This is a genomic window from Hallella mizrahii (assembly GCF_009695775.1).
GTDB classification, from domain to species: domain Bacteria; phylum Bacteroidota; class Bacteroidia; order Bacteroidales; family Bacteroidaceae; genus Prevotella; species Prevotella mizrahii.
This window is the reverse complement of the sequence record NZ_VUNG01000005.1, coordinates 1-115,343: the sequence shown is the minus strand read 5'-3', so window position 1 is coordinate 115,343 and position 115,343 is coordinate 1. Positions and strand designations below refer to the sequence as shown.

The following is a 115,343-nucleotide window of genomic DNA, read 5'->3' as shown; positions in this document are numbered from 1 at the left end:
TGGGAAAATGTTCCAATCTTTTAGATCGTCTTCGTTACTCTTTTCAAGAAGACGTTTAAAGGACTTGATAACTATAGGGCTAAGGGGAGCTGCAGACTCGTTGTCCCATCCTTTTTTATAGGACTCATAGTCTGCTAAATCTTTCAGAAGACGTTGTGCCGTTGGAGATATAGCAGGTGTAGTCGTCTTCAAGGCTATGCTTTTTACTCCTTGAATGGATCTCATTACTTTTTTCAGGCTTGGAAGTATAGTCTTGTCCTCTATTTGTATTATCAGTTCTGTCATCGTCTCTGCTTTTTTCTGCAAATATACGAGTTTTACGCTATATCTGCAAACGAAAAGGGCGAAAAGCATCAGGATCTGATGCTTTTCGCCCTTATGGTTGTATCGCCGGTAACTTTACTTCACGGCGATGGTGATGGTTTGTCTGATGCCGCTTGCCGTGCTGACCTCCACCGTGATGGTTCCCGGCTTGTGTCCGCTTCTGACAGTGGCTACGAGCATGCCGTGGAAGAGATGCATGTGAGGTTCGGTGAAACGCTCCAGCGAGGTAGCGTCGCCATTGCAGATGCCCTGGAAGGTTCCAGCCCCCGAGACCTCGACGTGGATGTCATCGGCAGTGTCGGGGCAGGGGTTGCCGTCTTTGTCGGTCAGTGCCACTGTGATGTAGCTCAGATCGTTGCCGTCGGCATGGAGCGTGTCTTTGTCAGCAGTGAGGCTCAGAGCGGCAGGGACACCGGCGGTGCGCACGGTTTTCTCCCCGGCGGCTTTTCCGTTTTTGTCATAGACGACCACCTTGAGCTCACCGGGCTCGTAGACCACGCTGTCCCACATCAGACGGTAGCGCGAGAGGAGGCTGTCGGTGATCTCCTTGCCCATCTTCTCGACGAGCTTCCCAGCGGTTGCCGACACTGACATGCGTCCCGTCTTATGGCGTCTGCCCTGGCTCTTGCCGTTGACGAAGAGCTCAGCCTCGTCGTAGTCGGTGTAGCACATCACCGGTGTCACCTTGCCTTCGCGTCCCGGCCAAGTCCAGTGGGGCAGCAGATGGACGGTGTGGTCGCGGTGGTTCCATACCGAGCGGTAGAGATAGTAGCGGTCCTTGGGCAGTCCGGCGAGGTCGCAGATGCCGAAATAGCTGCTGCGCGACGGCCAGTAGGTGTCGTAGGGCGTGGGCTCGCCGAGATAGTCAAAGCCCGTCCAGACAAACTGCCCGATGGTGTAGTCCTTGTCGTCCTGAGCCATGAAGTCGCTTTCGGGCAGGTTGCTCCAAGAACAGTACTCGGTGTCGTAGCTCGAGCATTGTCCGTCGGGGTAAACATTCTTGTCCGATACGGTCACGGGGAACTTATACACGCCACGGCTGCTTACTGTAGAGGCCGTCTCGCTGCCAAGGAGAAAGCCTTGGGGCAGTTTCGAGATGTTGCGGTCATATTTATACACGCGGTAGTTAAATCCCGGGATGTCCATCACTTGTGCGAAGCCCGACTTCAGTGCGTCCTCGGCACGGTCCATGCCTTGTGTGACCTGTCGGGTAGGGTCGAGGCGATGGCAGATGTCCTGCAGGCGCCGTGCGATGTCGACGCCCTCCTGGCTCCACTGCTCCGGTATCTCGTTGCCGATGGAGTACATCACCAGCGAGGGATGGTTGCGGTGGTTGCGTACGAGGTGCTCGATGTCCTTGTCGGCCCATTGGCCGAAGAAGCGGGCGTAGCCGTTCTTGCACTTAGGATAGTGCCACATGTCGAAGCTCTCGGCCATGACCATCATGCCCAGCGAGTCGTAGACCTCCATCTGCATTGTCGACGGCATGTTGTGGGACGTGCGGATGGCGTCGCAGCCCATGTCCTTGAGAATCTTCACCTGGCGGATGAGCGCCGCCTTGTTGACAGCGGTGCCGAGCGGTCCGAGGTCGTGGTGGAGGCATACGCCTTGGAACTTACGGCTCACGCCGTTGAGCTGGAAGCCATGCTCACGCGAGAAGGCGATGGTGCGGATGCCTGTCTTCATCGTGCGGCTGTCCACGACGGTGGCGTATCGGCCTTGCCCTTTGACGAGTTCGATCTTGACCTGATAGAGCGTTGGTGTCTCCGGTGACCACAGTTGTGGGCGGGCTACCCGGAGGCGCAGACCGATCTTTCCGTCGTTGCCCACCTTGCCCTCGGCTGTTGCCACCACTTTTCCGTCGGGTGCGTAGAGCTGTATCCGCTCACAGAGCTGCTCGCCCTGTCCACCCTTGACATGGTCGCTGTAGACCAGTGTAGCCTCGTTGGCGTCAGCCTTCTCGGTATAGAGAAAGCTTTGCCACGGGTCGAGAAATGCCTTGCCGGTGAGGATAAGGCTGACAGGGCGGTAGAGCCCTCCGCCCGGGTACCATCGACTGCTCTCCTCGCGATTGTTGAGGCTGACGACGACCTCGTTGCTGCGTCCCTTCATCATATAAGGAGTGATGTCGATGCGGAAGGCGTTGTAGCCATAGGCCCACCATCCTGCCAGTTTGCCATTGACATAGACGTGAGGCTCGCTCATGGCACCGTCGAACTGCAGGTAGGCGTGGGTGGCACGCTTCGGTACGGACAGCGTGCGGCGGTAGAAGCCGCGGCCTATCCAGGGCAGTGCACCCGAGCGTCCCGACTTCTCGCTTTTCTCCTTCTCGCCGTTTTGAGTGATAGCCACATACTGCAAGTCCCATTTCTTGTCAAAGGGGCCGCTGATAGCCCAGTCGTGGGGAATGGAGACGGATTGCCAGTGGAGGCTGTCGCGCGAGAAAAGCCAGCCTTGTTGCAAGTTGACTTCCTGGTGCTGACTCAAGACACGGCTCTTGGCGAGTGCCGATGCAGGCGCGGTGGCCAGCAAGGACAAAAAGAGGATGGTGAATGGTTTCATCTGTATCGTTTATTTAAGTATGTTACTTCATTTGAAGGCATCGAGAGCCTTGGTCGGTTTTCCACTGTTGTCGAAAGCTCCTTTGGCATATTGCTTCCATCCGTTGTAGCATTCAGGCTCCCAGTAGAAGACGCCCTCGCAGGCCGGCACCTTTTTCGCCCCGTCGACGAGATGCCTGAGGCAGGGCTCAGCCTGCTCCGAGTTCCAGTCCATGCCTACCTCGCTGATGACGATATCGGTGCCATAGCGTTGCTTCAACTTTTCGATGTTGGTGAGGCAGTCGGCTACTTCCGTGGTCCAGTCACTGTCGCCGGGATAGAGACTCATGCCGATGACATCCCACTTGCCCCCGGCGGCTTTCAGTCCGTCGAAGAGCCAAGTGAACTTACCGAGCTTGTTGCCCTGGTCCACGTGCACGATGACCTTGGTCTTGGGATACACCTCTTTGGCGGCATCGTAGCCCGCATTGACCAATTGGGCGAAGTTGGCGAAGTTGCCGTTGGAGACTTTACCCATTGGCCAAAGCATTCCCGTAGTGGTCTCGTTGCCCACTTGCACCCATTCCACGCTGTCGATGCCAGCCTTTTTCAGTGCTTCCAGCACGGTCCTGGTATGGTTGGCTACGGCTTGCTTCATCTCCTCCAGTGTGTAGTTTTTCCAGGCTTCCGGAATGTTTTGCTTGCTGGGATCAGCCCAGGAGTCGGAATAGTGGAAGTCGATCATCAGCCTCATGCCGAGGTTGTGGGCACGGACGGCTTTGGCGACCACGTCTTGCTGACCGCACCATCCGTCGGCGGGATCCACCCAGACACGCAGTCGGATGGCGTTCATGCCTAAGGACCGCAGGATCTTCATGCAGTCATTCTTGCGTCCCGTAGCATCGTAGAAGGCAATGTCGTTGGCCTCCATCTCGGTGAGCCAACTCACGTCGGCACCCTTGGCAAAGCCACCCATGTCGTAGGTCTTTGCTGTCTGTGCTCCCACCGTGTCGTCGTCGCTGCATGCCGAGAGCGAGACGGCAAACAGACTGAGCAGGGCGGCAGTGGCCGTTTTCAGAATATTCATTTTTTTCATGTGTTCCTTATTTATATATGTTGATGATTGAGGATTTATTATTTTATGGTGTGAAAAAAATTATTTGCTGTAGCTCCACTTCAGCGTGTTGAGGTCGGCAGTGACGGTCAGCATGGTTCCTGACTCAAAGTCATCCTTGAACCAGATGTTCCAGGCATCCTCGGCAGAAGAGAGCGTGAACAGGTCGCTGGGGTCAGAGCCGTACCAGATGTTGTTCTCTGTATCGACAAATTTAAAGTTTTCCCACTGCGAGGCTTTGTAGGTGCCGGTATACACGCCCTTGGTTTCAGTCTGATTGAGGGTGGCAAGCAGCGTGCTGCCATCTTTGGAATACATCGAGAGGGTAGCGGGCAGTGGCGTCTGAGGCTTTTCGTTGGGTTTTTTCTCACCCTCCACTACAGAGAAGTGGAACTGCGCGTCGGCGGGCTGAATGGCGAGTGTCACGGTGTATGTGCCGCCCTTGGCGAGCGTGGTGTCAGCGAGGGCGAGGCTGATGTCCTTGGAACTCGATGTGCGAGTCGTTGTGTTGTACTCCTTTGCGTCGGCCTGTGCGGTCAGTCGGGTGTTGTCGTCCACCTTCATCACGGCGCTCCACGAGTCCGTCGAACTGTCGTAGGTCAGGTCCATACCGTTTACCTTCACGGTCATGATGTTGGCAGCACTCCAGGTCTTGCTCTTCGTGTCCACGGTGACATACCAGTCGCCCTTGCCGTCGGCAAACCAGCAGTTCCACGCGTCGGAGGCGTCAGAGAGTTCAAACTCGTGTCCGTCGGCGCCATAGTTGCCCCACAGCGTGCCGTCCTTTTCCTGGAACCAGCAGTTGAGCCATGCCGTGGCTTTCATGTATCCGGTGTAGATGCCGTTTTCCGAGGGTGAGAACAGTTGAGCGATGACATCGGTCTTGTCCTTGTTGAGCACGTCGACGCTGTTCATGTGTATGGTAAAGGGCGTGACCATCACCTTGCACACATTGCTGTAGGCAGGAGACATGTTGTCGCCCTCTTTCGACATGACGCGGAAGTAGAGTGGAGACTGCGCGTCGGGTGTCAGTCCGAGTCCTTTGGCCAGACTGTTCAGGTCGTCGCCGGTGTAGGCTTTGGATAGATTGGTCACTGTGGTTTGTGCGCAGTTTTCGAAATTCTCGTTGGCCGAGACTTGCAGATAAGTCTTCAGCAGTCCGTCGGCAGCAGTCTTGGTGGAGTCGGATGTCAGCAGGTCGGGATTTTTCCATGCCAGCGACAACACGATCTTTGCTTTGTTGGCGGTAGAGAGTGCTACCTCGTCGGTGGAGGCCACCAGCGAAGAGGCACCGAAGCCGTTGAGGAAGATAAGGTCACCGTCCTTGTTGCAACTGCACAGGCTGGCAATGACGGCCGCCACGATGATGAAACGATATAATAGTTTGTTCATGGTGCTTGTTGATCAATAGTTTTCGTTATACAGGTTGGGATTTGCAGTCAGGTCGGTGGTCGGTATGGGGTAGATGTTGTACTTGTTGTCTACGGCCATGCCCTCCTTGGTACCGCCTTTCCACTGCCAGAGATATTTCGAGGTGGTGAAGGCACCGAAGCGGATGAGGTCTGTGCGGCGCTGGCATTCGAGATAGAGTTCACGTGCGCGCTCGTCGAGCAGGAAGTCGGTAGTGAGCTCGTTGACCTTGATGTTGCCGCTGTTGTTGCCAAAGGCACGCCGGCGCAGAGCGTTGACATAGTCGAGCGCCTGGTTGAGCGATCCGCCTTGCCCACCGCGAACGACAGCCTCGGCATACATCAGGTAGACGTCGGCCAGACGGAAAAGCGGAAAGTCGGTGTTTACGCCACCGTCGGCTGTGTTGGAGGCTTGTTGCCCGTCATCGGTCATGTTGGTCCATTTGATGGGGAAGTAGCCCTGAGTCTGATCGTCGATTTTGTCTAGATACTGGCTTTGTCCCTTGGTGAAGAACATGAAGCGGTTGTCGCCGTCGGCAAACTTCGAGGTCAGTTCGCCACGAGAGCGGAACATGCCCCATGCCTTTGTCACGCCGTAGTCGGCAGGATTGAGGTCGGCAGAGGTGTTGCCGAGTTCACCGCAGATGATATAAGTGGTGGTGCCCCACGTCACGGTGTGCTTGGCGTCGACGGGCAGCGCGAAGATGATCTCGTCGGTGCGTTTGTCGTTGTCGGCGTTGAAGAGCTGTGCATAGTCGCTGTGGAGGGTATAGCCCTGGTCGATGGCATTGTTGCAGGCTTGGATACATTCGGTGTATTTCTGTTTGCCCGTGTAGACCTCGGCATTGAGATAGAGACGGGCGAGCAGCGTGTAGGCGGCTCCCTGCGAAGCACGTCCGTAAGGACATTCGCTGGCCGGGTAGAGGTCGGTCACGCAGTCCTTCAGTTCACTTTCGATATAGTCGAAGGTCTGCTGTGGCTCGTAGCGCGGAGGCGTGAAGCTGCCCACGGGATCGTTTTCCGTCACGAAGGGAATGTAGCGGAAGAGGTCGAGGGCATGGTAATAGAACAGCGCACGCATGAAGCGGGCCTCGGCACGATAGTGCCGCAGGTTGTCCTGGTCAGTGCCGGTGGCAGCAGCTACCGTCTCCGGTGAGCAATGACGCAGAAACTCGTTGCACAGCGCGATGTTGTAGTAGATGCGGTAATACATATCCGCCACCCACGGGTCGTTGGCATCCCAGGAGAGATAGGTCAGGTCGCCCGTCTTGTCGCCCGACAACCAGGTAGAGGCCACCTCGTCGGTGCCATCCTCCTGCAGGTTGAAGAGGTCACGCATGTAGTCTTGTCCCTCGTTGCTGGAGAGATCAGGATTGTCACCGCCCTTGCCCTGGCCGGTGGTGGTCATCGACGTGTAGATCTTGCCGAGCACGGCGCGATAGTTTTCTGTGGTGTTGTAGACCTCTTTTGAAGTGGTCTCGGTGTGAGGGAACTGGTCGAGGCTTTCTGTGCACGCCGAGAGCGAGACCGTCAGAGCGCCGGCCAGAAGTATGTGGTTGATAATAGATGTTCTTTTCATGGTTGAGAGTGTTTAGAATTGTAGTCCGATGCTGAGCGAATAGGTTCTTGGACGTGGGTAGAAGCTGCTGTCCATGCCGTTGGGCACCTCGGGGTCGACACCGTCGTAGTTGGTGATGGTGAACACGTTCTGCACGAGTGCCGAGACGGTCAGGTCGGCGATCCAGCGGTTGAGTCTGCCGAAGTCATAGCTCAGCGAGAGATTGTCCATCTTCACAAACGAGGCATTCTCGACATAATAGTCTGAGAGATGCTGGCGCGTCTGGAATCCTGTGGCGAGATAGCTGCGGTTGAGGTTGTTGAGCTGGTAGGCGTTGTAGCTCACGGTCTCCCAGGCGCCGGTGTTCATGGCCATGCCGTTGTAGACATAGTTGCCGATGTTGGCGCGCAGCGAGGTGCTCAGTGTCAGCGAGCGCCAGCGCAGCGAGGTGCTCAGTCCCATCATCACGTCGGGAGCCGGCGACTTATAGCGGTAGCGGTCTTCAGAGTTGATGACGCCGTCGCCGTTGAGGTCAGCATACGCACCTTCGATCGGTTTGCCCGTGGCAGGGTCGTAGAGCTGATGATAGAGATAGAACATATAGGGCTCGTAGCCCTCGGAGAGCACTTGGAACTGATAGGAGTCGATGCTCGGTCCGACGAGCACGTTGGTAGTCTGCGAGCCCTTGACGAGCGAAAGGTTCTTGACCTTCATCTGTTCCCATGTGATGTTGTAGCTCAGGTTCCATTGCCAGTCCTTGGTCTGTATGGGTGTGACGTTGAGCGAAGCTTCCAGTCCGTGGGAGTCCACGTTGCCCACATTGGTCAGAATGCTCTTGGCGAAGTTGGTACCGGCGGCAGAGGGCACAGTGGCGAGCAAGTCTTCGGTCTTGCGTGTGTAGTAGTCCAGGCTGCCGGTGATGCGGTTGCCAAGGAATCCGAAGTCCAGACCGAAGTCCCATGACTTTGTTGTCTCCCATTTCAGGTTTGAGACGTATGCCTCGGGGCGATAGGTGAGGATATACTCGCCGTTCATCATTGCCTCGGCACCGGCGACGCTTTGTGTGTAGACCGGCAGATAGTTGTAGTTGCCGATGCCGTCCTGCTGTCCTGTGACACCATAGCTGGCGCGCAGTTTCAGGTTGCTGAGGACCTTGCTGTCCTTGAGCCATTTCTCCTGAGTCATCGTCCATCCGAGTGCTACCGAGGGGAAGGTGCCCCAGCGGTTGTCGCCGGAAAAGCGTGAGGTGCCGTCGCGGCGGAGAGTTGCCGTGAGCAGGTAGCGACTGTCGAAGGAATAGTTCAGACGGCCATAGTAAGATTTCAGCACATGGCGGTAGTCGCTGGCCTTTACTGTGGAGAGCTCGTCGCCCTTGGCGTTGCGTGTGACATACATCGGTGTGGTGCTCTTCCAGTACTGGTAGTCGTATCCAGCAGTCACCTCCACATTGCTTCGTGCGGGTTCAAAGTAGTGGCTGTAGTTGGCGTAGAGCGTCATCAGCTGGTTGGTGTTTTTCTGAGGGCCATAGCCGTAGTCCAGTCCCAGGGTGGAGAAGTTAGAGGCTGCCGTGGTGGGCACATATACTGTGCCTTCGCCTCGGGCGATGTCAGTGCCCACGGTGGCGTGGAGTTTCACGTCGGGGAAGAAATGGAGTTTGTAGTCCACGTCAAAGCTGCCGATGAGGCGCTTCACCGTGGAGCGCGAGTCATATTGGTCGACCAGTCCGCGTGGGTTGCACACGCCGCCGTTGACAGGAACGCCCGAGGCATCCAGTGCCTCGTTGTATCCGCCATAAGTGGTATTGTCGGCGTAGACAGGCAGGGTGGGGTTGAAGGTGGCGGCGGCCCAGATGGCACTGCCGTTGTAGAAGCTGTTCTTATTATAAGTACCCTTGACGTTGAGTGTGAGCTTCAGATGGTCTTGGAAAAAAGAGGGGTTGAGCACTACGTTGCCGGTCCATCGCTTGGCGTTGTCCTTGCGCACGAGTCCGTCCTGACTGTAGAATCCTGTAGACACACGGAAGGGCAGGAACCCCGCAGTGCCCGAGAGGCTCAGATTGTTGTCGGTGCCGAAGGCGGTGCGATAGACTTGGTTGTTCCAGTCGGTATTGTCGTTGCCAAGCAAAGCCCGCTGTGTAGCGGTGCCTTGGGTGTTGATGGTATTGACAAACTCGTCGCGGCTCATCATGTCGATCATGCGCGTACGGGTCTGCAAGCTGTTGGTGGTGCTAAAATTGACGCGCAGCTTTCCCTTGGCACCTTTTTTCGTGGTGATGATGATGACACCGTTGGAAGCACGCGAACCATAGATGGCCGTAGAGGAAGCGTCTTTGAGTACGGTCATGCTTTCGATGTCGTTGGGGTTGATCAGGCTCAGGAAGTTGCTGCCGTTGCCCGATATGCCGCCTTGCTCCAAGGGTATGCCGTCGAGGACGATGAGCGGGTCGTTGCTGGCGTTGAGCGAGGCACCGCCACGGATGCGGATTGTGGCGCCCGCGGTAGCCGAACCGCTGTTTGACATGATCTGCACACCGGCTACCTTGCCGTTGATGAGTTGCTCCGGGCTGCTCACCAGTCCCTTGTTGAAGTCCTTGGACTGTACGGTAGACACCGAACCGGTCAGGTCGCTGCGCCGTGTGGTACCATAGCCCACGACGACCACCTCATTGAGGTTGCGCTGTGTGCTGTGCAACTTGATCACGAGCGTACCATTAGTGATACTTACCTCCTGGGTGTCGTAGCCGAGATACGAGACGCTTAACTTGCGGGAAGGACCATTGACGTTCATCTTGAAATTACCGTCCATGTCGGTGACGGTACCGTCTTTACTGCCTTCCACCATGATGGTGGCACCCATGAGCGGATTGCCGTCATCAGCATCGACCACGCTACCCGTGATGGTCTTTCCCTGACTCCACACGCTAAGCGGCAGCGTCAGCATACAACCCATCAATGACACATAGAGCCATTTGGGCAATGTCTTGTTGTTGTTCTTCATTTAGGTTCTGATTAAAATGTTATTAGTGTTTCAATGTCTTCGTGCTGCAAAGTTAGGCTTCTCTGCTTAGTGAAGGGATGTTATTTTGGACAAATGAGGGTAGAAATTGGACAACCATGCTGTTTTTCCTTGTCTTTTTTGTACTTTTGCAAGTATCTAATAACTTAGCTTATGCCAGATCTTCAATTTAAGAGGCACTACACCTTATTATATATATATGTAGCCGTCGCGTTGCTGACGGTATTGGGTTCACTGCCTATTGCAGCCCAACCACTGCGTTTCAACAATTATGCCTTGCCCGACGCGTCGACCGTCCTTGCTGTTGAGCAGGACGGGCAGGGAATCGTCTGGCTGGGCACAGAGCGCGGACTCTATAGTTTTGACGGTTACCAGTGCTATCCCCGCTACCGTGCGCATACGTTTTGCGAGAGCCGTGTGCATTGTATCCTACGTATTGGACAGCGGCTCTATCTCGGAGCCGACGATGGTTTGCTCGTCTATGACATCCGGCGCAATGCTTATGAGCGTGTGGCGAAGTCTCCCAAGGACATTAGGGCTCTGCTGTCCGTGGGACAGCGAATGTATATCGGTGCCTCGTCGGGTCTCTTTGTCTATGACCATCATGGCGTGAGCCGTGTCAAGGGCATCGCCTCCGCCGTTTACTCGTTGTTGGCAGACGGGGGCACTGTGATGGTCGGTACGCTTGACGGTCTCTATACCCTTCGTGGCCGTGTGGGGCGCGTCCTGCTCAGATCAGGTCGTCAACCTCTTGTCAACGCCATGATACGCGACAGCCGCCGGAATTGTGTATGGTTGGGTACGGAGGGAGCACTTTATGCCTTTAGGCAAGGACATGTCGTGGAGGAAAAGGCACTTCGCGGCAATTCGGTAAAAGCCTTCTCCCTGAAAGCAGACGGTACCCTCTTCATCGGTACTGACAACGGGCTTTATGCCTATCGTGCCGAGAATGATGTCACACGCTATGGTCACGACGCACGCGTTCCGTCGACGATCGCCAACAACATTGTCTGGACACTCTTTCGCGACCGATGGGATAATCTATGGCTGGGCACCGACAACGGACTCTCGCTGTTGGCCGAAAACAGTTTTTTCCAATGGGTGCCCATCAGTGACATCACGAATAGTGGAGATGGCAATAGACTGCATGCTTTCTTTCAAGATCGTGAAGGCTATAACTGGGCAGGTGGTACCGACGGCATTCTGCGCTTCCGTACGCAGGGCGACGGTTACAGCCACGTGGCCTGGTATCGGCAGGGCGACGCCGCCTATTCACTCTCTCACAACCGAGTGAGGAAAATCTATCAGGATGCCGACGGCACACTGTGGGTTGCTACCGACCACGGCATCAACTGCTATGATCCCGCTACCGGACAGTTCCGTAACTTCATCGTGGCTGATCCATCGGGCAAGTACACGACGACATGGGCCTACGACATCGTGATGGACCGGCAACATAGATTGTGGATAGCGTCGTACATGGGCGGTATCTTCATCATTTCCAAGCAGAAGCTCTTGGCTTCCGGCGGTTACTGCATGGCAGACCACCATCTGTCAACAGCGGACGGATTGCCGAGTATACATGTCGGCCAATTGGCTATCGGCAACGGGAATAATATCTGGGCACTCTTCTATGACAAAGGCTTGGCGTGTGTGCCCCACGGACAGGGTAAGGCTATCCCCGTGAAGACCGGCAGAACCTATAATTTCATCGCCACTGACGTGCGTGGGCAACTGTGGGCCGGATATGACGGAGGTGTGGACATCTTTGCTTCACCGGCGCAGGCTCCGCGTACGATCAACTTTCACGATGATGGTCCCGAGGGACGCGTATCGACGATCTGTCCGGTTGGCGACCGCATGTGGGTCATCACCGGCAATGTTTGCCGCATCATCGGCAACAAGGGCGGTAACGTCAACTATCGTCTGCCTTCAGCCGATGTGCTTGCCGCAAACTACAGTACCCGCGACGGTATGGTCTGTCTGGCTGGCAGCGATGGCTTTTATCGCGTCGATGCTGCCAGTCTGACAAGATTCTCGGTACAAGAACCCGTTTCGCTGGCAGCACTCTACGTCAATGGCCGGCTCTACAATCCTTCTGGCTGCAATCTGTCTTATGCCCGCAGCGTCACGCTGAGCCACCGTGAGAGCACTGTGGCATTTTGTCTGACAGACATTCCTTTTGCCGACCACCCCTCGGCACTCTATGTCTATCGCCTTGAAGGACACGACAAGGGATGGACAGCATTGGATTCCGAGAATGGACACATTGCCTACAACGGACTGCCATACGGCGATTATCGCTTGGAAGTAAGAACGCTTGACGGCAATGGTCGTCCTGCCGACGAAGTCTATGGTTTCGACGTTCATATCTTGCCGCCTTGGTATCTCAGTATGTGGGCAAAGGCAGTGTATGCCCTGCTCTTCGTGGCACTGTGTTGCTGGGGGTGGAACTTCTGGCGTGTGCGCCAGCGTCTGCGTCAGGAGCAAAGAGAGAAGGCAAAGATATTGGAGCAGGTTCACAACAAGGCTACGTTTTACTCTCAGTTGGCCCAGCGCCTTAACCACCATCTGCGCACACTGATGGCTACGGCCAACACGATGCTCGCAACAGGCAACGCTAAGACAACAGGAGCGACGAAGACACGACATGAGTGGGACATCGTAAGAAAGGAGTCCGGGCAGTTGGCCACGCTCGTATATCGAAAGCTGAATGTCGATGACGGACAAGACACCTCCCCGGCAGACCCACCGGTGTCTGTCGACACGGTGGCTTATCTGAGACTACTGACAGAAGACAGCAAGGAAAAGGCACACGGACGAAAGGTCAATGTGGCATTTACCACCAATACCGACGCGCTTATTGCCGAGGTGGACATCATCAGTTGGCACCATCTGTTTGGCTCGCTTATGGACTATCTCATCGACGGCTCGCATCCGCAGGCAACAGTGACCGTGGCTGTGAATGCCGACATGGTGGGGCAGCAAGTCAGCTATGTACTCACCAGCACGGACTTGCCACTCACGCCGGAACAGCGGATCACTCTGCTACAATCGCTTACGCCGCTGAGTGATGTGAGGAGAGAAGTGGAGCTGGGACGAGGCACCATCGACGTAATGTCCGAGGACACGGCACTGAGCTTTCGGCTGACATTCGGCATCAAGCGTGATATGGCCAAGCCTACTGTCGGCCAAGCGCAGGACAGCACGGAGAAGAGTGCCGACGAGCGCTTGCTGAACGAGGTCTTTGAAACGATAGAGAAGAATATATCAGACTCAGACTTTAACGTCTCACGACTGCAGGAGACTGTTGGCATCGGCAGCAAACAGCTCTACCGAAAGGTGAAGCTCATGACGGGTATGACACCTGTGGAGCTGATTCGCAGTCTGCGCATGCGCCGTGCCGCCTCACTGCTCAAGGAGGGACAGTTCTCTGTGTCGGAGGTGATGTATATGGTAGGCTTTTCTGATTCTGGCTATTTCTCGAAATGCTTCCAAAAAGCTTTCGGTGTGACCCCAGCCAAATACAAACCATAAAAAAAGCCCATGCCACGGTGGCATGGGGCTATATGCTTGTATAGATATGTTTAGAACTTGATGAAATGGAGGCGGAGCGTGCCGTCGTTGAGGACGAGTTTGCCACTGGTAAGCTTCTCCACGGTGAAGTCCTCCTCCAAGTTGTTGAAGCCGAAGGGTCTGATAGCTTCAGGATCAGTCAGCAAAGGGTCACTGGTGGTACGGTTGCTCTGTCTTGCGTCAAAGATCTTGAGATGGCCGTTGGAGTTGTTGAACTGGAAGATGAATTCAGCACCGTTGTCTCTGTTGTTGAGCATCATGATCTTTCCCTGAACAGCCATAAACAGACTCTGTTCGCTGACATCTTTCTGTCCGCCAGTAGTCAGCGTGTCGATGGTGGTCAGTTTCCAGTAGCCGTCGAGCTTTCCGTTTTGGGAATGCTCTAACAGATCGCCGCATGAAACCAGAAGGAGTGCAGTGGCAATGAGGGAGAAGAGTATATTGAAGCACTTGGTCATATTGTAATTTTTTGTTTGTACTTGGTTAAAGTCACTCGAATATTATAAGTTGAAGATGCCGGACTTGGAGATGGTGATCTGAGCCCCTCTGTTGTGTCCGAGGATATGGCCGAAGTCCATGCCATAGGCAGCCTTGACATTCCACTGCCGGGGCAGAGCATACCGCGCCTCGATCATGAAGCTGGCGTTGTGGTGCTTCTTGGTGTAGGGATGTTCGTATGTACCGAGTCCCTCCTGCCAGGAAGCCAACACGCGATAGGAGAGGACGTCAGTGGGTTGTCCGTCAAAGCCGAGGTGGAAAGCCGTGAAGCGAGTATTCTGAAATGTGAGTGTGCCATCGGTGTTGTAGATCGGGGAGCGGTAGAGCGGGTTACCCATGGCTTGTCCCCAGTGTTGCCATCCAGGGAAGATATAATGATTGTAGTAATCATCCTTGCCGCTGATATGCTCTGGCCTTCCTGCTGTATGGTCGTGATAGAGGGGACCACTCTGGTATTTGGTATAGAGATATTCCACGACGATGTCTTTCAGCCAAGTGCCGTTGCGCAGGTTGAGTTCAACTCCGAGCAGCCAGTCTTTGAAGTCATACAGGAAGAAGTGATGACGCTTTTTCACATTCCACTCGTCGCCCGTGCCGTAACCGTCGTAGTCGAGTTGCAGCATGGAAGAGTGGTCTTCGAAATATTTGTCTGCATAGACTCCGAGTTTCCAACTGTCAGCCTCGTAGTTGAATCGTGCCACCCATGCGCCGAGGATGTCACCTTCCGCGTTTTGATAATCAGATCCAAGTTCAGGAGTATCGGCATCGCCAGGGACGAATGCCTTGAGATAGTCTTTCAATCCGGAACCATTGTGCACAGGCGACATCTTGCCATTACCATCGGGCCGGTATGCGGTACCTCCGAAGATCGTAGCCATCTCCAGTCCGAGTTCCAGCGACCAGGGGCAGAATCGGTCGGGATTGCCGATCATCAGATAGCCGGCTTTGGTGTGCAGGAGCACGTCGTCGGCATATTTCGATTGTTTCTGGGTGAAGTCATGCTGCCAGTTCTGGTCGGTCAACCGCCCGTAGGCAATGTGTCCTTTGAGATGAAGCCAGCGATTGGCAAAGGGCAGCGTCCAGTATTGTGGCAGTGCCAGCCGCACTTGCGGTACCGGCCGAGCGTTGATGCCTAAAGCCTGAGAGCCAGAACTGAGGGCATTGTTTTTCAGTTCCATTGGCCACTCCTTGGCACCCACGGTGAGTGTGCCGTGAAGCCAACGCAGTTCGGCAAAGGCCTGCTGAACGACGACGTGGCTGGTGTAGTGAACGGGTGCCACCAGGTCGAGACCGTAGCCGAGTGCCCAACGTCTGGCAGAGTCGGTGCTCAGCGGTCTGATAGCCTGCATGCGCAGATAGCCGTTGTTCTCTTCGAGTGAAGAAAGACCATATTTATTGGCGTTGAGCCAAAGAGGCGTCTTGCCGCTGGACATGGAGCCTTGCATCTCCACTTTGTAGTGGATGTCTTTGCCAGGTTGCCACTTTCCGGGATCAGCACCTTCCTGCCATGCATACTGGGCAGAGACAGCACTGGCGAGGCAGAGAGCGGCGAAGGAAAGAAGGATTCTTTTCGTCATTTTTTTGCCTGTGATCGTTAATTCTTTTGCAAAGATACGGCTTTTTAGGGATTTTCCTCTCCACGATAGGGGAAAACCTCTCTTGAGTCTTTTCTTTTTTATTAATTTTGCAACGTGAAGAAGAGGAAAGAGCTGTTTAGACGCTCTGCCCTCTGTCTCTGAGAAATGTTGAACAATAAAAAGAAGAAGATATGAAAAAGTTAGTTTTGACTCTTGTCGCCCTCTTGGTTATGGCTGTGCAGGCATCGGCCATGAGTTATGAGCAGGCACGTCAGCAGGCTTTGTTCCTGACCGACAAGATGGCTTACGAACTCAATCTCACGGATGCGCAGTATGAGGCTGCCTACGAGATCAACCTCGATTACCTGATGAGTATCAACACGTATGACGATCTCTATGGGGTCTATTGGCGTCAACGCAATCTCGACTTGAGCTATGTGCTTCTCGACTGGCAGTACCGTACCTATGTCGACGCAGCCTATTTCTATCGCCCGCTTTACTGGGACGGCGGGTACTGGCACTTCTGCATCTATGCGCGCTATCCGCATCGTGATTATTTCTTTTTCGGTCGGCCGAGTATCTACGTTACTTACTATGGTGGTCACAGCTGGCGGATGAATGGCGGACGCAGCTGGTACTATGGTCGTCGCTTCGACGGACCGCGCCGCGGCAATGGTGGACGCTATATGGGAATGCGCGACGGATTTGACCGCGGTGACTTTGGCAGGGGCACACGCTTTGACGGCAGAGACTTTGGTGATCGTGGTAACGGAAACCGTAGCTTTGGCAATGGCACACGTTTCGGCGGCAACAACGGCAACCGTAGCTTCGGTGGCGGCAGCCGTACCTACAGTGTGTCGAGTGCGCCCTCAGGCTATGACCCACAACGCGACCGCACACGCTCGTTTGGAGCCCGTCAGAGCAGCACACGTACTACCGTGACACAGCCGAGCCGCTCGTTTGGTGGAAGCACCACGACGGGAGAGCCCAGCCGCACGTTCTCCGCGCCGAACCGCTCGTTTGGAACACGTAGCAGCGAGACCAACCGTTCGTTTGGCAGCAGCGCACCGAGCCGTTCTTTCGGTAGTGGGAGCAACGCACCGAGCCGCTCTTTCGGTAGTGGCAGCAGTGCGCCAGCCCGCTCCTTCGGTGGTGGTAACAACGCACCAAGCCGGTCCTTTGGTGGTGGCGGAGCTTTTGGTGGCAGTCACAGTTCTGGTGGTGGCCACTTTGGAAATGGAAGATAGAAATCAATAGATATTAAGAGTCGTATTTTGGATAACATTTTGCCCGTTCTCCTGTCCTGGGAGAGCGGGCTTTTTTGTATGGAGAGGGAAGGGCTGCTGCACAGCAGCAGCGAACGGAACGCAGAGGAAGGGCTGCTGCACAACAGCAGCTAACGGAACGCAAAGGAAGGGCTGCTGCACAACAGCAAACCGAGCGGCGAGGACGGCGCTCAAGACCTGCTCCCCCTGACAGAGGGATTCTTGCCAAAAGGGCAACGGGAGGCTTGTCAAAAGGGCGGCGGGGCTGTTTTTTGCAGCAGGCGGCGGAGCGATTATAGGACGAGCTTGCGGACTTCAGCGTTGGTCATCTTCTGAATCTCGTTCATCGGTTTGCCAAAGTAGATGCTCTGGATGGCTTTGTTGACGATGCCGTGGCCGACAGCCAGCACGGTTTGGTTGGGGAAGGTGGCTTTCAACCATGCGATGAATTGCTTGGCACGGCTCTTGAGGCTTTCAAGGCTCTCGATGTCGTCGGGCCATTGTTTCACGGCTTGCAGGTCGGGGATGAACTTCCCCGTGAAGCTGCCCCAGTCGCGCTCACGGAGCAGGGGTGTGGTGATGACGGGCTTGCCATGTGGCTCAGCAATGATCTCGCATGTCTGGATGGCACGGTGGAGGTCGCTGGCTACGAAGGTGTCGATGTGTATGTCTTCCATCCGGTCGCGTACTGCACGGGCCTGTTCTTTGCCAGTGTCGTTGAGTTCACCGGGAGTTTGCCCTTGAAGGATTTGTGCTTTGTTGGCCACGGTCTCGCCGTGGCGTACTAATAATAATGTGGTCATATCCTGATTGAATCTATAATTTTTTCAAACTCATATCTTGTTATCGTTATCGTTTCCGTTTTTTTCCTTATCTTTGCAAGACAGAAATAAAAGGAGATAATATCATGAAAAGATTTCCCAAGTCCATTTTGCGCGCCTGCTGTGCTATTGCCGGAGGAGTGGTGCTGGTGCAGTATCGTGAGCAAGCCGTGATGTGGATCACGGTGGGTATTGGCATTGTGTTTTTTATATCGGCAGTCATCAGTTTCATTGACTATCTGGCTTTGCGCAAAAACAGTGAAGAGCAAGTGGAGCTCTACGATGCTCAGGGTCGCAAGCTGGGGCAGCGCCGCCAGCGGCGTTTCCCCGTTGTCGCAGTGGGCTGTGGCATATTGGGCAGCGTGATGGCACTCAGCCCGGGCACTTTCGTCGGTGGACTGATGTTTGTGTTGGCAGCTCTGCTGATTGCCGGTGGTGCTTATCAGCTGTTCAGCCTCTCGCTGGCTACCCGCTTTGCCCGTGTTGGCTTGGTATGGTGGGTACTGCCTGTTGTCATTCTGCTTGTGGGTATGGTGGCTTTGATAAAGCCGAGCGCAATAGCCTCCGCGCCATTACTGATTATCGGGTGGTGCCTGATGGTCTATGGCGTGGTGGATCTCATCGATGCCCTGAAGATCTGTCGCTGTAAAAAGCAGTTCGACAAGGCGGAAGAGATCTCGTCTGTACGAGGGGATGCAGAGCAGACATCGGATGATGTGGCAGGACAAGCCAATGACACGGTGTCAGAGAACGGGCCTACCGTATAGCGTTTTTTTCCTTATTTCTTGGGTACCAGTCCCTCGATGTAGTTGCAGAGGATGCCGATGCCCTTGACATTCTCACCTCCCTGTGGGATGATGAGGTCGGCATAGCGTTTAGTTGGTTCGATAAACTGCTCGTGCATGGGCTTGAGGACTTTGAGATACCGGTCCACGACCATGGACACCGTACGTCCGCGGTCGATGGTGTCGCGCTGGATGTTGCGGATGAGACGCTCGTCGGAGTCGCAGTCTACAAAGACTTTTAAGTCCATCATATCACGGAGAGTCTTGTTGAGTAGTGTCATGATGCCCTCAATGATGATGACAGGCTTGGGGTCTACGTGGATGGTTTCCGGCAGTCGGTTGCTGAGGATATAGCTGTAGGTGGGCTGCTCGATGGCGTGACCATGGCGCAACTCGTTGACTTGCTTGATAAGCAGTTTCCAGTCGAAGGCATCGGGGTGGTCAAAGTTGATGGCAGAGCGTTCCTCCTGGGTCATGCCCGTTGTGTCGTTGTAGTAAGAGTCGAGCGGTACCACGGTGACATAGTGTGGTGGCAGCATTTCTACGATTTTCTTCACCACGGTGGTCTTGCCGGAACCAGTGCCACCGGCAATGCCGATGATGGTGACTTTCTTATTTTTGTTTTCCATATTGCTTGTATTTTCTTGTGGATACTCTTTTTCTACTCTTGGAGCTATTTCAGTCCTATCTCTTGAAACATCCGGTCGTAGTATTCTGCTTTCTTTTCCACCTTCATCGGGTAGGCGCGTGAAGAACTAGGTTCTCGGTAGAGCCGGATCGTACGTGATTCAAAGGTGAAGTCGAGATGGTCCCCCATCTTCATTTTGCGGGCGTCGATATGATAGTGGTCGGTGAAAAGCGTGGTGGCCAACTGTCCGGCGGCGATCACCGCCTTGCATTCCGGCAGAGAGCGCAGCATGCCGTCGAGGTCGGCTTGCTCCACGACTTCCAGGTCTTTATCAGAGGCAGTGCCCTTGGTGCGGCGGATGCGCAGACAAGTGTCGAAGATGGCCACGCCACGGTCAAGAAGGAAGTCTTTGAGTTCTTGCAGCCGATAGGTCTTGTGGTCAGTGTCTACAAATCGCAGTTTGTCGCCAAAGAAGCATAGGCCGAAGATACGCCACATGTCGTTGGTGTAGTTGGGGTAGTACCATTCCATGCACCAACGCTTGGGTGCAGGAGGGAAGGTGCCAAGCATCAGCAGCTTGGCATTCTTCGGAAGAAATGGCTCAAAAGGATGAATTTCAATCATGATGAATGACGAGTGATGAATGAGCAGTGGGCAGTGGGACGGCGCACAACGCCGTCATACCAAACGGATCCTCGGTTCTATGCAGGGCACTATGCTCGGTCCTATGTAGGGTGCTATGCTCGGTTCAAAATAGGGGGCTTGGTTTGATCCTTTACGGGACGTTTTGATCTGCCCTTTGCTTTTTCTTGAAGCATATTATTCCCCTCCCTTTGGGGAAGGGGTTATGGGAGAGGCTTTTCTTTTACCAAGTATACGCACACGGGCAGGTGGTCAGAGAAGCCGTCGAGCCATACGCCACCAGCAGTGGTACGCTTGGGTTCACCCTTGTACTTACCTTCTGTTTGGAAGAGATAGGGCATGCGCTGAATCTCGCATTTCAGATATTTCAGGGTCTTAAAGTCGTGCGTGCCCTTCTTGTCAAGCAAGGAGGGACTGAGGAGAATCTGGTCGAAGAGATTCCAGGCTCCCTGATAGCGCAGTGTGCCGGTACCTTGTTTGGTCAGAATGTTGTACCAAGGATTATACATGTCATCGCTTCCAACCTTGCTGATGTCCTCCTTGCCCCCAAGTACCTCATACATGCTCTTGTTGGTCGGGTCGTCGTTCATGTCGCCCATGATAAAGACCTTGGCGTTTTTGTCGAGTCGGAGCAGCGAGTCCTTAACAGCTTTTGCCTGAGCGGCACCGACTTCCCGGTAGTAAGATCCATTGAAGCGGCTGGGGAGGTGGCAGACGATGAAGCTCACAGGTTCGCCGGCCAGCGTGCCACAGACGGTGAGGAAGCCGCGCGTGGTGAAGCCCGAGTCTTGTTTTGCCGTGGGAATGTAAGGTACGAGTTTGACAGTCTTCACTTGGAACATTTGGGGATTGTAGAGTAAGGCGCAGTCAATGCCGCGCTTGTCGGGACCCTCGACGTGGCAATACTGGTAGTCGCGTTTTCTCAGTTCCGGCTGTGCACAGAGATCTGTGAGCACCTTGGCGTTTTCCACCTCTGCCATGCCAATGACCGAGCAGCCTACGCCGGGCAGCATGGTCGTGCCCATTTCGCTCAACGCGCGTGCCATGTTGTGGAGCTTATGGCTGTATTTCAGTCCATTCCAGCGATAAGAACCTTCTGGCAGAAAGTCGTAGTCGCGTTTGCCCTCGTCGTGACAAGTGTCGAACAAGTTTTCTTGGTTGTAGAAGCCTACCGCATAAACAGCGTATTTCTTCTGTGCTGATGTCGCAAGGCACAGCAGCAGAAAACAAGCAAATGCTAAAAGATGTCTCTTCATTGTCGTAAAAAACATGTATGAAATATTGTGCTGCAAATATCGCAATTTATTTTGAGATAATAGACCTTTTCTTAGAATTTTAACAAGGGAAATCGTAAACTCTCCATTTATTTTGGTAATTTTGCACATATTATTAATAGTATTATAACAACTGACAATTATGCAAAAACAGCTTATCTTAGCCGTGATGGCCATGAGCTATGCTCCGCTGGCATTTGCGCAGAGCGATTCGACCAACGTCGGTGAGGCTGCGTTCACCTTCACAGAAGCACAGTTGGGTGAGGACGAGAACATGGGGCAGAATGTCTCCATTGTCTCTTCTGGCTCGAATGTGTATGCCTCGGAGGTGGGGTATTTGTTCTCGCCGATGAGGTTCCGTTATCGGGCGCTCAACCAGAAGTACAACGAGATGTATATCAATGGTGCGCCGGTCAACGATATGGAGACAGGACAATTCCGCTACTCACTCGTCGGCGGCCTCAACCAACAGACACGCAGCATGGAGGCGGCACTGCCTTTCGAGTCGAACAACTTTGCGTACACGGGTATTGCTGGATCGAACAACTACAACTTCCGTCCGGCTGCCATGGCCACAGGACAGCGCATCACGCTTTCGGCGGCCAACCGTAACTATGTACTTCGTGGCATGTACACCTATAATAGTGGTCTGACCGACAAGGGATGGGCTTACTCTGCCAACATCACCTATCGCTGGGCCAATCCGGGATATGTCAAGGGTACATCGTACAATGCGCTTTCTTATTTCTTTGGTGTACAAAAGCTCCTTACCGGTGGTCATAGCCTGGCCTTCTCGACATGGGGCAACCCCACTGAGCGTGGTACGCAGGGGGCATCCACTGATGAGATGTACTGGCTCGCCAACGACAACCAATACAACCCATACTGGGGCTGGCAGGACGGCAAGAAACGCAACAGCCGCATAGTGCGCGACTTCGCTCCTTCAGCCATCTTCACTTGGGATTGGAACATCAACAATAATAATAAGCTGACGACTTCGCTCTTTGGAAAGTACAGCATCTATTCCAGTACGAAGCTCAACTACAATAACTCTGAAAACCCGCAGCCCGACTACTACAAGCGATTGCCGAGCAACTTCTACGATGTGTGGAACAGCAGTAACGTGCAAAACACAGAGTTTGCGCTGGCTGATTGGGAGAATACCCGTGACTATCTGTCAAGCAGTGAGCGCAACAGGCAGATCAACTTCGATGAGCTGATCTATGCCAACCGCCAGGCGGCTGCCAACGGGCAGGATGCGCTCTACTATATCCAGAAGCGCCATAACAACGAGCTGAACCTTACGCTGTCCACTTCGCTGACCACCAATCTGACGAAGAACATCACGTGGACCAACGGAATCTTCGCCGCTCATAACGTCAACTACCATTATCAGACAATGGATGATCTGCTTGGTGCCACTTCGTATCACAATACCAATAACTACGCGCTTGGTACGTTTGCAGAAGGTTCCGACCAGTTGCAATACGATCTCAACCATCCCAATGCTGTCGTCGGCGAGGGAGATAAGTTCGGTTATGACTACACCATCCTCACCAACCGTGTGCAGGGCTGGACAAGCTATACCGAGGACTTCGGCATTGTGCATTATATGGTTGCCGGTCGCCTGGGCTACCAGAGCATGCAGCGCAACGGCAAGATGCGCAACGGACTCTTTGCCAACAACTCTTACGGTAAGAGCGGTACAGCCAACTTCGTGGAGGGCGGCGTCAAAGCCAGTGGCAATTTCAACCTTGGCGGCGGTCATACGCTCACACTTGGCATGGGTTATGACAGCAAGGCACCGCAGGCTTCAGTAGCTTTCGTGGCTCCGGAAATGAACAATGACTTCGTCGCTGGGTTGCACAACGAGCACATCTTCTCCTCAGAGATCGGTTATCAGTTCCTTAACAGCTGGTTACACGCCAACATCAGCGGTTACTACAACCACATCACACACGCTACGGAGTGGACTTGCTTCTACTTCGACAACATCAACAGCTTCTCCTACAACTCGTTGAATGGATTGAAGAAAGACTACTACGGCGTGGAAGCAGGACTCGACTTCAAGCTCACCTCTGCCTTCAACCTCAAGCTCCTTGGTACCATCAGCGATGCCAAGAACGTGAGCAATGCACAGGTCGTCTATCTCAACTCCACGCAGGGTACTTACAATCAGGATGTAGCATTGGTGAAGAATATGCGTGAGAACGGCACACCACTCACTGCCACGAGCATCAAACTGAGCTATCATCAGGGTGGCTGGTTCATTGATCTGGCCGGTAACTGGTATGATCGCATCTACCTGAGCTATTCACCGTACTATCGCTATCAGAGCTATCTGGAGAACTCGAAAGATTTCGATGAGGCTAATAATCTGATAGTCCCGTCACAAAGTAAGGGTCACGGCGGTTGGATGATGGACGGTTCTATTGGCCGCAGTATCTATCTGAAGCATGGCAGCCTGAGCATTAATCTCATGGTGACCAACATCCTCAATAACACCCATCTGGTGACCGGCGGTTATGAACAAAGCCGCTCTGCGATTAAGTCTACGGGCATTTTGCGTACGTACAGTTTCCCAAAGAACCCGAAGAAGTACTATGCCTACGGTACCAACGGCATGTTGAACATCGCATATAAGTTCTAATTGCAGACTCAATTCATTACAGACATGAAAAACAAGATATTTTATCGGTTGGGCTTTCTGGCCTGCATTCTGGCTCTGACCTTCACGTCCTGCCAGGGCGACTACGATGAGCCGGTGAAGACCGCTGACGAGGCCGGTATCGGCAACAGCAGCATCAGCGAGACCAATGTAGTGACCATCGCCCAGCTGAAAGAGACATACAAGAGTGCTATCACCACAAGCTACAGCTACAAGAAGGTGGAGCAGCCCACTGAGATTAAAGGCTATGTCACCGGCAACGACGTGCAAGGCAACCTCTACAACGAGCTCGTCATCGATGACGGTACAGGTGCCATCACCATTGGTATATCACAGGGTGGTCTCTATGGACTTTTCCCCGTTGGAGCCGAGGTGATCATCGAGCTCAATGGACTCAGCGTGGGCAACTATGGTCTTCACCCGCAGATTGGTACTCCTTATACGAGTGCCAAAGGCCAGAACTCTATCGGACGTATGAGCCGTGCTGTGTGGAACCACCACTTCCGCCTGACGGGCAAGAGCCAGACGATCGCGCCCATCGATTTCAACAACAGTTGGAAGCCTGCGTCCGACGGACTGACCTACAGCGGTAAGCTCGTCACCATGAAGAATGTGAGCTTCAAGGGGGCTGATGGTAAGAAGACATTTGCCAACGCCAGTGCCGGATCAGGCTCTGTGAGCGTCTACTTCAATGAATATCCTACCACGACGATGGTCTACACCAGCAACTATGCCGACTTCGCCAGCAATCCACTGCCACAGGGCAAGGTCAACGTCACGGGTATTCTCAAACGCTACAACAATTCTTGGGAACTTATCATTCGCAGCCTCGACGATATCGAGGCAGTCAAGTAAACACACCTTATTATATATATAACACAGAACAACAATGAAAAAGTTATTATCATATCTCTTTGCGCTGGCTGCCGTCGCCTTTGCGTTCACCTCTTGCGAGGACGTGCCTATGCCGTACGACTACCCTAATACGGGTAACAACAGTGAGAATGTAGATCCCAACGCTAAGGGACAGAGTGCAGACAATCCTTATACTGTACAGGAGGCAGTGCAACTTATCAAAGATGGCAAGGCACCTACTACAGAAGTCTATGTGAAGGGCATTGTTTCCAAGTTGGATTATTATAATGCTAATTACAAGAGTCTGAGTTACTATATCTCTGATGATGGTAAGGCAGAGGATATGCAGGTATATTCAGGCAAGGGACTGAATGGAGCAGATTTCAACAGTAAGTCTGACCTGAAAGTTGGACAGACTGTAGTTGTCAAGGGTGTCATTAAGTCCTTTGATAAGAATGGTACCACTATCTATGAAGTGGACAAGAATAGTCAGATCGTCAGTATTGAAGGTGAAGGCACACAGGAGCAGCCTGGCGATGAGAAAGGTCAGAGCAAGGAAAATCCTTACACGGTCAAAGAGGCTGTGGATCTTATCAAGGAAGGAAAGGCACCTACAACAGAAGTCTATGTGAAGGGAGTGGTGTCAAAGGTAGACTATTATAGCGAAGATTACCACAGCCTTAGCTATTATCTCTCCGATGACGGCAAGACAGAAGACTTGCAGGTATATTCTGGCAAGGGACTCAATGGCGCAGACTTTAACAGTAAGTCAGACTTGAAGGTTGGACAGACAGTTATTGTCAAGGGTGTCATAAAGCCTTTTGATAAGAAGGGTACCACTATCTATGAAGTGGACAAGAATAGTCAGATCGTCAGCATTGAGGGAAGTGGCGAGACTCCAAGTGCAGGCGATAAAGGTCTGAGCAAGGACAATCCCTTGACTCCATCTGAGGCTTTGGATATTGCCAAAGCTCTTGGCAAGGGCAAAACTTCAACAGAGAGCTATTACATCAAGGGAAAGATCACTTCGATTACGTACATCTTTGATGCTAAGCATGGTACTGCCACATTCAATATCTCGGCAGACGGTTCTAAGTCCGCTGAGTTCACCTGCTACAGCGTGTACTATTTCGGTAATAAGTCATGGGTAGAAGGTAATACCCAAGTAAACGTCGGTGATGAGGTCATTGTCTATGGCAAGTTGACCAATTTCAATGGCACGCCGGAGACAGCCTCTAGAAAAGCTTGTCTCTATTCCTTGAATGGCAAAACGGAATAGTATCTCATAAAATTATAATTAAAGCCCTGCACTGCTCCTTGCGGTTTGCAGGGCTTTTTCTTTCTCATTCCCTTGAAATTGTGTACCTTTGTGTGCATGAAACAAGCAACGGTCATACTTCGGAATCTTTCTATCGGCTATCGCAGTGGGCATGACGTGCGTACAGTGATAGCCGACATCAGTGCCCGGCTCTTTGCCGGTGAGGTCACCTGCCTGTTGGGTGTCAACGGCGTGGGCAAGTCCACGCTGCTGCGTACACTCTCCGGCTTCCAGCCGTCGATAGCAGGCAGTGTGGAGATTAGTGGCAAGGACATCAAGGACTATGGCAGTCATGAGCTGGCACAGACCATTGGAGTGGTACTTACCGATAAGCCTGACGTGAGCAATATGACAGTGGAGGAAATCGTGGGCATGGGACGATCGCCCTATACCGGCTTTTGGGGACGGCTCAGCGACGACGATCATCGCATTGTGGACGAAGCCATGGACATGGTTGGCGTCTCGGTGTTGGCTCCGCGCATGATCCAGACGCTCAGCGACGGTGAACGACAGAAGGTGATGATTGCCAAGGCACTCGCGCAGCAGACACCAGTCATCTTCCTCGATGAGCCGACTGCCTTTCTTGACTTCCCGAGCAAGGTGGAGGTGATGCAACTCCTGCACCGCATTTCACGCGAAGCTGGCAAGACCATTTTTCTCTCTACACACGACGTTGACCTTGCCTTGCAGACCGCAGATGAGCTTTGGCTGCTTGACCGGGATAATGGTCTGAGTGTAGGTACACCGGAAGACCTGTCGCTCAATGGGCAGATGTCTTCGTTCTTTGCGCATAAAGGCATTGCCTTCGATGCTGAGAACGGTTTGTTCCGTATTGACAATGCCACACAGCGCGATATACACATGGATGGCAAACATGGCGTGAGCTATCTGATGGTGCGCAAGGCGTTGGCTCGCAATGGCATCCATGGCAGCAGACATGTCGAATCAAAAGATAGTATTGAGGTGATGGATGAAGGCTATCGTTACCATTATGATGGAACGGATAGGCAAGTAAAGACTATCGGTGAATTACTGGAGTTGATAGAAGGCGCTACACCTTATTCTTGTTAAAGTGGCTCATGATGAGTCGTCCGCCAAGACTGAGGACGAGCACGATGAGTGTGAGCACTACTGCGGCAGCGTAGGCACGATCCTGCACAGACTGTTGCGGAGCCGTGAGCTGATAGAAGACACAGAGGGGCAGGGTGGCTGCCTGTTGTGAGAGTGATGTAGGGATATGGTCTGAGAATCCGGCGGTGAACATCACGCCGGCGCAGTCGCCGATGGCACGTCCTATGCTCAGCAAGGTAGCTGTGGCGATGGCCGGAGCTATCTGTCGGAGCACGATGCCGATAGTCTCTATGCGTGTGGAGCCAAGGCTATACGATGATTCCAACAGTCCGTGTGGAATGTTCTTGGCCACCTCGTCCATACTGCGGATGAGCATGGGCACAATCATGATGGTCACTACGATGATGCCGCCCAAAAGCGAGGCACGCATGCCCACAGCCACCATCAGCGTGAAGGCAAAAGCGCCATAGACGATGCTCGGAATGCCGAAGAGTGCGTCGAAAGCCAATCGGGCGATGGCAGCAAAGCGCGACGTAGGCTTGAGATAGACATTGAGGTAGAACACGACGGGCAGGGCGATGAGCAAGCCGAGAATGGTGGAGCCTCCTACGATGTAGAGGCTGCCGACAATAGCATTGAGAAAGCCACCCTTACCACCGATGAAAAATCCTCCGCCTGGCACCTCGCTGACCATTTGCCACGACAGCACAGGCAGTCCGCGCTGTAGAATGGTTCCAACAACGCTCACCACACAATAGGCCACGATGAGTACACTCAGGTACATCAAAGCCTTGACCAACTTCTCTTCATAAAACGGTAACTTATTCATAATAGCCTTCCTCCCTAACCCCTCCCCGAGGGGGGAGTCATATGCTTCAAGGGCTCTTCCATCTTTTTGGTTAATGATTATATGTTCTTTGGGTATGGGTTATAATTAGAATCGTATCTATTCCCCCTCCTCGCTTTCTTCTAACTCCTGAATCTTTTAAGGATGATTCTCGACCCTATATTCATCATCACTACAAGGATGAAAAGGAGAAAGGCAGCGAGCATTAGTGCACTCTCGTACATGGGTACCGAAAGCATCTCGCCATAGTTGTTGGCAATGAGAGCCGGGATAGGGTAGCAAGCATCAAGAAGCGAGTTGGGTATGATGATGAGGTTGCCGCAGACCATCAGTACTGCGATTGTCTCACCCATCGTACGGCTCAGGGCCAATACGATAGCCGCCATCATTCCTGGTGCTGATTGTCGGAGCACAACATGTTTTACCGTTTGCCAGCGTGTGGCTCCCAGTGCTGTTGAGGCCTCGTGCAGATTTTGGCTTACGTTGGCGAAGAGCTCCATGAAAAGAGAGATGAGCAGCGGCAGAATCATCACGCCAAGGACGATGCCACCCGCCAACACGGTGTAGCCACTACTCTGTCTGTCTGCGAAAGGAGCAACAGTATGTGAAATCCACGGTACAATGAGCAGCGAGCCCCATACACCATAGATGACCGATGGCAGTCCGGCCAGTATGTCGAGCAGCGGGTAAGCATAAGTGCGTAATTGTGGGCGGGCATATTCTGTGAGATAGACAGCCATGAGCAACGATACGGGCAGTGCCAGTACGATGGCCACTACTGTGCACCAGAACGTACCGGCCAAAAAAGGCAGAAAGCCAAACTCGCCTTTCATGGGTTTCCATTGGCTTTCGGTGAGCAACGTCCAAAGCGAGTAGTGGCGAAGGATGGGCGCTGACTTCACGCACAGCTCCATTGCCATGACCACCACCAGCAGAATAGCTGCCAGTGTCAGGGCGGCCATCACGCTACCAGCCATCTTATCTTTAAAAATGCGATAGGTCATTCTGCTCATTTTACTCACTTGCTTTTTGCTTTTTCTTAGTTTCTCTGATGCAGTCCGCATTCTCGGTGGTTGGGGTCTTCCCACCACCATCGTCCCGATCGGATATCCTCGCCAGGCTTCACGGCGCGTGTGCAGGGCTCACAGCCAATGCTGGGGTATCCCTTATCGTGGAGCTTGTTATAGGGCACGCTGTGCTCATGAATATACTCCCATACTTGCTGCTCAGTCCACTCTATGAGTGGGTTGACCTTGATGAGCCCGTGCATGTCGTCCCATTCCACGAGGTTCATGTCCTTACGAGTCACGCTCTGCTGTCGTCGCAGCCCGCACACCCATACGTCAAGTCCTTGCATAGCCCGATGCAGCGGTTCCAACTTGCGGATCTGACAACAGCGATGGCGGCTCTCTACAGAGTTATAGAAAAGGTTGATGCCTTCTTCTCTTACCATGCGCTGTACCTCGTGGTAGTCAGGAAAGAATACCTCTATCTTAATGCCATACTTCATGTCGGTACGGTCGATGAGCTGATAGGTCTCGGGAAAGAGACGGCCGGTATCGAGCGTAAAGATGCGTGTCGCCGGTGCCTTTTTGACGATGATGTCGGTGAGCACTTGATCCTCGATGCTCAGACTGGACGACAGAGCGATGCGTCCCTTGTAGTGTTTCAGGAAATAGCGAAGCACCTCTTCTGCGCTCTTCCCTTCCAACTCAGCATTAAGGCGTGTGATTAATTCTTCATTCATCTTTGTTGTCATTCATCATTCAACATACTTGATCATTCCCGCTCCCACCGTCTCGTTGGTGTCAGGGTCGATGATAATGAGACTGCCAGTGACTTTGTTCTCATCGTAGGCATCGAAGACGAGAGACTGAGCCGTGTGGATGGTAATCTCGGCGATGTCGTTCATAGCGAGTTCGCTGACGTTTTGTTCTTTCTCCAGTGTGTTGATGTTTCGCCGGAAGTTGATGCTTCGGATCATGCCCTGCGTCTCGAAGGTAGCCTGTCGGATGATATATTTCTTGCGTATCTGGGCTGGTGTTTGATTGAGCCAACACACGTCCAACGTCACGTCCTGCTCCACGTGTGGCTGTTTTTCATCTGCTTTCACGAGCGTGTCGCCCCGGCTGATGTCTATCTCGTCGTTCAGACGGATGGTGACGCTCTCTGGAGCATAAGCCTCATCGAGGCTTTCACCAGCGAAGTCAATGCTCTTTACGGTGCTTTCCAGTCCAGACGGCAATACGCGTACGCGGTCGCCCGGACGGATGATGCCACCGCTGACACGTCCGGCATAACCACGGTAGTCAGGGAACTTCTCGCTGATGGGTCGGATGACATACTGTACTGGGAAGCGGAAGAAGTCGCTCACAGTCTTGTGTCCCACGGGTACAGTCTCGAGATAGTCGAGCAGGGCTTTACCCTTGTACCAGGGTGTACGCTCGCTTTTGTTCACCACGTTGTCGCCATCCTTGGCGCTGATGGGGATAAACACCACGTTCTTGATATGCAGCGTTTCCGACATCTTTCTGTAGTCTTCGACAATTTTGTCATACACTTCTTGAGAGAAGTCGACAAGGTCCATCTTGTTGATAGCCACTACAATGTGTGGGATGCCAAGGAGCGATGAGATGTAGCTGTGACGCACCGTCTGTTCGAGCACGCCGTGACGTGCGTCCACGAGGATGATACTCAGGTCAGCGGTACTGGCACCGGTGACCATGTTGCGTGTGTATTGAATGTGTCCCGGGGTATCAGCGATGATAAACTTTCGTTTTGGGGTGGCAAAATATCGGTAGGCCACGTCGATGGTGATGCCTTGCTCGCGCTCGGCCCTTAGTCCGTCAGTGAGCAGGGCGAGGTTTACCTCTTCATTTCCGCGGCTTTTCGATGCGGCCTCCACGGCTTCGAGCTGGTCTTCAAAGATCGACTTGCTGTCGTAGAGCAGTCGTCCGATGAGTGTGCTCTTGCCGTCGTCTACGCTGCCTGCTGTGGAGAAGCGCAGCAACTCCATATCTAAATATCCTCGTTTGGTCATAATCTTAGTTTCTAATTTCTAATTCGTAATCCGTAACTCTCAACTCTCAACTCTCAACTCTTTAGAAGTATCCAGCTTTCTTGCGGTCTTCCATAGCAGTCTCCGAGCGTTTGTCGTCAGCTCGTCCGCCACGTTCTGTGACTCGCGTGGAAGCGATCTCGTCGATGATGTCAGCCACGGTAGTTGCCTTTGACTCGGTGAGTCCCGTGCAGGTGATGTCACCGATGGTTCGGCACCGCACGAGCTTCTTCACTACTTGCTCCGTAGGCTTGCGCTTGATGACGGGAAGGGCTGCCAGCCATTGACCATCGCGCTGAAACACCTCACGCTCATGAGTGAAGTAGAGACTCGGCATGGGGATGTTCTCCTGGTAGATATATTGCCACACGTCCATCTCGGTCCAGTTGGAGATAGGGAAGACGCGGAAATGCTCCCCCATGTTTTTGCGCCCGTTGAAGATGTTCCACAGTTCGGGGCGCTGGTTCTTAGGGTTCCATTGTCCGAACTCGTCTCGATGGCTGAAGAAACGTTCCTTGGCGCGTGCTTTTTCCTCGTCGCGTCGTGCGCCTCCGATGGCAGCGTCGAACTTGTATTTGTCGATGGTGTCGAGCAGTGTTGTAATCTGTAGTTTGTTGCGGCTGGCATAGTAGCCGGTTTCCTCTTTCACGCGTCCCGTGTCGATGCTCTCCTGTACTGATCCAACAATGAGTTCCAGTCCGAGTTTCTTCACCAGAGCATCGCGGTAGTCGAGGGTCTCCTGGAAGTTGTGTCCCGTATCGATATGGAGCAAGGGAAAGGGTATTTTTGCAGGATAGAAAGCTTTATAGGCCAGGTAAGTGCATACGATGCTGTCCTTGCCGCCGGAAAAAAGGATGACAGGTCGCTCGAACTGTGCCGCTACTTCACGCAACACATATATGCTCTCCGATTCGAGTTCCTTGAGGTGTTGAATGGTTTTGTTGTCCATATACAAAAATGTGATGTTATCTCGTTTACTGTTTGCAAAGTTACAGCAAATCCATGATTGTAGAAATACCACACTATGACCATTTGATATCCCATCAATGTGGTAGAAGATGATACCCCAAAGAGGGTATTATGTAGTGATATGGATGAATATAATAGCAAAGAGTAGGTGTAGAAGTACAAAAAAGTGGTCAGCTCATGTCGAGCAGACCACTTTCTATCAATGCTTTGATGCGATTTCGGATGCGTATGGATCGACGCACGTCACTGCCGTCGGATCCGACAGCTACGGTGATATTGTCTTGCCGGATGATGGCGGGTGAGATGAAATCGCAATAGGGCTTGTCGTCACAGACACAGGCAAGGATGCCTCGCTCGTGAGCCATGCGGTAAATGTCGTGGTTGCGGCGTTCATCGTCGGTACAGATGAAGAGCACCTTCACACCGTCGAGGTCGTCGGTCTCGAAGTCCTTTTCCTTGAGTCTGAAGCCGAGGCTTCGTACACTGTCAGGAATGTGAGGAGCGGTGAAGGTGACATCGGTGGTCAAGCGGGCCAGGCGCTGTGCCTTGCGCTCGCCCTCGTCGCTGCCTCCGATGATGAGAATGGGAGCCCCGGCGAGGGCAAGGGCGATGGGAAGATAATTCAAAGCTGTGTTGTGTATTGAAGGGTGAATGGTGAATGGTGCGTGTGGGTGGGTCGCTACTCAGTAGCGACATACAGAACCCAGCACAAAAAGCACCACATTTTGAAGGGAGGGCATAGACGCGCCGCTACTTCTTTTTGATGAGTACTTTCCAATAGTTGTCGACCTTCTCGGTAGACAGCACGGTGTGACCCTCGTTCCTCACGCTTCCCGGTACGTTTTGTATGGGCTGGCCGTCGTCGAGGAGAATCTCAAGTACCTGACCGCTCTTCATCGGTGAGAGCGCGATCTTTGTTTTGACGAAGTTCATCGGGCAGGATACACCGCGGAAATCTTTCTTCACGTCGGGCGTGAGACCATCTGGTTTTGAAGGCGCGGCTGCTGACGTTGCCGGAGCAGGGGATGCTTTCGCCACTGCGGGCTCCGGTGTAGCATCTGTCTGCTTCGAAACTGCTGGCTGAGGCTGAGCAGTCGCTGAAACCGTTTTGAATTGCAGGTTGTCGTCCATGCCTTTGTATAGTTCGTTGAGCAGGTCGGCGAGCTCATAGATGAGAGGCTGCTGATCAGCGAGGGACTCGTGACGGCGGGCCCGGTCGGTGAGCACGCTGAACTTTTGAGGAACGATGCCGGTAGCGATGAACTCTTTGAGGAAACCGTTGTATACATCGTCGTCGGTGCGCGGGTCTATGCCACGTGTAACGAGGAGCATACGGTTCTCGGCGAACACGATGTCGTGGAGTTCTTTCTCCAAGTCCTTGGCCTTGCCTGTGTCGATGGCCTTGCGCTTTTCGGCGATAGTATCCTGATCGAGCTCTATAATGTCGAAGAGTCCGGCCGAGCACTCAGCCTGCCCATATTTGATGAGGCTGAACTTCTCGTCGTCTTCCCAGTCGTGGTAGGCATCCGGTTCCTCGGCATAGGGTTTCACAGTCTTATATTTCTCAAGCAGCAGCTTCACCACCTCGGCACCGTGCTTGACCACATAGTCGTAGTAGTCGGCATAGTTGTCTTTCTCGGCGATGACATCACGAAGATAGTCTTCGACAAATCCCGGTAGATGGCGGGCTGGGATATATCCTACGCTAAGGTCGATTTCGTTGCGTCCCTTGAGAGGCAGCCATACCGTGTAGGCAGGGAACGGGTCGTCGCCGACGCGACCGATGCGTCCGCTGAATCCCAAGTCGGCCCATGTTGCATTGGCACAAATATTTGTGCAGCCGTTCATCTTCAGCTCAAAGTCAGGGATGGCATCAAGGTCGAGGTCGCTGGCGAGCAATTTCTTGGTGATGGCATTGATGGCACCTTTTGGCAGACAGATGCCCAGACGGCAAGTGTCGGCTCCTGTGCATGATGTGAAGTTCGTGACGACAACGGGATAGTCGACCTGATAGTCGCCTAAACGCTTGAAGAAATGGTAGATGTTTGGGAGATATTCCTCGGGGATGTTGCGCACCTGGATTTGTTCGCGTTTGGTGAAACGGATGACATCGTTGCCATAGTTGGCCAGATAGTCCGCCACCTCGGCGAAGAACTCCGGGCGGTTGTTGCCATGGTCTACAGGCAGGTAGGCAAACCACAGATTCTCGCGTCGGCCTTCGTCAGTGGTCTGGGCGTGGGCATAGCGCTGCTTCCAACGAAGAAATTCCTCACTGTCATCTTTTTCGGGCGTAAATTCGGGACGATGATGCTCGAGGGGCAGTGTGGGCACAAAGAAATCGAGTGAGCCGTCTCTCTTCAGTTCTTTGAACTCTTCAAGATAGAGACGTTTGGCTTCTTCTTCACCATATTTATAGAACACATAGCGCATGCGGGCCTTGTGGCGGTTGCGGCGGTTGCCATATTTGTTGAACCAGTTTTTCAGAGCTTTGGCAGCCCGATAAAGGTCTACCTCGGGCAGAAAGTCAAAGACCTGCCAGCCTGTGTGAGGATTAGGAGCCGTGCTGCCGGCTATGAGCACACGGTAGCCGCGCTGCCCGTCTATGATCCTTGCCTGCAATCCAAAGTCAGCCACAAAAGAGTAGTGGGCATCCTGTTCGTTGTAGTCCATGGCTACCTTGTATTTTCGTGGCATGGTGAATGAGTCACTCTCTGCGATGAGTCGTGAGGTAAGTTCCTCAACCACCGGGTAGACATCGAAAGCCTCCTCGGCGACCAGTCCGCTACGGTCATTGACCATCATGTTGCGTACGGTGTTGCCGCCGCCGCCTGCTGTGGAGAGTCCCACTTTCTCGAGTTTGCGCAATGCCGGAACAGTGTCCCGCAGGTCGACGTTATGAATTTGTATCTCTTGACGTGTGGTGATATGCAGGTGCGATGTGGATACCAGTCGCCCCACATAAGCCACCTCGGCAAGTTGCTTGGGTGTGATAAGTCCACCTGCGCACCGTACGCGGAGCATATAGTGCTCGTTTTTGCGTTGCTCATAGATGCCCATGGGCACGCGGTTGCTTTTCAGTTCACCGGCTTTGATCTCACCGGCCTGATATTTTTTGATCAGCGACTCCGTGTAGTCCAAGTCGCTGTTGAGTGTGGAAGGTATGCGGTACATGCTATTATGTCATTTTATTCATTTATCATTCGTCGTTCGGCATTCATTCTTTATCCTTCATAATGACTCTCTTTGTCAACGACTTCACCCTGTAGAATCTTGAAGGAGTTGAGGTGTATGCCGTCGTGGAGCGAGAGGATGGCATAGCGGATGGTAGGATCATTGGCCAGCCGGATGTCCTCTTGTGATGGTCGTGAGGGACTGGCGGGATGAGAATGCCAGTTGGCGAGAATCTTCAGATGCTTAGTACGAGCGTATTTCAAGGCTGCAAACTGATCCTTAGGCGCGAAGGAGAAATGTTCCGAGCTGTGATCGATATTCTCCATCCAGTAGTTTTCGGTTACAACGCCGTCGTTGCCGAGCAGATAGCCACACGTCTCCAAGGGTGCGTCTTTCTGTGCCTGTGCGATCATTTGCTGGATGACATCATCGTTGATTTTCATGGTGCTGTATATTATAAATAGGTGTGGGAGACAGTGCTGTGAACGTTTAGTGCAGATCGCACGCTGTCTGTTCGTAGTCGATGAGATGGTCGATGGTGGGATGTTCACCGCAGATCTCGCAGTTGGGGCGGCGCTTGACCTTGATCGTGCGGAAGTTCATCGTTTTGGCATCGAAGGTGAGCAGGCGGTTGGTGAGCAGTTCACCTACGCCAAGGATATATTTCAGAGCCTCGGCAGCTTGTATGGTGCCCAACATACCGGCAATGGCACCGAGCACTCCTGCCTGCGAGCAAGTGGGTACAGCACCGGCTGGTGGCGGTTCCTTAAAGAAACAACGGTAGCAGGCTGAGCCTGGCACATGGGTAAACGTCTGACCGCGGAAGCGCAGAATGCCACCGTGGCTGAATGCCTTGCCAAGCATCACGCAGGCATCATTGATGAGAAACTTCACGGGGAAGTTATCGGTACCGTCGATGACAAAGTCCCACGGTTCGATGATCTTCTTGGCGTTGGACGAGTCCATGAATTCGTGGTAGGTAGTTACCTCCACGTCGGGGTTGATGGCGAGCATCTTTTCTTTGGCACTCTCCACCTTTGGTTGTCCCACGTCTTTGGTGAAATGGATAATCTGCCGTTGTAGGTTGCTCAAGTCCACCACGTCGGCGTCTACGATGCCGATGTGTCCCACACCAGCTGCTGCAAGATACATAGCGGCGGGTGCGCCCAAGCCACCGGCACCGACAATGAGAACACGGGCGTTGAGAATCTTTTCCTGACCCTCAAGCCCAACATCCTGTAAGAGGATATGACGGCTGTAGCGCTCTATCTGGTCTTCTGTCAAGTCTATCATAAGCTGCCTCCTCCCATGAAATAAAGGAAGTCTACATGGTCACCTTCCTTGATTTGTGTCTTGTCGTAGTCTTCTTTCTCCACAAACTCTTCGTTGACCTGCACGGTCACCATCTCAGGCTGGAAAACCTTGTTCTGCTTGATGAGTTCGCTGAGTGTCAGCGGCAGTGTCACGTCTTGCTTTTCGTCGTTTACGATAATCTGTGCCATAATGCTATATTTTGATGTTTTTGTTGCTTGATTGGGGCATTACAACTTTCGTTGGTTTTCGTTTGCAAAGTTCGCTATTTTTTGCTTGGGATGTAATACCCCTCTATCGGTATATTGCCATCCCACAATTGTGGTAGACATCTACTCTATCTATGGTATTGCCTGTTTAACTATTTTGGCATAACTTTGCAGTTCGTAAGGCTTTGATCATAAGAGCCACAAAATATAACTAAAACAGAAAGCATGAACAACAGACAACGCGCGACCCCTCTATTATTATTGATGGTTGCATTGCCCTTAGCAGCACAAACAGACAGTGTGACTTTGCGGCGTGTGTATAGTCTCAATCCCGTGGTGGTCACGGGTACTGGTCATCATCAGCGGTTGCGCTCTGCCATCAGTCCCGTGGAGGTAATCGGGCAGGGGAGTATAAGCTCGTCTTCACCCCGGTTGTTCGCGGAGTCTGTAGTCAGGCAGTTGCCTCAGCTTTCGATATCACCCAATTCCACGGGTGCCTATCTGCGGCTCAATGGATTGAGCAACAAATATGCGCTGATTTTGCTTAATGGCAAACGGCTCATCGGCGACATCTCGGGCAATGTCAATCTCAACCGCATCGACATGACCAACGTGCGGCGTATTGAGGTTCTCGATGGAGCGGCCTCTTCGCTCTATGGCAGTGATGCCATCGGCGGTGTGGTTAACATCATCACGCTGCAAGAGGCTTCGAAACCATTGTCCTTCACTACCGATACCAGGGTGTCTGCCCATGGACAGTTCCGACAGGCTGCCAATCTGCAACTGGGTTTCCGTGGCTTCAGCAGTCTGACCTCCTTTACCCATGATCAGAGCGGTTATTATCGCAACAATCCCTTGACTTACAAGAGTGGTACAGACGGGGACACCTATCAGTCGCTGGCTCCTCTGGCCTCTGGCTGGCGTACCAACCTTGTTACCCAGCGATTTGCTTATGACAATCATAAGGCATTGAGCCTTTTTGCCGAGGGCAGCTATAACTGGCATAAGACGGTGAGACCCGAGACTCAGACTGATGTCGCCGGCGGCTTTGACTATGAGTTGCGCTCAGAAGCTTGGCGGTGGGACGCCGGAGCCACGTATCGACTCTCTGCCAAAAACAGTCTGCAGCTGCGCTTCAACGGCGACCATTATTCCTATGGCAACGAGTACGACGTGGCGACCAAGACTTACGCGGTTGGTGACTATGTACGCAAGAAGACACAACGACTCTACGAAGGAGAGCTCAAAGGAGTGTTCTCTTTTCTGCAAGGCGCAACAACCATCGCTGGCATTGACTGGCAAAACAGTTTTCTTGATGCTATTTCGGGAAGCGTCGATCGCCATGTCTACACATGGGCAGGGTATCTGCAACACGAGCAGGCGCTGACCAAAAATTTGAAAGCACTCTTGGGAATGCGCTATACCTATCATGAGACTTTTGGCAACAACTTCACGCCCAAGGTGGCATTGCTCTATCATTACGATCGTTTGCAGCTGAGAGCGTCATACAGTCGTGGCTACCGTGCACCAGGCCTTGATGAGCTGTACTATCATTACTATACCTTTGTGCGCAACTTCCCTACGCTGACTATTGGCAACAGCAACCTCAAAGCAGAGACCAGCGACTATTTCTCGTTCAACGCGGAATATCAAACACGGAAATGGACAGCTGGCATAACAACTTTCGTCAACAATATCCATGACATGATCGTCAAGACGATTGTCAGCGTGGATGTCGATGAGGTAGCTTCCCTTCGCCGCGACTTTCCGGAGATTACCGACGCGCAGGTCATAACGCTTACACACTATAATCGCTACGACAACAGCGACCGGGGACGGGTTTACGGTTTGCGTGCCCATTTCACGGTGGAACCGTTAGACGGTCTCAGTCTCTTTGCCAACTACAGCTATATTCTTGCCCGACAACAGTCCGATGGGATTTGGTCTAATGTAGAGCGCAGTATCCGCAACACTGTCACGCTGGGTGCTGACTATATCCATCGTTGGGGACGATACACGCTGGGGCTCCATGCCGACGGGCGTTTGCAGAGCAAGACCTATTATCCGGCACCCTACGAGGATGCACCGGGATATGGGCTTTGGAATATCTCCACCACGCATACCTTCCGCTTCCGTGGCTTGGAGGTGATGCCGAGCTTGGGTGTGGACAATGTGTTGAATACCCGTGACCGACGCATTGACAGTACCTTACGACGCTATGCCAATTACTCTTCCGGAACAACGATTGTTGCGGGGTTAAGGATCAAATATTAACGGGGTTTGTAGGAGTTATAGTTATAGAGGATGTAGAAACTATAGAGACTATAGAATTTATAGAATCTATAGAAACTATAGAGATCATAGAAATTATAGAAACCACAGAATAGGAAGAGAAGAACGAAAAAGAGGATAGAGTCGGTGGATTCTATCCTTTTCTCTTCTTTAGCAGCACGCTGACAACCACCGGTGCACCGACGAGTGCAGTCACGGAGTTGACCGGTAGTACACCCTCGTAGCCCGGCAAGCGGGCGACCAGATTACAGAAGAGAGCCAGCAGGGCTCCCGTGAGCAGACAAGCAGGCACCAGCAGACGGTGACTACCTGTTTGCAGAATGCCACGGCACAGATGAGGTACAGCGAGACCAATAAAGAGAATAGGACCGCAATAGGCGGTGACAACGGCTACGATAGCACCACTGAAGAGAATGACCAGCGCGCGCGCCCTGCGAATGTTCAAACCTAAATTACGGGCATAGCTGTCGCCAAGCAACAGCAAATCCATGGGCTTCACCATGAAAAAGGTCAGAGGCAACAAGATAGCCATGACAGATATAAACAAAGTGACGGCATTGCCAGAAACTCGGGAGAAACTGCCCAGTCCCCAAATGACATATTCGCGAACGTCGTCGTCGTTGGCAAAGCATTTCAGTACACCAATGGCAGCATTGGCTACGTAGCCAATCATCACACCGATGATGAGCAACGTCACCGTGTTCTCTACACGTCGGGCAAAAAACGTCATCAACAGCAGTGTGCCCATCGCACCGAGTATTGCCGCGGTTGTCAGTGCTACATTGCCAAGGAAGCCCATGCTGCTCAGAGCACTGCTGCCCAATGTACCAGCCAGCAGAACGACTATGGCGACACCGAGCGATGCTCCCGATGTGATGCCCAAGACCGATGGACCAGCCAAAGGATTGTGGAAAACGGTCTGCATCTGCAGGCCGGACACAGCCAGACCGGCACCGGCTACCACGGCAGTCAGTGCTTGGGGAAGCCGGGAACTCAGGATGATGTTGCGATGAATGATACTCGTAGTAGAAGTCTCGTTGCCATGAAAGAGGATAGCAAGTGTCTCATGCAAAGAAATGGGAACAGAGCCCCACAGCAGGTTGAGAGCAAACAACAGTGCTAAGCCGACTGTGAGCAAGATGAAAGTGGCGATTGGGTTGCGGTGCATCATGATGCGAGATTTCAATTCTGAGTTGTAAAGAGCGACTTATCACAAACAGGAGACTTCTTGCTGATTAGAGAAGCTTGTAGAAATGGGGCTGATAGGCGGGCAACAGCTCCGGGTGCATGGCTTTGATGAAGTCGGCCAATAGCCAGTCGGGGCGCAGGGGCGCCAGCTCGTGATAGCCGCTGGATGCGATATTGCAATAGATCACATGGTGGCGTTGAAAGGCCAGAAACTGTTCATTGCGCTGGTCCTCAGCCTTGAGTGCCTGATAGGAAAACGTGCCGGGATAGCTGTTCATCACCCGCCAATAGTCGGCTTGGGCTGCCATGGCATACATCGACTCAAAGTCAGAGGGAAAGCCGCCCGTGTGGTGGTCGTGTTGAGGGAGATAGACAGCACTGGCATCGCGCAGGAGTTGGGCGAGATAGCTCTTGCCGCCCATGACAAACCACTGTCCGCCTTTCTGCTCCCCGCTGAAGATGGTTGGTCGGTGCGTTGCCTTTGCGGCTACGGCTTGATAGGCGTGATAGTGTTGCTCTACTTGTTGGAAGAAGGCGTTGGCCTGCTTCTCTCTTCCCGTGAGCATGCCGACAAGTTTCACCCATTCGGCTTGACCCAGTGGCGTGGGTTCTTTGAATGCTGTATAAGGAATCAGTGGCGAGCCTACTTGCTGCAAAGCTTCATAACCGCCTTTTTTGAAAGGGGAGACGAGGATGGCATCGGGTTGGAGCGCCATGACCGTCTCTGTGTCGAAGTTTCCTTCGTAGCCAATCTTGGCGATCTCACCCTTAGCAATGCGTTGTTTCACGTCTTTGTTTTGTAGATGACGCACATTTGTGATGGCACAAACCTGGTCGAGTGCGTGTAGTTGGATGAATGCAGCCAGTTGCTCTGTGCTCATGGGAATGCAGCGTTGTATGGGAACCTCTATCCGGTGATCATAGCCATGAGGAATAACAGAAGGTTTGATGCCGCGGGGAATAAGAGCCAGACGGTAGGTGCTCTTTCCTTTATGTCCTGTCACACTGATGTCAACCAGTCGGGTTCCATCTGACAGATAGTGTACGGTGAAGTTTTTTGCATAACGAAGCGTGACGTGGGCACTGTCTGAGAGAATCTCGCTCACGTCGGCTTTCTGCCCCCGATGGCTGATCGTGCCCGGTCGGCAGGCAGAAAACAAAAGAAGGCACAGCACTATGGCCATGCCCTTCTTCATCTCTCTTTTCAATAAATATCTGTCAATCAAAAAATGGATTCTTTTCATATTGTCTTAATGGGGTGGGTAGCTCATGACTTTCTCGTCATTTTAATCTTTATCAGAGGCAGTCTAAACCTATCGCCTTTTAACTGAATGCGCCGTTGAGGTACTTTCGTGTCAGTTCGTTCTTTGGATGACGGAAGACCTGTTCGGCATCGCCTTCTTCCACGACTTTGCCCATGTACATGAAGATAACGTGATCGGCAATGCGTAGCGCTTGACTCAATGTGTGTGTGACCATCACGATGGAGTTGTTGACTTTCAATTCAGTAAAGAGTTCCTCAATCTTGTGGCTGCTGATAGGATCGAGTGCGCTTGTGCTCTCGTCAGCGAGCAGATAGGTAGGCTCAACGGCCAAGCTGCGGGCCAGGCACAGACGCTGCTGCTGTCCGCCGCTCAAGCGTGATGCCGGAGAGCTGAGTCTGTCCTTGACCTCGTCCCACAATCCCACGGCGCGGAGATAGTGGCGCACGATCTTGTTTTGCTGATGACGGTTATGGATGCCGTGGATGCGGCAACCGTAAGCCACATTGTCGTAGATGCTCATAGGCAGAGGGCAGGGACGCTGGGGCACCAATCCAATGTTGCGCCGCAGTTCCGAAAGGCGACTGCTGCCCGCTTTGAGGATATTGTCACCATCGAAGGTGACCTCGCCTGTCATGCGCAGACCTTCGATGTTGTCGTTGAGACGGTTGAACGTGCGAAGCAACGTGCTCTTGCCGCACCCCGAGGGACCGATGATGCAAGTGATCTTGTTGCGGGGAATCTCCACATTGATGTCTTTCAGGATATGAGCGCCATTGATATAGACATTGAGATGACGGGCTTGAAGACGTGCACCCGTGGCGTGAGCAAACTTGTTGGTCACGGAAAAGGATTCTTCCTCTCTGTTGAGGCTACTGAAAGCAAACGGGAGGAAGCCGTTGCCGAAGTGGTGGAGTGTACTTGCTATTGCGTTCATAAGCGTCTCTGATTTTACAGTTGCAAAGTTACGGAAAACATCGATGTCGGGGAATACCATGCTGATAGTATTTTCATACCACAAAGATGGTAGAGTCAAATACCCTTATAGGGTGATTGTCTATTTTGTGGATTCATTCTATCTTTGCATGAAGATAAACAAGTAATATGCGATGATGAATAACTCGTGCAAAGAGCAGACAACCCGATACATGCCATATATAATAAGGTGTAGAATGGCGAAACTCACTATTGCACTTCTTTTATTTCCTTTGCTTTTCAGTGGCTGTGGAAGGAAACCGGCTGGAAAAGCAGAAGACCTACAGGGCAACATTACCGTGTCGGGTGCGTTTGCGCTCTATCCGCTGATGCTTCGTTGGGCCGACGCTTTCAGTCAGAGACATCCTGGAGTGACCATCGATGTATCGGCCGGCGGCTCGGGTAAGGGTGTCACCGACGTATTGGCAGGACAAGTAGACTTGGGCATGGTATCGCGGGAGTTGAAAGTGCCGGAGTGTCAGCGCGGTGCAATGGCGGTGGCGGTAGCCCAAGATGCTGTCGTGCCTATCATCAATATCCGTCATCCACTCTATCGTCACTTGCTTCGACGGGGACTCTCTCAGAAGGTGGCATGTGGCATTTGGGTCACCGGAACCATCAAGACCTGGGGGCAGGTAGCGGGCGTGAACAGTCATGCGCTTATCAATGTCTACACTCGCAGCGATGCCTGTGGGGCAGCCGAGACATTTGCTTCCTGGCTGAAATCCCATCAGGAGGACTTGCTCGGCACGGGTGTCTATGGGGACCCGGGCATTGTGCGTCAGGTGGCCAACGATCCTTATGGGCTCGGCATGTGCAACATCAGCTATGCTTTCGACGATCAGACCGGCCGCCCCAACGATGGCATTGCGCTTTTCCCCATTGACACTAATGGTGACGGGCGCATCAGCAAAGATGAGCAGTTCTATGCTTCAAAGCAATCTCTGATCAAGGCCATTCAAGACGGACGTTATCCTTCGCCACCAGCCCGGCAGCTATTTGTGGTGAGCAAGGGCAAACCTCAGAATGTCATCGTCAAGGCTTTCCTCCGTTTCATCTTAGAGGAGGGACAGAAATACAATATTCCGGCAGGATTTATCCCTGTACATGAAAAGCAGAAAGCAAGGCACTGAAATGTTGCACAGCCATTGGGGATGTTGTGCAGAAAATGGTGAGTATGTTTTAAATTACTTTAATTGTACTGACAATGTTATATAGGATAAAGCAGAAAATGGATAACTTTGTTATAAGCTTAAAGTTTTGAAAAGTTAAAGCCAATCAATAATGACAGATTTTAAAGAGATATTTGAGAGTCGCTACACATGGATAGAGGGATTTATGCGCAACGTGCGCCGCTATGGATGGCGCACGGCAATGATCGATCCCATTCAGAAGAAAACATGGACTTACCGTGAACTCAACGCTGATGTCAACCGGCTTACCAACCGTCTGATGACCGACGGACTGAAAAAGGGTGACGTGATGATGATGATGATGCTCAATAGTCCGGAGTTTGCCTTTATTTATATTGCAGCCCACAAAGGCCATTTTGTCAACAGTCCGGTGAGCTATCGACTCTCGTCGGGAGAGTTGGCTGACCTGCTGAAAACAAACAAGCCGAAGATACTCTTCTTTGACGAGGCACGCAAGGGCGATGTCCTCGCTGCCGTGAAGATGAGCGGATGGCGTCCTCAGCGTCTTGTGGTCGTCGACGGGGCCAGCGACGACACGGTCATCTCGTTTGTCGACTATGTCGATGGCAGCACAGCCGAGGAGCCGGCGTTCACTTGCGAGTATAACATCTACGACGAGACTACACGCCTCTTTACCTCCGGTACAACCGGACATGCCAAGGCTGTGCCACTGACGAGCATCAACGAGGTGCTCTCCAGCCATGACGTGATGATCCATTTCCCGATGAGCTATAAGGACGTGACGATGAACACCACTCCTTGGTTCCATCGTGGCGGACTGCACTGCGCCGGTCCTTGTCCTACCTTCTATGCTGGAGCAGCCTTGGTGGTGATGCGCAAGTTCGACGCCGGACTGACGCTGAAATATATCGACCGCTATAAGATCACGTTTGTCATCGGCGTGCCTACCGTCTTGGAGCGTCTTGCCGACGAGCAGGAAGACAAGGGCTACGACATCAGCACACTGCACGGCATCGTGACGATGGGCAGTCCGCTTGAACGTTCGGCCTGCATCCGCTATCAAAAAGTGCTCACACCGAATATCTTCAACGGCTACGGTACGACAGAGACCTTTTGGAACACCTTCCTGCGGCCTTTCGATCTGCCGGAAAATGCCGGCACGGCCGGTGCCTCGTGTGTCGATGATGACGTGCGCGTCGTGAAGGTCTATGAAGACCGGCGAGCCGAGCCTGATGACCTGGCCAAGGATGACGGCACAGAGATCGGCGAGGTGATCATCTCATCACCGGCTAAGTCCCCGTTCAAGTATGTCGACAATCCGGAGGAGACAGAGCAGAAATACTATAAAGGTTTCCTCTATACCAACGATCTGGCTACGTGGGATGAGCATCAGTTTGTCACCATCGTAGGCCGTAAGGACGACATGATCATCTCGTCGGGCGAGAATATCTATCCCGTGGAGATTGAGGAGGTACTCAACCTCAATCCTAAGGTGAAGGACTGCATCGTCACTTCTGTGCCCGACAAGATGCGTGGACAGCTCGTCACGGCATATGTTGTCAAAGCCGATGAAAGCCTGACAGCCGAAGAACTCGATGAGTTCTGCAAGGAAAGTCCCGAGATTGCCAACTTCAAGCGGCCACGCTATTATCGCTTCGTGTCGAGCGTTCCGCTCAATGCCACGGGCAAAAAGCTCCATGCCAAGGTCAAGGCGATCGCTGCCGACGACCTGCGCAACGGACTGCTCTACCGTGTATAGTCATATCGAAACAGGTTTCCCAAGAATTTAGGAGAAGCAACGAAAACGACAATTTTTCGTTGCTTCTCCTATTTTTTATGTCTTACGCTAAGTTTTTCTTTTTTTTTGTCATCACTTTCTTGACGTTTTCTTATTTTTGCAATAAGTTTAATCTTTAAACCTGTTGCTATGAGGGAATTGGTATATTCTCTGATTCTATTATGTTGCTGTTTGTCGCTTTCCTCCTGTCAGAAAGCTTTTGTAGGGGACGAAGAGAAGGAAGAGACGCGTAATGAAAATGGTGTGAAGCTACAACTCTGCATCACCAAACTTGGCGATGCAGATTTTGAGAAATCCTATCAAGTATTGCGCAGTACGGATGTGACCACATTATGCAATCGCGTGAGCGTCGCCGTTTACCAGAATGGCACAAGAGTGAAGCAGATCAACCAGACTACATCTGACCAGAACTTCGGGAAGATACAGCTTACGCTGCCTGCCGGAAAATATAAGTTGCTGGTTTTGGCTTACAGCGGATCAAAGAGTGCGACGATGACCGATGTGGAGAAAGTGACATTCAGTGGAGGCATGAGTGACACCTTTTGGTATTGCAAAGACATTGATCTGCAAGCCGATACTTCTGAAGACATCACGATGAAACGTATCGTGGCTATGTTCCGGCTGTCGCTGACCGATGCCATACCCTCGAATGTCAAGACTCTTAAGTTTGCCTACACAGGCGGCAGCTCCACACTCAACGGTGTGACAGGCTTAGGTTGTGTCAACTCCCGGCAGAGCGAAGATTTTACGATCACGTCGGATATGGTTGGCAAAACGCATGACTTTGACATCTACACATTCCCCAAACCCGAAAGTCAGACATTAAAGATCACCGTGACGGCTTTGGACGGCAATGGCAATCAGATCATTCAACATCTCTTCGAGGGAGTGGAGATCCAATGTAATATGATCACCAAGTACACGGGAGCATTTTTCTCGGGAGTCGGCTCTGGATCCAACGCCAGTTACTCCGGTCGACTGCTGACCGATGATGAATGGGGACAGACCGACACCACGTTTTGAACATAAAAGAAAAATCCCCGGCTTAAGCCGTTTGCTCAAGCCGGGGATATACTTGTCATTAGACAAAGTTCGTTCTCCCATCATCCGAGGTATTGGGTGAGAATTTTGGCGTAAGGACTTCGTCTGATTTTCTCAATAGCCTTCTCACGGATCTGACGCACTCTCTCGCGTGTGAGCCCCATCCGTTCACCTGTTTCTTCAAGCCCCTCCTCTTGGCATCCAATACCGAAGCTGTGCGTAATCACTTCTATCTCACGTGGTTTCAGCACTTTCTTGAAGATGCTCTCTAAGTCGATGCGCATGGATTCGCGATTGGTGATATTCGATACCGTATGGTCGGACGAAGGCAGAATGTCGGCCAAACTGTTGCTGTCGTCTTCGTTGAATGGCGCATCAATGCTCATGTGGCGCGTGTCGGCAGTCAGGGCGTCTTGTATCTTATTGCTGTCGATATCAGTGAGAGCACTTAGCTCTTCTGTGGTTGGCTTGCGGTGGTTGGTCTGTTCAAACTTCTCGATTTCTTGGTTGATCTTCGAGATAGCTCCCACTTGGTTGAGTGGCAGTCTGATCATTCTGCTTTGTTCGGCGATGGCCTGCAAAATGCTCTGACGTATCCACCACACCGCGTAAGATATGAATTTGAAGCCTCGTGTCGGATCGAACTTCTCGGCCGCTTTGACCAATCCGATGTTGCCCTCGTCGATGAGGTCGGACAGCGAGAGTCCCTTGTGCTGATATTGCTTGGCAACGGACACGACGAAGCGCAGGTTGGCACGGATGAGTTTGTCCTTGGCACGCTCACCCTCGCGGCCACCTTTCTGTATCTTCATGGCCAGCTCTTCCTCCTCATCGACGTTGGCCATCGGTATGCGGCCTATCTCCAAAAGGTATTTGTCGAGTGACTCATTCTGACGGTTGGTGATGCTACGTTCAATCTTTAACTGTCTCATGACTTTTATGATCCTTTCTCTTCTAATTTTCTCAGTAGCCAAGATGCAAAAACCGTACCAATAGAACGATTGTGTCTGACTTGATATTTTTGTTGAATAAACTGACATTTTTGCGGCCAAATACAGGCGATTTTCTGAAACGGCCCACATCTTGCTCTCATTTTCGCGAATTTCAGCTGTTTTTTTGTAAGTAGCTAATAATCAGGTATATATAAATATACGGCTATTCCTGGCTGGTCAAAAAGGTACTTTGACGAGAAATTTTCTAGAGAATTTCTCGTCAAAGTACCTTTTTGATGTTGTCATCTCGGTTGTTTCTGTTGGTCATCTCGGTTGTTTCACCCAGTCATCTCGGTTGTTTCATCCTATCATCTAACCTTTTTGACCCTGTCATCCCACTCTTTTCTCCTTTTGCTCTCTTTTTTTTCGTGTTTTCTGCTTGGATACTTTTCTAGAATGTGTTCAAAGGTTGACAGACTTTTGTCAATAAGATTTATCATTGAAAGCCTTTTCTGAAAGGTGCACACAGTCATGGTTGTTTGGTGCGTTAATATTTTGGAGTCACTATAGAGGCAATCGTCATTTAGCCCCAGATACTTATAATCACTGTTCTTGGGATTAAATTGCTTTATTAGACACTTTTTTAGTCAAATCGTTGGAAGTCTTTAAAAAAACATATATAATTTGCCTATTGTAGCATCGCCTGTGTCATTCAGAATATTATATAATTAGTGGCAGCCCTTCATATTTTTTATTCTTCTGACGCAGATTTCGATTATTTTTTGTAAGTTTGCCAAAGAAATGGCAATGTCTATATCCTTTAAGCAGGATCATGCATTGCCATCGTCGAATATCATTTACTAAATACCATTTACAAGCGTATGAAGAAACTCATTCCAGTATTGGGCCTTGCCCTGATGATGGCAGCCTGTGGCGGCAAGAAAGCCCAGACGGCTGCAAGTGCTGATTCCACAAAGGTGGCAATTAACGATAGTGCGGTTGTAGACACTTCCTATTGTGGCACTTACCGTGGAACCCTGCCAGCCGCTGACTGTGAAGGCATTAAGACGGTGCTCACGATCAGTTCTGACAGTACTTATAACCTGTCGAGTGACTATATTGGCAAGAAAGACGGCCAGTTCGTTACTAGCGGCGTCTATCATCTTAAGAGTGGGAAGCTCATCGAACTTGTCACTCCTTCTTCCGGTGAGAAAACCTACTACAAAGTGAAGGATGCCAAATCTATCATTATGACTGATTCGCTTGGCACAGAACCCGAAGGTGAGACCGCCAAGTTCTATGTGTTAACGAAATAATCTTTTGCCCTTGGTTTCGTGATGTTTGCTCAGTCGCTTAAAGAGGTATAACTTGTTCGGCTTACAGTCCCTAAAACTTAAGTGAACAAAAGGTAGGAAAGGTTATGTATATATAATTATGTATATATAATAAGTTGTAGCCTTCATTGGGGTTAATGAAGCTTAAACCTAAAGACTTATGCTAAACGTTTGAAATCAAGTGGCATCAAAGAATTATTAATTATCAGAATAAATAAGTCGAATATGATTAAGGGAAATGCAAAGATTCTATTGAGTGCATTACTGTTACTTGGCGGTGGCACTATGTCCGCTTTTGCCAAACAATGGACTTTGGGCGACTGTGTCAACTATGCGTTGGCAAACAACATATCGTTGCGCAAGACGGTAGTGACCTATCAGAGTGCCCAGGAAACGTTGTTGCAGAGCAAGTCGGCCTTGTTGCCCTCACTGTCGGCATCGACATCGCAAAACGTCACTCTCAACCCCTGGCCCGAGCGTGGCAGTTACATGATAGCCGGTGACAAGGTACAGACCAATTCCGACAAAACCTACTACAATGGCTCTTACGGCATCAATGCTTCCTGGACAGTGTGGAATGGCAACAAAAACCACAATCAGGTGAAACTCAACCAGCTCTCTGTCGATGAGGCCCGTCTCGACTCCGCCACCACGGCAAACAGCATTCAAGAGCAGATCGCCCAGCTCTTCGTGCAGATCCTTTATTCCAAGGATGCCGTTGACGTGAACAAGGCTACACTTGAGACTTCCAAGGCAAACGAGGAACGTGGCAAGGAATTCGTCAAGGTAGGCAGTATGAGCAAGGCAGATCTGGCACAGCTCACAGCTCAGCGCGCCCAAGACGAGTATGCCGTGGTGCAGGCAGAGAGTAATCTGAAGGAGTATAAGCGTCAGCTCAAACAACTGCTGCAGATCACCAGTGAGGAAGAGTTTGATGTGACAGTACCAACCACGACCGATGCCATGGCCTTGGCGGCTGTTCCGAGTGTATCCTCTGTCTATGAGAGCGCATTGGCCAACCGTCCGGAGATACAGCGTGCGGCCACAGCCATTAAAGCCAGCGACTTGCAGTTGAAGATAGCAAAAGCCGGGAAAATGCCCACGGTGAGCCTAAGTGCCGGGCTGAACAGCAACACCACGTCGATGAGCAATAATAACTGGGGCACACAGCTGAAAAACAACTTTGCCTTTGGTGGTGGGGTGACGCTCAGCGTGCCTCTCTTTGACAACCGACAGACCAAAACCGCTGTCAACCGGGCTATCCTTGAGCGGCAGTCTAATGAGCTCGACTTGCGCGATAAGCAGACGACACTCTATTCCACCATTGAGAACTATTGGTTGCAGGCGGTCAATAACCAAGCGCAATACCGGAGTGCAAAGATTAGTACAGAGAGCGCACAAACCAGCTACAACCTTCTGCAGGAGCAGTTCAAACAAAATTTGAAGAATGTCATTGAGCTCATGAATGGCAAAGACGCACTGCTCAAGGCTCAACAAGCCGAACTGCAAGCTAAGTATCTGGCGATCCTCAATCAGGATATGCTGAAATTCTATCAGAACGGGACCTTGAAACAATAAGATAAGACGAGAACAACACAGACACTGCACGAATCAAACACAAGTCAATAAATATAATACAGAAATAGATAAAAGAGACAATGAAAAAGATTAAGATCAGTAAAGTTTGGATATTGGTTGCCATCGTCGTCGTGCTGGCCGTGGTGGCTTTCCTCTTATCCGGCAACAAGAAAAAAGAGCAGGTGCAGTTCAATACCGCCGAGGTGGCACCTGCCAACATTGTGAACACAGTGTCTGCCACTGGTACAATAGAGCCTGTGACATCCGTCACAGTGGGTACACAGGTCTCGGGTATCGTCAGCAAGCTCTATGTCGATTATAACAGTGTAGTGAAAAAAGGACAGGTCATCGCGGAACTTGACAAGTCCAATTTGACCAGTGAGCTGAACTCTGCCAAGGCCAGCCTGGAACAGTCTAAGGCGTCATTGGCAAGTGCAGAGAGCAGTTTGAGTTATCAGACTGCTAACTTCCGTCGTAACAAAGCACTCTATCAAAAGGGACTTATCTCGGGCAATGACTACGAGAGTGCCCGTCTGAGTTATCAGACTGCTTTGGCCAATGTGTCCTCAGCACGTGATCAGGTGGCCTCCGCACAGGAACAGGTGAAAAAGGCACAGACCAACCTGAGCTACGCGACGATCACCTCACCTATTGACGGCATTGTGCTCTCGAAGAGTGTGGAGGAAGGACAGACGGTGGCTGCCAGTTTCAGTACCCCTACGTTGTTCACCATTGCCAAGGACTTGACCAATATGCAAGTGGTGGCAGATGTCGATGAGGCTGACATCGGCAATGTGAAGGTGGGAGAGCGTGTGACGTTCACTGTGGATGCTTATCCCGACAACACTTTCTCCGGCACAGTTAAGCAGGTGCGTCAGGAGGCAACGACAACCAACAATGTGGTGACTTATTCGGTAGTGATCACCGCACCGAATGCCGACTTGAAGTTGAAGCCGGGACTGACAGCTACTGTTACTATCTATACCCAAGAAAACAAGGGCGTGCTCAGCGTGCCCAGCAAAGCACTGCGCTTCACACCGGAGAAAGAGACCGTTGGCGGCATGAAGATCAAAGACATCGCCAATGCCAAGAACAAGGTTTGGACGATCGAGGGTAATACTGTGGTGGCTCACCGTGTCAATATTGGTATGACTGACGGTTCGCACACACAGATTCTTAGTGGCATCCGTCGTGGGGCAAAGGTGATCACGGGCATCAGTTCGGCTACGTCCGATGATGACGGCGACGACAACACGACTTCTTCCAGTGAGTCCAGTCCGTTTGCGCCGAAAGGACCGGGAAGCAAGAAGAAGTAATGAATGTTGAATGATAAATGGATGCAATGTTGGGTGTTCAATGTTGAATGATGATTGAACGCAATGTTGAACACTCAATGTTGATTGATGAATGGATTCAACAAAACAGAAAATCCACAATGAACAACAATAATCAAAAAGATATCAGCAATGGCGACAAGCGAAAAGTCGTCATAGAGTTGCGCGATGTGAAGCGTGACTTCCTTGTCGGCGACGAGACGGTGCATGCCCTGCGTGGAGTATCGTTCAAGATCTATGAGGGTGAGTTTGTCACTATCATGGGAAAGTCTGGTTCGGGAAAGTCTACGCTTCTCAATCAGCTCGGCTGTCTCGACACCCCCTCAAGCGGAGACTATTTTCTCGATGGTGTCTCCGTGCGTACGATGTCGAAGAGCCAGCGCGCCGTATTGCGTAACCGCAAGATCGGCTTCATCTTCTAGAACTATAATTTGTTGCCGAAGACTACATCGGTGGAGAACGTGGAGTTGCCGCTGATGTACAATCCCGACGTGTCGGCCCAAGAACGCTTCCGCCGGTCGGTAGAAGCCTTGAAGGCTGTGGGACTGGGCGACAGACTCTATCACAAGTCCAACCAGATGTCGGGAGGTCAGATGCAGCGTGTGGCCATTGCCCGGGCCCTGGTCAACAATCCTGCCGTGATTCTTGCTGACGAGGCGACGGGTAATCTCGATACCCGCACGTCGTTTGAGATTCTTGTACTTTTTCAGAAACTCTACGCCGAGGGACGTACGATCATCTTCGTGACCCACAACCCCGATATTGCGCACTATTCTTGCCGCAATATCCAGTTACGCGACGGACACGTCATCAGCGACGAATATAGTCCACATATACAAAGTGCCGCCCAGGGCCTTGCCGCCCTTCCGGCCAATACCGACGAATAGGAAACATGAACTATACCAATCTTTTCAAAATAGCCCTGCGTGCCATCATGGCCAACAAGCTGCGGTCGTTTCTTACGGCACTGGGCATCATCATTGGCGTGGCATCGGTCATCACGATGCTCGCCATCGGACAAGGTTCGAAGCGAAGCATTCAGGCCAACATTGCAGAGATGGGTTCCAATATGATCATGATCCATCCGGGTGCTGACATGCGCGGTGGCGTACGACAAGATCCGTCGGCCATGCAGACACTGAAGCTTTCGGACTATGAGTCGCTGCGCGATGAGTGTAACTACATCAAGGGCATCAGTCCCGTGGTCAGCAGTTCGGGACAGTTTATCTATGGCAACAACAACACACAGTCTACTCTCTACGGTGTCAACCGGGAGTACCTCGACATACGTCAGCTGAGTGTCAGTGACGGTGATATGTTCACCGACCAGGATATCAAGGCGGGGACAAAGGTGTGTATTCTTGGGCAGACTGTGGTGGACTATCTTTTTCCCGACGGTAGTGACCCTGTGGGACGTGTGGTGCGCTTCAACACCATTCCTTTTCGTGTCATCGGCGTGCTGAAGAAAAAAGGCTACAACTCCATGGGTATGGACTAGGACGATCTGGTGCTGGCACCTTATACCACAGTGATGAAACGCATCCTGGCACAGACCTATCTGAGTGAGATACAAGCCTCAGCCATTACCGAGGATGTCACTGACAAGGCTACGGAGGAGATGACCTCCATCCTGCGTCGTAACCACAAGCTCAAGGATGCCACAGACACTTCTGAGGGTGATGATGATGACTTCAACATCCGTTCGCAAGAAGAGCTCTCCACGATGATGAACTCCTCCACCGACATGATGACCATCCTGCTGGGCTGTGTGGCCGGCATCTCGTTGATTGTGGGCGGCATCGGCATTATGAACATCATGTATGTCAGTGTCACTGAGCGTACCCGCGAGATAGGCCTTCGCATGAGTGTCGGTGCACGAGGCGTGGACATCCTTAACCAGTTCCTTATAGAAGCTATCATGCTGAGTGTCACCGGTGGCATCATTGGCGTATTGCTCGGCATAGGGGCCAGCTATGCGGTGAAGATGTTTGCTCACTGGCCAATCTATATAGAGTTGTGGAGCATCATCATGAGTTTTGCTGTCTGTACCTTCACGGGTGTCTTCTTTGGATGGTATCCTGCCAAGAAGGCAGCACGCTTGGATCCTATAGAGGCTATCCGTTACGAGTAACCTTTGATTGATTGTCATCTGACGACCGTCACGAGTTTGCGTGGCGGTCGTTATGCTTTTATAGCGTTTCTACTTTTTGACAGCTGACTTTCTCTGTTTTGTCCTCAATGTTATGACATCGGAAAGGAGCAGTCGATTTTGACATTACAAACTTAATATTGGATGTATCCTTTTGCGCTTTGCGTTTTTTTTTGTAAGTTTGCAAAAAAGAATGTTATGAAAGAGATCAGTTGGGGATTCATAGGTTGTGGCGAGGTGACGGAGAAAAAGTCGGGTCCCGCTTTCAACGTCGTGGAGGGATCGCATGTCGAGGCGGTGATGAGCCGCAACGAGGACAAGGCCCGTTCCTATGCCGAGCGTCATCATATTCGCAAGTGGTATACTGATGCCCAGCAACTCATCGACGATCCGGATATAAATGCCATCTATATAGCCACACCACCTTCGAGCCATGCTACGTTTGCTATCATGGCCATGCGGGCCCATAAGCCTTGCTATGTCGAGAAACCTTTGGCATCGAGCTATGAGGATTGCCTGCGTATCAACCGTATCAGTGAGATGACTGGCGTGCCCTGCTTTGTGGCTTATTATCGCCGCTATCTGCCTTACTTCCAAAAGGTGGAGGAGATCATCAACGATGGCACGTTGGGCAAGATACTCAATGTGCAGATACAATTCTCCGTACCCCCACGTGACCTAGACTACCGTGCCGTCAACAGTTTGCCGTGGCGTCTGCAGCCCGACATCTCAGGTGGAGGCTACTTCTATGACCTGGCTCCGCACCAGTTGGATATCCTTCAGCATATCTTTGGCGTCATCACGCGTGCCCATGGCTATCCCGCCAATCGTGCTCATCTCTATAAGGCAGAGGACACGATCAGTGCCGCCTTTATCTTTGCCTCGGGCATACCGGGCAGTGCGTCGTGGTGCTTTGTAGGGCATGAAAGTGCAAAGGAAGACCGAATCACGGTCGTCGGCGACAAGGGATCGCTCTATTTCTCGGTCTACAACTACGACCCCATCCATGTTGTCACCAGCGAGGGTAATGTCAGCTATGTAGTCCCAAATCCCTCCTATGTACAGTTGCCTATTATCCGGGAGGTGATCCGCCACTTGCAGGGGGAGGCGGAATGCGAGTGTACCAGCGTGAGTGCCACACCGGTCAACTGGGTGATGGACCGTATCCTTGGTAAGTTCTGATGTAGATGTGGATGCTTAGATACGTTTCTCTTTTTCTATTCTGTATAGTTGCCCTGATGTCGTGGGGCGATGAATGTGGTGATTCCACACGGCACAAGATCAGCCGCGTGCGCAAAATCGTGAGAAATTTTTCGAGCATCGACACCTCATATATTGAACCGCAGCACTACAATTGGGCGGCGATGGTTCAAAATACCAACACGTTTGAAAGCTATCACATACGAAACAAAAACGGACACGAATATTTTTTCTCTCCCGATCCTTCGTACAAGTTAGGACCTTATTTCGGCTGGAGATGGGTATTCCTGGGCTATACCGTTGACTTGGTACATTTAGGAGCTTCAGACAAGAAACAGGACTTCAACCTGAGTTTGTATAGCAATCAGATAGGAGTGGATCTCTTTTACCGCAAGTCGGGCAATGACTATCATATTGCAGGCATCGATCTCGGAAAGAAATTCGATACTTCAGCTATGAAGAATGTAGACTTCAAGGACTTGAGTTCTTCCATCAAAGGCTTTAACCTCTACTATATATTTAATCATCGAAAATTCTCATATCCAGCAGCTTACGCACAGAGTACGCGTCAGAAACGCTCTTGTGGAAGTGTCATTGCAGGCATCGGATACACCAAGCATAGCCTCAATATCAATTGGACGTCTCTCAAAGAACTTGCTTCCAGCAGACTTTCAACGGAGGCGGTAGCGGAGCTGGACTCTTCGATGACGTTCAGTAATATCGATTATTCTGCCTACAATATTTCCGGAGGATATGCCTATAACTGGGTCTTTGCGCGCAACTTCTTGTTCGATATCTCCGCGCAGGCCTGCCTGGCATATAAGCGCGCAACCAATGAGGTGAAGTCTTCGAATTTGAAGGATTTCCTGGATTTCGATTTCCGTAACCTCAATATCGATGGTATCGTGAGAAGCTCTGTCGTGTGGAACAACAACAGGTGGTTTGCCGGATGCAGTTCCGTTTGGCAGTTTATCACCTATCATCGCAAAGAGTTCTACACCAATAATATTTTCGGAAACCTCTATTTCTATGTAGGTTTTAACTTTGGGAAACGTTAGAAAACAATACCATGCAAGATAATGTTGTATAAGATGGAAAAGAAACTTAAATATTTATTGCTCTTCACTCTGCTCTTCATTGGAGTAGGGCAGACTCATGCTGCCCGGATCGACTATTGGCGCAGCGATTCCGTAAAGGTCATGAAACTGTTCAGAAAAGCACATCGCGAGGTGCGGGACTCCAACTACATGCTGTTCTTTGGCCGGCAACTCATAGGCTTGCCTTATGTGGCCAAGACACTTGATCAGCACAAGGAGGAGCAACTTGTGGTGAATCTGCGGCAGTTTGACTGCACAACATTGGTTGAGACGGTCCTGGCACTCTCCAACTGCATGAAACGGAAGACTCCGGATTTTACTCATTTCTGCAAAGAGCTGGCACTGATCCGCTATCGCGACGGCATCGTGTCTTATCCTACCCGTCAGCACTATTTCACCTATTGGATCAATCAGAACGTGAGAAAGAGACTGGTCATTGACCTGCAGGGACCGGTGCCTCCGTTCACTGCGAAACAATTGGTCAGTGTGAATTATATGTCATCACATCCCTTAGCGTATCCCATGTTCAGGGCTCATCCCAACTGGATTGGCGAGATCAGAAAGATGGAAGACAGCATATCGGGTCACACCTATCGTTATATTCCTAAGACAGCCTTGGACAACAGCGCGTTGTTGAGATCCACTATTCACAATGGCGACATCATCGTCATTCTCACCTCTAAGCGAGGACTGGACACCAGCCATCTCGGCATTGCCGTGTGGCATGGGGATGGTCTACATCTGCTCAACGCTTCAGCCATCCGTCATCGTGTTGTCGAAGAGCCCAAGCTCTTTCGTACTTACATGATGGAGCACCCGACGTTTACGGGAATCAGAGTCGTGAGAGCTTTGTAGTATAATAGATTTCCCATTTTTTAATAAGGTATAGGATTTGTGAGAAAATAGTACGTCACAAAACAAAAAAGCACGGAGGCAAGAGAGTTGTCATTATCTCTCTTGCCTCCGTTTTTTTTGTATTGTGAAACTGTGTGGAGTGTCTTACAGTCTGAGTCCTTTGAGGATATCTGCCATCTTCTGCTTTGTCTCGATGTTGGTCGGTACGAGTGGCAGTCGGAGCATATTCTCGATCATGCCCATGTCGTTGAGCAGGGCCTTCACGCCGGCTGGGTTGCCGTCGATGAAGAGCAGGGAGTAGAGCTCGGTGAACTTATGGTGGATCTTGCGGGCTGGCTCATATTCGCCGTTGAACTCCAGTCGGATCATACGTGAGAACTCCTTGGGCAGTGCGTTGCCGATGACCGAGATGACACCGGCTGCTCCGCTGGCAATCATGGAGAAGGTAAGGGCGTCGTCGCCGCTGATGACATCGAAGTTGTCGGGTTTGTTCTTGATGATCTCGTCGACCTGCTCCAGGCTGCCGCTGGCTTCTTTCACAGCTACGATGTTAGGGCAGTCCTTGGCGAGACGCACCGTTGTGGCGGCTTTCATGTTTACGCCCGTACGTCCGGGAACATTATAGAGCACGAGAGGTAGCGGGCTTTCGGCGGCAATGGCCTTGAAATGCTGATAGAGACCTTCCTGCGACGGTTTGTTGTAGTAAGGACAGATGCTCAGGATGCCGCTGATGCCGCTCCAGTCGGTTTGTTTCATCTCTTCTATGACGGCGGCCGTATTGTTGCCACCACAATATTTTAGGATAGGCACGCGTCCGTTGTTTACACGCTTCACCACTTCCGTGATCTTGTCCTTTTCCTCTTTCGTCAGACAAGGGGCTTCGGCCGTTGTTGCAAGTATGCACAGGAAGTCGGCACCATTGTCGAGCTGGTAAGCCACCAGCTTCTCGAGTGCGGGATAATCCACTTCTCCTTGAGTAGTAAAAGGAGTGATGAGGGCGATGCCCAGACCTTTGAAAATATTGTTTGCCATAACAAATAGTTGTTGTTTGTTGCTTAATGACGATATTGCTACAATCTTTTTGCAAAGTTACTCTTTTTTCTTCATATTGCAAAAGAAAAAGATAAATCCTTTATAGTTTGTTTGCTAATTTCCTTATGTTAATAAAAGCTGAGTTCATTCTGTCATCGTTAACCTTTGTCATAACAGTCAACTATGCTTTCTTTTATGGCTTTTATATTTTGCACAGAGCCATAGGCCAGTCATAAGAATCTCCAATATATATAGTAGGGCTTGAAGACAAGATATCTTATTTCTCAAAGTGTTGGTAGTCCTTCACGCTGCGCCACGCCCCTCCCCATCGGAAGCCATGAGCGGTAAACACTTTGTAAAGCAGGTCGCCGCGCGTGATCTTATGGGCGAACGTCGCTGAACGATCTGCATATCGTGAGGCTGTGGCAGGTTGTATCGTCGTCTTGCCGTGGCTGCGGCGAATGCAGGGGTTGTAGAGGGGATTGATGTCGACGGCAAGCCCCTCGGCATGTTTCGAGAGTTTGGCTGAACCTTTCACCACGCGGTAGCAGAAGCAACTGGTGTTGTTGGCGCGCATCGACTCCTCATCGCTGGCATGGTAGTCGTCGATGAGGCGCATCATTCCGATGGGATAACGCTGCTGATAGAGTTCATGGAAGATGGCGACCAGGTCTGCGGCAATCAATTTGTTGCACACCAGTTCGCCGATATGGGTGTGGCCGTCAAATCCTACGTAGAGCGTACGGACATAGCGGAGCGAAGACCGCGCTATGGTGCATCCGGGTGGGAAGGAGCTGCCGCGCATGCGGGCGAAGACAGCGTCGGGGATTGCATCAGCCCGGAAGCAACGTGCGAGGCCGTAGTGTCTGACAGCCTCGGTGCTGACCACGCATCCTGCCTGCCACGACTGGAGCTGATACAAGTCCTGTCGTAACGTCTGTCCTTGCACGCAGAGGCGTGTCAGACCCATCAGTACGATAAGAATTACAATGACTTTCTTTTTTCTTTTCATTATCTCGTTGTACTGGTTCCCGTGACGTTGCCGTAGCGGTTCTTATAGGTCGTGGTGGTTGTCTTGCCGCTGGTTTGTGAGTTGCTCGATCCTGTGATATGTCCGTAGCGGTCCTTGTAGATAGTTTCTGTGCGCTTTTGGTTGGTGCGCGTAGTACTTGACCCAGTCATGTTGCCATAGGGATCGCGGTAGGTGGTAGTGGTGCGCCCGTTGCCGTCGGTGCGTGTGGAGCTGCGTCCGGTGACATGTCCGTATTTATCTTTGTAAACCGTTTGCTGGTTGCCACGGCTGTCGGTTGTTGTCTCTACCGTGCCGATGATGTTGCCGTAGGCATCGCGTCGCGTCTCTGTGGACTTGGTACTTTGGGCACTCATGCTCAGAGAGAGAAGCATGAAGAACGAAAGAAATAACGTCTTTTTCATACCTTTATCTGTTTGTTGTTTACTGTTGATCACATTGCAGTGGTCTGCTGCAAAGATATAAAATCAAATTGATATTTTAGCTATAAAAGAAACGTTTTTCTTTGCGGTTTCATTTGTTTGCGTTATCTTTGCAATAAAAAGAAGCTCCTATGATGAACTCTCTTACTGTCATTCTCACTCTGCTTGTTGCCGCCGAGCATCTCTACATCATGTATTTAGAGACATTTGCCACCACATCGCGACATACCTCCAAGACGTTCGGCATCGATGTTGACGAGTTGAGCGATCACCATATCTCCACCTTGCTGAAAAATCAGGGAGTCTACAATGGATTGCTGGCCGTGATGCTGGCCTATGCTGCTCTCAGCTATGACATGCTTTGGGAGCGTCTGTTGCTGGGGTATGTCATCCTTGTGGCACTCTTTGGGGCATTGAGCAGCAACCCGAAGATTCTTTTCAAGCAGGGAGGACCAGCCATTATGGCTTTGGCAGTGAGTTTCATGGGGTGAGACGAAAACGATCATTAATCATAAACTATGAGCAATAAAAGAATTGTATTGATCACCGGAGCCACTAGTGGCATTGGTGAGGGCTGCGCCAAGCGCTTCGCACGGGGAGGATACCGGATCATCATCACAGGCAGAAACGGCGAGAAACTGGACAGCTTGAAAAGAAGTCTGGAGACTGATGGTACAGAAGTGCTGACCTTGGCTTTTGACGTACGAGACCGAGAGGCGGCACGCAAGGCCGTGGAGAGCATCCCCGACGACTGGAAAGATATCGACATGCTGATCAACAACGCCGGATTGGCTCGCGGACTGGAGCCAGAGTATCAAGGCAACTTTGATGACTGGGATCAGATGATCGACACCAACATCAAGGGATTGCTGACTATGACGCGTCTTATCGTGCCTGGTATGGTCAGCCGAAACCGGGGACACATTATTAATATAGGCAGTGTGGCGGGTGATGCCGCTTATGCCGGCGGTAATGTCTATTGTGCCACGAAATCAGCCGTGAAGGCAATCACTGATGGCTTGCGCATCGATGTGGCAGATACCCGCTTGCGCGTGACTAACATCAAGCCCGGTCTCGTGGAGACAAACTTCTCCAATGTGCGCTTTCATGGCGACACCCAGCGCGCCGACAATGTATACCGTGGCATCAAGCCACTCACCGGCGATGACATTGCTGACGTAGCTTTCTATGCAGCCAATGCACCGGAGCACGTACAGATCGCAGAGGTGCTCGTCCTTGCCACCCATCAGGCCAATGGCACCGTCATTCATCGTGAGAAATGACAGGTAAAGGCTATGAGTAAACCAACTATTACCATGTTGGGGACGGGCAGCGCGCTCGTTTCCCGCTGTTTCAATACTTGCTTTGTGCTCCAAAGCTCCGACGGGACTCGTCTGCTGGTGGACACCGGCGGAGGAAATGGCATCCTGACTCAGCTGAGGCTCGCGGGGATCAACCGCGGCGACATCAGCTACCTCTTCATCACTCATGCCCATACCGACCATATTCTTGGTGCCATCTGGCTTATACGCATGACGTTGCAGCGTGACCGCCCAAAGCAACTCCATATCTTCAGCCACCAGCGTGTCATCGGTCTGCTCAACCTCTTCTGTCAGTCGTTACTGCCCAAGAAACAGACAGACAAGATGCCTGATCGCATCGTCTTCCACGAACTTCAGGACGGCGACCGCTTTCAGGTGGGCGACATGCAGTTGCAGTGTTTCGATATCCACTCTACCAAAGAAAAACAGTTTGGCTTCACGGCCCTCCTTCCCGATGGCCGTAAGCTCGTCTGTCTGGGCGACGAGCCCTTCAATGATGCGTGCCGTTCTTATGCCTCGAACGCTGATTGGCTGATGAGTGAGGCCTTCTGCCTGTATGCCGACCGCGAGCGCTTCAAACCCTATGAGAAACACCATAGTACGGCTCTCGATGCTGCACGCAATGCACAGAAACTCGGCGCACAACATCTCATCCTCTATCATACCGAGGAGGAAACGCTCGATACGCGAAAAGAACTCTATACACGTGAGGCTAAGAGTGTCTATAACGGACAGGTCTTTGTACCCGATGACTTGGAGGTAATCATGCTGGAGTGATGCTGGAGCCATCGTTTTCTTAAATCTGTTCTTTGCAACTTGCCGGTCATCTTCTCATGCCGAATTTCTGGAATGCTATAACATCTTACACCTATTTATATATAGGCGTCATAACAACCCCTTAATCATCAACAACAATGAAAGGAAATTTTGTTTATTACAATCCGACCAAACTCTATTTTGGTCCTGACAGTCTCAACGGCCTAAAAGAAGAACTGAAGAAATACGGCCCAAACCTCATGCTCAACTATGGTGGTGGCAGTATCAAGCGCAACGGTATCTATGATGAGGTGATGGCTGTGATCAAGGAGACTGGAAAGACCGTGGTTGAGAATCCTGGAGTGATGTCCAACCCTACACTGGCCAAGTTGCGCGAGGGTGTGGACATCGCCCGCAAACATCAGATTGATCTCATCCTTGCCGTGGGTGGCGGCAGTGTGTGCGACTACTCCAAGGCTGTGGCAGCATGCGCTCACTACGAAGGCGACTATTGGGACGCTTTCTATCTGAAACAGCAGAACCCACCACAGAGTCAACAGATTCTGCCCGTGGCATGCGTGCTGACGATGGCTGGAACCGGTAGTGAGATGAATGCCGGAACCGTCATCACCGATGCCGACACCAAGCTGAAGGTGGGGCACGTCTACGACGAGCGGCTCCTGCCACAGTTCTCCATCCTCAACCCCAACTTCACGCTGACCGTGCCCGTAGAGCAGATGAAGGCTGGTATCTTCGACATCATGAGCCACATCCTGGAGCAATACTTCTCCGATGACGACGACAACACATCGGACTATCTCTCTGAGGGTTTGATGCATAGTCTTATCGTCGCTGCCCGCAAAGCCGTGAAGGATCCGAAGGACTATGAGGCCCGCAGCAACATCATGTGGACTGCCACCTGGGCTCTCAACGGACTCATCAACAAGGGCAAGAAAGAGGACTGGGAAGTGCACATGATCGGACACTCTGTTGGTGCCTGGACACATGCGCCCCACGGCTATACGCTTGCTGCCGTGTCGCTGGCTTACTATCGCAAGATCATGAAGTTCGGACTGAAGAAATTCGTGCGCTTTGCTGAAAACGTGTGGGGCATCAGCCCGCAGGGTAAGAGCGACGAGCAGATTGCCAATGAGGGTCTCGACGCGTTGAAGGCTTGGATGCAGGAAATTGGACTGCCCCTGACACTGAAAGACATTGGTACAACCGACGACATGCTTGAAGGCATTGCCCGTGGCACCTTCCTCCTTGATGCCGGTTATCATCAGCTTACCCACGACGAACTCATGGAGGTGCTCCATGAGAGTATGTAATGATATGTAATGACCTATAAGCAACTCGATCTCTTCGCCACTGACGACGAGGAGGAGAAAATAAAGAAAGAGGTGGAGGGCATAAACCTTTCGCCTCTTTTTGAGCGACTGGCCAAGAGTCAGTTTCGCAGCTCGTTTTATCTCAATGCCAAGGACAAGGCCTATATTCAAGACAAGGGCTGGGAAAAGATAGAGCAGGGCACGCGAGAGACTATAGCCAGGCGGCTGGCTCCAGCCTTCATCGCCAACGACGGCAAGCAGACCCCCATGCGCCATGGAATTTTCCCGCCTTTTATCGCCCAACACGCCACGGGCTGCTGTTGTCGTGGCTGCTTGGAGAAGTGGCATGGTATACCCCGTGGGCGTGCTCTGACTTTGCGTGAGCAGATCTATCTCACACGTATTGTCATGGAGTGGTTGCGGCAGCATGATGTTTAGTGATGAGAGCAAATTCAGAAGTGAGCCCCAAATGCTGTCTGCGGAACTGTTTTAGAGCAAACTGCAGGATCTGTCTTGTTTGATTTTCAGAATAGCTTCATCCAATCGTCGAAATCCTTGTTCTGAAAAGCGTGGATGCCATTGCGCTCCGCAGCTTCGCAGTTCACCTCCAGATCATCGATGAAGAGCGTGTCATTGGGATCTATTGTTGCGTCGTTGATGACTTGCTGAAAGATTTCGTCATCAGGCTTCTTCATGTGCATCTCCTGTGAGAGAAATGCTTTCTCGAAATAATCGTCTACGCCGTAATGATCCATTGGGAAAAGATTTTTCTTGCAGTATTGCCAGTGTAGGTCAATGGTATTGCTGAGCAGAAAAACACGGTGTCCCTCTTTTCTCAGTTGCAACAACTTGCTTTTTTTCTCTTCGGGGATATATAGTAGCATAGCATTGGTGGCCTCGGTGATCTGCTGGTCGGTGACATTGGAATGAGTTGTCGCGCGGAAAGCATCAAAGAATTGTTGATTACTCATCAGACCAACGCCCATTGCTTGGAAGAGCTTTAGTCCCTCGGCATACTCCCGAATATGATCCTTCTTCGGCCAGCCTAAGGTCTCAAACGCACGCATCGTAGCAGCCTCGTCGAGCTTGACAAGGACATTGCCCAAATCAAATATGATATTTTTGTAATTCATCAGCGATAAAATCTTATTGTGTTTCTTGCTTTCTAAGTGAACTGCTATTTCTGACTCCTATGCTACAAAGTTAGTCAAAACCTTGCGGACGACAAGAAGGTTTAACAATTATTGGCGACATAGATCTGTTTGTATAACTACTCACAGCATTGTCCCCCTCTCTCTTGTATAGAGACTTTTGAGATAAAAAGAAGAGATTTTCTCTGCCATTTTGTAAACCAATGCTGCTTTTCTTGTTTTTTGTATCTTTTCTCTATACAACCTAATAGATTTCCGGGTAGGAGTAACTAACTTAAGTTTTGAGAGTAGAGTGTGTTTTTACTTCCTAAACATGAGAAGTCAATATGATGATGGCATGAGGTTAGGAAAATCATGTTTGTAATGAATGATATAGACAATTATTTCCGTACAGAATGCCACTCACCTTAAATTTTTGTTGTAACTTTGCCGTATATTTGAGAGTATAACTATAATAAGTAACAGAACTCATTCCCATGTGGTTGTTTTTAGCATTTATGTCCGCTACCCTGTTGGGCTTCTACGACTCATTTAAGAAAAAGTCGCTCAATGGCAATGCGGTAATCCCCGTGTTGTTTCTCAACACTGTTTTTTCTTCTCTTATCTTCCTGCCCTTCATCATCCTCTCGGCTACGACTTCCTGTCTTGACGGGAGCATCTTTCATGTTGCTACAGGAGGATGGGAGATGCACAAGTATATCATCCTGAAGAGTTTTATTGTTTTGTCTAGTTGGATCTTTGGTTACTTCGGTATGAAGCACCTGCCACTGACGATTGTGGGCCCAATCAATGCCACACGCCCGGTGATGGTGCTCGTGGGTGCTATGCTTGTCTATGGCGAACAGCTCAACGTGTGGCAGTGGATAGGTGTGCTGTTAGCTGTGGCCTCTTTCCTGATGCTGAGCCGTTCGGGACGGCGTGAGGGTATCGACTTCAAACACAACCGATGGATATGGGCTATCGTGCTCGCTGCTGTTTTGGGTGCGATCAGTGGACTCTATGACAAATATCTGATGGCATCACCGGCGGCCGGCGGCATTGGCATAGATCGCATGGCCGTGCAGTCTTGGTACAACATCTATCAGATGGGGTTGATGCTTGTCATGCTACTCTTGCTGTGGTGGCCTACCCATAAGAAAACTACACCTTTTCGCTGGCATTGGTCGATCATCGGCATCAGTGTCTTTCTCTGTGCTGCTGACTTTGTCTACTTCTATGCGCTGAGCCTGCCGGGTGCGATGATCTCCATCGTGTCGATGATTCGCCGTGGCAGTGTATTGGTGAGCTTTCTCTTTGGTGCCCTTGTCTTCCATGAGCATAATCTCAAGGCCAAGGCACTTGATCTGGCTCTCGTGCTGCTCGGTATGGTATTTCTCTATATCGGCAGTAAATAGACCTTTGACTAAGCGAAGGATTTAGTATTCGATGTCCCAAAGAAACAACCCGTGGGCAGGCATCGACTCACCGGCATCGGAGCGAGTGCCAGTGGCCACCACCTCTCGGAACTGCTCCAGTGTCATGCGGTGACGGCCTACCTCGAAGAGCGTGCCCACCACAGCCCGCACCATATTGCGGAGAAAACGGTTGGCGGCAATCTCGAAATACCACGTCGTTGGTGACGTGCTTACCCATTGGGCTGTGGTGACCTGACAGAGCGTGGTTTTGTTGTCAGCACCAGCCTTGCAGAAAGCTTTAAAGTCGTTCTGGGTGGTGAGCCACAGAGCGGCCTCGTTCATCATCTCGAAATCGAGTTTCCAGTGGGTCTCCACAGAGTAGTGACGGAGGAAGGGATCGCGCTGTGTGTGAATGAAATAACGGTAGGTACGTCGTTTGGCTGAGAAGCGTGCATGCATCTCATCACTAACATGCTCGGCACGCCCGCAGCTGATGTCGCGTGGCAAGATTCGGTTGAGGCGGTAGCAGAGTTGGTCAGTGTTGAGCTCCTTGTCGATGTCGAAGTGACAAACCATTGTACGGGCGTGGACGCCGGCGTCTGTGCGTCCGGCTCCAGTCACTGCAATCGGTTGACTGAGCAATGTGCTCAGACACTGCTGCACTTTTTCCTGCACTGACATGCCGTTGGGTTGTATTTGCCAGCCATGGTAAGCTGTGCCGTCGAAACTCAGCCAAAGGAATATTCTCATATATATTGTTTGCTTAATCTAATCTGATTATTTGCTTAATCTAATCTGACTATTTACTTAATCTGAATCTAATCAATGCCCGATCGTCAAAGGACACGTTGCCCTGCATGAGTCCTTTGGTGGCTTTGAACGTGTGGATATTATAAGGGTCGTTGGCAATCTGCTCTCTCAGGGCATTCTCACTGTCTTTTAGTGTGGGGCGGAGAAAGGGATAACCGTCGCTCGCCAACACGATGTCGTGAGGCTCGTCCTGTCTCAACGTGATCACCTTGACACCCGGCATGAAGATGTCGAAGCCATCGATGACAGCATAGGTGCGGTTCTCGCCTTGCATGCTCGCGATGAGCTTCGGGAGAATGGCGTCACGTGCATAGTCGTGGACGATTCGCCCGTCCCTTACCATGTCGGGATGCTCTGTCTGCAGGGTGGGGAAGAGACGGCTGCGCTCCTCAGCCATCGTTGCTTCCGACGGCTTGTCGTTGGTGTAGAGGTGTCCGTCGACCATGCACTGGCAGTCGCCGATCATCCAAATTTCCTTTCGCAGAAGACTACAGACCACAGCACTGGCGCACAGCCGTTGCTCGGGCGAGCGGCGAGGCTGTGAGTCATCCAAAGGATAAGCCTGGTGGATGACTTGCGTGACACGGTTGCAGAACTCGGTGACACTTAGCGAGGCAGGAGCCTGGCGCAGAAAGTTGCTAATGAGCGTCATGGCATAACGTCCATTGCGCATGGTCGGATGGTAATGTTTTGGTGTTTTACTCGTACTGCCGTCGATGACAGCAATATAGTTGTCTGCCACGACGATGCCATCCTCACAGTCTGCCGGTGAGTGCTTGCCGGTGAGCGCTTGCTCAACGACGACGGCCTTTGAACTTGCCGTTGGGCGTGAAGTTAGGGTTGAACGATTTGCGCTTGTCGTCATTGCGTTGATCGCTGTTTCGTTTGCCGCCATTCCGTTTGTCGCTGCTCCGTCTTTCGTTGTTTCTTCTACCATCGTAAGGCTTGTCGTCGAATTTTCTTCTATCGTAAGGCTTGTCTTCGAATTTTCTTTCCCCATTGACTTTCGCACTATAGGGTTGTCTGTTGTCGTGATGTCTTTGGTTGCGGTCTCTTCTGCCGCTTGGCTGATGAGCGGCTTCCTCGGGTGTGCTGCCGATGGCCTTGCTGTCGTAATGAACATGACCGCGGTAGGGAGCACCGTTGTAGAGTTTCTTTATTAAGTCGGGGCGTCCGATACGACGCAGCTCACGCTCAATAGACTGCCGCTCTTCGGGTTTATACCAGAAGAAGAACTGCCGCTGCGCCAGCTTCTCACGTGGTGTCTTGGCAGAGAAGACCGGTTCGAGAGTATAAGGATCGTAGCCTGTATACCATGTTTCGGTGCTGACGGTCATCGGCGTGGGCGTAAAATCCTGCACCTGTTCAAGGTGAAAGTCCAAATCTTTGGTGATGACAGCAAGCTCTGCCATGTCTTCTTCTTGACAGCCCGGATGGCTGCTAATAAAATAAGGTATGATCTGCTCTTTCAGCCCCTCCTCTTTGTTGATACGGTCGAATATGCGCTTAAACTCATAGAACTGCTCAAATGATGGCTTACGCATGAGTTTTAATACACGGTCAGAGGTGTGTTCGGGGGCAACCTTCAAGCGTCCGCTGACATGACGAGTAATAAGCTCCCGGGTATACTGTCTTGCGGCTTCGTTGGCTTTCTCGTCCTTACTCTTATGGAGCAAGAGATCATAACGCACGCCACTGCCGATAAAACTCTTCTTCACACCGGGCAACGCGTCGACGGCATGGTAGATGTCAAGCAGGCGTGAGAGATCCGTGTTGAGATTGGGACAGATCTGAGGGTTGATGCACGAGGGCCGCTTGCAGTGCTCACAGGCTTTTTTGTTGCGTCCGCCCATGCCATACATGTTGGCAGACGGCCCACCGAGATCCGAGATGTATCCTTTGAAGCCGTCCATGGCAATGACCTGACGTGCTTCGCGAAGGATGCTCGCCTTGGAGCGGCAGGCGATGAACTTGCCCTGATGAGCTGAGATGGTACAAAAGGCACAGCCGCCGAAACAGCCGCGATGTAGATTGATCGAGAACTTGATCATCTCGTAGGCTGGTATCGTCTTGCCTTTGTATTTGGGATGCGGCAACCGCGTGTAGGGCAGGTCGTAAGCCTCGTCCACCTCTTCCGTTGTCAGAGGAGGATAGGGAGGATTGACAACAGCGAACTTGCCGTCGACAGCCTGTAACAGTCGCTGGGCGTGCATCTTGTTGGACTCTTCCTCGATATGGCGGAAGTTCTCAGCCTCAGCTTTCTTGCTTTGCAGACATTCCTCGTGAGAGTGGAGCACGATGTCGTCGTCGCTGATGCCTCCCGGGATGTCTTCCTGCTTGCAGAGATAGACCGTTTGTGGGATGTCATGGATGTCCTTGATGTTGCGTCCCTCTTCGAGCTCATGGCAGAGCTGTATCGTATTTTTCTCCCCCATGCCATAGAGGATCATGTCCGCCCCGCTGTCGCAGAGGATGCATTTCATCAACCGGTCCTGCCAATAGTCGTAGTGGGTGAGCCGTCGCATGGACGCTTCGATTCCGCCCAAGACTACGGGCACGTCGGGAAAGAGCTGCTTAAGAATCTTGGTATAAACGATGCTGGGGTAATCCGGTCGCATGTCATGGCGTGCATCAGGACTGTAAGCATCATCGTGCCGCATACGTCGGTTGGCCGTGTAGCGGTTGACCATGGAGTCCATAGCACCGGCTGACACAGCAAAGAAAAGACGTGGCCGTCCAAGTTTCTTGAAGTCTCGGTAGTCACCATGCCAATCGGGTTGGGGGACTATGGCCACCTTATAGCCTTTAGCTTCAAGGAGACGGCCGATGACAGCCGCGCCGAACGAAGGGTGGTCGACATAGGCATCACCGGAAAAGAGAATCACGTCGAGCTCATCCCACCCACGCAACTCGCATTCCTTGCGTGTTGTGGGTAGGAAGTCTGTCAGCTGATATTTCTGCGTCATATCGTAATTATGTGTCAGAACTATTGTTTAGTCGGTGACGTTTTGCGGATCGTTATCGTCTGCCGCTGGTTGGGCTGCCTTCCATTGCTTGTAGGCTTCGACAAGTTGCTGTAGGCCAAACGCCTTCATATTATTATTGTAGATGACATCCAAGCAGAGGTCAAGAAGGTCGTTGTCTTTCATGGTCTCTGACTCCAACATTGATCGCACGTTGAACTTCAACTTGTCCAGAACGGGCTCGTCTATGATGCCGTTACTGTCAACGAGGTTGTCTAAGAGAGAGTATTTCTCTATGGTCTTAAAATGTTTCTCGCTGATCTCGATACTGCGGGTACCGGAATGGTTTGCTTGTATTTTCATAATGTATTGTTTTGAAATTAACTTCTTTAGAGTAATGGTTATGTTGTTTACTTCAACAGGAAGTTCAGGATGCCGGTCATTAAGCGTCGTTGCATGTTCTTGTCGATAATGCATTCGAAGGGAAAGGCCATCGTGAAGGAGCGGTAGTCATTGCCTTTATAGGCTACGGCCGCGGAATAGCCATTGCTGTACTGCATGGCGCAGACGGCACCATCGGCAGGCTGAAGAATATCAGCGTGTGTAGCCGCATAGTGGTCGGCATTGGGAGTGCGATAGAAGTCGAAGTTCTGTTGCAGCCCGTTGACTCCCTGCAAGGTGTCGGTTCTGAGTGAGCCAGAGTAGTTGACCTTCAGCGTGCCGGACAGCCAGTCTGATTCTTTGCTTCCCGTCATGTCTGCTCCTACATAGGCTCCGCTAACCAAGAGTTTACCACCACTTTTGGTGTAGGCTGTGAGTTGCTTTTGGATGTTGTCGGTAAAAGTCTTGTCGTAGACCAATGCGTCGGGAGAGTATTTCTCCAGTCCCAGCACCATGTCGACGGCATCGAAGTCATGGAGTGCCACCCGTCTGGTCTCCACAGCGTGGGAGGAACAGCTGACGACATTGTATTTCCCAGAACCAGCAATGGCCTCGACATGTGCTGTTGATGCATCGAGATTGTTGCCTGCGATGACCTTTCCGGCAAGGCTCTCGTCGGTATATCCGAGTCCGTCAGAGCTTTCGCGTCCAATGCGGCTCTTGTTGAAACTCTGCTGATAGCCCAGCCATCCGATCGTCGGCCCATAGCTTACTCCTATGTCATCTTTCATGTCGAAGCCCTGTTGGCTGTTGTTGTCGATGACGGTAGGGGCTGAGAGTCGGTGGAAGCCATTGACGACGAGAATGCTTTTCTGAGATCCCGATTGAGTGAAAAGGGCAATTTCTTCAGAGGGGAAGCTCTCGCCGCCACGGTTGATGGCTGTGATCTTGAATCTGTAGAGCACGCCAGGCTTCACGTCGAGGTCGACAGATGTGGTCTTTACTTTCTGCCCATTGTCGTAACCGCCCTTTCCGATGGCTGTGTAGAGGACGAAATAGTCGGGATGTGCGGATGGCTCCTGCGGATCGTCTTGCACTACCCATGAGACGTGTGCCTGTTGACGGTTGTTGATGGTGACGGCAGGATCCTTGGGCGGCAGAGGCTCGATGATCGTGGGGCGTCCGTGCATTGTGTTGACATAGCGGGCGAGCGTCTTATAGACCGATCGGGCGAGGGTGAATTTGAAGTGTGGATCCTGAGCCAGCTTCATGTCGGGGAAGTTCTGGTGTGACAGCATCTCAAGGATCGCCGAGGGCACTTCGGGCACACGGGTCTCGGAATAGTTGCGGTCCCAAATGTATCGTCTGGCCCAATTACCATATTTATAAGTAAGATCGCGCGTGAGATTGTCGAGAAGGTCCTTGGCCAGCATCTTGGAAGCCTGCCGTGTGAGTCCAGAGGAAAGTTGACCATCGTTGTAGTTAGTGGTGCAGATGGCCAGGGAACCAACGAGGTCTTTGCCGTTGGGTGCATAGCCAGCGTCACTGTGAACGGCCAACGATAACTCGAAGGGCACGTGTTCGCCTTCAACAGTTGGTACATAGACAGAGCCCCCTGCCAGCCAGTTGAGCATACGCGAGCGGCTGTTGATGTCATCGGCGTAGTCGTCGGTACCTCCCCGGCTGCTATATATATTATAAGGAGCACCCGCCCACTGACAGAAATATCTGGAGCCTTCCAGGACGCGTGGCAATCCGCTGGTGACACCGCCACGTGAGATATTGCCCATACCACCACCGAAGCGCACGGCATCGGCGGTGACAACGCCTCGGCGCTTGCTCTGGTTGGTGAGCATGACACAGTTGTCGATACTTTTTCCCTCTCCAAAGTCGAAGGTGCCAAGATAGACCCATGTGCCGCCGCCCATCTGCTGGTTGACGCGCACCTCCGTGGCCTGTCCTTTGTGGAAGACGACATAATGCGCGTCGTCCACACTCTTGTCGACCGTCTGATAGCTGACATACACGGCATAGCGTCCCGCCTTATGGAATCTGGGCTGCCATAGCGTGTAGGTGCCATCACCTTTTTTTGTGGTCTTCGCCATCCGGACAGTACCGTCCTTGAAGGGGTTTTGCCCGTCGACATAGTTGCCCAGTCGGTATGCGAAGCCCGACCGCGGACAGTTGTACCATTGTTTGCCACCATCCGATTCGGAGTATCCGGGAGCGTTGACACCGTCGTTGTCCACGATATACTCTTCGGTCTGCAAGTCCCTCTCTCGCGGTGTGTATACGACAGCTCCCGCATTTTCCAACATAGGTATGAGATAAGGAAGGACGATCGTCTCGGTGAAGAGATCCTCGCAAGTGCCGAACAGCGGCGGACGCTGCCATTGCCATTGTCCTTTCTTCGCGTCATAATAGCGGCCATGCGAGGCCCACACTACCAGATGACGGTTATAAAGTCCATGGGTAATACGGAAGGGGCGCGATGCATTGCTGACCCAAGGCTGGCCGTCGTAATGGATCTTTCCCCAAAGCGAATTGCCGGACAGCGAGGTAAAGTCTGTGTCATAGTTCTCAAGCGGCAATCCCGAAACGACGATGCTGAGGTCGTAGTCGCGGTAAACCTTTGGAAGCAGATGTCGAACTTTCTTGTAGATTTTGCCAATTTGCTTATCGTTGAGTTCTTGCTGAGCGAAGGAAGGGTCTGGTACGACGGTAACCTTCCGTTGCTTATCGTCGATGCGCAGCTCCTTGAGTCGAGGCTGACTGGAAAAGTCAGTCTGTTTTGCCTGATATGAGACGAAGTATGCATTCAAATCCTTCTTGGCTTTTTCCTGATAAACAGCATTCTGTGCAAAGGTCTGCGTACCAGGGAAAAGCAACAGAGCAAAAACGAAATAACTTTTATATAGCATTACTACAAGAAAATGGTTGATGTATGAGAGCAGGGTGTCAGTTGTTTTCTTCTGGCAGTCCTGTTGTGAATTTCTCAGGGTGTTTGCCCTTCACATGGATGAAATAGCGTTTCACCCTCAACATATCGGCATCGATATCGCCTTGGGGTATGAAACTGTCAGCGCATTTGATGAGCTTCTTGCCATAGTCCAAAGAGTAGAGCAGGATAGGAATCTGGGCTTTCTGCGCAATGAAATAGAATCCTTTCTTCCAGTCGGCATTCAGCGAGCGTGTGCCTTCCGGCGTGATGCATAGTCGGAAGATAGGATTCTTCATCGCTGCGTCAGCGAGCGCATCGGTCATATGGGAGTGTTTGGCTCTGAAGACAGGTATGCCTCCGATGGAGCGAAAGATAGGTCCGAGCGGCCATCGAAACCATTCTTTCTTCATCAGGAAATTGATGCGTATGCCACGGGAAAACATATAGAGCAGACCCATGATGAAATCCCAATTACTGGTGTGCGGTGCCAGACAAATGATACATTTCTCGGGGAGCGGCTGTTGGTCCTCGATGGTCCATTTCATTCGTTTGACGAGAAGCCAATTGCAGAACTGTTGAATCATAATCGTGTATTCAGAAAACTGCAACCGGTATTAGCCGAGGTTGCTGATCTGGTCGATGATGTCGGAAATCTGATGATTGAAGTCGTTGATGAGGTTGGTGTAGTACTGCCTTGGCTCCATTCCCGGTTCTGGATGGGAGACACGCTTTACAAAATCGTCACGCAGGACAATGATGGAAGACAGAAGTTGCTGTGCATCGGTGCTGTCCTTCTCTGCGCCATACAACGAAGCGGCTACTGCCTCGGCGAAGAGGTCGCTGCAGATGCAATTAATAGAATGTTTTAAATCCTTTTTCTTAGCCATAATAGTAATGATTAAGTGAGTGATACTTTATTTTTCTCCAAAGATAAGAAAAAAAGATGAAACGTCGCCCGTCGTGCAAAAAAAATGTTTCAAAAACTGGTTTTCTTTCTTTTTTCTTCTCATTTCTCGATGAAATAATGTACTTTTGCATGTAGTATACTGTTTTTAATTAATTAATCGAACTTTCTAAAATGAAAAAGAGTCTTTTGCAGAAAGCCCGTGCCCAATATCAGCCAAAGTTGCCGAAGGGCCTCAAAGGTGCTGTCAGCGTAAAAGAGGGAGCTCCTACCCAGAGTGTAGGTGACCAGGAAGAAATCAAGAAGCTTTTCCCGAATACTTACGGGATGCCGCTTATCGAGTTTGTGCCCGGTGAGGAGTCTGCCAACCGCAAGATGAATGTCGGTGTGATCCTTTCCGGTGGTCAGGCACCTGGCGGTCACAATGTCATCTGCGGTATCTTCGACGCAGTGAAGAAGATGAACCCTGAGAACAAGGTCTATGGCTTCCTCATGGGTCCTGGCGGTCTTGTTGACCATAAGTATATCGAGCTCACTCCAGAGTTCGTTGACGATTATCGCAACACCGGTGGCTTCGACATGATCGGTTCCGGCCGTACCAAGCTGGAGAAGGTAGACCAGTTTGAGAAGGGTCTTGAGATTCTGCGCAAGCTCGACATCAAGGCAGTGGTCATCATCGGTGGTGACGACTCCAATACCAACGCTTGCGTGCTCGCTGAGTACTATGCTGCCAAGAACTATGGTATCCAGGTTATCGGCTGCCCGAAGACCATCGACGGCGACCTGAAGAACGATCAGATCGAGACCAGTTTTGGCTTCGATACCGCTACAAAGGTATACTCCGAGCTGATTGGCAACATCGAGCGTGATGCTAACTCTGCCCGTAAATACTGGCACTTCATCAAGCTGATGGGTCGCTCTGCATCTCACATCGCTTTGGAGTGCGCTCTGCAGACACAGCCAAATATCTGCATCGTCTCTGAGGAAGTAGAGAAGAAGGATATGACGCTCAACGATATCGTGGAGCAGATTGCCACTGCTGTCGCTAAGCGCGCAGAGGACGGCAACAACTTTGGTGTGGTGCTCGTTCCCGAGGGTCTCATCGAGTTCATTCCTGCCATTGGCCGTCTGATCGATGAGCTCAACGACCTGCTCGCCGCTCATGGTGCAGACTACAAGGATCTGGAGAAAGACGCACAGCGCGAGTATATCCTCGCTCACCTGAGCAAGGAGAATGCAGAGACTTTCGCCACACTGCCTGAGGCTGTGGCACGTCAGCTCTCCCTCGACCGTGACCCGCACGGAAACGTACAGGTATCTCTGATCGAAACCGAGAAGTTGCTCTCTGACATGGTGGCTGCTAAGCTCGACGAGTGGAAGAAAGAGGGTAAGTATTGTGGTAAGTTTGCTGCCCAGCACCATTTCTTCGGCTACGAGGGCCGTTGCGCTGCTCCTTCCAACTTCGACGCTGACTACTGCTATGCACTCGGTGTGAGTGCCGCTCACCTGATTGCCAACGGCAAGACGGGTTACATGGCTATCGTTCAGAACCTCTCCGCTTCTACCGATGAGTGGAAAGCCGGTGGTGTGCCAATCACTATGATGATGAACATGGAGCGCCGCAATGGTGAGATGAAGCCTGTGATCCGTAAAGCTCTCGTTGAACTCGACGGTGCACCTTTCAAGAAGTTTGCTGAGAAGCGTGATGAGTGGGCCCGTGAGACCTGCTATGTCTATCCCGGTCCTATCCAGTATTGGGGTCCCTCTGAGGTCTGCGACCGTGAGACCCGTACGCTGGCTTTGGAGAACGAGGCTAAGGCAAACCGCTAATTGAACTTTGGGAATCGTTCGTCGATTCTCTATGATAAGGATGCTCACGAAAGTTGTGAGACATTCCTCTTTTGACGAGGCATCCTCCTTATGTGGTAACATGGGTGGAGGATGCCTCTTCTTTATATATAATAGGAGACAAATCTAAGAGATGACAAACACACGACAAACCACCAGACGAAGAAAAACCTCTTCCCGCCGACGCACTTCATCGCGTTCGCGGTCGTCGCGTCGTGGCTCTGTAGGCATACGTCTTCCTTTTCTTCACATACATCTCAGCCGCGCGGCTATTTTCGGTGGGTTGGCCGGTATCGTGGTTTATGTGTGGGCCTTCTATTATTTCTTCGTAGGTCCAACCGGTTTCCGTTGGCGTGCGCTCTATGGTGACGACAAGTATCCCGAGGGCTATGAGGTACATGGCATAGACATCTCGCACTATCAGGGTACGATCAACTGGGACCGGCTACGCTCCAATGCGATGGTCGACGGTTGTCCTATTCGTTTCATCATCATCAAATCCACAGAGGGATCCTCGCGCATTGATCCCAACTTCGATGAGAACTTCTATCAAGCACGGGAATATGGCTTTATCAGAGGCGTTTATCACTTTTGGAGCAATAACTCCTCAGCCAGATCTCAAGCCAATTATTTCCTGAGCAAAGTTCATTTGTTGGACGGTGATCTGCCACCGGTGCTCGACGTGGAACATAAGCCGAAGAACGAGAGCGTGGAGGATTTCCAAACGGATATCCTTACGTGGCTTCATATCGTAGAGAATAAGTATGGTGTGAAGCCTATCATCTATACTTATTATAAATTCAAGGATGCCTATCTGAGTGCTCCGGTCTTTGACGACTACCCATATTGGATCGCTCACTATTATGTCGACAAAGTGGAGTATCAGGGCAAATGGAAGTTCTGGCAGCATACCGATGTGGGTAAGCTGCCAGGTATCAAAGGTCATGTGGACTTGAATATCTACAATGGTTCTTATTACGACCTCATGCGTCTGACGATAGGCAATCAGGAAAATGTCGTGGTGGCTGAGTGAAGATTCTGTCAGTCGATGTCTGCCATGACTTTCTGTGCTGTATCGTCTATCCCATAGTGCAGGAAGATGTCCCGATCATTATGGAACTTCTTCAAAAGGAAGGAAGCTGCACTTTCGTCTTTCTCCAACTTGCTCAGCCCGATGTATTTCCGTAGCATTTCCCGGGCTTGTTTCCGCTGACCTTGGAACCAGTAGCAGTAAGCAGCGTTGAGCGAGTCATCAGGAAGAGCTTCTTTACTTGAGCATAGACTTTTATAGAGTTTCTGTGCCTCTTCAGTCCGGTCTACCCACAATAGTCCCCACGCCAAAGTACGCTGAACCTCAGTGTCCTCTGGATGCTCGTAATCCAACTTATAGAGCACAGAGACGGCCTCATCAGCCTTGCCACAGTATATGAGCGAGATGGCAAGCCCCAAGGCATAAGACATCTTTTGGGGATAGCGTTGTGTCAGAGTTCTGTATATTTCTGAAGCTTTCTCAAAGCGTCCCGATTTGAATACGGCTAAGGAATATTGTCGGAGCAGCGATTCATTGTCCGGCTCCATCTTGCTCAGCTCTTTCAGGTAGTCTGCCGCTGAGACAAAGTCGGAATTGTGCATACACAAGGCAGCAGAGGCCAGCTTCAAGCTCTTCGCTACTTCGTCGCCTTGACAGTCAGGCTCTTTTTCGTGGGAAGTAGCGAAACACTCAACTACCGACTGAAGAGAATCCCAAAGCTTCTTTTTCAGCAAAAAGCTAATCAGCGCCGGAAGCTGTTGGCGCATCTCCGAACTGATCATGTCTTTTGTGAAAAACATGATAGGATGGGCGTAACCGAAAGCATTGAAGAAGGGATGACGCTGACCGCAGAGCTTGAAGAAGCGATAGAGATCCTGGAGATACATCCGGCGGATATACGCCGAATGTTTCCAAGGCTCTCCGCTCTCGTCTAGCATGTTAAGGCTCACCTCGCCACTGAGCAACACGTTTCTCACCTCGGGCGGCAGGCGCTGATAAACGGATGATAGGGCGATGGAAAAGCTGTATTTATCAGAGTCACAGAAGGGACCTTCCTTAAACAATTTGTCCAAGAATCCCGAATTGCGAAGCTCTTCCGGAAGAATGCCCAAGTCGGGATGAGTGGGCGTGTAGGGAATCAGCCAGTTATAGAGCTGGTTGAAAAAGGAGAAACGCTTCATCTGTGAGAATCCGCCGAAATAGATGTCCATGCCCTGTTTGCGCATGTCGTTCATCTTGTTGATGCTTTTTTCAAGACTTTCCATACGCTTGTCGGCCTCGTCGGGATGAAGAATCTCTTCCAAAGAACTCTCGTCGGACGACGTGGATTCCATGTTCATCATCTGCCAGTCCTGGCTTTTGATGATGTTGGGCATGATGTTTTTGCGCAGTTCGTCATTGTCTCTTTCGGCATAGTGACAATAAACCATTTGTATCTGCATATCGAGCAATGCACTTTTCACGCTATTATCAGACAGGACCTCTTTCACGGCTTGCCGAACAGAATCATAGAGTTGGTATCTCCCATTGGAGAGTGCAAACACCCACCCAACAAATGCGCGTTGCTTGACTCGCTCATCCTGGCTTTTTTGGAAGACATGGATGAGCGTCAGTATCTTTTCTGCATCCGCTACCAAGAGGCAGGCGAGCGTCATGGCTGATACCATCAACTGCGCATCAGCGGAGTCGATAGCCGGCGAGAGCAACAGTTTCTCGAAACTCACGGCGTATTCGTGTCGCCACTGAGGAGAAGCGACAGTGAGGTTGAAGTAAGATCGCAGATTATTGGCATGGCGCTTGTGGATGTCAGTCAGATTGTCGTTGGATCCGTTGAGTGCAGAAAGCGAAGCCATAGCCATGTCGGTGACATAGCTCTCCAGTTGCTGACGCATATCGTCGACGGACGGTATCTGCCGTTGGGGATTGAGATATTTGAGATAAGGATATTCAACTTTCAGATCCTCCAATATCAGATCGCGGATGATGCCATCCAACTGAGCTGCCAACAGCTTGTAGAACTGCTGGCGTTGTGGATCCTCGTAGCCTTGCAGATAGAAGTCCGACAAACGGTGGTAGTTGTCTGTGATGTCGTCCAGCCGCTCACGTATCCATGACGCGTCTTGTTGCCCTAACAGCTGATTGAGCAAGCGCAAGGTCTCACCGACATTACAATCTCTCTCCAGTTTCAGTCCTAATATGATGAGCTGATCCCTGGACTTTATAGCAGCATCTTCTCGTGCTTTTCCATCCATAATCTAAAATATTTAAGGTGTGAACCTTGCTCCTCGTGCGACGTCTCTCTGCCGTGGAGCGGTGGCATGATGATAGGTCATCTTAGGTAGGGCATTGACGGTGCGCATGTCCACTCCCATATATTTGCAGATGATCTTGCCGTAGTGCTTCACTCCGTGCTTGTTGATAGAGTCCACGGTAGCGTCGTAGACTTGCAGGAACTTCTTGACCTGTTGTCGTCGATCCTTGTTCTCCATGACTTTCTGTCGGAAGGCAATCACACCAAGATGCAGGTTCTTGTCACGGCTGTCCATCAGCACGGTGTTCTGAAAGAGACGTGCCTGAGAGGCTTGAGGCTCCGGGAGCAAAGCCGCGTCTATCTCATTGTTGAGAATCATTTTCAATCTGATGTTGACATCGTTGATCTCTATGCGATAGACCGTTTCCTTGGGACGTGCGCTGTCTATGGTCAAGTCGGCCAGCATCTGTGTAGCGGAGTAGGGGGCAATGGCCACCATCTTGTCAGAGAGCTGCTTCAACTCTGTCACACGGGCAATGCGGTTGCTGATGAATTGCCATGAGGCGCCGGTAGAGGTCACAAAGTTCAGTGCGATGCCCTGGCGGCGCAAGCGCTCGGCTTTGACGAGATCTGTGACAATGCCTTCTGCTCTCTTGCTGCGAAGTAGGGTGTCGCCATCGGTTTGACTGCCGAACCGCTTCAGCCTTACGTCTACGCCTGCTTTCTGAAACAAGCTGTCTTCCGCTGCAATGAAAAGAGGGAGGCAGTCCATCGTCGGCACTGTGGCTATCTTGAGAGCCGCGGAGTCCTGGCGGGCAGCTTCAATCTGCTGTTCGCGGCTGAGTCGTTGCTGCTCTTTGTATGACTTTCCACAAGAGGCCAAAAAGGCGATGGAAAGCAAAGAAAACAGAAGGTATTGATATTTTCTCATGACTATGCAAAGGTACGAAATATTTTGTAAACACAAAAAAAAATGCTACTTTTGCAATCATAATCAGAAACGAATATGGCCAAAGATAAAACAATGTATGTCTGCAGCAACTGTGGGTACGAGTCGGTGAAGTGGCTGGGCAAGTGTCCGCAGTGTGGTGAATGGCAGTCGTTCAAGGAGATAAAGGTAGCCGGAGAGACTGGCTCGTCGGCAGCCCGCAATGCGGCGCTGAGTGTCAAGCAGTCGAGACAGTCGCCGTTCAGCCGACAGAGTGCTGCTCCCGTGCGTTTGCGTGACATACCCCTTCAGGACGAGCCTCGCATAGATATGCACGACGCCGAGCTCAACCGCGTGTTGGGTGGCGGACTCGTGCCGGGAAGCATCACGCTGTTGGGTGGTGAGCCGGGTATCGGAAAGTCTACGCTGACCTTGCAGACGCTCCTGAAGATGCCGGAGAAAAAGATTCTCTATGTTAGTGGAGAGGAGAGTGCCCATCAGATCAAGATGAGGGCTGAGCGCCTGTCGCCCACTTTTCCGGAGTCTCTGCTGGTGCTTTGCGAGACCTCGTTGGAGAAGATCTTCAAGCATATTCAGGATGTAGCACCAGACATCGTCGTGATCGATTCCGTGCAGACCATTGCTACGGAAAGCGTGGACTCCTCGCCCGGCAGCATCTCTCAGGTGAGGGAGTGTGCCGCGGCTCTGCTGCGTTTTGCCAAGTCGAGCGGTGTGCCGGTGATTTTGATCGGACATATCAATAAGGAGGGAACGCTGGCCGGGCCAAAGATCCTGGAACATATCGTTGACACGGTGATCCAGTTTGAAGGTGACCAGCACTATCTCTACCGGATGCTGCGCAGCACGAAGAACCGTTTTGGCAGTACTTCTGAGATGGGCATCTATGAGATGCGTCAGGACGGACTGCGTCAGGTGTCCAATCCTTCTGAGTTGTTGATAGCCGAAGAGCATGATGGACTGTCCGGCGTGGCGATTACTTCGGCAATAGAGGGTGTTCGCCCTTTCTTGGTAGAGACTCAGGCTTTGGTGTCCACAGCCGCATACGGCACGCCCCAGCGCTCGGCAACAGGTTTTGACCAGCGCCGTCTCAACATGCTCTTGGCGGTTTTGGAGAAGCGTGTCGGCTTCAAGCTAATGCAGAAAGACGTGTTTCTGAATATCGCCGGAGGTTTGCGGGTGACGGACATGGCCATGGATCTGAGCGTAATAGCTGCCGTACTCTCCAGCAATGTCGACACGCCGATAGAGCAAGGATGGTGTATGTGTGGGGAAGTGGGACTCAGTGGCGAGGTGCGTCCGGTGGCACGACTGGAGCAGCGGATTGCCGAAGCTGAGAAACTGGGCTTCCAGCATATCATCGTGCCGGCCTATAATATGAAGAATATAGACACAAAGAAATATAAGATTGAACTCCATCCTGTACGAAAAGTAGAGGGAGCGCTCAGAACGCTGTTCGGTTAATCAATAAAAAGACAAAATGAAAGATTCTGTGATTATTGTCAGTGGTGGCATGGACTCCATCACGATGCTTTATGAGTTTAAGGACCGCATCGCCCTTGGCATTTCCTTTGACTATGGCAGCAACCACAACGCACGCGAGATACCTTTTGCGGAAATGCATTGCAAGCGGTTGGGGATTCCCCATATCACCATTCCCTTGGACTTCATGCCCAAGTATTTCAAGTCGAGTCTGCTTGAGGGGGCTGAGGCTATCCCGGAAGGTAACTACGACGAAGAGAATATGAAGTCGACAGTGGTGCCTTTCCGTAATGGCATCATGCTCAGCATTGCTGCAGGCATAGCAGAGAGTCACCAACTCAAATACGTGATGATGGCCAACCACAGCGGCGATCATACCATCTATCCCGACTGCCGTCCGGAGTTTGTTGAGGCTTTCTCTCATGCCACGAAAGCCGGTACGTTTGTGGGTGTGGAGATTTTGGCTCCTTACACCAATATCTCGAAGGCCGACATAGCCCGACATGGCAAGGCGCTGGGCATTGACTACAGCGAGACTTGGAGTTGCTATAAAGGTGGAGAAAAGCACTGTGGCAAGTGTGGTACCTGCCGCGAACGCAAGGAAGCGCTCAAAGAGGCTGGTATCGAAGACACCACAGAGTATGAAGATTAGATCATTCTTCATAGCACAACTACACGTTTTTTCTTGACAAAAGCCTGTCCGCCGCAACTCTCAAAATAGAGAGCGGCGAACAGGCTTTTTTGTTTATGATGCAGCAAAAATGAGTCTTTATCATCGTTTTTTGCTTGATGAAGGTCTCATCTCAGTGAGTTTACTTGGTCATCTCAGTTGTTTTTGGCGTACATCTCGGTTGTTTGATAAGGTCAAACAACCTTTCTGACCGAAAATTCTCTAGAAAATTTTCGATCAGAAAGGTACTTTGATAAGAACGAAAAAACGTGTATTTTGTAACGCTTTGATTATCAATATGTTGTAAAATGGTTCAAAAATCGCGAAATTGCGACCACGTCTACATTTATTTTCAACGAGCACCTTCTCGTGGCCCGTTTTTTGTCAGTTTATCGAACAGTTATGTCATTTATAGCTGATCGAAGGACAGTGGCAGCAAATCGTGGATGCTGCTGACCCGATAATATTTCTCAGTGCCACAGAGCAGGATTTCCACAGGCTTGTGATAGCGCTGTTCCATCTGCAGGATCACTTGCCGACACGATCCGCAAGGTGTCACGGGCTCTTCGGTCTGCTCTTCTCCGTTTCTCGCAGCAATGGCAAGAATGCGGATGGGCTGGTCGGGATATTGCGATTGGGCAGAGAAGATGCAGGCACGTTCACCGCAAAGCCCCGAAGGGAAGGCTGCATTTTCCTGGTTGGCACCGATGACGGTGATGCCATTCTCCAAGAGTACAGCTGCACCGACATGGAAATGGCTGTATGGTGCAAACGAGTGATAAGAGGCTTGCAGGGCACGGTCTACTAACTGTTGCTCTTCGGTTGTCAACTCCTGCTTAGAGCAGATGTCGATGTTGATATTGATGTTGAGGTGTTCCATAGTTGCTATTGTTTTACATGCTTGGTAATCTTTTTAGGGATAGAGGGCGTGAGTGTCTTTTGTAGAAACGATACTCAATTGCTACCTTCCTTTCGGTATTCATAGGCACCGATGTCGGGCAGCTCATCTCTTTTCACTCCGTCGCGGTCGATAGGCCGGGCAGTCTTTGCGTTTGCCTTGTCCACGGCTGCGGAGATCTTGCTCAGGTGGAAATCGTAGTATTGCTTGTCAGCGTCGATCTTCACGAAATTCTTTTCCCCGTATATCGTCGTGTCTTTGACATCTTCGTAGATGATGTTCTTGAAATATACGCTGTCTGCCGTCGTGGGCTTCGGTGTGCGCAGCACGCAATCCTCAAAGTCAAAGTTGAACGGCTTGGCCTCGTCTTTCGGGCGTTCGCCACTGATCAAGTCATCTGCGTAACCTGTAATCAAAGAGTTTGTGACATTCAGCTTAGTGAGTGGATGGTTGGCGCTGAAGTGTAGGGCATATCCGCGGTTTCCGTCAAAGGGATAGAACTGCGCCAACGTGCTGTTGTTGATCTCAACTACTCCGCCATCCACTTCAACGCAGTCGCTTAATGTGTTGGTGATCTGTGCGTTGCTCAACACGATATTGCAGTTAGTGGTTTTCAGGCCGGTGCCCTGGCAGTTGTGGATGGTCATCTGCGAAGCCGTAAGTTTGAGTTTGTTGACATCAGAAGAGTCGAGGACCACGCCGTCGAAGGCACTGTGTATGTCGGTATACTCAAATTGGTTGCCATAGGACGACGTGTGGATGTGTACACCTTTCCATTGGCCTGGTACACGGTCGTAGGGCAGATAGTCAAACATCCGGTCGATTCGGTCGCCCCGCAGCGTGATGGGCTGATGGTCATTGCCTTGGGCGATGAGCGTTCCGTAGACATCCATACCGGCATCGCCATGGAAGTAGAGCGTCTGTCCGGCTGCTATCTTCAGTGTAGCAGCACTGTCCACCCTGATGCCTCCATAGATGACAAGCGGCCGGCCTTGCGAGTTGATGGTCGTGTCACGGCTTACTACCATGTTGCGTGCCATGATTGCATTCCAAGTATAGGCGTTGAGATGGATCTTCTGCTCGGCGCCGTCTCCTAAGGAGAACACGAGATCGTCCTCGGTCAGTGTGGGAGAGTCAGAGGAGGCTTTGGGTGCTGTCAGTTCCACAAACACCCTGAGGCTGTCGTCTTTTCTCAACTCTATATCGCCACTCTGGTAGTTGTTCTCCGCTCCCAAGTAGATGCCGTCGACATTCACGCGGAAGCCTGTTTGTGAAGCCCTGCCGGTGCTGACGTTTTGAAACCGTATGTTTTCGTCGGAGTGATTGTATACCCAAACAGACTTTGTCGTGGAAGGCACATTGGCAAAGACGGTATCAAAGCGAATGGTGTCAGCGGAGAAAGTCACACGGCTGGCTGACGATGCCACAAAGTCATCGTCGTTGGTGCATGCTGCCGTCACCACGACCATCAGCATGCAAAGCAGAAGGTCCATGAGTCCGCTGTTTTTTTCTATTTTCATCATATGCTGATAACGGACACCTTATTATATTATTGTAATGTCAGTTCAAAGAATCAGTAGAGCAAGACAAAAAGAATCGCAGAATCAAGACAAAACGATATATCCTTAGAAAAACATGCTTTATTTTCGTTTTAAATGTTTTGCTGTATGAGAAAAAACTTGTAACTTTACACCTTGAAAAATCATCCAAACGGCTTAGAACGCAAATAAAGGCCGTTAAACGGAATTTAAACAACAAAAAGATAACATGGACGAGAATCGGACAATTGACCAGGACCGCATCATGAAAATCAATATAGAAGAGGAGATGAAATCCTCCTATATTGACTATTCTATGTCAGTGATCGTGGCCCGTGCCCTTCCGGATGTCAGAGACGGATTCAAGCCGGTGCACCGGCGTATCCTCTATGGTATGCTTGGACTGGGCAACACGAGTGATAAACCTTACAAGAAATGCGCGCGTGTCGTGGGTGAGGTGCTGGGTAAGTACCATCCTCATGGCGACAGCTCGGTCTATGGTGCCCTCGTGCGTATGGGCCAGGACTGGAACATGCGCTATCCGCTTGTAGACGGACAGGGTAACTTCGGTAGTGTTGACGGCGACTCTCCTGCTGCCATGCGTTATACCGAGTGCCGTCTCTCCAAGATGGGTGAGCATATCATGGACGATATCGAGAAGAATACTGTTGATATGGTCAACAACTTCGACGATACGCTCCAGGAGCCCTCGGTGATGCCTACCAAGGTGCCCAACCTGCTGGTCAATGGCGGTAACGGTATTGCCGTGGGTATGGCTACCAACATTCCTACTCACAACCTGAGCGAGGTCATCAACGGCTGCTGCGCTTATATCGACAATCCAGACATCGACACCGATGGACTGATGAAGTATATCCCGGCTCCAGACTTCCCCACGGGTGCTTATATCTATGGCCTCAAGGGTGTCAAGGAAGCCTATGAGACGGGTAAGGGACGCATCATCATGCGTGCCAAGGCTGAGATCGAAAGCGATGACAGCCACGACCGCATCGTGGTCACGGAGATTCCTTATGGTGTCAACAAGCAGCAGCTCATCGAGTATATCGCTGATCTCGTGAAGGAAGGCAAGTTGGAGGGTATCTCCAATGTCAATGATGAGACCGGCCGTCAGGGCATGCGTATCGTTGTCGACGTGAAGAAAGATGCCAACGCCAAGGTCATCCTCAACAAGCTCTTCAAGATGACGGCACTCCAGAGCTCTTTCGCTGTGAACTGCATTGCGCTGGTGCCGAGCAAGCACGACCATCTGCAGCTTCGCCCGAAGTTGCTCTCTCTGAAGGAGTGTATCCGCTATTTTGTGGATCACCGTCATGAGGTGACAATCCGCCGCACGCAGTTCGATCTGAACAAAGCCAAGGAGCGTGCCCATATCCTCGAAGGACTGATCATTGCCTGTGACAATATCGACGAGGTGGTGCATATCATTCGTGGCAGCAAGACACCGGCTGAGGCTCAGACCAATTTGGAGAAACGGTTCAACCTCGACAATCTCCAGAGCAAGGCCATCGTGGACATGAGACTCTCTCAGCTCACCGGACTGAGAATGGATCAGTTGCACGCAGAATATGAGGAATTGGAGAAGCAGATTACTTATTTGCAGTCTATTCTCGATGATCCTGAGCTTTGCAAGAAGGTGATGAAAGACGATCTCAATGAGGTGAAGGAGAAATATGGTGATGACCGCCGTACACAGATCATCCCCGACGAGCATGAGTTCAACGCTGAGGACTTCTATCCCAATGATCCAGTGGTGATCACGGTGAGCCACCTCGGCTATATCAAGCGCACGCCGCTGAGCGATTTCCGTGAGCAGGCGCGCGGTGGCGTCGGCTCAAAGGGAGCCCATACGCGTGAGAAGGACTTCACAGAGTATATCTATCCTGCCACGATGCACCAGACGATGCTCTTCTTCACAAAGAAGGGCCGCTGCTACTGGCTCCACTGCTACGACATCCCAGAGGGCGACAAGACGTCGAAGGGACGTGCCATTCAGAATCTGCTCAACATCGATCCCGACGATGCAGTGAACGTATCTCTGCGTCTCCGTGGACGCGGCTTGGAGGATGAGGAATTCGTCAACAGTCACTATGTCGTCTTTGCCACGAAGAATGGTATCGTCAAGAAGACTTCTCTGAAGGAATACTCACGTCCGCGTGCCAATGGTGTGCAGGCCATCAACATCCTCGAAGGTGACGAGGTGGTCGACGTGCGTCTGACCAATGGACATAACGAACTGATCATGGCCGACCGCAATGGTAAGGCTGTCCGCTTCGACGAGAACGACGTGCGTTGCATGGGCCGTGTGTCTACCGGTGTGCGTGGTATGCGTTTGGACGAGGGCGACGATGCTGTTGTCGGTATGGTCGTTGTCAACGACGCAGAGACCGAGACAGTGATGGTCGTCAGTGAGAACGGCTACGGCAAGCGCTCGATGGTGGAAGACTACCGCAAGACCAACCGTGGCGGTAAGGGTGTCAAGACCATGGCTGTCACTGAGAAGACCGGTCGCTTGGTGGCTATCAAGAATGTCACGGACGAGAACGATCTGATGATCATCAACAAGAGTGGCATTGTCATCCGACTGGCTGTGAAGGAGGTGCGCATCATGGGACGTGCAACACAAGGCGTGCGCCTGATCAACCTCGCCAAGAAGAATGACATCATCGCCAGCGTCTGCAAAGTGATGAGTTCCGAACTGGAGGCTACCGTAGAGGAAGAAAGCCACCAGAAGATGCTTGAGAAGAACGAACAGTTCGACGAGTCGACAGCGGGAGAGCATCCTGCGGCTGATGCTCCGGCAGAAGATACGACGACGCCCGACGATCCCGAGACCCAGGCATAAGGAGAAATAATAGATAACAACCGTATAATTTTATCTTAACGTCTATGAAGAAAATGATGATTGCAGCCATGTTGGTGCTGGGCGCCTCGGCTGCGTTCGCCGGTGATAGCGACGCATTGAAAGCTATCACAAAGGAGAAAGACTATGCCAAGGCTGTGGAGCTGGTGAAGTCCAGCCTCGGTCAGCTGGCTAACTCTGGCGAGAAAGCTAAAGCCTATGAGCATCTGACCCGTCTGGCTTTGCAGAAGTTCGACAAAGAGAATGCAATCCAGGCTGCCAACATGCAGGCTCAGATTACCAAGCAGAAGGTGGAGCCTTACGACACACTGGGTTTCTATCAGGCAGCTTACGATGCTACCCAGAATGCTCTGGAGTGCTTCAAGTATGACGCTGAGCCCAATGAGAAGGGCAAGGTGAAGCCACGTTTCACCGGAGCGTTGACTCCGCTGGTCGCCAATGCCCGTATGCAGCTCGTCACTGCCGGCAACTACTATGCTCAGCTCAACGATCAGGACAATGTGCTGAAGTATTGGGGCTCATTCCTTGATTCCGACAATCTGCCTTTCTTCCAGTCTACAAAGGAGCAGGAGAAGCAGTTCTTGGGACAGGTCGCTTACTATACCGCTCAGTATGCTAATCAGGCAAAGAAATATGATCTCGCTGAGAAGTATGCCGACATCGCCACTCAGGACACTTCTGTCGCAAAGCAGGCTCAGGCTTTCAAACTGGCTATTGCTCAGCGCAATCTGAAGACTAAGGCTGACTCCGTGGCTTATGTTCAGAAACTGGCTGCTATGTACGAGAAGGAGCCTGACAATGAGATGATCTTCGGACAGCTCAGCAACTTCTACAGCCTCATGGGTATGACCAAGGAGTTTGATGCTCTTGTAGAGGGCAAGATTGCCAAGAATCCTAACGACTTCACTGCTTGGGCTCTGAAAGGCCAAGCACTGATGAACCGCAACTCCACAGCGTCAAATCCTGATTGGAAAGGCTGCGTGGAGGCTTTCAAGAAAGCTGTGTCCATCGATCAGACCAACCCCGTGGTCTATACCTATTTAGGCTTCTCTATGAACGCTATGGCATCCGGCATCAATGGCAACCGCGCTCAGCAATTGGCACTCTATAAAGAGTCAATGGGCTATCTCGACAAGGCTAAGGAGCTGGATCCTAACCGTGAGAAAGCCAACTGGGCTTACCCACTGTATCAGTGCTACTACTCTGTCTATGGCGCCAACGATCCTAAGACAAAGGAGTTGGAAGGTATGCTGAAACAGTAAGACAGAAAGCTAAACGAGTCGTTTGTCACCTTGTTTGAGGAGACTAAACGAACATCCATAAAAAAGGGCCGACACATTCGTGTCGGCCCTTTTTTATGGATGTTCGTGAATATGGGACTAATCTGTTTATTGTTGCAGGTATTGTACAGCCATGTCGGCGCAACGTTCGCCGTCGATTGCTGCGGAGACAATGCCACCAGCGTAGCCGGCTCCCTCACCACAGGGGAAGAGTCCATGTAGACGGATGTGCTGCAAGGTGAGGTCGTTGCGAAGGATGCGCACTGGGCTGGAGGTACGGGTCTCTGTAGCTATGAGTGTGGCTTCATTGGTCAAGAAGCCATGACGCTGACGACCAAAGGCTTTGAAACCTTCTTGCAGACGATGGGCAATGAACGGCGGCATCCAGAAATGCAGCGGACTGCTGACCAGACCGGGCGCATAGCTGCTGTCCGGGAGGTCGTAGCTCAGATGGCCGTTGACGAAGTCTGCCATACGCTGAGCCGGAGCAGTTTGCTTTCTGTTGCCTTGTTGCCAGCAGTCTTTTTCCAGCCGCTCTTGAAAGTGCATCATGCAGAGCGGGTCCATTCCTTGCGCTTCGTCTGTGTGGCTGTTGTCTGCAGCAGTGCCGCCCCGCTCTATTTCAGCGAGATCTTCAGGGTGAACCTCTACGACCATACCACTATTGGACCAGCGTGTGCCGCGGTTGCTCGGCGACATGCCGTTGACGACGATCTGTTCTGGACCTGTAGCCGCCGGAATGATGAAACCGCCGGGGCACATGCAGAACGAGTAGACGCCACGGCCTTCCACTTGGGTGACAAACGAATACTCGGCAGCAGGCAGATATTTGCCACGGCCATTGCGACTGTGGTATTGTATTTGGTCGATCAGCTTGGCCGGATGCTCCAGTCTCACACCCACTGCAATACCTTTAGCTGCAATTTCTATATGCTGATCATTGAGATAGCGGTAGACATCCCGGGCACTGTGACCGGTTGCTAAGATGACGGGACCTTGCAATTCCATCTCTCTATTGTCGATATGGTTCACGGCACGGATGCCCACCACATGCTCCTTTTCTATGAGCAGCTCGGTCATTTTGGTGTTGAAGTATACTTGTCCACCGGACTGTAGGATCTGTTTCCGCATGTTCTCTATGACGCGGGGCAACTTGTCCGTGCCGATATGGGGATGGGCATCGCAGAGAATGGACGTGGAGGCTCCGTGTTGGCAGAAGATATTGAGGATTTTCTCCACGCTGCCGCGTTTCTTGCTGCGTGTGTAGAGCTTGCCGTCGGAGTAGGCACCAGCACCACCTTCACCAAAGCAATAGTTGCTTTCTGGGTCGATACACTGGTTACGTGAGATGGCCGCCATGTCCTTCTTGCGTTCTCTGACATCCTTGCCTCTCTCTACGATCACCGGGCGATAGCCCAGCTCTATCAAGTGCAAGGCAGCGAACAGACCACCGGGACCGGCTCCCACGACGATCACCTGAGGGGCATCAGCCACGTTGGGATATTCCACCCGTTGGTATTCGTCGTCTTGCGGCACTTCGTTGATATAAACTCTCACTTTAAGGTTGACCATCACCTGCCGTTGTCGGGCGTCAATGCTGCGCCGTAATATTCTCACACGGTTGATAGTGCGGGCGTCGAAGCCTTTCTCTTTTGAGAGATAGGAGACAAGGTTTTGCTCGTTGTATGCTGTTTGCGGTTGTACGCGTATTTGATATTCCTGAACCATATTTGATGGAATGTATATATTATATAAGGTGTAGTGGAGCTGGGAGAACTTCTATCAATTGCTTTACATAGTCTCGATTCCAGTCGTCCTCATGGTAATGCTTGTGGTCAAAACTTAGAATGTCGATGTCTATTCTGACGATGTTATCTTTCCGCTCCTCCCTGCTGGAATGCATCAGCCGCTCGATGGCCTTGGTCTTATCGTGCAGACAGGAAAAGCTATCCTTGATGCTCATCGTTGCCAGACAGTTGAGATAGGGCGGCGAGACGACGCCTACGGGCTCTGTCCAAATGGAGGGTGTGAAGTCGATTGACGCATATTCATTGCGGAGCAGCTGTTGTGCCTGTTGGATATTCGCCTCCTGGTCGGCATTGGAGCCTAAGCATAAGATGACAGAATGACTTTCCTTCATATCAAAGACAATCTACAGAATAGAGTGGGGGATAAAAACGAAAAGTGCAGTGCCGCCGTAACCGTCAACACTGCCCTCTTCTTTACCCACTTTCCCTCACGAAATGGGTTTAGCCTAAATACTTGATAAGGAGTTTTGCATAGCCGCTTTCACGCAACTTGACAATACTCTTCTCGCGAATCTGACGTACGCGCTCACGGGTCAGTCCGAGCTGGTCTCCGATTTCCTCAAGACCTTTTTCATGGCATCCGATGCCGAAGCATTCGCGTACGATGGTGATCTCACGGTCTTTGAGCACGTTGCGGAGCACTACGTCAAGCTCCTTTGCCATGCTCTCGTAGTCTACCTGCTTGTCAGCACGACTGTCATCGCCAGAGGCAAGCACGTCGGCCATACTGTTGTCGTCATCCTCCTGGAAAGGAGCGTCGATGCTCATGTGGTGGTTGTCGGCCTTGATGGTCTGGTCGATCTTTGCCTCCTCGATATTTGTCAGATTGGACAGCTCCTGTACGGAGGGGCGGCGCTGGTTTTTCTGCTCAAACTTCGAAATCTCAGAGTTGATCTTCGACAGAGCACCGACTTGGTTGAGCGGCAGACGCACAATACGGCTTTGCTCTGCGATAGCCTGCAGGATGCTCTGGCGAATCCACCATACAGCATAGGAGATGAACTTGAAGCCACGAGTCTCGTCAAACTTTTCTGCGGCTTTCACCAGTCCGATGTTACCCTCATCGATCAAGTCGGTGAGACCCAAACCTTGGTGCTGATATTGCTTGGCGACAGAGACGACAAAGCGCAGATTGGCTTTCACCAATTTATCCTTTGCGCGCTCTCCTTCACGTCCTCCGCGACGGATAGCCTGAGCAAGCTCAATCTCTTCATCGACGGAAATCATTGGGACACGACCAATCTCTACCAAGTATTTGTCCAATGCTTCGCTGGAACGGTTGGTGATGCTTTTTTGAATCTTAAGTTGACGCATGATATTATTTTTGACCTTTGAATAAACAAACTAATACCTTGATTGATTATATACGTTAAAAGTGTCTTTTGAAAGACGCTTGATGTATATCCAAGTAGCATACAAAGGTAAGAATATTTTTGAAAACATACAAAAATATTAAGTGATTTTTAAATAAATAAAGTTTCATTATAGAAAAGCCCTCTTCCAGACGAGGCTGGAACAGGGCTTCTATTGCAGTTTCGCTTGTCTGTTTCTACATTGAGAAACGGAACTGGATATTTACTTCTTGTTCAGCAGAAGGTCTGTCTGTACGGCTACAGCCACGGTAGCACCCACCATTGGGTTGTTACCCATGCCTAAGTAGCCCATCATCTCAACGTGAGCTGGTACAGAAGAAGAACCGGCGAACTGAGCGTCGCTGTGCATACGACCCATGGTGTCGGTCATACCATAAGAAGCAGGACCTGCAGCCATGTTGTCCGGGTGCAGTGTACGACCCGTACCACCACCGGAAGCCACAGAGAAGTAAGGCTTGCCGGCGGCAATGCGCTCCTTCTTATATGTACCGGCAACGGGGTGCTGGAAACGTGTCGGGTTGGTGGAGTTACCGGTGATGGAGACATCCACGTTCTCGTGCCACAGGATAGCGACGCCCTCGCGGACATCGTCAGCGCCATAGCACTTAACCTTCAGACGAGCAGGGTTGTTGCCATAAGGAATCTCCTCGACAATGTTGAGCTTGCTGGTGTAGTAGTCGAACTTTGTCTTGACGTATGTGAAGCCATTGACACGGCTGATGATCTGTGCGGCGTCTTTGCCCAGACCGTTCAGGATCACGCGCAGCGGTTTTTTACGTACTTTGTTAGCCATCTCAGCAATCTTGATGGCACCCTCAGCAGCAGCGAAAGACTCGTGGCCGGCCAGGAAGGCAAAGCACTCAGTCTCTTCACGGAGCAGACGTGCTGCCAGATTGCCGTGGCCCAGACCTACCTTGCGGTCGTCAGCCACACTTCCGGGAATGCAGAATGCCTGCAGGCCGATACCGATAGCTTCTGCGCACTCAGCAGCACTCTTGCAGCCCTTCTTGATAGCGATAGCAGCACCGGCAACATAAGCCCACTTTGCATTCTCAAAGCAGATACGCTGTGTGTCTTCGCAAATCTGATAAGGATCGATGCCCAGCTTGTCGCAAATTTCGTTTGCCTCTTCGAGGTTCTTGATGCCATTGGCCTGGAGGGCAGCGTTGACCTGTGCCTCACGACGCTCCTGGCTTTCGTATTGAACTTTTCTAATCATACTGTGGTTCCTCCTTATTCTTTACGTGGGTCGATAGATTTAACAATGCCCTGGTCGGCAGTGGTGCGGCCATAGCGACCTGTGAACTTCTTCACAGCCTCGTTGGCGTCCATACCGTTCTTGATGGCTTCCATCATCTTGCCCAGGTGTACATACTCATAGCCACACACGAAGTCGTCCTTGTCGAGGAACATCTTGGTGATGTAGCCCTCGGTGAGCTCAAGGTAGCGTGTGCCCTTTGCCATGGTACCATAGAGGGTACCTGTCTGAGAGCGCAGACCCTTACCCAGATCCTCCAAACCGGCGCCGACAGCGAGACCATTCTCTGAGAAGGCACTCTGTGAACGGCCGTAGACAATCTGCAGGAACAGCTCGCGCATGGCTGTGTTGATAGCGTCGCAAACCAAGTCGGTATTCAGTGCTTCCAGGATGGTCTTGCCCGGCAGAATCTCAGAAGCCATTGCTGCAGAGTGAGTCATACCGGTGCAACCGATTGTCTCGATGAGGCACTCTACGATGACGCCCTCTTTGATGTTCAGAGAGAGTTTGCAGGCACCCTGCTGAGGTGCACACCAACCCACACCGTGGGTATAGCCAGAAATGTCTTTGATTTCCTTGGCCTGAATCCACTTACCCTCTTCAGGGATTGGAGCTGGGCCGTGGTAGGCACCCTTTTTGACAACGCACATGTTGTCAACTTCCTTAGAATAAATAATCATATTCGCTACAAATTAAATATGTAAATGTGTATTAGCTTGTGCAATTGCTATTTAGTATTGCAAAAATACAAAAAGAATATGGAATAGCTGTAGGGCGGTTTCTTTTTTTAACTTTTTTAAGTGCCTCCTCCGCACTTTGCTTTAGTGATGCCCGATGAAGCTGAGCAAAAAATCTACAGCACCGTTAACGCCGTATCCGCCTACGTCGAGACAGAGGTTGTAGTTACGCGCGTCGTAGCGCTCACATCCTGTGTATGTCTTGGTATAGAGCTCGCGGGTGTAGTCGTTGTCCTCGATGAGTATACGTGCTTTGCGCTCATCGACGTGATAGAGTTTCATGATTCGCTCCACACGCTGTGGCATTGGGGCGTGAAGGAAGATGCTGAGCTTGTTGGGATGGTCTTTGAAGACATGAAAACCGCAGCGCCCGACGATGACGCACGACTCCTGCTCGGCGACTTCTCTCATCGCTTTGGCTTGTGCGTAGAAGAGTTGCCGGGAGGTGATGTCGGTGGTGGTGGGAGTATATTCGCTGATGCTTACAAAGTTCTGATAAAACTTTGTGAAGTCTTCCCACCAGGAGGGTCTCTTCTTTTCCAGGCTGACGGCTTCTTCTTCGGTGAGGTTGAATTTCTGGGCTACGGCTTTCAGTATCTGCTTGTCAATGAGTTTAACATTGAGCCGTCGTGCCAGTTCTGCGCCAATTTCATGTCCTCCGGTACCAAACTGGCGGTTGATGGTGATGATGTATTGATCGTTGAGGTTCATAGTGTAGGGCTATAAAGTGAACATAAAGATTGGACGAGCAGTGATGCAAGCATCGTTGTTCGCTCATTGCAAAAATAGTCAAAAAAACGATAGACTCCAAATGTTTTCATAGAAAAATGTGCCGGAGATAAAAGAAGTCCGTTTGAAGATATAGAAATCCGTTTTAAGATATAGTAATCCGTTTGAAGATATAGAAATCCGTTTGAAGATATAGAAATCCGTTTGAAGATATAGAAATCCGTTTGAAGATATAGAAAAACAAAAAAGCAGTGATAAAAATATCACTGCCTTTTGAGGTGCCTGGCGGAGTCGAACCGCCTTGAACGGTTTTGCAGACCGTTACCTAACCGTTCGGACAAGGCACCAATGTCCTGCTTTTATCAAGCGGTTGCAAAGGTAATAACATTTTTTGGAATGACCAAACTTTTCCTCTACTTTTTTCTTTTCGGATACATAATTGTTCTTTTGGCAGTGTTTACTGTACTGGAGTAGGGTGGTATTGCAGCAGGCTGTTCATAGGGTAGGGGGGCACTGCATTGCTTTTTTACTTTCTTCAGTTTCTTCCACTTTGAAATAACCCAGTCTGTGGCTTATGCCTTTGTTGCCAAGTGACCGCAGTTGGTAATAACCGGGTGACAGGCTACGGACATCAGCTTGTTTGTCCTTGAATGGAATTACCATCATCTGCTGTCCCATCAGGTTATCGATGACGAGCCACTGTGCATCGAGCACTTTGCTCTTGGCGGGAAGGAAGAGGTGACCATCGTGGCAAGGAAGCAACTCAGAAGCATTGTGGCTTTGCTTGGTATAGCTTTGCAGGGGCTGGCTCTCATTGCCATAGCGGTCCATGGCAGTCACGGCGAAGTAGCGGCCAGCCGTGGGCACGGTGACCGTAGTGCTGTTCAGGCGGGCTGCTACCAGATTGCGGGCATCATTGATGTCTACGGGCCATGTCCGGCTGCTATATATATTATAATAAGGTGTAGTACCCTGCCACGAGAGCGAGTGGTCGGTGAGTTGCAGCCGTGTGGGCACTGCTGGCGTTGCCTTGCTTTCCCATGTCATGGCAGGAACTAAAGCTGGCGTACCGTCGAAGGCTTGTGCGAAATGGTAGATACCTTGAATGTTGTCTGTGAAAAATTTCCCGCGGAAATAGGTGTGTCCGAGATGGTATTTTCTGAGCAGATACATCTCGCGGGTGATATCCTCCAATTGCCATTTGCCCTCTTTGGGATCGAGGAAGTATACGCCCAGTCCCGGTGCTACGATCTTTCCATAGCTCTGTTCTGCCCAGTCGATAGCAAACGGGAAGAACTGTTCGTTGCGAAAGTACATCATCGGGAACAATTCGTCCATTAGTCCGTCTCTGAGCCAGCCTTGAGCGTCCTGGCAGACCTTGTCATAGGCATTCCAACCGTGACTCCAGTATCTCGAGAGATCATTGAACTTGCCGATTGGTGAACAGCTGATCTTCACCCAAGGCTTGATGGCCTTGACGCTGTCGTGAATAGCTTTGACGATCCACGTGATATTACTGCGTCCTTGCTCCTTGCTGACCTTCATCTTCCATGTTTCGGGGTAGCGGATATAGTCGAGATGAATGCCGTCAATGTCATAGTTCTGTGTGATTTCCTTGCAAATGTCGGCTAAGTAGCGTGCTGTCCTGGGGTCTTCCGGATTCATATAGCCGTCAGCATCTATCTTGCGGATAAGTCCCGGAAACTGTTGGCGCAGCCGTGCGCAGCCGAGCTTGTTCCATTTGCCCACGGGGAGTGTGACGACCCATGCCTGTAGTTCCATACCTCTGTTATGGCACTCGTCGATGACGAACTTCAAAGCGTCGTAGCCCGGAGACTTACCAGGAAAACCACTCAGACATCCGTCATAGGGCTCGTATTTCGAAGGGTAGATAACTGTGCCGCGAATGCGCGTTTGGATGAGCACCGTGTTGATACCCGCTTTTTGATATTGATCTAAGAGAGAGCATAGTTCCTGCTTCTGAATTTCAGCACTGTGTGTGCTTTGCGCATAGTGGTGAGGCCAGTCGAGCCCCCCGATGGTTGTCAGCCACACCGCTCTCACTTCGTGTTTGGGAGAAGCATAGAGGGAAGAGGTGGACTGGGCTTTTATCTTTGCACAAAATATGAAAGAAATCAGCAAACAGAATAAAGTACTTTTCTGCATCGTTACAATTATTTTCCACAAAGGTACAGATATTTTTTTGTTTTTCAAAAATAAGCATTACTTTTGCAATATAATTCGTCAGTTTTCATCGATTATGATTTCATTTACGATTGCGTTGTTGGCATTGCTTGCCGGCTATTTACTTTACAGTAAGTTCATCGAACGCATCTTTGGTCCCGACGACCGTCCTACTCCGGCGGTGGCCCATTCCGATGGTGTGGACTTTGTGACGTTGCCGAGTTGGAAGGTGTTTATGATTCAGTTTCTGAACATTGCGGGCACTGGTCCTATCTTTGGTGCCATCATGGGAGCATGGTATGGCCCTGTGGCTTATCTGTGGATCATCTTTGGATGTATCTTTGCCGGCGCCGTCCACGACTATCTCAGTGGTATGCTCAGCGTGCGCCACAATGGTGCTAATTTGCCTTTCCTTGTCGGTCGTTATCTGGGTGGCAAGGCACGCGTTGTGATGTTGGTCTTCTCCGTGTTCCTGCTGATGATGGTCGGTGTGGTTTTTGTCTACAGTCCGGCTCTGTTGCTGAAGGACTTTGGAGGCACAACGACACTTTGGGTGATTGTGATCTTTGCCTACTATATATTGGCCACCATGTTGCCTATTGACAAGATCATCGGCAAGTTCTATCCGGTCTTTGCCTTTGCCCTGCTGTTCATGGCTGTGGCACTGATGGTCTGTCTCTTCGTGAAGATGCCGGAGCTGCCCGAGTTGTGGAGCAATCTTGATGACTGCAACCGCAATACCAACACGGCTTGGTTGGGCACGACGGGCTACATGGCCAAAAATCCATTGTTCCCCTGTCTGTTCTTGACGATTGCCTGTGGAGCCATCAGTGGCTTCCATGCTACTCAGAGCCCGTTGATGGCACGATGCATCAAGTCTGAGAGGATGGGACGTCCAATCTTCTATGGTGCAATGATCACCGAGGGCGTCGTCGCTTTGATCTGGGCCACGGTGTCTATGTATTTCTTCTATTATGGTGGTTGGCGTGAGTGTGTCGACGCTCAGACAGCCAATGAGTTTATTGCCCAGTTCCAGGGAGGCAGCGGCAAGACGCTTATCCAGTTCTTCGCCGCACCGAGCGTCGTGGAAAAGGTGTGCACCGGCTGGTTGGGACTCTTTGGCGGCATCCTTGCCATCTTTGGTGTTGTGGCAGCTCCCATCACCAGTGGCGATACCGCGTTCCGCAGTGCCCGACTGATCATTGCTGAGGCTTTGCACCTCGATCAGCGTAGTATCGCAAAGCGCTTCTATATTGCCATCCCGATGTTTATCGCAGCCGTGGCTCTACTACTGTGGCAGATGGAGAATCCCGATGGCTTTAATACTGTGTGGCAGTGGTTCGGCTGGTCCAACCAGACGCTTGCCGTCTTTACCTTGTGGACGATTACTGTCTATCTCGTGCAGAAACGCAAACTGTTTGTCGTGACACTCGTCCCGGCACTGTTCATGACAGTGGTGTGTGCCACCTTCCTGATGGTATCGCCTATGGCTGCCGGTATTGACACTTCGGTTGGATATTGGGGCTCGCTGGCTGTGCTTCTCATAGCTATCTTATGGTTCTCGGCGTGGTATCATAAACAAACGAAACATAATAACCAATAATATTTAAGTGAATATGAAAAAGATTTTATTGCTTCTTTTTGTTTTCTCTTTGAGCGTGGTAAGCGCCAGTGCCCAGTTTGAGGAAGGAAAGAAATACGTGGGAGCCTCTTTGTCTGGTCTCGACATGAACTATAGCGGCAATGGCAAGTTCTCTTTGGGCGTTGAGGGCAAAGCTGGCTACTTCTTCAGTGACAACTTGATGTTGTTGGGTGAGGCCGGTTATGACCATCAAGGAAATCGTGACAATGGTGATGCCGTCCATGTCGGTGTAGGTGCCCGCTATTACATCACGCAAAACGGTATCTTCTTGGGAGCCAACTGCAAGCTGATGCATTTCGACCACAACTACAACGATTTCATGCCTGGCGTAGAGGTAGGCTATGCCTTCTTTATTAACCATAGTGTCACCATCGAGCCGTCGCTCTATTATCAGCAGAGTTTCAAGAACCATTCTGATTTTTCCACGATCGGCTTTAAGGTGGGATTTGGCATATATCTTTGATGCAGCAATATCCTTCAGCATTATTACAGCGTGCGGTTGACGAGTTCAGCCGCCTGCCGGGTATTGGCAGTAAGACGGCATTGAGGTTGGTTTTGAATCTGCTCAAGCAGCCTGAAGAGTCTGTGGAGCATTTCACGTCTGCGATCTCTCATCTGCGTAAAGACATCAAGTATTGTTCTGTCTGTCACAACATCAGTGACACTGATGTCTGCTCGATCTGTTCCGACAGCCATCGCGACCATGGACTGGTGTGCGTGGTGGAGAATGTGCAGGATGTCATGGCAATAGAGAATACACAGCAATACGATGGTCTTTATCATGTCTTGGGCGGTCTCATCTCACCGATGGAGGGCATTGGCCCTGGTGACTTGCAGATCGCGTCGTTGGTAGAGCGAGTGGCAAAAGGGGGCATCAGAGAAGTGATTCTGGCTCTCAGTTCCACGATGGAAGGCGATACGACGAGTTTCTATATCTCCCGTCAGTTGAAACCTTATCCCGTGAAGCTGTCGGTCATATCCCGCGGCATTTCCGTCGGCAATGAGTTGGAGTATACCGATGAGGTGACCTTGGGCCGTTCGATCGTCAGCCGTACACCGCTTGACAAATCATAGTATCATGAAAAGCGTATTGAATATACTTCGACTTGAAGCAGGCCTTTCAGTGCTGATTAGCTTGTGTTTTGTCGTCTTGTATGAGAATGACATTCTGCTTGTCGGACAGTGGGGGGCGGACCGTATTGCCGATTATTATTGGGCCATCTTCATGGAGGTGGCTACGATCTGCCTAATTCCTCTGAGTCTACGACTGTTCAAGTGGAAACATGTGGCGTCTGCCATTCACAGTGATGGCGACAAAGCCATGCTTCGTTGGGGCACCTTGCGCTTAGCGATGCTCTGTGTGCCGATGATGCTCAACACATGGCTCTATTATCAGTTTGTGAATGTTGCCTTTGGTTATATGGGCATCATTGGGTTGTTGAGTCTTGCTTTTGTCTATCCCACCCGTACAAGATATATCCAGGAGATGAAATGAAACTCTCGGTAGTGATTGTCAATTACAATGTCAAGTACTATGTAGAGCAGTGCTTGAAGTCGCTTCAGCGTTCATTGGCTACAGTGGACGCTGAGGTCTTTGTGATGGACAACCATTCCCGTGACGGTTCAGTCGACTATCTTGCATCCCGTTTTCCTTGGGTGAAGATAGTCAGACTCAATCATAACCTTGGCTTTGCTAAGGCCAACAACAAAGCCATCACGATGAGCCATGGCGAGTATGTACTGCTGCTCAATCCCGACACGGTGTTGAGTGAGACACTCATTCCCCGCGTGCTGTCGTTTATGGATACTCATCCTCGTGCTGGAGCATCGGGTGTGTGGATGATGGATGCCTCGGGTGAGAATGCCAAGGAGAGCCGTCGTGGTATTCCTACGCCGATGACATCTTTCTATAAACTTTCCGGCCTGTGCTCTTGTTTTCCGCATCATCCTCGCATCGGTAAATATTATATGTGTGCCCATCCTTGGGACCAGGCCGAGCAGATTGAGATCGTCAGTGGTGCTTTTTGTATGCTTCGCCGCAGAGCACTGGAGGATGTGGGCCTTTTAGACGAGGACTTCTTTATGTATGGCGAGGATATCGATCTCAGCTATCGTATCCTCAAGGCAGGGTGGGAGAACTGGTATCTGCCCTATAAGATGCTTCATTATAAAGGAGAGAGCACCGAGAAGTCCAGTTTCCGGTATGTCCATGTCTTCTATGAGGCTATGCTCATCTTCTATCGTAAGCATTTTCGCCACTTCAATATCCTTGTCAACATTCCGGTGCAGACAGCCATCTGCGTGAAGGCTTTCCAAGCGTTGGTCAGTATGCAGTTGCATAAGATGCGCAAGAGTCTCGGCTTTGTCACTCCGTCAGTCCGGCGAGATCCTCTTTTTGTGGCTTTTGTCTCTGCATCGTCACAGTCCGTATGTGAGGATATTATCACTTTCAATGGATTAAACGCTGAGGTTCATGTCGTCTCTCAGTGGAATGAGGTTCAGAAAATAGTGTCCGATATACTTATGAGTCATCTTTCGCCACTCTACATAGTTTTCGATACCCAACAGTGTTCCTATCAGAAAGTTTTCGATCTGGTCAACAGCCAGCCTTCTCAGTGTCTTGTGGGGTGGCTCGATGCCGATGCACAACTTATCATCACGTCGAAGGATGTGTTTACCTCTGATTCAGCTCATACATAATACCTATATAAATAAAATGTAATTAGGTCGTCATGGAAAAGAATTCTTCAATTTCCTCATCTTGTTCCCATCGTCATCCCTTTGTACTGCTGCGTGCGATGGAGCCAGAGGACTTGGATCTGCTCTATCGTATTGAGAACGATTACGACCTGTGGCAGGTGGGCAGCACCAATGTTCCCTATTCCCGCTATGTGCTTCACGACTATATCGCCAATACAACGGGCGACATCTTCACCGACAAGCAACTGCGCCTGATTGTTACCGATGTCAGTGGAGCGAATGTCGTAGGTATCGTCGACTTGATAAATTTCAATCCTCAGCACCTGCGGGCCGAAGTGGGACTGGTTATTCAGAAAGCTTATCGTGACCAAGGATATGGCAGAGCCGCTATGGAGGAACTGATCACTTATACCCGTGAGGTGCTGCATCTGCATCAACTCTATGCTTTTGTGGCTCGGGATAACACGTATTGTCTGAAGCTTTTAAAATCCATTGGCTTTCAACAAAATGCACTGCTCAAGGATTGGCTCTACGATGGGAAAGAATATCACGATGTAGAGCTTCTGCAATTTTTTTTGTAAAAAAGTTGGCCAATTATTTGGAGGTTTCAGAAAAAACGAGTACCTTTGCACTCGCAATTCAGAAATGAGGCGCAAAGATCACAAAATGGTGCGTTAGTTCAGTTGGTTAGAATGCCTGCCTGTCACGCAGGAGGTCACGAGTTCGAATCTCGTACGCACCGCTTAGGCGGTCAAAATTTATTTTGGTGCGTTAGTTCAGTTGGTTAGAATGCCTGCCTGTCACGCAGGAGGTCACGAGTCCGAATCTCGTACGCACCGCTGAAGAGAGTTCCTCCACGAGGGACTCTTTTTTTGTGTCCATAGATTTTCATCTCGCTCTATTGAGATGTGATTTTGGAAAGCGTGCTTTTCCGTGCTCATACTTTTGTCTTTTCCGTGCTCATACTTTTGTCTTTTTCGAAGCTCATGCTTTTTGTCTTTTTTCTATGATTACACAGTTAAAAAGACGCTGTTTCGTTTTTTTTCTGTATCTTTGCAAGTATAATTAATCATAGAATAGGACTAACATTATGTTTGAGAATTTAAGTGACCGTCTTGAGCGGTCGTTCAAGATATTGAAAGGTGAAGGTAAGATCACCGAGATCAATGTCGCAGAGACGCTCAAGGACGTGCGGCGTGCATTGCTGGATGCCGATGTCAACTATAAGGTAGCCAAGACATTTACCGACACGGTAAAGAAGAAAGCTCTTGGTCAGAATGTGCTTACGGCCGTGAAGCCTGGGCAGATGATGGTCAAGATCGTGCACGATGAGCTGGCCAGCCTTATGGGTGGCGAGGCTGCAGAGTTGCATTTGGAACAGAAACCAGCCATTATTTTGATGTCCGGTCTGCAAGGTTCCGGTAAGACCACGTTCAGTGGCAAGTTGGCCAATATGCTGAAGACCAAACAGCACCGCAATCCGCTGTTGGTGGCTTGTGACGTTTATCGTCCGGCAGCTATCGATCAGTTGAAGGTCGTAGGTAGCCAGATCGACGTTCCCGTCTATACAGAGCCTGAGAACAAAAACGTTAACGAGATTGCCCTCCACGCCATCCAGGAAGCCAAGGCCAAAGGCTATGACACGGTCATCATCGATACTGCCGGCCGTCTGGCTGTCGACGAGCAGATGATGGATGAGATAGCTTCCTTGAAAGAGACTGTTAAGCCTGATGAGACACTCTTCGTCGTTGACTCCATGACGGGTCAGGATGCCGTCAACACTGCCAAGGAATTCAACGACCGTTTGGATTTCGATGGTGTCGTTCTTACCAAGCTCGATGGTGATACCCGTGGTGGTGCAGCTCTCTCCATCCGTACGGTTGTCACCAAGCCCATTAAGTTCATCGGTACCGGCGAGAAGATGGAGGCCATCGACGTGTTCCATCCCGACCGTATGGCTGACCGTATTCTCGGTATGGGCGACGTGGTCTCTCTCGTGGAGCGTGCCCAGGAGCAGTTCGACGAGGAAGAGGCACGCAAACTGCAAAAGAAGATTCAGAAAAACAAGTTCGACTTCAACGACTTCCTCAATCAGATTGAGCAGATCAAGAAGATGGGCAATCTGAAGGAGCTGGCCTCTATGATTCCCGGTGTGGGCAAGGCTATTAAGGATATCGACATCGACGACAATGCCTTCAATGGTATTGAGGCGATCATTCGCAGTATGACGCCGCAGGAGCGTACTCATCCCGAGGTGCTCAACGTGAGCCGTCGCCAGCGCATTGCCAAAGGTTCCGGCACATCTATTCAGGAGGTCAACCGACTCATCAAGCAGTTTGATCAGACCCGCAAGATGATGAAGATGGTCACCGGCAGCCAGATGAAGTCTATGATGGCAAATATGGCGCGCATGAAAGGCGCAATGAATCAATAAATATAAGCTATGTACACGTTGATAGATGGAAAGGCCACTGCTACTGCCATCAAGCAGCAGATTGCCGAGGAAGTGAAGGAAATGGTGGCCAATGGCGCTAAGCGTCCTTGTCTGGCTGCCGTGTTGGTGGGGCATGATGGCGGTTCCGAGACCTATGTCAAAAACAAGGTCATCGCCTGCGAGCAGTGCGGTTTCGAGTCCCGTCTGATCCGCTATGAGGATGATGTCACTGAGGAGGAGCTTCTCGCCTGTGTGGCCAAGCTCAACAATGACCCTCAGATTGATGGCTTCATCGTACAGCTGCCTCTGCCGAAGCATATCGATGAGCAGAAGATCATCATGGCCATTGACTATCGCAAGGATGTCGACGGCTTCCATCCGATCAACGTAGGCCGCATGGCCATTGGCCTTCCGTGCTTTGTGTCAGCAACACCGTTAGGCATCATGACGCTCTTGCAGCACTACCATATCGAGACATCCGGAAAAAAATGTGTGGTGCTGGGGCGTAGCAACATTGTCGGCAAGCCGATGGCTCAGCTGATGATGCAGAAGCAATATGGCGACGCCACGGTGACGGTCTGCCACTCCCATACTAAGGACATCAAGGCTGAGTGCCGTGAAGCAGACATCATCATTGCGGCTATCGGTCGTCCTGACTTTGTCACTGCCGACATGGTGAAGGAAGGCGCAGTCATCATCGATGTCGGGACTACGCGTGTGCCCGATGCTACAAAGAAGAAAGGTTTCCGTCTCAATGGCGACGTGAAGTTCGACGAGGTGGCACCGAAGTGCTCATTCATCACACCGGTTCCCGGAGGTGTAGGTCCTATGACGATCTGCTCATTGATGAAGAATACGCTGGCCGCAGCTAAGAAGGAATACTACAAATAAGGTAATGGGCCCCTTCGGGGGCTCACTGCTTTTGCTGTTTAAAAGAATCTACTTCCCATTTCAAAATTTCTACCGATGAACACCAAACTATTACTCTTCTCTACATCGCTATTCGTTACAGCCTCACTGCCATCGGCAGTTTGGGGACAACGTCAACAGCCTTCCTATGAGATAGCCGGGCGTGACACCACATGTCAGCTTTTTCTCTATTCTCCCGGACCGACCAAGGGATTACATGTAGCCTACTTCACTGATCGCAACCAGTGGCAGGACATAGGACAGCTCTGTGGTTCGGACTATGGTGCGTGGGGCAGCGAAAAGAAGATGTACTCGCCTTATGTCATTCAGGCTCAGGACGGAACGTGGCGACTGCTCTTCTCGGTCAACAACTATGCGCCCTGCTTTGCGGCTGCCTACAGTGAAGACTTGGTGACATGGCGCCCGCAGGACTATCCGCGAGTTAAAGAGAAAGGTGTGTTGGAGCCGATCATGTTCCAGATGGATCCCGACAATATCGACATCTATTTCAAGGCTAAGGATGGTTCCCGCCATTATGTGCAGGCTTCCAATGACTTCCGCCATTTCACGGAATCTGCCGATGCGAGCACGATAGAGGATGCTGCCTGGATGCGTGACACAGCGACCATTGCCGGCACCACTTTTCAGGGTAATTCCTTCGACGTGCCTAAGCTGCAGTTGGATTATCTCTTCCAGTATTTCGACGCCATGGCCAATGATGCCCGCATGAGTGCTGAGACCATGAAGGACGACGCGACGCGTTTCGCTTCTCTCACCGCACCGCTGACGACAACACTGACCATTGATCCGTCAAAGCAAAAGACGATCAGTGACCGGCTGATGGGCGTTTTCTTCGAGGACATCAGCTATGCTGCCGATGGAGGCCTCTATGCCGAACTTGTCCAAAACCGCGATTTCGAGTATACTTCCGACGATCATCGTGGTTGGGATGCTACGACGGCATGGAAGAGCAATCATCCGATTCGTGTCAGCACGGCGGAGCCTCTGAGCAAAAACAATCCTCACTATGTACTTCTGGCCAAGCAAGACACACTCTATAATACGGGGTGGGGCAGAGTGATGGCTGAGCCGCTCCAGCAGTTCGACTTCTCCGTTTTTGTCCGTTGCAACAATGGACGCAAGAACCAGTTGCTGGTGAGTCTGGTCGACGACAAGGGTGAGATGCTTGCAAAAGAGAAGGTGAAAGTTGAGGGAGAGGGCTGGCAGCGCTACGCTCTGCCTTTGGTCATTGACAAGAAAGCCTTGAAGAGTCAGGTCAGGCTCATGCTGACCCCTCTGAAAGACGACAGCATCGCCGTAGACATGGTGAGCCTCTTTCCTCACGACACCTTCAAGGGACATGGGCTCCGAAAGGACTTGGCAGAGGCCATTGCTGCCCTTCATCCAAAGTTTGTGCGTTTCCCCGGGGGATGCATGAGCCATGGTCAGGGGCTTGACAACATCTATCACTGGAACGAGAGTGTAGGCCCCTGGCAGGACCGCAAGCCCGCGAAGAATATTTGGGGATACCATCAGACACGCGGACTGGGCTTCTACGAGTACTTCCAGTTCTGTGAGGACATCGGTGCCGAGCCACTTCCCGTGCTGGCTGCGGGCGTACCCTGTCAGAACTCCGCTGCCGATAAGGACGGCTACGGCGGTCAGCAAGGTGGTATCCCGATGGCGGATATGCCGGCTTACTGTCAGGAGATCCTTCACATGATCGAATGGGCTAATGGCGATCCGGCCACTTCCAAGTGGGCAAAGATGCGTGCCGACGCAGGTCATCCGGCACCGTTCCACCTTAAATATATCGGTATAGGCAACGAAGATCTCGTCTCCACGACCTTTGAGGAGCGCTACGAGATGATATGCAAAGCCATTAAAGAGAAGTATCCCGACATCATCGTCTGTGGCACGGTGGGACCCTTCCATAATCCGTCGGCCGACTATATCGAGGGCTGGCATTTTGCCAAAGCCCATCATGATCTGATCGACATGGTCGACGAGCATTACTACGAGTCACCGGGATGGTTCCTGCATCATCAGGACTACTACGACGACTACGACCGCAAGGGCCCGAAAGTCTATCTCGGCGAGTGGGCATCCCGCGACCGTCGTGTGGAGAATGCGTTGGTCGAGGCCATCCACCTGTGCAATGTCGAGCGCAATGGCGATATCGTCAGCATGGCAAGCTATGCACCGCTACTCTGCAATGAGGCTCATCAGAACTGGAATCCCGACATGATCTACTTCAATGCAGACAGCATCACGTCGCTGACTCCCAGCTATTATACCCAGCAACTGTGGGGCAACAGTGCCGGTGACCACTATCTCGCTTCTCACTTCTCTTTGCCTGAGACCATTCGCTATCGTGTGGCATCGAGTGTGGTTCGGGATCAGAAGACGGGAACCACCTGGGTGAAACTCGTCAACGCTTTGCCACAGTCCCTGACAGTGGATGTGAAGGGTATGACGATTTCCCAAGGTGCTGAGGCCGTAGGCTTCTACGGACAGCCCAATGATAAGAATGTTAAGGTGGAGACCACTCGTGTCAGTGGTTCTGCGATTAAGCTAAAGCCCTATTCCGTGAATGTGATTACAATCCCTCGGCAATAGGGTAGAGAACTCGCCGATAAGCGTTTTCGTAGATTGACATATAGGCAGGTGACAGTGACTTTCTGTCATCTGCCTTTTTCTTGGTTGCTAATTGTCCTTTTCTTCTTGCTTTGTAGTCTCCAATCCATACTTTTTGTTAATTTATGTTTTATTGCCTTCAAAGTGTTAAAATAATTTGGAAGTTTAAGAAAAATCCCTTTACTTTGCACACAGTTTGTATGCAGCATAACAGAAATATATATTAATTACATAAAGACAAATAAGTTATGAAAAAGTTATTTACCTTGATGGCAGCAGCCCTGATCGCTGCTGGCGCATCTGCACAGACAGTGCAGGAGAGTAAGACATTCGACAACATCTACGTTGGCGTTAATGGCGGTGTGGCAACAAAGACCACAGGCAACGCCTGGCTGAAGGGTCTCAATCCTAACTTCGGTGTTCGCGTTGGCCGTTGGTTCACTCCTGTCTTCGGTCTCGCTGTTGAGAGCAACGCCTATTTCTCCAATAAGCCTTTCGCTTCTACCGGTACGGCTGTCCGCTTCCTCAACACTAGCCTGCTGGGTACTGTAAACCTGAGCAACTGGTTCGGTGGCTACAAGGGTGAGCCTCGCAGCTTCGAGGTGATTCCTGTTGCCGGTCTGGGCTGGGGTCATATCTTCGGTCACAACAACGAGCGCGTAGGCAGCAAGGATTTCGACTACCGCAACAATCTGACTTCTAAGTTGGGCATCGACTTTGCCTTTAACTTCGGTAGCCAGAAGCAGTGGCAGGCTTATGTTGAGCCTTCTATCAACTATGGCTTGAACGACAATACAGACCGTGTCAACTACAATCTGTCCAACGCTGGTATGAAGTACAACATCAACCATAGCTACGTTCAGCTCAACGCTGGTGTTGTCTACAAGTTCAAGAACAGCAATGGCACACACAACTTCAATATCGTGAAGCCTTACGACCAGGCTGAGATCGATCAGCTCAACAGCACGATCAACGACCTGCGCGACGAGCTGGCTAAGAAGCCTAAGGAGATCGTCAAGGAAGTCGTCAAAGAGGCTCCGGCTTCTCAGGAGGTGAAGGTAGAGAACCTTGTCTTCGTGACATTCGCTCAGGGCAAGAGCTTCCTGACCAAGGAGGCTAAGAAGGCTCTCGACGCTGTGAAGAGCGGCAAGCATGTTCAGATCGTTGGTACTGCTTCTCCAGAGGGCAGCAAAGAGGTCAACGACAGACTGTCTCAGGCTCGTGCTGACGAGGTTGCCAAGTATCTCAAGAAGAACGGTGTCGTAGTCGATGAGGCTATTGGTAAGGGTGTTCAGGGTACTACATCCAACCGTATTGCTGTTGTTTACGTGAAGTAATCGTTTCACAAACATATTTATTTGCTCCCTGCTCGTAGTTACCTATGAGCAGGGATTTTTTTGTTTCAAGACTCCCGAAGTTGAAATATGCCGCAACCCTTTTCCATGTCTTGTTCGATTGTTGAATAAACTGACAAAAAAGTGGGTCTGAGAATGCGATTCTCAGAATCAAAGCGTCCTTTGCTTCAATTTTCGCAATTTTGAGGCATTTTTGTTAACTTGCTGGTTTACAGGGATATATGTTGCATTGTGCTTTTTTGGTTCTATCAAAACAGTGGAATGAGACAAAATTTTCTAGAGAATTTTGTCTCATTCCACTGTTTTGATGTCGTCATCTCAGTTGTTTTACTCGGTCATTTCAGTTATCTGACTTGGTCAACTCAGTTATCTGACTTGGTCATCTCAGTTGTTTTCTCCTAAAAACCTTCTCTTTTCTCCCTCAGATTTTTCTTTTTTCGATTTTTCAGTCCGGTGGTCTCTCTAGAATGTGTTAAAAGGTTGACAGACTTTTGTCAATAAGTTTATTTTTCGAAGGTCATGCCGAAAGGGGCATGCCACAATAGTGGTTAGGTACTTTTAAGCAGACAATCTGTAATAACCAATATTGTCAAGGTACTGTATGGCTTTGTTTCTGTCACAAATCTGTAAACCTCGTGATTCAAGCAAATTAACGAGATTTTCCGAAGATTCAAACCGTTTTGTAAAGGGAATAAGACTCGCCATGTTCAAATGTGTATAAACAAAAAACGCCTCGCACGATTTGAGCATTGTTAAGAGGCTTGGCGAGGACTGACGTCGCGAAGATACGAATAATCATTGATAATACAAACTGTTTAGCAAGATCCGCATCGGTGAATATCCAATACCAAGCATTATCGACATCGTGAACAGCATACGTTTAGCAAAAGGCAACGTATTCGCTGAATGGAAAAACTCAGAAACTGCCAAATTCTTTGAAGACCATGGTTATAAAAATAAAAAGCAAGCTGGAGGCTACTTTTTCTAACATAAAATTACGCTAAAATCTGCCGAACTGCTTAGAATGAGCGATTTATGAGTTTTTTACCTCAATGGAGGTAATGACTTAGCAACGGTTCTAATTTCTACAATTTGCATACGTTTGCTTGTCAAACAACTCTTTTCATCTTGGGGCAAAGATACAATTTTAAATTTAGAATACTGCATTGTTGCATGTTTTTTAGAGTTTATTATCATCTCAAATATAATTAGGACTCTGAAAATATGCAATAATGTGCGGTATTTTATGAAATTATCCGTAGAATCTTACCGTATTCTCGAAATTTATTGTATTTTTGCAGCAGTAATGACATTTAATAAGAGGTGAAATGGACAATATAGTTTGCAAAGTAGTAGCACTTGGTGGCACTATCTCCACTACTGATATATCTCATTTGTCAGATTATAAACGACTGTTGAGAGCTAAGGAGCGTGGCGACTTGATAAAGTTGCGTCATGGCATATATGCCGTTCCCGATGCTTTGCTTAATACAATGATTGATGTGGAGCGGATTGTACCCAATGGCATTGTATGTCTATATAACGCCTGGGCTTACCATCAGCTTTCAACAACAGTACCACCAGCCTTTTGCATTGCTATCGCTAACAAGCGGAAAGTGGTGATACCAGATACGCTTCCGATAGAGCTGTATTATTGGAAGAAGGAGAACTTGGAGTTCGGCATTATGGATGCGGAAATTTCAGGGTATCATGTTCGTATCACCGACATGGAGCGAAGTGTTTGCGATGCTGTAAAATACAGAAACAAAGTGGGGCTGGATGTTTGCGCTGAAGTGATACGCTCCTATCTGAAAAAGCCAAACCGCAATCTCACTCGTTTGCAAGATTATGCCAAACGCCTCAGAGTATTCAACACATTAAAAAATTATCTTGAAATAGCAATAGAATAAAATAGGAAAGAAAAACTTTACGGCCCACATGGATACTATCGCTTACAACATGTCTGTTGACATTGGCTTTGGTGATGTTGTAACTCCATATCCAACAACTATTGACTTCCCATTGCTTTTGCCTGACATTCCATCTGTGAACATACAGGCATATTCCTTGGAGACTGTTGTTGCCGAGAAATTCCATACGATGATAGACCGAGATGTGCTCAACAGTCGCATGAAAGATTTCTTCGACTGTTACCAACTCCTGACAAAGAGAGACTTGTCTGATGACACATTATATGATGCGATTAAGGCGACTTTCGATAATAGAGGGCTTACATACAATCCCGAATTGCAGTTGTTTACAGAAAGTTTTGCGACAGACGCAGCACGTATAGTTCGCTGGAAAGCATTTCTGAAAAAGATTCAATGGAAAGAAACTCTTGATTTCAAGACTGTTATGGAAGTAATAAAGGAAAGGTTGCAGCCTATGGCTGAAAAATATTGGAAAAAGTAGTTTACCCTTTTATCATTCTTTCGTCTTTGAATATAAAGAACACTAAAAATAGAAGATTATGATAAAAAGTAAGATTTCAGTTGCTGTACTATTTCTGCTATGCCTTTGTTGGTTACCAACACTTGCATTGGCAAAAGGAAAGAGCCATTTTACGGTAGAAGATTCACAATATGGAACTCGCCTTGTGAAATGGGAAGGAAAAGACTCTGTTGTGGATTTTAATAACATCCAAGAGCTTAAGGATGTAAAAGTAATAGGAGAAATGTCTGTTGTGTACTGATTTTGGTTGACAGTTTAGTGTCTTATATTGCGTTGTTATTCCTCTTGGATATCTGAGAACTTACACCAATTCTTGTCGGCAGCATAAGCGCCCTTGCAGCCCTTGGGGACATAAAGCTTGCCCTTGGCAAGTTGCTTGGTGATCACCACATTAGGCGGTGTTGTCCATTGCACATGCAACTCAAGCACCCGACAGGGTGAGAAGGCAAGTCTGCTCAGGTCTTTCACGGTGGCAGGGATATACAGGTCGTCAAGGACTGAGCCTGTGGAGAAGGCTCCTGACCCTATATATTCTAACTGTGAGCCTTCGATGGGGATACCAATAAATGACATGTTTGTGCAGGAAAAGAAAGCCTGACTGTCAATGCTCTTCACCGTAGAGGGGATCTCGATACCTGGCAGGGAAGAACAATTAGCAAAGGCTTGGATGCCAATCGCCTTGAGATGCTCAGGCAGCGTGATCTTTTCGAGACTCGTACAGTCGCGGAACATATCCTCGCCCACTTCATCATTACGGGTATAATACTGCTCGTTCAACGCCGTCGTGAGATACGCCTTGCCACCACTGACGATACGTGCGCCAAACAAGTCGAGGGCCTTCAGCGTCTTGTATCGGGTCAGTAATGTGCGCAGTGCGTAGATATCGTCACCATTGAGCTCGCCCGACACTTTAAGACTTTTGATGTAGGGCGTGGTCTTAGGATCTGTCGAGAGAAATTCGGCTAAGGCACCTGGCTTTAAGTTGTTGAGCACGGGATTCACATCACCTACGGTTCCAGTTTGCCACACGATGACATTTGCCGTTGGCACGCCATCACCCATCACGTATATGGTGGATGCCTTGCCTAAACCTTCATTCTTCGGCACCTTGCCATTGACCGCGATCGTCCATGCCTTGCCTTCCTCATGGCTGGGCTGCTCATAATCATAGTAGATATATGACAGTCCTTCTGCTACATCGGCTTTCATACGCACGGGAACGTTCGTCTTCACGGTAAACGTGAAAACCGTATCGTTAGGCGCCAACTTGATGACTTGCGTGCTACTTTCCATCTTTGGAAAGGCACTCTGACTGAAGGTAATGTCCCTACGTTCTTTTCCCTTCATCAAGCAGAGCTTCGCCGTACGTGTGTCCCAGTCGTTGTTGGGCTGAGCTGTCAGGTATAGATCCAGTTCATCGGAATAGCTCCCTATTTTATCTAACATGAGCCAGTTTGGATGTTCTGACTGAATATAGCACGAATCAACGCTCACATTCGTAAACTTGAACTCGGTCATACCACCTTCCTTGCTGAGGGTATAACTTCCTTTGTCGAGTACCGTTTGGGATACTTCGTCTCCTCCTCTCAGGTCAGAGATTGTTTCTGTTTCATCGCTACACGAGATACATAATAACAAGGCGATCACGGATAGCATTTTCTTAAGGGCAGAATACTTCATATCAAATAAATAGGTTTCACTTTACAAAAATACTAATAATTGATGAAAGTGGCAACATATATTATGATATTTTTCCTGTTTTCCGCGTTAACGTCTGTCAACGACCATAAATCATTAAAATCAATAAAGTGACACTTTGTATTTGGGATTCTGGGTTGCGCAAGCTATCTTTGCATCATGTTCATACACAAGAAACGCCACAGATCAGGTGCCTATAGCATCGAGGTGCTAAGGAAGGACAGATGCTCTCGCAAGAATGTAACTGTAAAGATTATCGGAACAAGTTCCAATGCGCAAGAATTGCTTGCTTTGGAACGTAAGGCCCGTGAGTTTATAGACTCACAACTTGGTCAGCCTATTCCGATGGACTATCATTATCCTTTCGAAGACGATTTTGAGCGTTTCCTCTCTGGTATTTCCAATACGCAGATTCAAGTGATTGGCCCCGAGCTATATATGGACGTCTTTACGACAAGATAGGCTATAGCTGGATAAACAACGAGATGTTCCGTCATTTGGTCATTTGTCGCCTATTTAATCCAGGCAGCAAACTCCGCACAGTGGAGTATCTCCGCCAATACCTGAACAAAGACTACGACGTGGAAGCCATATACAAGTTCCTTGATAACCTTTGTTTCCGCAAAGACAATATGCTCATAAAATCGGCTTTGGGTGGCGCAAAATAGGAAAACAGGAACAGTTGCAATCAGTACAGCTCGATTCTATTGATGAGTTTAGAGAATTTATTCCACCTTTAATGTTGATAGCGTCATCTTCTGTAACGAAAGATTTTACAATACTTCTTATTTTCATACAGCACTCTTTTATGACAAACCCTTGATTGGTTTGGTAGGCTTTTGTGGAGTAGTCTCATTCTTGTTGCTAATGAAACAATCACAAACACATTCAACATTATCAACACTTGAGTTCAAGCCACCTTTAATATTGGTTGCCTCTTCATTACTCAACATCTCATTGGGATGCAAAACTTTAATTTTCATCTTTTTATTAACTACCTACTCATATAGCTTTTCGGTACACGCTCCTGTTATGCAGTCTGGTCTGTTTATACAGAGTTCCGGAGTCTGTTTTTATCTTAAATATCAAATATAGTTTTATAAAAGAACACAAAATGCGATAATTGCCACAGACAATAGTAACATTGCTACAATGGCAGTACCATATCGTATGAAAATGGGCGGTCTCTCCGTCATAATGTCACGAACTTTCTCGCTACGAAGTTCCACATTCTCTAAATCTTTCATCTTATCCATAATACTTCCTTTAATTCCCTAATTCTAGCTGGTTCTTAACAAGATTATAGTAGGCTCCACGTTTTGCTGTCAATGTTGCGTGATTGCCAGTTTCAACAACTCTTCCTTTATCCAAAACAATAATTTGGTCGGCATTCTTTACAGTACTCAATCGGTGTGCCACAATTACGACTGTCTTTCCTTTGTAGAACTTATCCAAGTTCTCTACTATCGCCCGTTCATTGCTTGCGTCCAACGAGTTGGTTGCTTCATCAAGGAATATGAACATCGGGTTCTTATACACTGCGCGGGCAATCAAAATCCGTTGTTTCTGGCCTTGACTGAGCCCCATGCCATCCCTGCCGATATTTGTATTGAACTTAAGGGGCAATGCCATTACAAAGTCTTTCACGTTTGCAATCTCTGCTGCCATCTCCAGCCTCTCTTGGTTTATCTCATCGTCATCAACGGCAATGTTCCTTGCTATAGATTCAGAGAATATGACTCCATCCTGCATAACCACACCACACTGGCGACGCCACCATTTTAAGTTATATTTCGTAATGTTGTGTTCTGCAATGGTTATCTCGCCATTCATAACTGGATAATAGCCCAGCATGAGTTTAATCAAGGTTGTTTTCCCACTTCCAGATGCCCCCACGATGGCTGTTATCTTTCCCTCTGGGATGTGAATACTGACATCCTCTATTGTCTTTGACAACGCATGAGGGTCATATTTGAAGTCAATATGAGAAAGCACAATATCATGATTCTCATCACCAAGCTCTGTCCTTATACGCCCCGCATCCTCTTCGTTATCTTTTTTATGGATTTCGTTGATACGTTCAAGACTTATTTTTACGTCCTGTATAGAGTATATGAAGTGCATAAGCTGCTCGATGGGGCTGTTCAACTGACCGATGATATATTGGACAGCCAGCATCATACCAAGCGTCAGACTGCCATTGATAACGGCAGTAGCTGAAACAACTGTGATGATAATGTTTTTCAACTCATTGATAAAGATACTTCCGGCTTCCTGGGTCTGTTGGAGTTTCAGACTTTTCATCTGTACCTTAAACAAATCAGCCTGCACATCCTCCCATTCCCAACGGCGACGTTGCTCACAGTCTTGCAACTTGATTTCCTGCATTGAGGTCAGGAACTGATAAGTCTTATTGTTGTTGATGGCCTGCTGTTCGAACAACTCATAGTCAATCACTTTCCTGCGCCGCAAGAACAATGTCATCCATCCGCCATAGAGGAGACTTCCCAACAGGAAAATAAAGAAGATAAGCCTGTTATAAACCAACAGCACACAACTAAACACAGCAAAACTGATCATTGAAAAAGCCACACTTAACGTCTGTTGTGTCAAGAAACTGTTTACGCGTGAGTGGTCGCCGATTCGCTGCATCAGGTCACCCATCAATTTTGTGTCAAAAAACGACATTGGCAACTGGAGCAACTTGATAAAGAAATCGCTTACTAACGAAATGTTTATGCGCATGGATATATGCAGCAGAAGCCATCTCCTAATGAAATCAACAGATGTCCGACTAATGGTAATGATAAGTTGCCCTAACAATATTAACCAGATGAAGCCAATGTCTTGGTTTTTAATGCCAATATCGACAATGTTCTGGGTAAGAAACGGCAAAGCAAGTTGCAAGAGACTCCCCACAAACAGGCCTAACAGAATCTGTAAGAAATACTTCCGATACTGATTGATATATCCTAACAGAAAGCCAAAAGACCTTTCTTCTTCCTTTATATCGTTACTCTCTTGTTCGTAAAACATTGGAGTTGGTTCAAGGAACATGGCAATACCTTTTTCTTCACCGTCTGATACCGTTTCTATCCAGTGACTTTTGAAGTCATCAATATTGTAAGTCACCAAACCTTTCCCTGGGTCTGCAATATAGAATTTCTTATTCTTTTTTACTTTGTACAAAACAACGAAATGATTCTGATTCCAATGCAGGATACATGGCAATGTCGAAGCAGGCAGTTCTTCTATTGTTAAGCGCCCGCTAATTGTATAAAAGCCAAGTCTGTTTGCTGCATCTTTTATTCCTAAAAGAGAAATTCCCTCTTTAGTAGGATGACATATTGTAATCGGTATCTTTGCACCAACAAATTTCAGAAATTAGCAATGTAGCAGATTTCGGAAAAATGAATGTAGCAGATTTCGGAAATTAGCAATGTAGCATTTCCGGCAAATAAGGATGCAACATTGG

95 protein-coding genes, 3 tRNA genes and 2 pseudogenes (1 of these 100 running past the window's edge) are annotated in these 115,343 nt (G+C 50.4%); 48 read left to right on the top strand and 52 right to left on the bottom strand.

Annotated elements, in window-relative coordinates; all coding sequences use genetic code 11:
• From FYJ73_RS03815 to FYJ73_RS03790, 6 genes are all read right to left on the bottom strand, one after another.
• On the bottom strand, positions 1-285 hold the 5' portion of the coding sequence (locus tag FYJ73_RS03815) for a hypothetical protein (RefSeq protein ID WP_154533386.1). The gene continues 174 nt to the left of window position 1, outside the view; only the first 285 of its 459 coding nucleotides appear in the window; the start codon lies at positions 283-285; the stop codon falls past the left edge of the window.
• Between the two features lie 114 nt (positions 286-399).
• Positions 400-2,886, bottom strand: coding sequence for a DUF4982 domain-containing protein (locus FYJ73_RS03810; RefSeq protein ID WP_154533385.1), 2,487 nt, complete (start codon positions 2,884-2,886; stop codon positions 400-402).
• 27 nt (positions 2,887-2,913) lie between these two features.
• The gene (locus FYJ73_RS03805) at positions 2,914-3,960 is read right to left on the bottom strand and encodes a glycoside hydrolase family 53 protein (protein ID WP_154533384.1); all 1,047 of its coding nucleotides are present in this window, start codon (positions 3,958-3,960) and stop codon (positions 2,914-2,916) included.
• A gap of 60 nt (positions 3,961-4,020) precedes the next feature.
• Positions 4,021-5,370, bottom strand: a complete 1,350-nt coding sequence (locus tag FYJ73_RS03800) for a DUF5111 domain-containing protein (protein WP_154533383.1) — start codon at positions 5,368-5,370, stop codon at positions 4,021-4,023.
• A gap of 12 nt (positions 5,371-5,382) precedes the next feature.
• Complete coding sequence (locus FYJ73_RS03795; protein WP_154533382.1) at positions 5,383-6,966, bottom strand: RagB/SusD family nutrient uptake outer membrane protein; 1,584 nt, start codon at positions 6,964-6,966, stop codon at positions 5,383-5,385.
• A 12-nt stretch (positions 6,967-6,978) separates the two neighbouring features.
• A complete protein-coding gene (locus FYJ73_RS03790) occupies positions 6,979-9,942 on the bottom strand; it encodes a SusC/RagA family TonB-linked outer membrane protein (RefSeq protein ID WP_154533381.1) in 2,964 nt (987 codons plus the stop codon).
• A 171-nt stretch (positions 9,943-10,113) separates the two neighbouring features.
• On the opposite strand from FYJ73_RS03790, the gene FYJ73_RS03785 reads away from it, so the two are divergent.
• Positions 10,114-13,497 (top strand): two-component regulator propeller domain-containing protein, encoded by a 3,384-nt coding sequence (locus tag FYJ73_RS03785; protein WP_154533380.1) that lies wholly within the window; start codon positions 10,114-10,116, stop codon positions 13,495-13,497.
• Positions 13,498-13,547: 50 nt separating this feature from the next.
• Here FYJ73_RS03785 and FYJ73_RS03780 read toward each other — a convergent pair whose 3' ends face one another.
• Complete coding sequence (locus tag FYJ73_RS03780; RefSeq protein WP_154533379.1) at positions 13,548-13,994, bottom strand: lipocalin-like domain-containing protein; 447 nt, start codon at positions 13,992-13,994, stop codon at positions 13,548-13,550.
• A 42-nt stretch (positions 13,995-14,036) separates the two neighbouring features.
• Positions 14,037-15,611: a capsule assembly Wzi family protein gene (locus FYJ73_RS03775; RefSeq protein WP_154533378.1), complete on the bottom strand. Its 1,575-nt coding sequence runs from the start codon at positions 15,609-15,611 to the stop codon at positions 14,037-14,039.
• A gap of 191 nt (positions 15,612-15,802) precedes the next feature.
• Here FYJ73_RS03775 and FYJ73_RS03770 point away from each other — a divergent pair, with 191 nt between their 5' ends.
• On the top strand, positions 15,803-16,858 hold the full coding sequence (locus tag FYJ73_RS03770) for a hypothetical protein (RefSeq protein ID WP_154533377.1): 1,056 nt from the start codon (positions 15,803-15,805) through the stop codon (positions 16,856-16,858).
• A 311-nt stretch (positions 16,859-17,169) separates the two neighbouring features.
• Here FYJ73_RS03770 and FYJ73_RS03765 read toward each other — a convergent pair whose 3' ends face one another.
• Positions 17,170-17,679: a histidine phosphatase family protein gene (locus FYJ73_RS03765; RefSeq protein WP_154533376.1), complete on the bottom strand. Its 510-nt coding sequence runs from the start codon at positions 17,677-17,679 to the stop codon at positions 17,170-17,172.
• 104 nt (positions 17,680-17,783) lie between these two features.
• Between FYJ73_RS03765 and FYJ73_RS03760 the strand changes: the two genes are divergently transcribed.
• On the top strand, positions 17,784-18,464 hold the full coding sequence (locus FYJ73_RS03760; RefSeq protein WP_154533375.1) for a DUF308 domain-containing protein: 681 nt from the start codon (positions 17,784-17,786) through the stop codon (positions 18,462-18,464).
• A gap of 11 nt (positions 18,465-18,475) precedes the next feature.
• Here the strand turns inward: FYJ73_RS03760 and udk are convergent, their stop codons facing one another.
• The 3 genes from udk to FYJ73_RS03745 all read right to left on the bottom strand — a co-directional run bounded on the left by udk (position 18,476) and on the right by FYJ73_RS03745 (position 21,008).
• The gene (udk, locus tag FYJ73_RS03755) at positions 18,476-19,111 is read right to left on the bottom strand and encodes a uridine kinase (RefSeq protein ID WP_154533374.1); all 636 of its coding nucleotides are present in this window, start codon (positions 19,109-19,111) and stop codon (positions 18,476-18,478) included.
• Between the two features lie 44 nt (positions 19,112-19,155).
• The gene (locus tag FYJ73_RS03750; protein WP_336509569.1) at positions 19,156-19,737 is read right to left on the bottom strand and encodes a uracil-DNA glycosylase family protein; all 582 of its coding nucleotides are present in this window, start codon (positions 19,735-19,737) and stop codon (positions 19,156-19,158) included.
• Between the two features lie 218 nt (positions 19,738-19,955).
• Positions 19,956-21,008 carry an endonuclease/exonuclease/phosphatase family protein gene (locus FYJ73_RS03745; RefSeq protein WP_154533372.1) on the bottom strand — a complete coding sequence of 351 codons (1,053 nt, stop codon included), beginning with the start codon at positions 21,006-21,008 and terminating at the stop codon, positions 19,956-19,958.
• 160 nt (positions 21,009-21,168) lie between these two features.
• Here FYJ73_RS03745 and FYJ73_RS03740 point away from each other — a divergent pair, with 160 nt between their 5' ends.
• From FYJ73_RS03740 to FYJ73_RS03725, 4 genes are all read left to right on the top strand, one after another.
• A complete protein-coding gene (locus tag FYJ73_RS03740; RefSeq protein ID WP_154533371.1) occupies positions 21,169-23,676 on the top strand; it encodes a TonB-dependent receptor in 2,508 nt (835 codons plus the stop codon).
• Positions 23,677-23,700: 24 nt separating this feature from the next.
• The gene (locus FYJ73_RS03735; protein WP_154533370.1) at positions 23,701-24,549 is read left to right on the top strand and encodes a DUF5689 domain-containing protein; all 849 of its coding nucleotides are present in this window, start codon (positions 23,701-23,703) and stop codon (positions 24,547-24,549) included.
• 34 nt (positions 24,550-24,583) lie between these two features.
• Positions 24,584-25,828 (top strand): hypothetical protein, encoded by a 1,245-nt coding sequence (locus tag FYJ73_RS03730; protein WP_154533369.1) that lies wholly within the window; start codon positions 24,584-24,586, stop codon positions 25,826-25,828.
• A 96-nt stretch (positions 25,829-25,924) separates the two neighbouring features.
• Positions 25,925-26,938, top strand: coding sequence for an ABC transporter ATP-binding protein (locus FYJ73_RS03725; protein WP_154533368.1), 1,014 nt, complete (start codon positions 25,925-25,927; stop codon positions 26,936-26,938).
• On the opposite strand, the gene FYJ73_RS03720 is transcribed toward FYJ73_RS03725, so the two are convergent.
• The 10 genes from FYJ73_RS03720 to thiS form a co-directional block, all read right to left on the bottom strand.
• The gene (locus tag FYJ73_RS03720) at positions 26,919-27,767 is read right to left on the bottom strand and encodes a PstA family ABC transporter permease (RefSeq protein WP_154533367.1); all 849 of its coding nucleotides are present in this window, start codon (positions 27,765-27,767) and stop codon (positions 26,919-26,921) included. The genes FYJ73_RS03725 and FYJ73_RS03720 overlap by 20 nt on opposite strands.
• A 140-nt stretch (positions 27,768-27,907) precedes the next feature.
• Positions 27,908-28,789 carry a phosphate ABC transporter permease subunit PstC gene (gene pstC, locus FYJ73_RS03715; RefSeq protein ID WP_154533366.1) on the bottom strand — a complete coding sequence of 294 codons (882 nt, stop codon included), beginning with the start codon at positions 28,787-28,789 and terminating at the stop codon, positions 27,908-27,910.
• 35 nt (positions 28,790-28,824) lie between these two features.
• Positions 28,825-29,532 (bottom strand): phosphoadenylyl-sulfate reductase, encoded by a 708-nt coding sequence (locus tag FYJ73_RS03710; RefSeq protein ID WP_154533365.1) that lies wholly within the window; start codon positions 29,530-29,532, stop codon positions 28,825-28,827.
• 15 nt (positions 29,533-29,547) lie between these two features.
• Positions 29,548-30,825: a sulfate adenylyltransferase subunit CysN gene (gene cysN / locus FYJ73_RS03705; protein WP_206081675.1), complete on the bottom strand. Its 1,278-nt coding sequence runs from the start codon at positions 30,823-30,825 to the stop codon at positions 29,548-29,550.
• A gap of 61 nt (positions 30,826-30,886) precedes the next feature.
• On the bottom strand, positions 30,887-31,792 hold the full coding sequence (gene cysD / locus FYJ73_RS03700; RefSeq protein ID WP_154533364.1) for a sulfate adenylyltransferase subunit CysD: 906 nt from the start codon (positions 31,790-31,792) through the stop codon (positions 30,887-30,889).
• A 190-nt stretch (positions 31,793-31,982) separates the two neighbouring features.
• Complete coding sequence (locus tag FYJ73_RS03695; RefSeq protein ID WP_154533363.1) at positions 31,983-32,438, bottom strand: precorrin-2 dehydrogenase/sirohydrochlorin ferrochelatase family protein; 456 nt, start codon at positions 32,436-32,438, stop codon at positions 31,983-31,985.
• A 124-nt stretch (positions 32,439-32,562) separates the two neighbouring features.
• Positions 32,563-34,983, bottom strand: a complete 2,421-nt coding sequence (locus FYJ73_RS03690) for a sulfurtransferase TusA family protein (protein ID WP_154533362.1) — start codon at positions 34,981-34,983, stop codon at positions 32,563-32,565.
• 50 nt (positions 34,984-35,033) lie between these two features.
• A complete protein-coding gene (locus FYJ73_RS03685) occupies positions 35,034-35,426 on the bottom strand; it encodes a M67 family metallopeptidase (protein WP_154533361.1) in 393 nt (130 codons plus the stop codon).
• Positions 35,427-35,472: 46 nt separating this feature from the next.
• On the bottom strand, positions 35,473-36,276 hold the full coding sequence (locus FYJ73_RS03680; RefSeq protein ID WP_154533360.1) for a HesA/MoeB/ThiF family protein: 804 nt from the start codon (positions 36,274-36,276) through the stop codon (positions 35,473-35,475).
• Positions 36,273-36,485 (bottom strand): sulfur carrier protein ThiS, encoded by a 213-nt coding sequence (thiS, locus tag FYJ73_RS03675; protein WP_154533359.1) that lies wholly within the window; start codon positions 36,483-36,485, stop codon positions 36,273-36,275. Before thiS ends, FYJ73_RS03680 begins: the two co-directional genes overlap by 4 nt.
• Before the next feature lie 243 nt (positions 36,486-36,728).
• On the opposite strand from thiS, the gene FYJ73_RS03670 reads away from it, so the two are divergent.
• The gene (locus FYJ73_RS03670) at positions 36,729-38,777 is read left to right on the top strand and encodes a TonB-dependent receptor plug domain-containing protein (protein WP_154533358.1); all 2,049 of its coding nucleotides are present in this window, start codon (positions 36,729-36,731) and stop codon (positions 38,775-38,777) included.
• A gap of 151 nt (positions 38,778-38,928) precedes the next feature.
• Here FYJ73_RS03670 and FYJ73_RS03665 read toward each other — a convergent pair whose 3' ends face one another.
• The 3 genes from FYJ73_RS03665 to FYJ73_RS03655 form a co-directional block, all read right to left on the bottom strand.
• Complete coding sequence (locus FYJ73_RS03665) at positions 38,929-39,963, bottom strand: iron ABC transporter permease (RefSeq protein WP_154533423.1); 1,035 nt, start codon at positions 39,961-39,963, stop codon at positions 38,929-38,931.
• A gap of 67 nt (positions 39,964-40,030) precedes the next feature.
• Entirely contained in the window at positions 40,031-41,179 is a 1,149-nt protein-coding gene (locus FYJ73_RS03660; RefSeq protein ID WP_206081674.1) for an ABC transporter substrate-binding protein, read from the bottom strand.
• A gap of 127 nt (positions 41,180-41,306) precedes the next feature.
• Positions 41,307-42,182, bottom strand: a complete 876-nt coding sequence (locus FYJ73_RS03655) for a phosphate ABC transporter ATP-binding protein (protein WP_235899207.1) — start codon at positions 42,180-42,182, stop codon at positions 41,307-41,309.
• Between the two features lie 235 nt (positions 42,183-42,417).
• Here FYJ73_RS03655 and FYJ73_RS03650 point away from each other — a divergent pair, with 235 nt between their 5' ends.
• The 3 genes from FYJ73_RS03650 (at position 42,418) to FYJ73_RS03640 (ending at position 46,195) form a co-directional block, all read left to right on the top strand.
• Positions 42,418-43,353: a PstS family phosphate ABC transporter substrate-binding protein gene (locus FYJ73_RS03650; protein WP_206081673.1), complete on the top strand. Its 936-nt coding sequence runs from the start codon at positions 42,418-42,420 to the stop codon at positions 43,351-43,353.
• A gap of 151 nt (positions 43,354-43,504) precedes the next feature.
• Positions 43,505-45,133 (top strand): class I adenylate-forming enzyme family protein, encoded by a 1,629-nt coding sequence (locus tag FYJ73_RS03645; protein WP_154533354.1) that lies wholly within the window; start codon positions 43,505-43,507, stop codon positions 45,131-45,133.
• A 168-nt stretch (positions 45,134-45,301) separates the two neighbouring features.
• Positions 45,302-46,195, top strand: a complete 894-nt coding sequence (locus tag FYJ73_RS03640) for a FimB/Mfa2 family fimbrial subunit (RefSeq protein ID WP_154533353.1) — start codon at positions 45,302-45,304, stop codon at positions 46,193-46,195.
• Between the two features lie 80 nt (positions 46,196-46,275).
• Here FYJ73_RS03640 and FYJ73_RS03635 read toward each other — a convergent pair whose 3' ends face one another.
• Complete coding sequence (locus FYJ73_RS03635) at positions 46,276-47,145, bottom strand: sigma-70 family RNA polymerase sigma factor (protein WP_154533352.1); 870 nt, start codon at positions 47,143-47,145, stop codon at positions 46,276-46,278.
• An 881-nt stretch (positions 47,146-48,026) separates the two neighbouring features.
• Between FYJ73_RS03635 and FYJ73_RS03630 the strand changes: the two genes are divergently transcribed.
• The 8 genes and pseudogenes from FYJ73_RS03630 to FYJ73_RS03595 all read left to right on the top strand — a co-directional run bounded on the left by FYJ73_RS03630 (position 48,027) and on the right by FYJ73_RS03595 (position 56,692).
• Positions 48,027-48,461, top strand: a complete 435-nt coding sequence (locus FYJ73_RS03630; RefSeq protein ID WP_154533351.1) for a copper resistance protein NlpE — start codon at positions 48,027-48,029, stop codon at positions 48,459-48,461.
• A 303-nt stretch (positions 48,462-48,764) separates the two neighbouring features.
• Complete coding sequence (locus tag FYJ73_RS03625) at positions 48,765-50,057, top strand: TolC family protein (protein WP_235899219.1); 1,293 nt, start codon at positions 48,765-48,767, stop codon at positions 50,055-50,057.
• An 80-nt stretch (positions 50,058-50,137) separates the two neighbouring features.
• Entirely contained in the window at positions 50,138-51,373 is a 1,236-nt protein-coding gene (locus tag FYJ73_RS03620; RefSeq protein ID WP_154533349.1) for an efflux RND transporter periplasmic adaptor subunit, read from the top strand.
• 119 nt (positions 51,374-51,492) lie between these two features.
• Positions 51,493-52,278 (top strand): annotated as a pseudogene (locus FYJ73_RS03615) (ABC transporter ATP-binding protein).
• 5 nt (positions 52,279-52,283) lie between these two features.
• Positions 52,284-53,522, top strand: a pseudogene (locus FYJ73_RS03610) (ABC transporter permease).
• A 216-nt stretch (positions 53,523-53,738) separates the two neighbouring features.
• Positions 53,739-54,722: a Gfo/Idh/MocA family protein gene (locus tag FYJ73_RS03605; RefSeq protein ID WP_154533348.1), complete on the top strand. Its 984-nt coding sequence runs from the start codon at positions 53,739-53,741 to the stop codon at positions 54,720-54,722.
• Between the two features lie 119 nt (positions 54,723-54,841).
• Positions 54,842-55,798, top strand: coding sequence for a DUF4421 domain-containing protein (locus FYJ73_RS03600; protein ID WP_336509568.1), 957 nt, complete (start codon positions 54,842-54,844; stop codon positions 55,796-55,798).
• A 33-nt stretch (positions 55,799-55,831) separates the two neighbouring features.
• A complete protein-coding gene (locus FYJ73_RS03595) occupies positions 55,832-56,692 on the top strand; it encodes an N-acetylmuramoyl-L-alanine amidase-like domain-containing protein (protein ID WP_154533346.1) in 861 nt (286 codons plus the stop codon).
• A gap of 144 nt (positions 56,693-56,836) precedes the next feature.
• Here FYJ73_RS03595 and dapA read toward each other — a convergent pair whose 3' ends face one another.
• The 3 genes from dapA to FYJ73_RS03580 all read right to left on the bottom strand — a co-directional run bounded on the left by dapA (position 56,837) and on the right by FYJ73_RS03580 (position 59,158).
• The gene (gene dapA, locus FYJ73_RS03590) at positions 56,837-57,724 is read right to left on the bottom strand and encodes a 4-hydroxy-tetrahydrodipicolinate synthase (RefSeq protein ID WP_154533345.1); all 888 of its coding nucleotides are present in this window, start codon (positions 57,722-57,724) and stop codon (positions 56,837-56,839) included.
• Between the two features lie 277 nt (positions 57,725-58,001).
• Entirely contained in the window at positions 58,002-58,736 is a 735-nt protein-coding gene (locus tag FYJ73_RS03585) for a M15 family metallopeptidase (protein ID WP_235899206.1), read from the bottom strand.
• The gene (locus tag FYJ73_RS03580) at positions 58,736-59,158 is read right to left on the bottom strand and encodes a hypothetical protein (protein WP_154533344.1); all 423 of its coding nucleotides are present in this window, start codon (positions 59,156-59,158) and stop codon (positions 58,736-58,738) included. The genes FYJ73_RS03585 and FYJ73_RS03580 overlap by 1 nt, the downstream gene beginning before the upstream one ends.
• A 149-nt stretch (positions 59,159-59,307) precedes the next feature.
• On the opposite strand from FYJ73_RS03580, the gene FYJ73_RS03575 reads away from it, so the two are divergent.
• The 5 genes from FYJ73_RS03575 (at position 59,308) to FYJ73_RS03555 (ending at position 63,023) form a co-directional block, all read left to right on the top strand.
• Positions 59,308-59,667, top strand: a complete 360-nt coding sequence (locus FYJ73_RS03575) for a DUF1304 domain-containing protein (RefSeq protein WP_235899205.1) — start codon at positions 59,308-59,310, stop codon at positions 59,665-59,667.
• 27 nt (positions 59,668-59,694) lie between these two features.
• On the top strand, positions 59,695-60,459 hold the full coding sequence (locus FYJ73_RS03570) for an SDR family NAD(P)-dependent oxidoreductase (RefSeq protein WP_154533343.1): 765 nt from the start codon (positions 59,695-59,697) through the stop codon (positions 60,457-60,459).
• Between the two features lie 12 nt (positions 60,460-60,471).
• Positions 60,472-61,275, top strand: coding sequence for an MBL fold metallo-hydrolase (locus FYJ73_RS03565; protein WP_154533342.1), 804 nt, complete (start codon positions 60,472-60,474; stop codon positions 61,273-61,275).
• Between the two features lie 137 nt (positions 61,276-61,412).
• Positions 61,413-62,585, top strand: coding sequence for an iron-containing alcohol dehydrogenase (locus FYJ73_RS03560; RefSeq protein WP_154533341.1), 1,173 nt, complete (start codon positions 61,413-61,415; stop codon positions 62,583-62,585).
• A gap of 9 nt (positions 62,586-62,594) precedes the next feature.
• Positions 62,595-63,023 (top strand): DUF4186 domain-containing protein, encoded by a 429-nt coding sequence (locus tag FYJ73_RS03555; protein WP_154533340.1) that lies wholly within the window; start codon positions 62,595-62,597, stop codon positions 63,021-63,023.
• An 86-nt stretch (positions 63,024-63,109) separates the two neighbouring features.
• Here FYJ73_RS03555 and FYJ73_RS03550 read toward each other — a convergent pair whose 3' ends face one another.
• Positions 63,110-63,718 carry an HAD family hydrolase gene (locus FYJ73_RS03550; protein ID WP_154533339.1) on the bottom strand — a complete coding sequence of 203 codons (609 nt, stop codon included), beginning with the start codon at positions 63,716-63,718 and terminating at the stop codon, positions 63,110-63,112.
• Between the two features lie 494 nt (positions 63,719-64,212).
• On the opposite strand from FYJ73_RS03550, the gene FYJ73_RS03545 reads away from it, so the two are divergent.
• Positions 64,213-65,130 (top strand): EamA family transporter, encoded by a 918-nt coding sequence (locus FYJ73_RS03545; RefSeq protein ID WP_154533338.1) that lies wholly within the window; start codon positions 64,213-64,215, stop codon positions 65,128-65,130.
• A gap of 21 nt (positions 65,131-65,151) precedes the next feature.
• On the opposite strand, the gene truA is transcribed toward FYJ73_RS03545, so the two are convergent.
• The 7 genes from truA to FYJ73_RS03510 are packed head-to-tail and all read right to left on the bottom strand — an operon-like array spanning position 65,152 to position 73,112.
• Positions 65,152-65,880, bottom strand: coding sequence for a tRNA pseudouridine(38-40) synthase TruA (gene truA / locus FYJ73_RS03540; protein WP_154533337.1), 729 nt, complete (start codon positions 65,878-65,880; stop codon positions 65,152-65,154).
• 49 nt (positions 65,881-65,929) lie between these two features.
• Complete coding sequence (locus FYJ73_RS03535) at positions 65,930-66,805, bottom strand: hypothetical protein (protein WP_235899204.1); 876 nt, start codon at positions 66,803-66,805, stop codon at positions 65,930-65,932.
• On the bottom strand, positions 66,735-68,906 hold the full coding sequence (locus tag FYJ73_RS03530) for a YgiQ family radical SAM protein (protein ID WP_235899203.1): 2,172 nt from the start codon (positions 68,904-68,906) through the stop codon (positions 66,735-66,737). The genes FYJ73_RS03535 and FYJ73_RS03530 overlap by 71 nt, the downstream gene beginning before the upstream one ends.
• 27 nt (positions 68,907-68,933) lie before the next feature.
• Positions 68,934-69,266 carry a hypothetical protein gene (locus FYJ73_RS03525; protein ID WP_154533336.1) on the bottom strand — a complete coding sequence of 111 codons (333 nt, stop codon included), beginning with the start codon at positions 69,264-69,266 and terminating at the stop codon, positions 68,934-68,936.
• 47 nt (positions 69,267-69,313) lie between these two features.
• Complete coding sequence (locus FYJ73_RS03520) at positions 69,314-72,205, bottom strand: golvesin C-terminal-like domain-containing protein (protein ID WP_154533335.1); 2,892 nt, start codon at positions 72,203-72,205, stop codon at positions 69,314-69,316.
• 37 nt (positions 72,206-72,242) lie between these two features.
• Positions 72,243-72,809 (bottom strand): 1-acyl-sn-glycerol-3-phosphate acyltransferase, encoded by a 567-nt coding sequence (locus tag FYJ73_RS03515; RefSeq protein ID WP_154533334.1) that lies wholly within the window; start codon positions 72,807-72,809, stop codon positions 72,243-72,245.
• Positions 72,810-72,839: 30 nt separating this feature from the next.
• A complete protein-coding gene (locus FYJ73_RS03510) occupies positions 72,840-73,112 on the bottom strand; it encodes a hypothetical protein (RefSeq protein WP_154533333.1) in 273 nt (90 codons plus the stop codon).
• A gap of 191 nt (positions 73,113-73,303) precedes the next feature.
• Between FYJ73_RS03510 and FYJ73_RS03505 the strand changes: the two genes are divergently transcribed.
• Together FYJ73_RS03505 and FYJ73_RS03500 are read left to right on the top strand one after the other, a co-directional pair.
• The gene (locus FYJ73_RS03505) at positions 73,304-74,959 is read left to right on the top strand and encodes a diphosphate--fructose-6-phosphate 1-phosphotransferase (protein ID WP_154533332.1); all 1,656 of its coding nucleotides are present in this window, start codon (positions 73,304-73,306) and stop codon (positions 74,957-74,959) included.
• A 151-nt stretch (positions 74,960-75,110) separates the two neighbouring features.
• Positions 75,111-76,010, top strand: coding sequence for a glycoside hydrolase family 25 protein (locus FYJ73_RS03500; RefSeq protein ID WP_154533331.1), 900 nt, complete (start codon positions 75,111-75,113; stop codon positions 76,008-76,010).
• An 8-nt stretch (positions 76,011-76,018) separates the two neighbouring features.
• On the opposite strand, the gene FYJ73_RS03495 is transcribed toward FYJ73_RS03500, so the two are convergent.
• Both FYJ73_RS03495 and FYJ73_RS03490 read right to left on the bottom strand, forming a co-directional pair.
• Entirely contained in the window at positions 76,019-78,259 is a 2,241-nt protein-coding gene (locus tag FYJ73_RS03495) for a tetratricopeptide repeat protein (RefSeq protein ID WP_154533330.1), read from the bottom strand.
• Positions 78,260-78,271: 12 nt separating this feature from the next.
• Complete coding sequence (locus FYJ73_RS03490; protein ID WP_154533329.1) at positions 78,272-79,189, bottom strand: ABC transporter substrate-binding protein; 918 nt, start codon at positions 79,187-79,189, stop codon at positions 78,272-78,274.
• Between the two features lie 75 nt (positions 79,190-79,264).
• Between FYJ73_RS03490 and radA the strand changes: the two genes are divergently transcribed.
• Positions 79,265-80,668: a DNA repair protein RadA gene (gene radA / locus FYJ73_RS03485; RefSeq protein ID WP_154533328.1), complete on the top strand. Its 1,404-nt coding sequence runs from the start codon at positions 79,265-79,267 to the stop codon at positions 80,666-80,668.
• Positions 80,669-80,684: 16 nt separating this feature from the next.
• Positions 80,685-81,338: a 7-cyano-7-deazaguanine synthase QueC gene (queC, locus tag FYJ73_RS03480; RefSeq protein WP_154533327.1), complete on the top strand. Its 654-nt coding sequence runs from the start codon at positions 80,685-80,687 to the stop codon at positions 81,336-81,338.
• A gap of 427 nt (positions 81,339-81,765) precedes the next feature.
• Here the strand turns inward: queC and FYJ73_RS03475 are convergent, their stop codons facing one another.
• Together FYJ73_RS03475 and FYJ73_RS03470 are read right to left on the bottom strand one after the other, a co-directional pair.
• A complete protein-coding gene (locus FYJ73_RS03475; protein ID WP_154533326.1) occupies positions 81,766-82,236 on the bottom strand; it encodes a cytidine deaminase in 471 nt (156 codons plus the stop codon).
• 74 nt (positions 82,237-82,310) lie between these two features.
• A complete protein-coding gene (locus tag FYJ73_RS03470; protein WP_235899202.1) occupies positions 82,311-83,777 on the bottom strand; it encodes a choice-of-anchor Q domain-containing protein in 1,467 nt (488 codons plus the stop codon).
• A gap of 244 nt (positions 83,778-84,021) precedes the next feature.
• Here FYJ73_RS03470 and gyrA point away from each other — a divergent pair, with 244 nt between their 5' ends.
• Both gyrA and FYJ73_RS03460 read left to right on the top strand, forming a co-directional pair.
• On the top strand, positions 84,022-86,655 hold the full coding sequence (gene gyrA, locus FYJ73_RS03465; RefSeq protein ID WP_154533325.1) for a DNA gyrase subunit A: 2,634 nt from the start codon (positions 84,022-84,024) through the stop codon (positions 86,653-86,655).
• Between the two features lie 44 nt (positions 86,656-86,699).
• Positions 86,700-87,935 (top strand): tetratricopeptide repeat protein, encoded by a 1,236-nt coding sequence (locus FYJ73_RS03460; RefSeq protein WP_154533324.1) that lies wholly within the window; start codon positions 86,700-86,702, stop codon positions 87,933-87,935.
• 126 nt (positions 87,936-88,061) lie between these two features.
• On the opposite strand, the gene FYJ73_RS03455 is transcribed toward FYJ73_RS03460, so the two are convergent.
• The 8 genes from FYJ73_RS03455 to FYJ73_RS03420 form a co-directional block, all read right to left on the bottom strand.
• Complete coding sequence (locus tag FYJ73_RS03455; protein WP_154533323.1) at positions 88,062-89,681, bottom strand: NAD(P)/FAD-dependent oxidoreductase; 1,620 nt, start codon at positions 89,679-89,681, stop codon at positions 88,062-88,064.
• A 19-nt stretch (positions 89,682-89,700) separates the two neighbouring features.
• Entirely contained in the window at positions 89,701-90,093 is a 393-nt protein-coding gene (locus tag FYJ73_RS03450) for a 2-amino-4-hydroxy-6-hydroxymethyldihydropteridine diphosphokinase (RefSeq protein WP_154533322.1), read from the bottom strand.
• Positions 90,094-90,202: 109 nt separating this feature from the next.
• Positions 90,203-91,075, bottom strand: coding sequence for a sigma-70 family RNA polymerase sigma factor (locus tag FYJ73_RS03445; RefSeq protein ID WP_154533321.1), 873 nt, complete (start codon positions 91,073-91,075; stop codon positions 90,203-90,205).
• Positions 91,076-91,336: 261 nt separating this feature from the next.
• Positions 91,337-92,353, bottom strand: a complete 1,017-nt coding sequence (locus FYJ73_RS03440; protein ID WP_154533320.1) for a GGGtGRT protein — start codon at positions 92,351-92,353, stop codon at positions 91,337-91,339.
• A 14-nt stretch (positions 92,354-92,367) separates the two neighbouring features.
• Positions 92,368-93,069, bottom strand: a complete 702-nt coding sequence (locus tag FYJ73_RS03435; RefSeq protein ID WP_262280342.1) for a hypothetical protein — start codon at positions 93,067-93,069, stop codon at positions 92,368-92,370.
• Between the two features lie 144 nt (positions 93,070-93,213).
• Positions 93,214-93,840, bottom strand: a complete 627-nt coding sequence (locus FYJ73_RS03430; RefSeq protein ID WP_154533318.1) for a cytidylate kinase-like family protein — start codon at positions 93,838-93,840, stop codon at positions 93,214-93,216.
• A 294-nt stretch (positions 93,841-94,134) separates the two neighbouring features.
• Positions 94,135-94,205, bottom strand: a tRNA-Cys gene (locus FYJ73_RS03425).
• 148 nt (positions 94,206-94,353) lie between these two features.
• Positions 94,354-96,024, bottom strand: a complete 1,671-nt coding sequence (locus FYJ73_RS03420) for a glycoside hydrolase family 10-like protein (RefSeq protein ID WP_154533317.1) — start codon at positions 96,022-96,024, stop codon at positions 94,354-94,356.
• Between the two features lie 94 nt (positions 96,025-96,118).
• On the opposite strand from FYJ73_RS03420, the gene FYJ73_RS03415 reads away from it, so the two are divergent.
• The 15 genes from FYJ73_RS03415 (at position 96,119) to FYJ73_RS03345 (ending at position 110,411) form a co-directional block, all read left to right on the top strand.
• Positions 96,119-97,645, top strand: coding sequence for a carbon starvation CstA family protein (locus FYJ73_RS03415; protein WP_154533316.1), 1,527 nt, complete (start codon positions 96,119-96,121; stop codon positions 97,643-97,645).
• Between the two features lie 13 nt (positions 97,646-97,658).
• On the top strand, positions 97,659-98,147 hold the full coding sequence (locus tag FYJ73_RS03410; protein ID WP_154533315.1) for an outer membrane beta-barrel protein: 489 nt from the start codon (positions 97,659-97,661) through the stop codon (positions 98,145-98,147).
• The gene (gene recR / locus FYJ73_RS03405) at positions 98,147-98,758 is read left to right on the top strand and encodes a recombination mediator RecR (protein WP_154533314.1); all 612 of its coding nucleotides are present in this window, start codon (positions 98,147-98,149) and stop codon (positions 98,756-98,758) included. Before FYJ73_RS03410 ends, recR begins: the two co-directional genes overlap by 1 nt.
• Positions 98,759-98,762: 4 nt before the next feature.
• Positions 98,763-99,179 (top strand): hypothetical protein, encoded by a 417-nt coding sequence (locus FYJ73_RS03400; protein WP_154533313.1) that lies wholly within the window; start codon positions 98,763-98,765, stop codon positions 99,177-99,179.
• Entirely contained in the window at positions 99,176-100,384 is a 1,209-nt protein-coding gene (locus FYJ73_RS03395) for a glycosyltransferase family 2 protein (RefSeq protein WP_154533312.1), read from the top strand. Before FYJ73_RS03400 ends, FYJ73_RS03395 begins: the two co-directional genes overlap by 4 nt.
• A gap of 32 nt (positions 100,385-100,416) precedes the next feature.
• Positions 100,417-100,965: a GNAT family N-acetyltransferase gene (locus FYJ73_RS03390; RefSeq protein ID WP_154533311.1), complete on the top strand. Its 549-nt coding sequence runs from the start codon at positions 100,417-100,419 to the stop codon at positions 100,963-100,965.
• Positions 100,966-101,052: 87 nt separating this feature from the next.
• Positions 101,053-101,126: transfer RNA gene (locus tag FYJ73_RS03385), tRNA-Asp, on the top strand.
• Between the two features lie 23 nt (positions 101,127-101,149).
• Positions 101,150-101,223: transfer RNA gene (locus FYJ73_RS03380), tRNA-Asp, on the top strand.
• Positions 101,224-101,474: 251 nt separating this feature from the next.
• A complete protein-coding gene (gene ffh / locus FYJ73_RS03375) occupies positions 101,475-102,818 on the top strand; it encodes a signal recognition particle protein (protein WP_154533310.1) in 1,344 nt (447 codons plus the stop codon).
• Positions 102,819-102,827: 9 nt separating this feature from the next.
• The gene (folD, locus tag FYJ73_RS03370) at positions 102,828-103,709 is read left to right on the top strand and encodes a bifunctional methylenetetrahydrofolate dehydrogenase/methenyltetrahydrofolate cyclohydrolase FolD (RefSeq protein ID WP_154533309.1); all 882 of its coding nucleotides are present in this window, start codon (positions 102,828-102,830) and stop codon (positions 103,707-103,709) included.
• A gap of 75 nt (positions 103,710-103,784) precedes the next feature.
• The gene (locus FYJ73_RS03365) at positions 103,785-106,346 is read left to right on the top strand and encodes an alpha-L-arabinofuranosidase C-terminal domain-containing protein (protein ID WP_154533308.1); all 2,562 of its coding nucleotides are present in this window, start codon (positions 103,785-103,787) and stop codon (positions 106,344-106,346) included.
• Positions 106,347-106,612: 266 nt separating this feature from the next.
• Positions 106,613-107,701 (top strand): OmpA family protein, encoded by a 1,089-nt coding sequence (locus FYJ73_RS03360; protein WP_154533307.1) that lies wholly within the window; start codon positions 106,613-106,615, stop codon positions 107,699-107,701.
• Positions 107,702-109,047: 1,346 nt separating this feature from the next.
• Positions 109,048-109,629, top strand: coding sequence for a type IV toxin-antitoxin system AbiEi family antitoxin domain-containing protein (locus tag FYJ73_RS03355; protein ID WP_154533306.1), 582 nt, complete (start codon positions 109,048-109,050; stop codon positions 109,627-109,629).
• 28 nt (positions 109,630-109,657) lie between these two features.
• A complete protein-coding gene (locus tag FYJ73_RS03350) occupies positions 109,658-110,131 on the top strand; it encodes a nucleotidyl transferase AbiEii/AbiGii toxin family protein (protein ID WP_235899201.1) in 474 nt (157 codons plus the stop codon).
• 58 nt (positions 110,132-110,189) lie between these two features.
• Positions 110,190-110,411, top strand: a complete 222-nt coding sequence (locus FYJ73_RS03345) for a hypothetical protein (RefSeq protein WP_154533305.1) — start codon at positions 110,190-110,192, stop codon at positions 110,409-110,411.
• A 35-nt stretch (positions 110,412-110,446) separates the two neighbouring features.
• Here FYJ73_RS03345 and FYJ73_RS03340 read toward each other — a convergent pair whose 3' ends face one another.
• Positions 110,447-111,616 (bottom strand): leucine-rich repeat domain-containing protein, encoded by a 1,170-nt coding sequence (locus FYJ73_RS03340; protein ID WP_206081672.1) that lies wholly within the window; start codon positions 111,614-111,616, stop codon positions 110,447-110,449.
• A gap of 411 nt (positions 111,617-112,027) precedes the next feature.
• Between FYJ73_RS03340 and FYJ73_RS03335 the strand changes: the two genes are divergently transcribed.
• Both FYJ73_RS03335 and FYJ73_RS03330 read left to right on the top strand, forming a co-directional pair.
• The gene (locus FYJ73_RS03335; RefSeq protein WP_154533303.1) at positions 112,028-112,330 is read left to right on the top strand and encodes a hypothetical protein; all 303 of its coding nucleotides are present in this window, start codon (positions 112,028-112,030) and stop codon (positions 112,328-112,330) included.
• 23 nt (positions 112,331-112,353) lie between these two features.
• Entirely contained in the window at positions 112,354-112,536 is a 183-nt protein-coding gene (locus FYJ73_RS03330; RefSeq protein ID WP_154533302.1) for a hypothetical protein, read from the top strand.
• A 138-nt stretch (positions 112,537-112,674) separates the two neighbouring features.
• Here FYJ73_RS03330 and FYJ73_RS03325 read toward each other — a convergent pair whose 3' ends face one another.
• Together FYJ73_RS03325 and FYJ73_RS03320 are read right to left on the bottom strand one after the other, a co-directional pair.
• Positions 112,675-112,851: a hypothetical protein gene (locus FYJ73_RS03325; protein ID WP_154533301.1), complete on the bottom strand. Its 177-nt coding sequence runs from the start codon at positions 112,849-112,851 to the stop codon at positions 112,675-112,677.
• 283 nt (positions 112,852-113,134) lie between these two features.
• Positions 113,135-115,177 (bottom strand): peptidase domain-containing ABC transporter, encoded by a 2,043-nt coding sequence (locus FYJ73_RS03320; RefSeq protein WP_419471127.1) that lies wholly within the window; start codon positions 115,175-115,177, stop codon positions 113,135-113,137.
• Between the last annotated feature and the right edge of the window lie 166 nt (positions 115,178-115,343).

Coding starts and splice junctions, on each gene's coding strand:
- FYJ73_RS03525 (WP_154533336.1), bottom strand. CDS start 69,266: ATGAAAATACAAGCAAACCATTCCGGTACCCGCAGTATCGAGATCAGC.
- cysD (WP_154533364.1), bottom strand. CDS start 31,792: ATGGACAACAAAACCATTCAACACCTCAAGGAACTCGAATCGGAGAGC.
- FYJ73_RS03640 (WP_154533353.1), top strand. CDS start 45,302: ATGAGGGAATTGGTATATTCTCTGATTCTATTATGTTGCTGTTTGTCG.
- FYJ73_RS03635 (WP_154533352.1), bottom strand. CDS start 47,145: ATGAGACAGTTAAAGATTGAACGTAGCATCACCAACCGTCAGAATGAG.
- FYJ73_RS03510 (WP_154533333.1), bottom strand. CDS start 73,112: ATGGCTAAGAAAAAGGATTTAAAACATTCTATTAATTGCATCTGCAGC.
- FYJ73_RS03735 (WP_154533370.1), top strand. CDS start 23,701: ATGAAAAACAAGATATTTTATCGGTTGGGCTTTCTGGCCTGCATTCTG.
- FYJ73_RS03795 (WP_154533382.1), bottom strand. CDS start 6,966: ATGAAAAGAACATCTATTATCAACCACATACTTCTGGCCGGCGCTCTG.
- FYJ73_RS03455 (WP_154533323.1), bottom strand. CDS start 89,681: ATGGTTCAGGAATATCAAATACGCGTACAACCGCAAACAGCATACAAC.
- FYJ73_RS03680 (WP_154533360.1), bottom strand. CDS start 36,276: ATGATAGACTTGACAGAAGACCAGATAGAGCGCTACAGCCGTCATATC.
- FYJ73_RS03350 (WP_235899201.1), top strand. CDS start 109,658: ATGGATACTATCGCTTACAACATGTCTGTTGACATTGGCTTTGGTGAT.
- FYJ73_RS03495 (WP_154533330.1), bottom strand. CDS start 78,259: ATGGATGGAAAAGCACGAGAAGATGCTGCTATAAAGTCCAGGGATCAG.
- FYJ73_RS03395 (WP_154533312.1), top strand. CDS start 99,176: ATGAAACTCTCGGTAGTGATTGTCAATTACAATGTCAAGTACTATGTA.
- FYJ73_RS03745 (WP_154533372.1), bottom strand. CDS start 21,008: ATGAAGAGACATCTTTTAGCATTTGCTTGTTTTCTGCTGCTGTGCCTT.
- dapA (WP_154533345.1), bottom strand. CDS start 57,724: ATGGCAAACAATATTTTCAAAGGTCTGGGCATCGCCCTCATCACTCCT.
- FYJ73_RS03450 (WP_154533322.1), bottom strand. CDS start 90,093: ATGAAGGAAAGTCATTCTGTCATCTTATGCTTAGGCTCCAATGCCGAC.
- FYJ73_RS03535 (WP_235899204.1), bottom strand. CDS start 66,805: ATGACGACAAGCGCAAATCGTTCAACCCTAACTTCACGCCCAACGGCA.
- FYJ73_RS03490 (WP_154533329.1), bottom strand. CDS start 79,189: ATGAGAAAATATCAATACCTTCTGTTTTCTTTGCTTTCCATCGCCTTT.
- FYJ73_RS03420 (WP_154533317.1), bottom strand. CDS start 96,024: ATGCAGAAAAGTACTTTATTCTGTTTGCTGATTTCTTTCATATTTTGT.
- FYJ73_RS03605 (WP_154533348.1), top strand. CDS start 53,739: ATGAAAGAGATCAGTTGGGGATTCATAGGTTGTGGCGAGGTGACGGAG.
- FYJ73_RS03625 (WP_235899219.1), top strand. CDS start 48,765: ATGTCCGCTTTTGCCAAACAATGGACTTTGGGCGACTGTGTCAACTAT.
- FYJ73_RS03645 (WP_154533354.1), top strand. CDS start 43,505: ATGACAGATTTTAAAGAGATATTTGAGAGTCGCTACACATGGATAGAG.
- FYJ73_RS03475 (WP_154533326.1), bottom strand. CDS start 82,236: ATGGAACACCTCAACATCAATATCAACATCGACATCTGCTCTAAGCAG.
- FYJ73_RS03685 (WP_154533361.1), bottom strand. CDS start 35,426: ATGAAAATCAACGATGATGTCATCCAGCAAATGATCGCACAGGCACAG.
- FYJ73_RS03620 (WP_154533349.1), top strand. CDS start 50,138: ATGAAAAAGATTAAGATCAGTAAAGTTTGGATATTGGTTGCCATCGTC.
- pstC (WP_154533366.1), bottom strand. CDS start 28,789: ATGACCTATCGCATTTTTAAAGATAAGATGGCTGGTAGCGTGATGGCC.
- FYJ73_RS03410 (WP_154533315.1), top strand. CDS start 97,659: ATGAAAAAGATTTTATTGCTTCTTTTTGTTTTCTCTTTGAGCGTGGTA.
- FYJ73_RS03365 (WP_154533308.1), top strand. CDS start 103,785: ATGAACACCAAACTATTACTCTTCTCTACATCGCTATTCGTTACAGCC.
- FYJ73_RS03720 (WP_154533367.1), bottom strand. CDS start 27,767: ATGAATAAGTTACCGTTTTATGAAGAGAAGTTGGTCAAGGCTTTGATG.
- FYJ73_RS03470 (WP_235899202.1), bottom strand. CDS start 83,777: ATGATGAAAATAGAAAAAAACAGCGGACTCATGGACCTTCTGCTTTGC.
- FYJ73_RS03670 (WP_154533358.1), top strand. CDS start 36,729: ATGAACAACAGACAACGCGCGACCCCTCTATTATTATTGATGGTTGCA.
- FYJ73_RS03775 (WP_154533378.1), bottom strand. CDS start 15,611: ATGACGAAAAGAATCCTTCTTTCCTTCGCCGCTCTCTGCCTCGCCAGT.
- FYJ73_RS03500 (WP_154533331.1), top strand. CDS start 75,111: ATGACAAACACACGACAAACCACCAGACGAAGAAAAACCTCTTCCCGC.
- FYJ73_RS03575 (WP_235899205.1), top strand. CDS start 59,308: ATGATGAACTCTCTTACTGTCATTCTCACTCTGCTTGTTGCCGCCGAG.
- FYJ73_RS03565 (WP_154533342.1), top strand. CDS start 60,472: ATGAGTAAACCAACTATTACCATGTTGGGGACGGGCAGCGCGCTCGTT.
- FYJ73_RS03785 (WP_154533380.1), top strand. CDS start 10,114: ATGCCAGATCTTCAATTTAAGAGGCACTACACCTTATTATATATATAT.
- FYJ73_RS03430 (WP_154533318.1), bottom strand. CDS start 93,840: ATGAACCTCAACGATCAATACATCATCACCATCAACCGCCAGTTTGGT.
- FYJ73_RS03355 (WP_154533306.1), top strand. CDS start 109,048: ATGGACAATATAGTTTGCAAAGTAGTAGCACTTGGTGGCACTATCTCC.
- FYJ73_RS03765 (WP_154533376.1), bottom strand. CDS start 17,679: ATGACCACATTATTATTAGTACGCCACGGCGAGACCGTGGCCAACAAA.
- FYJ73_RS03655 (WP_235899207.1), bottom strand. CDS start 42,182: ATGAACGCAATAGCAAGTACACTCCACCACTTCGGCAACGGCTTCCTC.
- FYJ73_RS03790 (WP_154533381.1), bottom strand. CDS start 9,942: ATGAAGAACAACAACAAGACATTGCCCAAATGGCTCTATGTGTCATTG.
- FYJ73_RS03460 (WP_154533324.1), top strand. CDS start 86,700: ATGAAGAAAATGATGATTGCAGCCATGTTGGTGCTGGGCGCCTCGGCT.
- FYJ73_RS03760 (WP_154533375.1), top strand. CDS start 17,784: ATGAAAAGATTTCCCAAGTCCATTTTGCGCGCCTGCTGTGCTATTGCC.
- FYJ73_RS03725 (WP_154533368.1), top strand. CDS start 25,925: ATGAAACAAGCAACGGTCATACTTCGGAATCTTTCTATCGGCTATCGC.
- FYJ73_RS03580 (WP_154533344.1), bottom strand. CDS start 59,158: ATGAAAAAGACGTTATTTCTTTCGTTCTTCATGCTTCTCTCTCTGAGC.
- FYJ73_RS03390 (WP_154533311.1), top strand. CDS start 100,417: ATGGAAAAGAATTCTTCAATTTCCTCATCTTGTTCCCATCGTCATCCC.
- FYJ73_RS03660 (WP_206081674.1), bottom strand. CDS start 41,179: ATGAAGAAGGGCATGGCCATAGTGCTGTGCCTTCTTTTGTTTTCTGCC.
- FYJ73_RS03810 (WP_154533385.1), bottom strand. CDS start 2,886: ATGAAACCATTCACCATCCTCTTTTTGTCCTTGCTGGCCACCGCGCCT.
- FYJ73_RS03570 (WP_154533343.1), top strand. CDS start 59,695: ATGAGCAATAAAAGAATTGTATTGATCACCGGAGCCACTAGTGGCATT.
- FYJ73_RS03730 (WP_154533369.1), top strand. CDS start 24,584: ATGAAAAAGTTATTATCATATCTCTTTGCGCTGGCTGCCGTCGCCTTT.
- ffh (WP_154533310.1), top strand. CDS start 101,475: ATGTTTGAGAATTTAAGTGACCGTCTTGAGCGGTCGTTCAAGATATTG.
- FYJ73_RS03440 (WP_154533320.1), bottom strand. CDS start 92,353: ATGATTAGAAAAGTTCAATACGAAAGCCAGGAGCGTCGTGAGGCACAG.
- FYJ73_RS03555 (WP_154533340.1), top strand. CDS start 62,595: ATGACCTATAAGCAACTCGATCTCTTCGCCACTGACGACGAGGAGGAG.
- cysN (WP_206081675.1), bottom strand. CDS start 30,825: ATGACCAAACGAGGATATTTAGATATGGAGTTGCTGCGCTTCTCCACA.
- FYJ73_RS03650 (WP_206081673.1), top strand. CDS start 42,418: ATGGCGAAACTCACTATTGCACTTCTTTTATTTCCTTTGCTTTTCAGT.
- FYJ73_RS03400 (WP_154533313.1), top strand. CDS start 98,763: ATGAAAAGCGTATTGAATATACTTCGACTTGAAGCAGGCCTTTCAGTG.
- FYJ73_RS03340 (WP_206081672.1), bottom strand. CDS start 111,616: ATGTTAGATAAAATAGGGAGCTATTCCGATGAACTGGATCTATACCTG.
- radA (WP_154533328.1), top strand. CDS start 79,265: ATGGCCAAAGATAAAACAATGTATGTCTGCAGCAACTGTGGGTACGAG.
- queC (WP_154533327.1), top strand. CDS start 80,685: ATGAAAGATTCTGTGATTATTGTCAGTGGTGGCATGGACTCCATCACG.
- FYJ73_RS03515 (WP_154533334.1), bottom strand. CDS start 72,809: ATGATTCAACAGTTCTGCAATTGGCTTCTCGTCAAACGAATGAAATGG.
- FYJ73_RS03335 (WP_154533303.1), top strand. CDS start 112,028: ATGTTCATACACAAGAAACGCCACAGATCAGGTGCCTATAGCATCGAG.
- FYJ73_RS03665 (WP_154533423.1), bottom strand. CDS start 39,963: ATGCACCGCAACCCAATCGCCACTTTCATCTTGCTCACAGTCGGCTTA.
- FYJ73_RS03550 (WP_154533339.1), bottom strand. CDS start 63,718: ATGAATTACAAAAATATCATATTTGATTTGGGCAATGTCCTTGTCAAG.
- FYJ73_RS03545 (WP_154533338.1), top strand. CDS start 64,213: ATGTGGTTGTTTTTAGCATTTATGTCCGCTACCCTGTTGGGCTTCTAC.
- FYJ73_RS03630 (WP_154533351.1), top strand. CDS start 48,027: ATGAAGAAACTCATTCCAGTATTGGGCCTTGCCCTGATGATGGCAGCC.
- FYJ73_RS03805 (WP_154533384.1), bottom strand. CDS start 3,960: ATGAAAAAAATGAATATTCTGAAAACGGCCACTGCCGCCCTGCTCAGT.
- FYJ73_RS03445 (WP_154533321.1), bottom strand. CDS start 91,075: ATGCGTCAACTTAAGATTCAAAAAAGCATCACCAACCGTTCCAGCGAA.
- FYJ73_RS03585 (WP_235899206.1), bottom strand. CDS start 58,736: ATGAAAAGAAAAAAGAAAGTCATTGTAATTCTTATCGTACTGATGGGT.
- FYJ73_RS03595 (WP_154533346.1), top strand. CDS start 55,832: ATGGAAAAGAAACTTAAATATTTATTGCTCTTCACTCTGCTCTTCATT.
- FYJ73_RS03770 (WP_154533377.1), top strand. CDS start 15,803: ATGAAAAAGTTAGTTTTGACTCTTGTCGCCCTCTTGGTTATGGCTGTG.
- FYJ73_RS03800 (WP_154533383.1), bottom strand. CDS start 5,370: ATGAACAAACTATTATATCGTTTCATCATCGTGGCGGCCGTCATTGCC.
- folD (WP_154533309.1), top strand. CDS start 102,828: ATGTACACGTTGATAGATGGAAAGGCCACTGCTACTGCCATCAAGCAG.
- FYJ73_RS03505 (WP_154533332.1), top strand. CDS start 73,304: ATGAAAAAGAGTCTTTTGCAGAAAGCCCGTGCCCAATATCAGCCAAAG.
- FYJ73_RS03710 (WP_154533365.1), bottom strand. CDS start 29,532: ATGAATGAAGAATTAATCACACGCCTTAATGCTGAGTTGGAAGGGAAG.
- FYJ73_RS03520 (WP_154533335.1), bottom strand. CDS start 72,205: ATGCTATATAAAAGTTATTTCGTTTTTGCTCTGTTGCTTTTCCCTGGT.
- FYJ73_RS03360 (WP_154533307.1), top strand. CDS start 106,613: ATGAAAAAGTTATTTACCTTGATGGCAGCAGCCCTGATCGCTGCTGGC.
- udk (WP_154533374.1), bottom strand. CDS start 19,111: ATGGAAAACAAAAATAAGAAAGTCACCATCATCGGCATTGCCGGTGGC.
- truA (WP_154533337.1), bottom strand. CDS start 65,880: ATGAGAATATTCCTTTGGCTGAGTTTCGACGGCACAGCTTACCATGGC.
- FYJ73_RS03330 (WP_154533302.1), top strand. CDS start 112,354: ATGTTCCGTCATTTGGTCATTTGTCGCCTATTTAATCCAGGCAGCAAA.
- recR (WP_154533314.1), top strand. CDS start 98,147: ATGCAGCAATATCCTTCAGCATTATTACAGCGTGCGGTTGACGAGTTC.
- FYJ73_RS03780 (WP_154533379.1), bottom strand. CDS start 13,994: ATGACCAAGTGCTTCAATATACTCTTCTCCCTCATTGCCACTGCACTC.
- FYJ73_RS03415 (WP_154533316.1), top strand. CDS start 96,119: ATGATTTCATTTACGATTGCGTTGTTGGCATTGCTTGCCGGCTATTTA.
- gyrA (WP_154533325.1), top strand. CDS start 84,022: ATGGACGAGAATCGGACAATTGACCAGGACCGCATCATGAAAATCAAT.
- FYJ73_RS03690 (WP_154533362.1), bottom strand. CDS start 34,983: ATGTACCGCATACCTTCCACACTCAACAGCGACTTGGACTACACGGAG.
- FYJ73_RS03530 (WP_235899203.1), bottom strand. CDS start 68,906: ATGACGCAGAAATATCAGCTGACAGACTTCCTACCCACAACACGCAAG.
- FYJ73_RS03740 (WP_154533371.1), top strand. CDS start 21,169: ATGCAAAAACAGCTTATCTTAGCCGTGATGGCCATGAGCTATGCTCCG.
- FYJ73_RS03560 (WP_154533341.1), top strand. CDS start 61,413: ATGAAAGGAAATTTTGTTTATTACAATCCGACCAAACTCTATTTTGGT.
- FYJ73_RS03345 (WP_154533305.1), top strand. CDS start 110,190: ATGATAAAAAGTAAGATTTCAGTTGCTGTACTATTTCTGCTATGCCTT.
- FYJ73_RS03325 (WP_154533301.1), bottom strand. CDS start 112,851: ATGAAAATTAAAGTTTTGCATCCCAATGAGATGTTGAGTAATGAAGAG.
- thiS (WP_154533359.1), bottom strand. CDS start 36,485: ATGGCACAGATTATCGTAAACGACGAAAAGCAAGACGTGACACTGCCG.